Raw genomic sequence first — 115343 nt, 5'->3', positions numbered from 1 at the left:
ACTCATCCGCATAAATTGATAAATTCACCCGCATGAATTACTAAACTGATGCCGGTGAATTTAAGGACGGATAAAAAATAAAATTGGAAAATTTAGGAGCATGTTTAAATTTCGTAAAAATTAGTTTCCCCGACCCTAAAGGGAGTTAATTTTGATGAAATTTTCCAGGCATTTTTCCACCCTTTAGGGTTGGGGGAAAAGAAAAATGACCTGAAAATTTATTTTTAATAATTTTTAAACCGGCTCTAAATATTAACCATTTGAATTAAATCAATTTTTGTTGAAACTTAAAAATCCAAACCCTGCAGAAATTTTATTTGTATTTAAACAAATTCACAATTTAATTTTTTTTTAAGCCACCTTTAAGTTCGTTTTAATCGTGTAGCTGCACTTTTGTCATTAAAATAATGATAAATGAACAAATTTGCAGGACTATTGCTTGTTGTCTCGTCTTTTGTGGCCGCACAGCAGCAAATGTCACTTCGGGATTGTGAGGAAGCCTTTCAGCGGAACAATCTTCAGCTTTTGGCTGAGCAGTATAATATCAATATGGCTGATGCCGATATTATCCAGTCAAAAATATGGGAACTTCCACAGTTGAGCGGATACATCAATGCCTACAATCCCGAAGATAAGAGAGCTTTTGATGCCGGAAGAGCCAAAGGTGCCGAAGTTACACAGCTGATCTACCTTGGCGGAAAAAAGAAAAACGAAATCGCTTTTGCAAAATCCAATAAAGAACTCGCACAGTTACAGTTTACCCAACTTTTAGCCAGCTTAAAAACGGAGCTTCACATGGCTTATTTCAATCTTTATTACCAAAAAGTGAAACTGGAAAGTATTACCAAACAGCTCGGGTATATGAATGAGCTTTTAAAGGCTTACAAAGTACAGTCGGCAAAAGGAAATGTTTCTCTGAAAGACGAAGTACGTCTTCAAAGCATCGTGGTACAGCTGAATTCAGATAAAACGGATATCAACAGAGAGATTCTTGAAGTTCAGCAAAATCTTCAGATTCTTACAGGGATTAAAGTTTCGATTGAACCACAGATGACCGATCAGGAAGTGAAAGAAATTTTAGAATCGCAGCCTTTTGGTGACCAAGAATCTTTGCAGGAAAAGGCTTTGCAGTTTAATGCCGATTATCAATATACCTTAAAACTGATTGACAACAGTAAATTGTATGCCCAGTGGCAGAAATCAATGAACGTTCCCGATCTTAATCTGGGTGCCCAGTACGACCAGGCAAGCGGAACTTTCAGAAATGAGGTCAACCTGATGGTGGGAATCCCGATCCCGCTCTGGAAAAGCAATAAAGGAAATGTAGAAAAAGCAAAATTTGCTATTCAGCAAAACGAAAAAAATGCTGAGTATCAAAAATTTTCTCTTGAAACGAAAGTGCAGGCAGCTTATAAAATCTGGAAAAACAATTTCGATCAGCTTTCAGAGATAAAAATTGCAGATCAAAATAATCTTGAAACAGTCTACAGCGGAATTCTTAAAAATTTCAGAAACGGAAACATCAGCCTGATCGAGTTTACAGACTTTATGGAAACCTACAGACAGACCGTACTTCAGGTGTATGACATGAAAAACGATCTGATTCAGTCTGCCGAAAACCTCAATTTACTTGTACAAACTAAAATCTTCTATTAAAATGAAAAAATTATTTATCCCCATATTTTCGATAATTCTTTTATGGTCATGTTCAAAATCTGAACAGCCAAAAAGTCCTGAGCCCAAAGGTTTTGAGCTAAGTAATACGATGCTTGAATCTATTTCTACAGCTAAAGTAGAAAGCAGAATTATTGAAGATTTTTACAGTTTCTACGGTAAAATATCCGCAGATAAAAACTCATACATCGACGTTTTCCCTTTGGTTGGCGGAAATGTGATGAGCGTAAATGTGGAATTAGGTGATTATGTAAGAAAAGGTCAGGTTTTAGCAACCATCAGAAGTACCGAACTGGCTGAAGTACAGCGTGAAGTGAGTGATGCCAAAACCGATATGGTGGTTGCACAGAATAATCTCCGTGTCGCCAAAGAAATGTACGATGGTAAACTGAATACAGAAAGAGAAGTTCTGGAAGCAAAAAGTCAGTTACAAAAAGCGCAGGATCAGCTTCAGAGAGCAAGCGCGGTGAGTACCGTTTACAATGTAAAAAACGGAAATATCTACAGTGTTTTAGCTCCGATCAACGGATACATTGTTCACAAAGACATCAACAAAGACATGCAGCTGAGAAGTGACAGAAGCGAAAATATTTTTGATGTTGCCAATACTACAAACGTCTGGGCAATCATGAATATCAATGAATCTGATATCGACAAAATCACTATTGGAATGCCAGCACAGGTTTCTACACTCTCCTATCCCGATAAAATTTTCAACGGAAAAATCGATAAAATCTTTAAAATCATAGATCCGGAAACCAATGCCATGCAGGCGAGAGTGGTTTTAGACAATGCCAACGGTCTGCTGATTCCGGATAGTAAAGCGACGATAAAAGTTTCTAAATCAGAAAATAAAACTGCCTTTTCAATTCCTTCAAAAGCTGTTATTTTTGATGACAACAGAAGTTATGTGGTGGTCTTTAAATCAAGAAATGATATTAAAATTAAAGAAATTCAGATTTTAAAACAAAACAGAGACATCACCTACATTTCTGAAGGTTTGAAAGAAGGTGAAAGCGTGATTACCAATAATCAGCTGCTCATTTACCGATCTTTAAATAACTAAATCTTTCAACTTAGCTTTTAGTTTAAACCTTTAAATTCTATCATGAATAAATTCATAAAAAATATAATCTCATTTTCACTTAAAAACAAAGCATTTACCTTTATCTGGGTCGCTGTTTTGGCAGTGGCGGGATTTATCAGTTTTAAAAATATGCCCATCGAGGCTTTTCCTGATGTTACCAACACCCAAATCGTCATCATCACGCAGTGGGATGGCCGAAGTGCTGAAGAAGTAGAGCGTTTTGTAACCACACCGATTGAGCTGGCGATGAGTCCTGTTCAGAAAAAAACAAGTGTGAGAAGTACTACAATGTTCGGTCTTTCGATTGTAAAAATTCTTTTTGACGATGGCGTTGATGATACTTTTGCCCGAAATATGGTCAACAATCAGCTTAGAAACATCAGCCTTCCCGAAGGTATCGATCCCGAAGTACAGCCACCTTATGGCCCGACCGGAGAGATTTTCAGATATACGCTGGAAAGTAAGAAAAAAGATTCCCGTGAATTGCTGACATTGCAGAACTGGGTCATCGACAGAGCACTTCGTGGCGTTCCGGGAGTGGCAGATATCAATGTATTCGGTGGTAAGGACAAGGTTTTTGAGCTGAGTATCGACCCGAGAGCTTTGGATAAATACAATCTGACACCGCTGCAGGTTTATGAAGCAGTTACGAAAAGTAACCTGAATGTAGGTGGCGATGTTATTGAAAAAAACGGACAGGCCTACGTGGTTCGTGGAATCGGTTTGGTGCAGTCGACGGATGATATCGCCAATATTACCATTCAAAATGATAACGGAAACCCGATTCTCGTAAAAAATGTTGCCGAAGTTCACGAAAGTTCGAGACCAAGAGTTGGACAGGCGGGATTGAATAAGCACGACGACACTGTTGAAGGAATTGTGGTGATGCGGAAAGGAGAAAATCCCCGTGAAGTTTTGGTAGGTGTAAAAGCTAAAATTGCAGAACTTAACGAAAAAATTCTTCCGAAAGATGTGAAAATGGTAACGTTCTACGACCGTGACCACCTGATGGATTTTACCACAGAAACCGTAATGCATAATTTGCTCGAAGGAATCATCCTTGTGACCGTGATTGTTTTAATATTCATGGCCGACTGGCGAACGACGCTTACCGTTTCCATCATTATTCCGCTTTCATTGCTGTTTGCTTTCCTTTGTTTAAAGCTTTGCGGGATGAGCGCCAATTTACTGTCACTCGGAGCAGTAGATTTCGGGATTATCATCGATGGAGCTGTGGTGATGGTGGAAGGAATTTTCGTAATGCTCGACCATAAAGCCAAAAAATACGGTCCGGAAAGATTCAACAAAATGGCAAAGGCGGGTTGGATCAAACAGACAGGAACAGGTTTGGGAAAAGCAATTTTCTTCTCAAAATTAATTATCATCACCTCTCTGATTCCCATTTTTGCGTTTCAGAAAGTAGAAGGCAAAATGTTTTCTCCATTAGCATTTACACTCGGTTTTGCGCTGATGGGAGCTTTGATTTTCACCCTTACTTTAGTTCCCGTACTGACGCATTTGCTTTTAAATAAAAATGTAAGAGAAAAGAACAATCCGTTTGTAAATTTCTGGGACAGAATTGTTTTAAGAGGTTTCAGATTTACATTTAAAAACAAGAAAATCAGTTTAATTGTTTCGATTTCAATTGTTGTCGTGACTTTATTTTCGGGGAAATTTTTAGGAACAGAATTTTTACCTCAGCTCAATGAAGGTTCCCTTTGGATTACCGCCGAAATGCCGATGAGTTCTTCGCTGAATGAATCTTTAAAAACCGCAGATATTCTGAAGAAAGACATTATGAGCGTTCCGGAGGTGACTGATGTTTTAGCCCAAACCGGACGTAGCAACGACGGAACCGACCCGAATGGATTTGGATTTGTACAGTTCGCTGTTAATCTGAAAGACAAAAGTGAATGGTCCCGAAAGATCACCTACGAACAGCTAACGGAAGAAATTGATAAAAAACTGAGCAAATATCAGGGAATTACCTTTAATTATTCACAGCCGATTTCTGATAACGTGGCAGAAGCTGTTGCCGGATTTAAAGCTGAAAACGGAATTAAAATTTACGGCGACAATCTTCAGACTTTGGACGAACTGGCAGATAAAGTTTTAAAATCAATCAAAGATGTTGACGGTGTTCGCGATGCCGGAATTATTAAAAATATCGGTCAGCCAGAGGTAAATGTAGTTTGGGACAGAAATAAAATGGCGGCATACGGCGTGATGCCCGAAGATGCACAAACCGTTCTGGAAATGGCTTTTGGAGGAAAAACAGCCTCCGAAATGTACGATGGTGAAAGAAAATTCCCGATTCGTCTGAGATATTCTCATGAGTACAGAAAAGATGAGGACGATATGGCTTCACTGATGATCCCTACACAGGACGGATCGATGATTCCTTTGAAAGAGGTGGCAACTATTGAAAAAAATAACGGGGCTGCATTTATTTACAGAGATGATATTAAACGTTATATCGGGATTAAATTCTCAATTCGTGACCGTGATTTGGGCGGAACAATTTCTGATGCTCAAAAAGAAGTCGCAAAAATTGATCTTCCTGAAGGATATAAAGTGGGCTGGACAGGCCAGTTTGAAAACCAGCAGCGGGCTACAAAAAGATTAACAGAAATAGTTCCTATCAGTATTTTAGGAATATTTTTCCTGCTTTTTATTCTTTTTGGAAATATGAAAGATTCATTCTTAGTCTTGGCCAACGTGCCATTTGCATTAATTGGAGGAATTATAGCACTTCATTTAACAGGAATGAATTTCGGGATTTCTGCCGGCGTCGGAATGATTGCCCTTTTGGGAATATGTATCCAAAACGGCGTAATCCTGATAACCGAATTCCATCAGAATGTGAAAAATGGTTTGCCTTTGGACGAAGCAGTGTTTAATGGTGTAAAATCCCGTACAAGACCTGTCATCATGACCGCTTTGATGGCATCCATCGGATTGTTGCCGGCAGCTTTATCCACAGGAATTGGCTCGGAATCTCAGAAACCTTTGGCCATCGTGATCATTGGAGGTTTAATTACGGCTACCGTTCTTACCTTACTTATTTTTCCAATTATATTCTGGATTTTTAACCGAAGTAAAAAATCACAGGAAATTATATAATTCATTTTTTAACCTAAAAAAATCTCCCGGAATTTTCGGGAGATTTTGATTTTAGGATTCAATTTTGAACCATTAATGACATTGAGTTGTTAAGTAATTTTTGATAGAGATTTGTATAGTTACCAAGATAAAATAATTAAGCGATGCGCTTAAATCAATCATTGATTTTTAACCAATCTCTTTCACTTACAAATCTTAATGGTTTAAATTTAAAAGCAAGAGATTTTATTTTCCTATAATTGTTTTAATATTTACAAATTCTTTCAAAGCATGTAAAGAAAGTTCGGTTCCGTAGCCTGATGTTTTTGTTCCGCCGAATGGAAAACGGGGATCTGAACTCGTCATTCTGTTGATGTTGACCGTTCCCGATTCTAATCCTTCGATGAAAAACTGCTGTCTCTTTTTGTCAGTTGTCCACACAGAATTAGACAAACCAAACGGAATATTATTAGCCATTTCCAGTGCTTCATCATCATTTTCAGCAATCATAATCATTCCTAAAGGACCAAATAATTCTTCCTGCAAAATCGGATTGCCTTCTTCCACTCTTATCAGCCCTGGATTAAATTCATTTTGAGAAATTCTTTCCAATGGAAGAATTGCTTCTGCACCATTATCCAATGCTTTTTGATATTGTTTTTCCAAATCATCCGCCAGATCGGGTCTTGCCATTCCACCTAATTTTGTTTCCTTCAATTTAGGATCGGCAGGTACATATTTTTTGTATTCTTCGATGAATTTTGGTAAAAAATCAAATTCAACAGCTCTCTGAATAATAAATCTTTTCGCAGCGACACAGGTTTGTCCGCAATTCTGAAGTCTTGCCAACGCCCCAACTTTTGCAGCTGCATCCAAATCGGCATCATCCAAAACTATAAAAGCATCGCTTCCACCTAATTCCAATAAAGATTTTTTGATATTTTTTCCGGCGATTGCGGCAATTTCTGCTCCTGCTTTTTCGCTTCCGGTAAGACTTACACCCTGAATGGTTTTATGTTCCAAAACTTCCTGAACTTCTTTGTGACCAATTTCAAGATTCTGGAAAACGCCTTCCGGAAAACCGGCGTCAATAAAAACTTTTTCAATTTCATTTCCGCTACCGAAACAGATTGAGGCATGTTTTAAAACCACAGTATTTCCAGCTAAAATAGCAGGTGTTGCAAATCTCAAAACCTGCCAGAAAGGAAAATTCCACGGCATCACACCGAGAATGACACCTTTGGGAACGTACTGAATTTCTGAAATACTGTATTCGGAATCAATTTTCTCCGGATTTAAAATGTTTTCTGCTTCCGCATAATAATTCATCATTAATGCACACTTTTCAACCTCTGCAACAGATTGAGAAATGGGCTTATTCATTTCACTAGTAATGATTTCGCCGAAAATATCAGATTTTGATTTAAAAATTTCTGCAGCTTTTGCAATGAGTTTCTGCTTTTCTTCAAACGGAACTTTTTTCCATTCCTGAAAAGCTTTGTCAGCTTTTAGAAGCTTGTTTTCTATTAAATTTTCCATGTTAGATTTCCATTTTTAAAGATTCGGTTCAGAATCTTCTGCTTTTGGATAAAGCATTTTTAAGGCAACAAATTTTGTTCCTTATAACTTTTATTATTACTGATAAATTCTATGAATTGTATTTATTAAGGTTAAAATAATTAAAACTTTCAATGAAAACTGTCTGACTGAATCCTATTAAAATCTCACGCAGATTGTGATAATTTAGCAGATTTTTCTATGACTGTCAATCTTCTCAATCAGCAATCGAAAGTATCATCAAATCATAAACCACTCATTAGCCAGACCCGCAGCCAATCTTGCCGTACGTTCCTGAATATCAAAATGCGGATTCACCTCTGCGATATCGAGCGCTACCAGCTTCTTATTTTTCAGAACGTGTCTGTAAATATTCATAAAAGCAGCATCAGCAAAGATACCGTTGTACGCAGCCGCGGAAACTCCGGGAGCAATTGAAGCATTGAAAACATCCATGCAAATTGTTACATACAAAACGTCTACAGAATCCATCAGTTCTTTAATTCTTTCGAGAACCGACGGAATATTTTCAAAAAATAATTCATCTGCAAGGATGTATTTCATTCCGAAATGATGAGCGGTATCGAAAAGTTTCAATGTATTTGAATTTCTCTGTATGCCGATATGAAGAGAATTGATTTCTCCTTCCTGTGCAATTTGCCAAAAACCGGTTCCTGAGCTTGCTCCCACTCCGTTTTCGGGTTGTCTGTTATCGAAATGGGCATCAAAATTAATAATTCCTACTTTCTGTTCCTGATAAGCCGTTTTTACACCGCGGTAATGGGCAAAAGTTACTTCATGACCGCCACCGATAACCAAAGATTTGCCGCCTTTCAATAACACTTTTGAAACACCTTTTGCCAGCTCGTTCTGTGTATTTTCGAGATTTCCGTCTTCACAGGTAATATTTCCAAAATCCAGCAGTGAAAAATCCGGACGGATCACCGGAAAATTAGACATGTTTTTTCGGATGACATCCGGCGCATCTTTCGCACCCTGTCTTCCTTTATTTCTGCGAACGCCCTCGTCAACGGCGAATCCGTGTAAAACGAAATCATTAGTTGAAACAGAATCGTAATTACATTCCTCTTTTACTCTCTGAAATATTCTATGATGCAATAATTCATCACCGTCATTCCTTCCCTGCCAAATCATTTTATTTAATTTTGATTTACATTATAGCGTTCAAAACTCTGCCAGTATTTATCCTTGTATATTTCGAGTGACATTTTGTATTCAGGATGGTTTTTTATGATGTTTTGCAAAACCTTTGACACTTTTCTGAAATCTTTGCTTGCAAAATAAATCTCTCTTATATTATTGGCACTTTCTCTCCCGATGTAAACGCTTCCACCTTCATCTTTAAGGCTTTGATAAGCACTTTCCTCGATACTGTCCAGCTTTTCATAATCGCTGCTTTCAGGAAGGCCGTTGTTCTCATTTCCGTTATATTCAATTTTCAGAGTAGAAATCCAAGGGTAGGATGCTTTGGACTCGTAGTTCAGTGCAGTGGTATTTACTGTGGCAATCAACGGTAATCCGTTATTAAGGACGGCTTCCAAAACCGAGTAAGCATCTTCGTCACCGATATCTTTGAGGTTTTTATATTTTTCAATAAATTCTCTCTCCCTCCACGATAAAAAATCTTTTAATTTGGAAACAGGCACAAGCTGAGCTTCAGCCTCATCTTTACCGATGACGTTAAACGTGTCGATTTGCGTTGCAAAATTGAGCTCGCCCAGAAAATTATCCAGAAAAATACAGACTCCGGTTACGCAGTCGTTTTTGTTTTCTTCAGTTAAGCCTTCATAAACAAAAGTTACATCAATCTCGTCGGGATATCCTTCGATTTTATTGGAATAGAAAAAAATATTATCCTGCGAAAAATCTCTTCCATCCATTTTAATTCCGTGGTCGAGATTCATTTCGGGTTTCAGTGCTGTGAATTTCCAGTGTTCCAGCTTTGGTGCTTCAGCGATAATTTCCTCTGCAAAAACAATATTTTTGATATCTCCATCTGCTGTAATTATTAATTCTGCAACTGCATCATCACTCATTCCGCACAGAAAATAATAACCTTCATTAAGCTGTTTCAGTTTAGGCGAAATTTCATCAAAAAAATCTTTCTCTATGTTTTTATGATTTTTAATGACTTCATAAAAATCCTTTTCTTTCGTTAAAAACCAATCCCAAAAATCTTTATAATTCCTGATTTCGACTTCCCCGTTTTTCTCTTTCTTTCCGAAAACTTTATTGAAAATCCCCATTTTATTTTATTTTTTCACCGTCAATGTAAACATTTTCTGCCTTCAGACTTCCCTGATTGTACAGTACATTCTGGAAATTATCTGTTTTAAAGGTAACCAAATCAGCTTTCATATCTTCTTTCAATATTCCTCTGTCTTCCAAACTCAATGCAAAAGCTGAGCGGAAAGTCATTCCTGCCAAGACCTCAGCTGTCGTCAGTTTTTCGAATGTTGCTAAGATGGAAGCCTGTGTAATCAGATTTCCCATCGGCGCTGAACCGGGATTCCAGTCGCTTGCAATGGCGACAATTGATCCGGCATCCAGTAATTTTCTTGCAGGAGTAAATTTTTCTCCTAAACCTAAACTTGCACCAGGTAAAGCTGTTGCAACTGTATCTGAGTTTGCCAAAAACTCAATATCCTCATCGATTGTGGCTTCCAAATGGTCTGCAGATTTTGCTCCAACTTCCACAGCGATTCTCGAACTTCCCGGCGTAAATTGGTCAGCATGAACGGTAATTTCAAAACCTAAATCTTTAGTTTTAAGTAAAAACTCTTTACTTTCTTCCGGCTGAAATGCTGATTTTTCGATAAAAATATCGACGCGGTCTGCCAGTTTTTCCTCCTTTATTTTTGGTAAAATTTCGGTTAAAATATAATTTAAATATTCTTCGTTTGTTCCCTCAAAATCTCTTGGTTTTAAATGAGCTGAAAGACAGGTTGGAACTAAAGTCGCTTTTGTCTGCTGCTGTGCTTTTTTAATGATCCGAAGCATTTTCAGTTCGTTTTCTACATCTAAACCGTAACCGCTTTTTACTTCAATCGTTGTAATTCCAAGAGAAATTAAAAAATCAATTCTCTCCAAAAGCGTTCTGAGTAATTCTTCTTCAGAGGCCTGTCTTGTATGTTGAACAGAACTCCAGATTCCGCCTCCACTTTCGGCAATTTCGAGATATGTTTTCCCGGCATTCCTCATGGCAAAATCATTGGCACGGTTTCCGCCGAAGCAGATGTGCGTGTGGGAATCAACAAAAGCGGGAAGCGCGATTTGTACGCCTTCGACAGTTTCAATTTCGATATTTAGATTTTCAGATTTTAACGTTTCAAAATTTCCTACCTGCCGGATCATATTGTTTTGAATTAAAATTCCGCCATCCACAATAATTTCGAGCTGTTCGTCTGAAATTTTTCCTCTTAAAGGGAGATTGGCAAGTGTAACGACCTGCCTGAAAGGGCCAATTAGTTTCATTAAAAATTAGGTTAAGGTTGAGATTAAGGCTGAAAAGCGCAACTCATCAATTTTCATTTCAAAAATACTTAAAATATATCAATTGGTTTAATGTAAAACAGTCCGGATTCCAAACTTTGGATTTGGCGAAAATTTATACCATCTCAACCTTTGCCTAAACCTAAAATTGTTATCTTTACGGTAAATGAAACTGAATTAATGCCCGATTTTTTACATCCAGACAAAGACAATTACTCCAATGAGGAGCTGATGCAGGAAGAACAGATTCGTCCGCAGAGCTTTAAAGATTTCGCAGGACAGCGAAAAACACTGGAGAATCTTGAAGTTTTCGTCAGCGCTGCCAAGAGACGTGGCGGTGCTCTCGATCACGTGCTTTTACATGGGCCGCCCGGTTTGGGAAAAACCACATTGGCGAATATTATCGCCAATGAATTGGGAGTTGGCTGCAAAATCACTTCAGGTCCTGTTTTGGATAAGCCAGGAAGTTTAGCCGGCTTACTGACGAATCTTGAGGAAAACGATGTGCTTTTCATCGATGAAATTCACAGACTGTCGCCTGTTGTAGAAGAATATCTCTATTCTGCGATGGAAGATTATAAAATTGACATCATGCTCGAAAGTGGCCCGAATGCGAGAAGTGTTCAGATCGGTCTGAATCCTTTTACCTTAGTAGGAGCAACGACCAGAAGCGGAATGCTGACCAAGCCGATGCTGGCAAGATTCGGTATTCAAAGCAGACTGGAATATTACACGATTGAACTGTTGTCAATGATTATCATCAGAAGTGCACGAGTTTTAGGTGTGAAAATTTATGAGGATGCCGCAATAGAAATTGCAAGAAGGAGCCGCGGAACACCTAGAATTGCCAACGCTTTACTGCGGAGAGTACGTGATTTCGCTGAAATCAAAGGTGACGGTGAAATTGAAATTGAAATCACAAAATATGCCCTGAATTCTCTGAACGTTGATGAATTTGGACTGGATGAAATGGACAATAAAATCATGCGTGTGATGATTGAAAACTTCAGAGGAAAGCCTGTAGGAATTTCAGCTTTGGCAACATCCATCGCAGAAAACCCTGAAACGCTGGAAGAAGTGTATGAACCGTTTTTGATTCAGGAAGGTTTTATCATCAGAACTCCGAGAGGAAGAGAAGTGACGGAAAAGGCTTATAAACATTTGAATATTGCTGTGCCGAGAAATCCGGGGGAACTTTTTTAAAGGAAAAAGATTTTGATGTGCTCATTCTTTTAACTTAAAAAATTGGAAATTCATTCAATATTACTGCAGCACCATAATTTAAAATCAATAACATAAAATAATAAACTTATATGAAACTATATCCAATTCAATGCGGAAAATTTAAGCTCGACGGTGGAGCGATGTTTGGGGTCGTCCCAAAGAGTTTGTGGGAGAAAACCAATCCTGCAGACGAAAGAAATTTAATTGAACTCGGAACAAGATCTCTGCTTGTGGAAGACGGCAAAAAATTAATTTTAATTGATTGCGGTTTGGGAAATAAGCAGGACGATAAATTTTTCGGTCACTATTCGCTTTGGGGCGACGATACTTTGGATAAAAATCTGAAGAAGTACGGTTTCGTGAAGGAAGACATTACTGATGTTTTTCTTACCCATCTTCACTTCGATCACTGCGGTGGTGCCATTGAATGGAATGATGACAGATCAGGCTACAGACCGGCCTTCAAAAATGCACAGTTCTGGACGAATGAAAACCACTGGCTATGGGCAACCGAGCCTAACCCAAGAGAGAAAGCAAGCTTTTTGAAGGAAAATATTTTACCTATTCAGGAAAGTGGACAGTTGAATTTTTTACCGCTCCCAACCAACGGGAATTACGGTTTCGCACCGGATTTGAAAATGGATGTTATTTTTGTGGACGGGCACACCGAAAAACAGATGCTTCCTGTCATTCAGTATCAGGATAAAACTATTGTTTTTGCGGCGGATTTGATTCCTACAACGGGACATATTCCGCAGGTTTATGTGATGGGTTACGATACAAGACCTTTACTGACGGTTGAGGAAAAGGCTAAGTTTTTGAAACAATGCGTGGATAATGATTATCTTCTGTTTTTCGAACACGACGCTCACCACGAATTGGCAAGTTTAAAAATGACTGAAAAAGGGGTTCGTCTTGATGAAACGTTTACTTTTAATGATGTTTTTGGATATTAAAATACTATGGAAGAATTACATTCAGAAGCTCAAAATGCAGAACCCGATCCCTTATCGACATCCAAAATCATTGGTCTGACGGGAGGCATTGGTTCCGGAAAAACCACTGTGGCAAAATTCATTGAAGAGTGTGGATTTCCTGTCTATTATTCAGATGACCGTGCTAAAGAGATTGTGAACGATAACGAAGAATTAAAATTAAAAATCAAAGCACTTCTCGGTCCGCAATCCTACAATGAAAAAGGACTGTACGACCGCAAGTTTGTATCAGAAATGGTTTTTAATGACAGTGAGTTGCTTCAGGCTCTTAATGAAATCATTCATCCTGCAGTACGCATTGATTTTGAAGATTGGGTAAAGAAACAGGAAAAATATCTGGTATTCAAAGAGACGGCTTTACTGTTTGAATTAAAATTAAACAAACAATGTTACCGCTCGATTTTAGTAACTGCCGAAGACAACATTCGAATCAAAAGGGTGATGGATAGGGACGGAAAAACATATCGTGAAGTACAGTCGGTTATGGAAAAACAAATGCCGGAAAAAGAAAAAATAAAACTTGCTGATTGTGTCATTTACAACAACACCAATTTAGATGACTTAAAAGATCAAACTGAAAAAGTTATTTTTGACATTGAATAAAGAGAAATCCCGCTGAAACTTTTCAGTGGGATTTTGTTTATAAATAAATTCATCTTATAGATACAATAATCAACGTTTCTATTGATAGGAGATTGCATCCAAGCTTTTGTCAAGGCGTTCCGTTGGAACTTTTACCACAAAAAATAAGCTCTCATTTCTGAGAGCTTATTCTATTTAAATAAGTGATTAATTATTCTTTAATGAATTTCTTCTGAACAGTTTTATCACCGTCAACCAATTCAATCACGTATAAACCGTTGATTAATCTGCTAACGTCAATCTTGTTGTTCAGGATTAATCCATCAGAAACTAACTGACCTGCTGAACTGTAGATTTTGTAATTAGCTTTCTTGCTAATGTTTTTCACGTTCAGGATTGTGCTTACCGGGTTAGGGTAAATCATTATATCAGTTTGATTGAGTGGATTTACTACAGCCTGCTTAACTATTCTCACTTTGTAATCTTCTACCTCTCCATTCTGGAAGTTGGTACAGTTTACAGGGATACCGTCTTTCTGCATAGCCACTCTCATTACTACATATTTGTAGTCTGTCATACTTACGAAAGCATCATCTGGAACTGTAAAGGCTGCACTCGCCGTATCTGCATTATTTGGTCCGTTAGACATGATTTTTTCGTTTACATCAAAATATCCATTTCTGTTGAAATCAATCCAAACTGCAACACCGGTATTTGTACCTGAAGAAGAAGTTTTGTCAACTTTGATAACGTTGCCTTGAGTTCCCTGAACCAGCACAAGTTCTTTACCATCTAAATTTGTTGGATAGTATGTGTACGGTGCACCAGTTGTAGTATTTACAAATGCAGTACCTTGATAAGGTGTTACTGTTACTTTATTAATGTATTCAGTACCAGAAACTGTAGAAGACATCGCACAATACGTAACTGTAGGAGTTGTGAAATAATACAGTGGAGTAAAGTTTCCAGGAGTACCTGTACAAACGTTTGCTACCTGCATTTCATACTTCGTTAATTCTAATAATCCTGTAATTGTGTATGTATTTGCATTATTAACATTAATAGTTGTCCAGCTTGGAATACCTACTTTTCTGTATCTCAGGATATAGCTGTTTGTAGCACCGGTTCCTGTATAAGGTTCCCATGTAACTTCAGCACTTGTAGGATTCAGCTGAGTAATTGTTAAGCCTGGAGGTGGTATAGAACAAACTCTGATGGTAGTAAATACCTGAGGATTAGACCAAGGGTTTCCTGTAGACGCTCCTACGCAGATAGATCTTACCTGAACTTCATAAGTTTTGAAAGATTCAAGATTCTGCATTAAATAACTGTTCTGTGGAGGCTGAGGAGTTCCCGGAGGCTGAGGAGTAAACCATCCCGGTGTACCTACAACTCTCCATCTGATTTCATAATTCGCACTTGCTACTAACGGATTCCACGTAGCCAATGCTGAAGTAGAAGTAATATTACTTACCACGACGTTTGGTGGCGTAGGATCACACGTTGTAGTGAAAGTTACCGTAGGAGCGGTTCCTTCATTCGTGTTACATACTGCTACTACTTTCACTTCGTACGCTTTCGCAGGCTGTAGACCTGTGATATTGTATGTTGTTGTAGGTGCGTTGATAAGTGGTGAAGAATTTGGCCAAGTTGGATCTCCAGCTAATCTCCAGTATACTCTATAAACAAGGTTGTTTGCAGATGCAGTCCAGTTTACAGTTGCTGCATTTTGCGTAATACCTGTAACTGTAACATTGGTAGGTGCTACTACAGAACAAGGTCTAATAATAAAGGTGTAATCAACGTAGCTTCCATAAGCAGCCGGTCCACAAGGTGTAACTGCACCAATATAGCTCTGAGCAAATCTAATTCTGTAAGATCCAGAGGGTCTACCAACAGAACTGATAGTAAACTGAGCTGATGCTTGATATGAAGTTGAAGAATATACTATTTCTGTTAACGGATCCAATACTAAATCATTGTTCCAATCAATCCACGCGTGGAAGTAATGGGTACCAGATGTTGCTCCAAGGTTAACATTTACAGATGCTCCCGGCAATACAGAGAAACTCTGCGCCGAGTTATTCACGTATGCATTATAAGAAGTTGCTGTATAAGCAATATTTGTAAAGCCAGTGGTTGTAGTAATGTTATTAAGATAATAAGTAGTTGAAGACGATCCACCTGTTGGCAGACAGTAATTAGTATAGATCTGTAATGGGCCCGTCCAGTCACCAATATCTGTAGCACTACATCTTGCTCTTACCCAAATATAATAAGTTGTACTTGGAGTTAAGCCGCCAATTAGCTGCGACGGACCAGCAACTCCTGAAAACTGTGGAGTAACCGTTGCAAGCGGAGTTGCAGGGTTGGTTGTATAATACACATCGTAACCATTTGCTGGTGCAGGTGTTGGTACTGTCCACTGTACTGTTGTACTTGTAGTAGTAGTATTTGTGATAGCCAAACCTTGTACATCTAAACAGGTAGGTGCAACTCTCAATTTGAAGTCATCAACTCCTAAGTACCATGGTGTAAAGTTTGAAGAAACATTTACTGCAAAATTATAATTTGCACTCACTGTAGGTGTAAAATAAACCTTGTATTGAGTATAAGCACTTGTTCCCTGAGTTGCTGTGATAAAGCCTCCTAAATTGGTTGCTCCAGTAGCAGACTGTGAGGTATTAACTAAAACATTTCCAGTATATCCTATCTGAGAAGAACCTGTACCCCCCGTATGGTAGTAGAAAGAGTATTCATAAGTAACGCCTGCAGTCAAAGCAAAACCTGGACTCCAAAGCTGACTTGCATTGGTATTTCCGTACTGGATTCTCACATAGTTTGGTGTAGATCTAGGACCAGGAGATGTAGTGGAAGACACTGCATTTGAAGACGTCCAGGCACTAGTCCCGGTAACGTTTTTCCAGCATGGAGGGAGAATAGCTGCTCCCAAAGTCGTCATTGCATCGAAGTTTTCAGTCCATGGAAGAACAGTCACTGGTACGCACAATGTCATAAAAGCAGGCATTGGAGTCCAGGTACTCATATCACCAGCGGCACATTTTGCTCTTACCCAAACGTAGTACGTTGTGATAGGTGTAAGCGCAGATATAGTGGCTGTATTCGTTGTACTCTGTACAGAATTGGTTGCATTTAAAATAGTTGCACCTGTAGGCGCTACACCAGTGGTGTTATAATAAACGTCATAACCATTTACCGGAGCAGGCGTAGGAGCAGTCCATGAAATATTTGCTGTTGTGGCCGCAACATTTACAAGTGTAATTGCTGAAGGTGCTAAGCAAGTAGGAGCTGCACCCTGAGTCATGGTAACATTATCAAAGTAATAATAGTTGTCTCCGGAAGCAGCAGATTTAACATAGAATCTTACAAATAAATTACCTGCATTAGGGCTGAAGGTGACAGTTCTTGTTGCACATGTATTTGCTACAACGTGATTTGTTGAATTTACAGTATATGCTGTAGTCCATGGTCCTCCTGCATTGCTTGCATATTGCACATCAATTGTACCAAGATTAGGAAGAGTGGTTGCTACGGTACCTGCCGACCAGATAGTAACTTTATAATCAAAAGACATTGTAACAAGCCCCTGATTATTCCCAGGAATATTCGGAGAAGTGAAATCTCCTTCATTTCCACTATATCTGTTGCCCCGTATGGTTCCTCCTGTGGTACCACAGATCTGTCCTGCTGTAGCAATTCTACTAAAGACAGAAGAAGTGGTAGTCCAGTTACTAAGACCAGTGGCTGTCCAATCTTGTGAATAATTTACCTGAGCATTCGTAAAAAACGCCAGTATCAATGAAAAAAGTAGTAAAATCTTCTTCATATTATTAAAATATTAAAATCTATTAAGATTTGAGAGTTATACATAAAATTAGAATTAAGTGTTACATCCTTTTCACAGCATGCTGTGTAAGATGATTAATTGGATTTGAAAAATAGAAAGATGTAAAGAATTTGTTCATAGGCTATAAAATTTTATATTAGATACAAAGCTAATCATTTTTAATGATTATCGTAAAAAATAAAATTATTTTTTTGCGGAAATATTATTAATAAATATAAATAACGTTCCTATTAGATTGAATAATTCAATTTAAAATAAAAATTTCCTGATGTTTTTAGATTTTTTCTTCGAATATCCCAAAACAAAAAACCTCAGAAATCTCTGAGGTTTTTGAATAATTATTGAACAAAATTATTTTTTGATAAACTTAACAGTCTCTGCTATGTCTTTATCTTTAATCGTAATCAAATAAGTGCCTTTTACAAGTTCGGCTACTCTTACCTGATTATTACTGATATTTCCAGCTTTAACCAACTGCCCAACTGCATTATGAATTTCAAATTTAGCTTTCTCTGAAACTTTTGTGATATTCAATACATCAGTAGCAGGATTTGGATAGATCTGAATGTTATTTTTAACTAAAGAAGTTTCATTAATACCAAGTGATGGTACCAATACATTGTAGTCTTCCACTTCCCCATATCCGAATGTACCACAACCAGCAAAAGTGGCGCCAAGTGACAATCCTGCATTAGTAGCTCCTGCGTAGTAAAGAATCACTCTCATTCTTAATGGAATGTTTGTTACTGCAGTTGCAGGAACTGCAAATGTACCTGTAATTGGAGCTGTAGGCACTGCCGTAGGATAATTCAACACTCTTTCTGTGCTTTCAAATACTCCGTTCGCATTAAAATCTATAAATACTGCAGATGTATCCCAATCCGGAGCTGCCACCGTGATTGACAGTCCATAGGTATTGCCAGCTGCCAATGTACTTTGTAAAGCAGTATTGGTAGTATAGTTTGTGTAGTTTGACGGACCTGACGTATTCGTCATTAAAGTAGTTCCGTTGTAAGACAACGTTACGTTAGAAATATACTCAAACTGAGGCGAGTTTGTAGCAGTAATTGTACAGTAAGATATAGTGGAAGTTGTAAAATTAACACTTGCAGAGAATGGCCCTTGTGTTCCACATACAGATGCTACCTGTACCTCATATAAAGTTCCATCCGTTAAGCTGGATATATTTACACTGTTGGTAGTTGAAGTAGTCTGTTGCCAAGCTGTATCGGTGGTCTTTTTGTAACGGATTACGTAAGACGTTGCTCCTGTTACGGCAGGCCAGTTTACTGATGCTGATGAAGGCGTTATATTTGAAACCACAACTCCTGTAATAACTGTACCACAAGTTGCCTGCGCCGCTACCGTCATTTTTTTCACAGCATAAAAGACATTTCCGATTGAAGAAACTCTTAGTGCTACTGCCTGACCGTTAAGTGCTGCAGGGAAAGCTGCTACAGATTCTGTACCGTCATTGGCAGTTGTAGCCAAAAGAGCAGTCCAGGTAGCACCATTGTCTGTAGAATAGTCAATTTTCACGTTTGGAGAGTTATATGCTCCACCCGCTGTATTTACAACATCCCAGGTAATTGTATTGGTTGCTGTACTGTACAGGAAACCACCTGTAGTCAATTTAAAAGGTCCATCATCGCCTACGGTAATGGTCTGTTCAGCAAACTGGGTCTGCTGTTGAGTAGTTGTAGGATGATTATCTCTTACAGTAACAGCAAACTTTGATGATCTGGCAACCATAGAAACAGATTCCCACTGATTATTGGAGTTATCCAATACACCATTGATTACGGATGACAACTTAGGAAAATATCTGGTAGGACTGGTCGTAGGAGCAATTGATCTGAACGACGGACCATACGTAGTAGTACCTAAGTTGGTTTTATTAATAAGCTGAGATGATGCAGTAATATTATTTACCTGCTCCCATGTGTAGGTTAACGGGTCATTCTGTGCATCAGTAGCAGACGCTGTAAGCACAAAAGCAGTACCTTTAGGGATGGTGTAGGTAGGAAGCGCTGCAATTACAGGCGCATCATTTGCTACAGTTGTTTCCACATCACAGGTTTTTGTATTCAGGTTGGTCTGCACCTGCGTAATACTTGCCTTATGAAAATATGCATCAGAATTTGGCTGCACATCTGTGTTTGCACCTGTAATACCGGCATATCCCATAATTGTAGAACCAGATCCCGGCTCCATATTTACACCTGTACCCTCGTAACCAGTTGTAAAGGTGTGGTTAGCACCTAACTGATGACCCATCTCATGAGCTACGTAATCAATATCAAAAGTGTCTCCCTGTGGAATTCCATTGGCGGGTGAAGTATACCCGGATCCCTTTCCATTAGGAACAGGCGTTGAAGGATTAACACATACACATCCTATACAACCGGCATTACCGCCGCCGCCAGATGCACCAAACAGGTGACCAATGTCGTAATTGGCATTACCAACATTTGCTGTAAGTGTAGATTGAAGTTCAGCATTCCATGCACCGCCAGAACCTGTGGCACCGTCAGAATAAGGATCTGTAGCGGCATTTGTATAGATGACGTTTGGAAAATTCTGAAGATTCAGATGCAGGGCAAAGTCTTTTTCAAAAACAAAATTAACTCTGGTTAATGTAGCATTAATTGCCGCTAAAGCACCTGCAACCGTTCCACCGTGAAATGTTGTATATTCTGCTGTTACAGACATTGCCAACCTCATGGTTCGGTATTTTTTGTCTGACATTTTAGAAAAATCTGAGAATTGATTATTGAAAGAATTACCTTTCTTTGCCATCTCTTCAATTTCTTTTACAGCAGCTGCGCCTTCCTCTGTACTGCAGATAAAACTTTTACCTCCTGTAGCTTTTGTTTTTGCATGTACTCCGTAGGTAGTTTTGTCACTGATCAAAGGTTCAATGAATTCGTAATCTCCGGAACCCCCAATGATCATAGACTGAAAATTATTTGGAGCTAAAGAAAATCTCACAGATTTTGTAGGATCGTCTATACCTACTCCTACATAAGAACCCAAATCATATTGCTCTGCCAGTTCTTTTACTACCACCGGAAAGCTGTAAACAGCAAATCTCTCTATCTTGCCACGAAGCGTGGGAAGCATTATTTCTACCGGCTTTGCACCAAGCCCCGTTTCCTGAGCATTTTTAAGCTGACTCTTAATCTTGGCAATATCAAGTTTGTATTCTAATTGGGTAGGATCTGATACAGATGATTTCCGCTGATTAACGGGAGACCACTGTCCAAATGCAAAACCACCTACCGCACTTAAAAATAAAGCAGTAATAAGTTTTTTCATAAAGATGAACTATTTTTGAATTATTTGTAAATTTTTAACATCCAAATGTAAGCATAATCTTGCAAATCAATACTTACTATTTAATTTTTAACATTTTGCAGCTATTTAGAAATAAAAAAACCTCCGAATTATCGAAGGTTCAGTTATTAAAAGATTGTTTTTTTATTTCTTAATAAATTTAAGTGTCTCTGCAAGATTTTTATCTTTTACAGTAATCACATAAACTCCTTTTACAAAATCTGCAACCTTTACCTGGCCGTTTTCTATTTTCCCTGATTTTACCAGTCGTCCTACAGCATTATGAATTTCAAATGTGGCTTTATCTGAAACATTTTGAATATTTAAAACATCGCTGGCAGGATTAGGATAAATGCTGAAAGTCTTTTCCTTAACATCATTTACGGACAATACCTGGTTGGTAAATGATTTTGTGGCATATCCTAAAATATCATCACTTCCGGTGTAGATTACTGTTCCGGAGCTTGTAGTAAGAGTTACATAACCTCCGTCAAAACTTGAGAGACCATCACCATACGCGTCAGAGATTGCAAATACGTAGCAACCTAAAGGCAGCGTCCATGTCTGGGTAAAAAGAGCAGGAAGACTTGCAGTATCGGCATAAGGTCCTCCGCTGTATAATACTGTACCGGCACTGTTTTTCAGAGTCCATTTTGTTTCAGAACCATAGAGGTCTCTCTGAAGAGCAAAATTTACAGTAGTTGTATTGAAATATTCAGGATTGGTAGGTTTAATGTAAGTTCCTGTGCTTGTATTATTAGACGCTCTCTGATCTGCACCTCCGTTTGCTGATGTAATTGTTGTGGTAACAGGAGAGGTAGGCACAGCAGGATCTACAGGAATGGTAATCAAGCTGAATTTATCCTGTGCAAGGTTACCCGTCCAGTTATAAGTAAGCGAAGGGCCACCTGTAAAGGTATATGAAATCACTGCTGAGGTAAGATTTGCAGTTCCTCTGTTGTACAGGTTTAAACGCAGAACTCCACCACCACAGACACCAGCTAAACAGCCGCCGTCGATTTTAATTTCTGCATCGTTTGCAAATAAAGGGATTGCAACATCTTTCGTTGAAGTTTTCAGTGTACTTCTTCTGGGAGAGTTGTTCATTACTGCTGTTAATCTCGCTGTCTGATTGACTGTAAAAATATTCATACAGGTATCAACAGTATAATCCATGTAATTCTGTATCATATCACTGCCGGGGCTTGAAGGGCAGGAGTCTACAGCAACACAGTTATAATTAGGCCCTGCTGCTGCTGGCGTGTCTAAACAGTAATCATTATTGCTGTCGGTAGCATTAACAACGCAGGATGAAGTATCTCCCCAAATATGTCTTAAACCTAAAAAATGACCTACCTCGTGAGTCATTGTTCTGCCTTTATCATAAGGTGCCGACAACATAAAACTACCATCATTATACGTACTGCTGCCAAAAGTACTGAAATTGGCAACTACACCGTCTGTGTTAGCAAGACCTCCGTTAGCATTCAAACCGCCTAAACCTGAGTTTGAAGGAAACTGAGCATACCCCAAAAGACTGGAATCTGAGAAATTTACACTCCACATATTCATATATTGTGTAGCATCCCAAATGGTTGTTGGTTTTACATAATCATCAATCTCATCTGTTCCCCAGCTGTCCTGGCAGAGATTTACTCTGTTGATTCCGTTGGTAGGATTTCCATTGGGATCCACTTTGGCCAGGGCAAACTGAATCTGAGTATCTGCGCCCACTGCATTGGTATTATATCCCGGTGTATTAAGCATTCTTCGGAAGTCATTATTCATCACAGTAATTTGTGAGATTACCTGATTATCTGTGATATTGGGAGCTACCCCTACGTTCTGTCCGCTATGGATCACGTGTACTACCACCGGAATGGTAATAATACTACCAGACTGAGATTTATTCGCTTTCGCCTCTTCCACCAATGGTTTAAGCCAAGCTTCAAATTCCTGTGGAGTCATTCTCGCAGGATACTTTGCTTTCAGATAATCTTCATATTCGTCAGCACTACATCTGTCAAACCCATGAGAATGAGCTTTCTCTTCAGCTGTCTTTGTTTTAAAATTTCCGCCGCTTTTTCTCATACCCTCTGCATTCTGTGCACTTACAGAACTAACAAAAAAGACAAACAGAAAAAACAGAAATTTAAGATTGTTGAATTTTTGCATTTCAAATTATTTTTTACTTTACAAAGATATCCATTTTTTAAATAGATTTTAATTAATAGAAGATTAAAATCCTTTTCACTAAAGCTATATCTCACTGAAAAGAAATACTTTGCGACAATGCAAAGAACAATACTTTGTCACAGGAACAAAAAAACCTCCGCGAGGGAGGTTTTAAAAGTGATTAAATTCTGAATCTTATTTTTTAATAAATTTCAGTCTTTCAGTAAGGTCTTTATCTTTTACAGTAATTACGTAAACACCTTTTACAAATTCTGCCACATTTACCTGTGCATTTTCTATGTTTCCTGCTTTAACTAATTGGCCCACTGCATTGTGAATCTCGTAAACAGCTTTGTCTGAAACATTCTTTATGTTTAAAACATCACTTGCAGGATTAGGATAAATACTGAATGTATTCTTAGTTGCTTCAGACGTTCCTAATGTCTGAATTTTGAAAAATTTTGTCTGGCTGCTTGCAAAGTGCGAGCCAGTGACAAGCGTAGAACCTGTAGTAGACTGGATATTGTAATAACCTCCGTAAGGATAAATACCGTCACCATAAGAATCTGAAATCAGGAATGTGTAGCACTCATTGGCATTCAACGTCCAGTTCTGAGTGATTAACGGCGGATTTGCGGTATCCGTATAAGGACCTCCACTGTACACTGTTGTACCTGCACTGTTTTTCAGAGACCATGTGGTTTCGCTGCCGTACTGATCTCTCTGGAGATTAAACACTACGCTTTCATTTAATCTTGTAGGCGCTCCCATGTAATTAACAAATATATTGCTGTTTGAAGCTCTTTGATCTGCTACTCCATTTACTGTGGTCACCGAAATATTCATATATCCTCCCAGTGCAGTTGCTGGCATAGGCAGGGTAACGATAGCATATTTATCCTGAGCAAGGCTTCCTGTCCAGTTGAAAGTTTGAGACAAATTATTAACTGTGTAAGTGATTGCCGCTGAAGTCATGGTTGTATTCCCTCTGTTATATAGAGAAACTTTCACATTTTGGGCAGAAACAGTAGTACAGCTCACAGTAGTGCAGTCTCTTTCAAGTTTCACCTCGGCATCATTTGGAAATAATGGTATTGCAATATCTTTTACAGAAGTTTTCAGTTCAAGTCTTCGCGGGGAGTTGTTCATCACCGCAGAAATCCTGTCCTTTTGATTCACTGTATAGATATTCATACATGTATCATTGGTATAATCCATGTAATTCTGTACCATCTCAAAAACAGTAGGTACCGTACAGCTCGGAATACTTGGATTGCAGGTATAATTCGAAGTATGCGCAGTAGGTGTATCTGCACAGAAATCGTCACCACATGTCGCATCGCCCCAAATATGTCTTAAACCAAGGAAGTGCCCAACCTCGTGCGTCATAGTTCTGCCTTTGTCGTAAGGTGCATTCAGCAGAAATGTTCCGTTTGTATTAAAATCTGTACTTCCGAATGTTGAATAATTGGCTACTACTCCATCGGTGTATGCTTCACCCCCACTTGCATTAAGCCCAGCCAGGTTTGAATTTGAAGGAAACTGTGCATATCCCAGTAAACCTGAGGACGAAAACTGTACACTCCACATATTCATATACTGCGTAGGATCCCAGATCGTCTCCGGTTTTACGAACGCATTTATTTGAGCCTGTGACCAGCTGGTCTGGCAAAGATTCACTCTGTTTATACCGTTTGTAGGATTTCCATTTGGATCCACTTTAGCCAGTGCAAACTGAATCTGCGTGTCTGCCCCAACCGGATTACTGTTGAAACCGGGTGTTCCGGCAATTCTTCTGAAATCCTGATTCATTACCGTGATTTGAGACTGCACCTGCTCGTCTACGATATTAGGAGCAGCACCGTATGCCTGACCGGCGTGGATTACGTGTACTACTACAGGAATAGTAACGATGTTGCCACTTTGAGATTTATTGTTTCTTTCTTTTTCAATCAAAGGTGTAATCCACGCTTCAAACTGAGCGGGAGTCATTCTGCCGGGAAAATGCTTCTGCAAAAATTCTTCATATTCTGTGGAAGAACATCTTTCTACACCACCAGATCTTGCTAACTCTTCGGCAGAAGGATGTGAAAATTCAACGCCTTTACCTGTTTTTACAGACTGTCCGAAAGAAATTACGCTGCTGTAAAAGGCAAACAAAACTGCCGTTTTTAAGATTGTAGATTTTATATTCATATTGGGGTAATTTCTTACAAATATAAGCCAAAAATGGAATTTTACTCAAAAAAAGGATATAGAAATTCTTAGAAAATAAATATTTGGCATTATAATTTCTGCGTTTCTAAAAAATAATTAAGATGAAAATATGTATTGGTTTATCCTTAGCGGTAATCACTTTGTTAAACTGTAACACTGCAAAAACTATGGAAAGCACCGTCAATCAAGACAAAACTGAGGTAGGAAAACTCTCACTATCAAGAATTTCTCTATCTGAAAGAACCCGTGGAACCAACAGATTATTCACCATCACACCGAATAAAACCGAGACCGACATCAATGGTAATATAAGCAGTAAAACCGTTACCGCAGAAGAATGGAAAGCGATTTCCGGTGAAATTAATAAGATTAACCTTGATGAAATCAGCAGTTACAAATCTCCCACCACCAAAAGATACAGCGATGCTGCTCTGGCTTCGGTTATGGTGATTGAAAAGGACGGCAAAACATATACATCTGAAGAATTTGATGCCGGAAACCCTCCACAGGAGCTGAAAAATCTTTATCAGAGCTTTCAAACTGCAGCAGGTATTAAAAAGGGCGGAAAATAATTCCACCCTTTTACTATTTTTAAAATTTATAAGCCAGACTCCAGGAGAACCCCATATTAAAACTGCTGGAACTCCGTCCGAAACCGGGAACTATCATAGGTTCCACATCATCCTGTTTTGATGTAGCAATGAGATATCGTGGCTGCATGGTAACATCAATATAGAAATTGGTTTCAAAAAGCTGCACTCTTCCTCCCACTACACCTTCCAGCCAGAATGTAGACTGGGCAGAAGCGGGCATCGAAACACTTGAGTTACTCCCTCCAAAACCTCTTACCGGTATTGCTTTGTATTCCTGATTATAAAAAGATCCCGCAATTTTACCTCCACCGTAGAAACCGTTAAATTCGTTTTCCTTATCGGTTGCCAACATATAAAAGGCACCAATTTTGGCAAAAGGTCCATTGGCTGTGGCATCATATCCATTTTTCTGATAAACATTTTTCTCAAAACCAGCCTCTACAACTGCGTGTGTATTTCCTTTAACTTTAGATGAAATAAACCCCTGAATAAGCTGACGGTCAGAGAAAAAAGAAACGGCTGTATTCAGAACATCTACCCCCACCATAAAGTTGGGTTCGTATTTCCATTTTTCTTTTACTTCCTCTTCCTTTTTAATCTGTGCAGAAAACTGCAGTACGAGGGTACTAAAAAGTAAGGAAAAGATTAGTCTTATCTTCATTTTCAATAAAGTTTTGTCCGTTTGCCAGTGAAAGTACTTTTCCGGGAGTTACCAACTGTGAATTTACATTTTGATACGTTTTTTTCACGCCACATCCGGGAGAAACATAGGTCGCCGTTGTGGTATAATTTACTCTGACCTTAGATTCAGTTTCGGTTTTTCTGGTCTTAAAATACATATCTGTAAAGGGTGCATCGTCTACTCTCAAAGGAATTAACAGCGAATCTGCATTCGCTGTTTTACCGAAATCTACAATCCTGGTACCGTAATCTACTCTTAGGTAAAGAGAATCCACCGTTCTGAGCTGGCCTCCTGCGTTTCTGAATCTCACCTTCATTCTCGGTGTACCTTCACCGCTTTCGCAGATATCGTCATCGCCACCGCAACTAACAGCAGTTCCTAGACTAAAAATTAAGAAAATATATTTTAAAAACTGCTTCATTTTATTTTGGGTCTAAAGCTTTTTCTATTCTGAAAACCAAATCTTCGTAATGGTATTTATTAACCGTATTCGAATCTGTTTTCGACAAAAGCTCTTTTTTTATTGAATTCAAATTTCCTCTTGCAATTGCAGAAACATCATTTTTATCGAAAGATTTTGAATCTGCCAGCTTTATCTGCTGATCTACATAGCTTCTCTGAAGATTTCTCACATAAACATCAGGATTATCTTTCGTGATAATTGAAGTATTCAAATCTGTAAACAGCTCGATTAAAGTATACGTTTTAGGATCTACTGTTTCGTTCTGATACATTTTCTGCAAAACCATGGGGCTTAAAATTCTTGCCAATACACCATTTTGTACGTCAGAAACTGTAGCGGCAGGAGTTTTTCCTGTTTTCTCGAAAATTTCTTTTTTAATCAGCCAGTTTGGCGTTGTGAAAATGTTTTCATCTAAAAATTTCATCGCTTCCTTTTGGTCTTTCTTAGAAACCGGTTCGTAAACCGCCCCCGACTGCTCCACATTTTTCGGCGTTTCCATTTCACCCCCAATGTATTTTGAAACGTGACCGGAATATCTTTTCAACTGAGTCACCACCTGATCATACATCATTCCGAGGTTATCGTAATCTTCGTTTGGCTTTTCTGTCCATTTTTCAAGATTGTCTACAATTCTTTTCAGGTTTTTGATTCCGTAAGTGCTTGCAATCATGGCGTTGTCACCCACCTGTTCGCTCTGAGATCTCGGATCGAAAGGATTGCTTTCTGTTCCAAACCAAAGTCTTTCGTTTTTAAGGTTTTTAATAACCCATTTATTTAAAAATTCCTTTTCAGTTTCAGGAGTTTTATATTCATTAAATCTTCTGTAGCCCCACTCGATAGCCCAATCATCATAGTCACCAATTCTTGGCATAATTCCCGCATCGCTGATGTTATCTTCCGGCTGTGCAACATAATTAAATCTTGCATAATCCATGATTGATGGCGTGTGACCGTTTTTTTCAACCCATTTTTTATCTCTCAGTTTCTCAACTGGGACAGTTGAGCTTGAACCGTAATTATGTCTCAAACCTAAAGTGTGACCAACCTCGTGAGAAGACACGAATCTGATTAGTTCACCCATCAGTTTATCATCGAAATCCACCATTCTCGCTCTTGGATCATTCGGAGAAGCCTGTACGAAATACCAGTTTCTCAACAACAGCATCACGTTATGATACCAGTTGATATGACTTTCAAGAATTTCACCGGTTCTCGGATCTGAAATTGAAGGTCCGGAAGCATTGGGAACATCGGAAGGTTTGTAAACAATTGCAGAGAATCTTGCATCTTCAAGGCTCCAGTCTGGGTTTGTTTTTAAATCAGGAACTTTTGCGATGATGGCATTTTTGAAACCAGCTTTTTCGAAAGCCTTCTGCCAGTCATTCACACCCTGAATTAAATAAGGAACCCATTTTTTCGGAGTTGCAGGATCGATGTAGAATACAATTGGTTTTGCTGGCTCTACCAATTCACCTTTTTTATATTTTTCCAAATCCTGAGGCTTAGGCTCAAGTCTCCATCTTTTAACTAAAGAAACTTTCTTTACCCCTTGAGGATCCAAATCGAAATCTGTGTATCCAACCGCAAAATATCCAACTCTCGGGTCAAAATATCTTGCCTGCATTTTGTTTTCGGGAAGAAGAACGAATGAAGAATTGATTTCTACAGTATAATTTCCGCTGATTTTAGGAGCATCTTTTGCCAGTTCCGGCGGTAATTTGCCTAAGGTTCTTGCGAAAGTTTTAGTGGTATTAATTTCAATATTTGTCGGATATGATTTTACAAAATTCACAAACGACATATCTTTTTGGAAAGCTCCAACACGGAAAGCATCTTTTGCCCAAACGGAAAATGAAGTCAGCTCGGTATCGGCGTTCAAAACATCGGTTACCTCAATGACAGTCGTTTTTTTGTTGACTCCGTACGTTTTAACATCAAAAGATTTGATAATCGACTGAACGTTATTTCTCGTTACCGAATTGTACATATCTGAAGTAGAATCTTTCGCATAATCTACAAACGAAATCGATCTTAAAAGAATTTTGTCTTTAGGACCTTTTTCAAAAGCAACAACCTGCTGCCCGATTTGATCACCAGCGTAACCAGACATTCCGGAACGCATTCCTGCGGCGGCTTTGGTTAATCTGGTCACCAAAAGAAACTCTTTTTTCAAAACAGAATCCGGAATTTCGAAGTAATATTTTTCGTCAACTTTATGAACTGTGAAAACGCCCTCGTCTGAAACCGCTTTATCTGTGATGATTTCTTTATAAGGCTTTATAGGAGATTTCTTTTTGTCATCTTCCTTTTTCGCACCGGCAGCAACAGGTTCTTTCTTTGTAGTGGCAGAATCTTTTTCCTGAGCAAATAAAGTCTGTGTTGACAACATCATTGCAGCGGCAGCCACGGCTAAGCTTATGTTTTTCACGTTTTTCATTCAGTTCTTAAAATTTATAATTTCAAAATTAAGCAATTATTTCTTGATAAGCAGAGCAATATTCTCCACGTGGTGGGTCTGCGGGAACATATCGACCGGTAAAATTTTTACTACGTCATAATCATCTTTCATCAAAGCCAAATCTCTTGCCTGAGTGGCCGAATTACAGCTTACATACACCACTTTTTTAGGAGCCAGTTTTAAAATCTGCTCCACCACTTTCTGGTGCATTCCGTCTCTTGGCGGATCGGTAATCAGAACATCAGCCGGTGGATGATTTTCTAAAAACTCGTCATTAAAAACGTTTTTCATATCTCCACAGTAGAACGTTGTGTTGGTTAATCCGTTAAGTTCTGCATGCTCGATGGCTGCGTCGATGGCTTCCTGCACAGATTCAATTCCGATCACGTGTTTTGCATTTCTGGCTACATATTGTGCGATGGTTCCGGTTCCGGTGTATAAATCGTAAACTACTTCATCACCTTTCAGATCAGCAAATTCAAGCGTTTTTCTGTATAATTCTAAGGCTTGTTTATAATTCGTCTGGAAGAAAGATTTAGGTCCGATTTTAAACTGAAGTCCGTCCATTTCTTCCATTAAGAAACCTTCTCCGAAATAGGTTTTCACATCTAAATCATAAATAGAATCATTCTGTTTTGGATTGATGGCATACACCAAAGTTTTGATCTGCGGAAACTGCTCCAGAAGAAAATCAAAGAGTTCGGTGCGGTTTTCTTTTTCTTCTCTGTGAAGCTGGAAAAGAACCATCCATTCTCCTTTGGAGTTTTGTCTCATCATCAATGTACGAAGAAAACCTTTCTGAATTTTAACATCGAAAAAATCCAGCCCTTTGTTCTCAGCAAATTTCTTCACCGCCAAACGAATCGCGTTGGAGGGATCTTCCTGCAGCCAGCATTCCTTTAAATCCAAAATCTTGCTCCACATGCCCGGAATATGAAATCCTAAAGCATCTCTGCTTCCGAAATTTTCTTCAGAACTGATTTCGTACTGAGACAGCCATCTTGCGTTTGAGAAAGAAAACTCCATTTTGTTTCTGTAGAAATACTGCTCTTCAGCACCCAAAATAGGAACGGTTTCAAAGTTTTCGATACCGCCGATTCTTTTGATATTGTTGTAAACTTCTTCCTGTTTAATTTCGAGCTGCTTTTCATAGCTCATATTCTGCCATTTGCAACCGCCACAAGTCCCAAAGTGAATACATTTCGGCTCTACTCTGAAAGGTGATTTCTCAACAAGTTCTTTTACTTCAGCTTCGTAATATTTTGATTTTGATTTTCTCACTCTGGCATTCACCACATCGCCGGGAATTGCTCCGGAAACCAAAACGGTTTTGCCTTCTTCAGTTTTACCGATGGCCACACCTTTGGCGCCGGCAGCAAACAATTTTATATTTTCAAGAATGACGTCTTTCTTTTTTCTCATAACAATTTCTATCGCTACGGATCTAACTTTCTGTTTTTATTTCCGTAAAATTTCTATTTTTTCTAATCAATTTTCAGAAACTTTTCAGTTTCAGTCTGCAAAAGTACAAATAAAAAAAACCTTATCCGAAGACAAGGTTTTGATCTATTTTGAACTTTACATTATTTTGTCTGAGCAGGTTGTTGCTGTTGTTGTGCAGCCATTTCCTGCATCTGCTGCATTTGCTCTGGTGTAAGCATTTGCTGTTGAGCTTGTGGTGCTGCCATTGGTGCAGATAAACCTGTCTGTTTGTCAAGAATGGTTACCAATTCCTGCTCACCAAGATTCATGTATGGTCTGCTGGCAATTTTTCCTGTTTTATCGATTACGACGAAGCATGGCAATTTAAAACCGTAGATTCCGAATTTTTTTGCAGCATCTGAGTTCAGACCGCCTTCTCCGTAAACATTGGTACCTGCCACTCCGCCGAACATTGCTTTGCCTGTTTTTGCGAACTGATCTTTGGTGTCATCAAGATTTACGAATACAAAATTCATTTTAGACTTATAGAAATTTACCACTTCTTTCACTACAGGCACTGTACCTTCTGCAATGTATGGATTCCATGAAGCATAGAACATAACAACAGTTGGTTTACCACCGTTATCTGAAAGTTTGAAAGTGCTGCCGTCCTGTTTGGTAAGTTTTACATCTGGAGCCACATCACCAATCTTAACACCGTTTACAGCAAACTGCATCTTTTTAAGATCTTCTTTCACTCCAGAATCTTTGATATCTTTTTCGATAATATCAGCAATTTTAGCTGAAGCTTTCGCCGGCGTTCCCAAATGCATATCAGACTGAGCAATCACAAATGCCAAAAGATAATCTTTGGTAGTTTGTGAAAGGTCTTTCTTTGTTTTAAGGTAATCATTAAACAGTTCTGAAGTAGAAATTTCTGTTTTTCCTTTTGCTTTTGCTTCCGCAAATTTCTGGAAATCTCCGCTAATTTTTGTTAAAAGATACTGTCTGAAAAACGGGCTTGAAGCCACCATTTTTTCTTTGTCTTCCTGAAGTTTGTTTTCGTAATCTGTAAACGCCTTAGAAACTTTAAATGAAGGATTTCCTGAATTTTGCTTCTTAGACATTTCGTAACCCGCCATTACATTAAGAATTGCAGTATTTACGTCGTTCTTTTTCCATTCGATAACCTCTTTTCCAGGGTTGAATTTTTTTACGTTTTCTTCAACATTTTTATTCAGATCTGCCTCGATTTTTTTAATTCCTTTTAAGAAAGCATCCTCGGATCCGCTGCTGAGTCCCTGCATATCGATAGTCTGGCCGTAAGTCATCAGATATTTCTGGCAAGCCTGGTAAAATTCATTATCGGCTTTACCATCTCCTGTAAGCGTGAATTCGTTTGGAAATGTAGCAGAATTAGCAGAGATATTGATATTCTGACCGCCTTTTAAGAAAATAAGGTTGGATTTTCCGGCGTAATTCATCAGGTACATTCCGTCTTTAGGAGCTTCAAAAGTTCCTGTGAAATTTCCGTCTTTGTCTAAACCAATATTGGTTAACGGTAAAGTTGCCACACCGGAAGCTTCTACAAACTCTATTCTTTCGAGGGGAGAACTTCCTGCGATCTTTCCTTTGATCTCAACTTTTTTTGAACAAGACATTACAAATATTGCAATGACGAATAACAAAAGATATTTCTTCATTTTTGATTTTAAATAATTAGGCAAAAATAAGTTTTTCAATTTAACTAAGAATACTGTTTAAACTTATTTTATGAAAGATTTAACTAAAAATCGCCTCCATGATGAAGACGATTTGTAAAATTTATTTCAAAACAGATTATCCTCTGTCTACGTTCGCAACAAAGTATTCTCTGTTCATTCTTGCGATATTTTCAAGAGAAATTCCCTTAGGACATTCCACTTCACAAGCTCCTGTGTTTGAACAGTTTCCGAAACCTTCTTCGTCCATTGCCTTAACCATGTTCAGAACTCTTCTTTTCGCTTCTACCCTACCCTGAGGTAACAATGCATACTGAGAAACTTTAGCTCCCACGAACAACATTGCAGAACCGTTTTTACATGAAGCTACACATGCACCACATCCGATACATGCCGCAGCATCCATCGCTTTGTCTGCATCTTCTTTAGGAACCGGAATTGCATTGGCATCCAAAGTATTTCCTGAAGTGTTTACCGAAATAAATCCACCTGCAGCCATTACTCTGTCGAATGCGCTTCTGTCTACCATCAAATCTTTGATTACAGGGAAAGCAGCACTTCTCCAGGGCTCGATAACGATAGTTTCACCGTCTTTGAACATTCTCATGTGAAGCTGACACGTTGTAATCCCAGTATCAGGACCGTGCGCTCTTCCGTTGATGTAAAGAGAACACATACCGCAGATTCCTTCACGACAGTCGTGATCAAAAGCAATAGGCTCCTTTCCTTCATTGATTAACTGTTCGTTCAGAATATCTAACATTTCAAGAAACGAAGAATCAGTAGATACATCTGATATTTTATAGGTCTCAAACTGACCTTTGGTTTTGGTATTTTTCTGTCTCCAAATTTTCAGCGTAAGATGAAGGCCTTTTTTTGCACTCATAATTTTATATTTATAGATTGGAGATTATTTATAACTTCTTGCTTTAACTTCGATGTTTTCATAGATAAGTTCTTCCTTGTGCAGAACCTCATTTTTGATATCATCTCCCTGATATTCCCAGGCTGCTACATATTTAAAGTTCACATCATCTCTTTCTGCTTCACCTTCAGGTGTTGCATGATCTTCTCTGAAGTGACCTCCACAAGATTCGTTTCTGTGTAATGCATCAATAGCCATCAGCTGACCTAATTCAATGAAATCTGCCACTCTGAACGCTTTTTCAAGCTCTGTGTTCATCCCTTCAGTTTCACCCATTACTTTTACATTTTGCCAGAAATCTTTTTTCAGTTCGTCAATTTCTGCAATGGCTTGCTTTAATCCTTCAGGCGTTCTTCCCATTCCTACTTTATTCCACATGATGTGTCCTAATTTTTTGTGGAAATGATCTACTGAATGAGTTCCTTTATTATTCACAAAGAAGTTTACTTTGTCTTTAATTTCTTTTTCAGCTGCATCAAACTCGGCAGAATTTGTAGGAATTTCTCCTGTTCTGATGTCTGCAGAAAGATAATCTGCAATCGTGTAAGGAAGAACGAAATATCCGTCTGCCAAACCTTGCATCAAAGCTGAAGCACCAAGTCTGTTGGCTCCGTGGTCTGAGAAGTTGGCCTCCCCGACAACAAAACATCCGGGAATTGTAGACTGTAAGTTGTAATCAACCCAAACACCACCCATTGTGTAATGAACGGCAGGATAAATCTTCATTGGAGTTTTGTAAGGATCATCCGCAGTAATTTTTTCATACATTACGAATAAGTTACCGTATTTCTCTTCAATCCAGGCTTTTCCTAAATCATAAATCTGCTGTTCTGACGGGTTATGAATGTGCTTTTCAATAGCAGCCTCCTTCCCTTTTTTCATGATTTCTGTGGAGAAATCCAGATAAACTCCTTCTTTAGTATCGTTATTTTCGATTCCGAAACCGGCATCGCATCTTTCTTTACCCGCCCTTGACGCAACGTCACGGGGAACAAGGTTTCCAAATGCAGGATATCTTCTCTCCAAATAATAATCTCTGTCTTCTTCTTTAATATTTTCAGGTCTCAGTTTGCCTTCTCTAATGGCTACTGAATCTTCAATTTTCTTAGGAACCCAGATTCTTCCTGAGTTTCTTAATGATTCAGACATCAACGTCAGTTTAGACTGCTGTGTTCCGTGTACAGGAATACACGTTGGGTGAATCTGAACGTAACAAGGATTTGCGAAATATGCTCCTTTTTTGTGAATTTTCCAGGCCGCAGAAACGTTTGAACCCATTGCATTGGTAGAAAGGAAATATACGTTTCCGTAACCTCCGGAAGCAATAACAACAGCGTGAGCAGAATGTCTTTCGATCTCACCGGTTACCATGTTTCTTGCGATAATTCCTCTTGCTTTTCCGTCTACGATTACCAATTCTAGCATTTCGTGACGGTTGTACATTTTTACTCTTCCTTTTCCGATTTGACGGCTTAATGAAGAATATGCACCTAATAATAACTGTTGACCAGTCTGTCCTTTTGCGTAGAAAGTTCTTTTTACCTGAACCCCACCAAATGAGCGGTTATCTAACTGTCCGCCGTAATCTCTCCCGAAAGGAACTCCCTGAGAAACACATTGGTCAATAATATTTGCAGAAACTTCTGCCAGTCTGTAAACGTTTGCCTCTCTTGCTCTGTAATCACCACCTTTGATGGTATCGTAGAACAGTCTGTATGTAGAGTCACCGTCACCCTGATAATTTTTAGCAGCGTTAATACCACCCTGAGCGGCAATGGAGTGCGCTCTTCTTGGTGAATCCTGGTAGCAGAATGCTTTTACATTATATCCCTGCTCTGCCAGAGTAGCTGCAGCAGAACCTCCTGCCAAACCTGTACCTACAACAATAATATCAATCTTATCACGGTTATTTGGCGCAACAAGGTTCATATGGTCTTTATGATTTTTCCATTTATCCTTAAGCGGACCAGCTGGAATTCTTGAATCTAATTTACTCATATTAGTATATTGAAATTATTGAGTTACGTAATGAAAAACTGCGATGATGATAAAACCAAGCGGAATAAGTACAGAATACCAGTTTCCGAAAGCTTTGATTACAGGTGTATATTTAGGATGTCTTGCACCAATAGACTGGAAAGAAGACTGAAATCCATGAGCAAGGTGCAAACCAAGCAATCCGAAAGCTACCACATATAAAACCACTCTCCAAAGATCATGAAACTTGTGGTGCAGCTCTGCCCAATATCTTGTTTCGTCTGGAGTATTTGCCTGAATGTACTTGTAATTCATTTCAGGAAAATAAAAATCATAAAAATGCAATACCAAGAAAGCTAAGATCACAGCACCAGAAATGATCATATTTCTAGACATCCAGGTAGAATTAGCAGAACCTTTATTATCAGCGTATTTTATAGGGCGAGCCTTATTATTTCTTATTTCCAGGATAAATCCCATCACAAAATGGAATACTACAGCAAACATCAGAATGGGTTGCATCAGGAACTGAACTGCCGGATTATACCCCATAAAATGAGAAGCTGAATTGAAGACATCTTCACTGAATACTGATGTCATATTGGTTGATAAATGCATCAACAGAAAAATCAGCAAAAACATTGCTGAAAATGCCATTGCATATTTCCTGCCTATCGAAGAACTTGTTAAACCTGCCATATCGAGCTTAAATTTGATTTTCCACAAAATTAAGGAATGTTAACAAAACTAAAAAGTGACGAATCTCACTATTAGACAGTTTGTAATCTTTCTAAATAAGAGTGACACACGCATTTACAGCAGCTAAGACTGCATTGATTTACGGTGACTCAAGAGGAAAAGATTTACCATTAAAAATTACCATTTTGGCAGATGCAGGAATATGTTTAAGCTCAACATTTTTTATTCTCCGGGAAGACTGATAAGGATTGATAACGTATTGCAGAATTTTACTTTTTTCCTGCTCAGAATTCAACCAAAATTCAACCCTGTCACCCTTCTTGACTGAAAAAACAGTTTCTTTTTTATAATGATGAACCAAAAATTCATCTTTTTGATATTCAATCAGATTGAAAGTAATTCTTATGATTAAAAAAGTAAAAATAGTTAAGGACAGATTTGAACTGTTTTTCAGATTAAACTCCTCCAAAACAAATCTCAGGAAAAAGACAACTGCAAACAGTGCAAAAACTTCGGTTAAGTTTAACGGAATATTTTCAAAAAAAACAGAATCAAAGCCAGCAAACCAGTGAATGATTTTCAACAGATATTGAATAACAAAATCGTAAATCAAATTGAAAATCTCAAAATCCAGATTAAAGCCAATTAAAGCAGTCATCAGAAAAGAAAAAATAATAATCAGTTCTGAAAACGGAACAATAAAGAAGTTTGCCAAAATTGAAATTAAAGAAAACTGATGAAAATAATACAGAACCAACGGCAGCGTAGCCAGTTGCGCAGCGATTGAAATTGAAACAGTATTGTAAATTAACTTTTTAAAATAATGATCCTGCCTCGGAAAATATTTCAAAATCGGTTGATTCAGCCAGTAAATCCCTAACACTGCAAGAAAACTCAACTGAAACCCGACATCGAAAATCTGTTGAGTATCAATCACTAAAATAATCATCGCTGAAAGCCCCACCGAATGAAGCAAATCTGGTTTTCTCTGAAGCAAAACGTATATAAAATACACCGAAATCATAATACACGAACGCACCACAGAATTTCCGAATCCTATGAAAACGCCAAAGATCCAGATAAAAATTAAACTGATGACAATGGCATATTTTTTAAATTGAACAGGCGAAAACCTCATCATTAAAAAATAAAACATCCCGAAAATCACGACAATATGCGTTCCCGAAATCGCTAAAAAATGCACCAAACCGGAGCGGTTGAAATCCTGAACAGTTTCAGAATCTATTTCTGTGCGGTCTGCAAGAATAATTCCCTTCAAAAACTCACGGCTGCGGAAATTCATTTCAGAATCATTGATTTGCTGTAAAATTTCCAAACGGTTTTGTTTAATTTTTTCAGAAAAACTTAAATCACTTCTTGTTGCTGAAGATATTTCACCGTTGATAAAACATTGGTAATCAATATTTTTCCTATGAAGATATTTAGAGTAATCGAACTGAAAATCATGCTCAGGAGATTTGGGTTGAACAACGTAAGCTTTTGCCCTGTAATAATGATTGAAATCTAATTCTTTTTGATCTCTAACAACACTTAAAACTGCGTCAAAAGATTTTTCCCTAACCTGAGCTCTAACTTCATATTTTTTATATTTTTCGTTTGAATTTAATTTTTTTGAAACTTTAAAAACGATGGTTTCATTGGTTTTTAAATTAAATTTTTCTTCATTTAAACTGTTATAAAAATGAAAAGAAATTCCCAGGCCGAAAAACAAAGTGATGAGAAAACCGTTTTTAAGCTTAAAAACCAATTGATTTTTCAGAAAATGCAATCCTGAAATTAACATCAAAAAAATTAAAATAAAATAAACAGAGTTTTGTGCAAGAGAAAAATGATCCTGAAAGAAAATTCCGAGGATAAAAGAAATGACAAGAATCAAGAGGGGCTGTCTGTTCAAAAATATCTGTGTTTGTACAGACTAAATTAAAAAATTTTAGAATATGAAAACTAAATTACTCTACTTTTTTAGATTTAAAATGATATCCGCCGCGTTTTCGCTGGCTCCTTTTCCACCTAACTTTTCTCTTAGAAGTTTAAAATCACGGAGCATCCCTACTCTTTTTTCACCTTCGATAATAGATTTGAGTTCCTCGACAAGATTTTCTGTTGTAAGTTCAGTTTGAATCAGTTCCTTCACCACTTCCCCGTCCATAATTAAATTCACCAATGAAATATATTTGATATTTTTCACCAGCCTTTTGGCAATGGCATAAGAAATTTTACTTCCACGGTAGCAAACTACCTCCGGGATATTCAGCAAAGCGGTTTCCAGAGTTGCCGTACCAGAAGTAACCAAAGCGGCTTTCGAACACCTCAGCAAATCGTAGGTTTTATTGGAAACGAAATGCACATTTTCATCCACATATTTCTGGTAAAACTCTTTATCCAGACTCGGTGCGCCGGCAATTACAAACTGATAATCCTCAAAATGAGGACGCAAAGAAAGCATAATTTCCAGCATTTTTTCTACTTCCTGCTTTCTTGAGCCGGGCAAAAGTGCGATGATTTCTTTTTTATTTAAACCATTTTCAGATTTAAAATCATCAACATTAATTTCATCTAAATTTGAAATCGCATCCAGAAGCGGATGGCCCACAAAATGAGATTTTACGTTATGTTTCTGATAAAATTCTTCCTCGAAAGGCAAAATAACCATCATTTCATCCACATATTTTCTGATGATTTCCACGCGGCCTTCTTTCCAGGCCCAGAGCTGAGGCGAAATATAGTATACCACTTTAATTCCCAACTCTTTGGCAAATTTTGCAATTCTAAGATTGAAACCCGGATAGTCTACTAAAATGAGAACGTCAGGTTTATTGTTTTTAATGTCTTCTTTGCAGATTTTAATATTTCTCAAAATCGTTTTCAGGTTCATCGCCACTTCCAGAAAACCCATAAAAGCTAAGTCGCGGTAGTGTTTAACCAAAGTTCCGCCCTTTTTCTGCATCAAATCTCCACCCCAGAATCTGAATTCTGCACTGGAATCTTTCTGTCTTAAAGCTTTCATTAAATTACTTCCGTGCAAATCTCCGGAAGCCTCTCCTGCGATGATGTAGTATTTCATAAACGATGAATAACAAAACGATAATTGATTTTCTGAATTTCAAATATCAAACCTCAGTTTCAATTTTGAATTGAGTAAATTTGCATCAAAGATAATGATAAAAATGTCAGAAGAATTTGAAATAAAGAATAAAGTAGCAGCCAGCGGATTAATCAATTTTGACCTCACCGATCTGGTTCCGAAAGGTGCAAGAAAAGGAATTGACCTGAAAGATTTTCTTTTTATGGAAATGGTTTTGAAGGAAAAGGATTTCCGTGAAAAAGTAGCTGCCATCAATGCTGAAGAATACAGAGATTCGTTTGTTTATGTTTACAATTCTGCCGATGCGATTGTTCCGCTTTGGGCGTACTTTTTAATTACGGCTAAACTGGCTGACATTACCAAAAAAATAGTTTTCGGCAACCTTGAAAATTTAGAAATAATTCTGATGCATGATGCCATTACAAACCATGATTTTTCTGAAATGGAAGGCAAAAGAGTTTTGGTGAAAGGATGCTCGGATAAATTAATTCCCGAAAATGCTTATGTAGAACTGGTAGAAAAAATCCAGCCCCTTGTAAAATCTCTGATGTTTGGTGAAGCCTGTTCGAATGTTCCGATACTGAAAAATTAATTGATGAATAAAAATTTAACAGGGATTCTGCTGTTTTTAATCTTTCTCTCCATCTATTTCTGGGGCAGCTTTGCAAGAATTCCGTTTGCAGATTGCGTAGGCTTCGTTCTTACTGTAGAACAGGGCGAATGGATGACTACCGCAACGGCAACTTCTCATTTTTTATATGTGAACACCGCAATCTTGATTAAAGATATTTTCGGGTTGAATGGGATTGAAGCCAACAGGATTTTAGTATTACTTTCAGCAGCGCTATCCGTTGTTTTTGTTTACCTCAGTGTTTTATCTTTAAAAGCCAATACGCTGACGAGCGCCATTGCCGCAGCAGTTTTTGGTTTGAGTTTCAGCTTCTGGAGAAATGCAGAAATTCCTGAAGTCTACACCTACAACTGCCTGTGGATTTCTCTTTTTTTTCTCTCTGTCATTAGAAGTTTCTGCACAGAAAAAAAAATATACATCATCCTGAGCGGACTGTTTTTAGGCATTTCTCTGTGGCTTCACATCCAGAATGTTCTTTTAATACCGGGATTTTTTGTATTCCTCTACTACATGAGAAATGAAAAGAAAGAAGCTTTTCTATCGCTGGCTTTATTTTCAGCGCTGTTTGCAGCTCTGTTTGTTTTAAATTATTTTCAGGGTTTGCAGCTCAATTCTCCTTATTCATCAGACCAAGGGCATTGGGTTGAAGATTCATTCAAAAAAACACTCCCGCAATACCTTGGTGATTTGGTGAAATCTGTTTTTTACATCATCTATAATTATACGGTTTTTATATTTTTCGGTGTTGTGGGAATTTTTACGCTGTACAGGAATAATAAAGAAATGTTTTTTGTGTTTCTGTTTTCCTCATTCTTCGTGTACGGATTTTCCACTTTTTACGCGGTGACAGACAACTACGTATTTTTTCTGCCATTCAACATCGTTTTTGCAATAGCCATCGGATACGGTATGATGCACAGACAGAAAATTTTCAGAAAAACTTACTTTGCCGTAATCCTTATTCCGCTGTTTTATGTTTTTTCATATTTTATTTTAGGACATGTGGAAAAAGCAAAAACTTTTGGTGATTTTAAAAGTTATAAAGGCGGATTAGCTTACTATCTTTTACCATGGATGAATGACAACAAAGGAATTTTAGAATTTGTTATTGATAAAAAAACTGCGCCTGAAGCTGTAAACTGGATGACAATTTCTGCGGAAGAGTACGCCGAACTGTTGAGATCCAAAGGATTTTCTGATCAGGAAATCAGAGAATTTTAAAGTGATAAAATTGTTTCATCAGCGATCATTTTTTTTACTACATTTGAAATCTAACAAATAAAATTTAAACACAACATGAGTTTATTAGACCTTTTAACAGGAAACACAGGAAATCAGGTTGCCGAGCAGGCAGAAAACAAATTCGGAGTAAGCAAAACTCAGATTTTAGCACTTCTTGCAGTGGCTGCGCCATTGGTAATTTCTTATCTCAGAAACAAATCTCAGGATGCGAAGGAAGCAGAATCCCTAAACAACGCTTTAGATAAAGATCACGACGGAAGTATCTTGGATGACGTTTCGCAGGCAGATGCAAGACAGGGTGAAGGCGGTTCTATTCTTTCGCACATTTTCGGAAACGATAAAAATACCGTAGAAAATAATCTCTCGCAAAATACAGGGATTTCTATGGATAAAATAGGACCAATTTTAGCAATGCTTGCTCCGGTAATCATGGGCTATATTGGTAAAGAAAAGCAACAAAATAATGTAGGAGCAGGAGGAATTGGCGATCTTTTGGGAGGAATTTTGGGTAATGCTCAGAACCAGTCTCAGGCATCAAACGATCCTTTGAGCAATATCTTAGGAAGCGTTTTGGGTGGCGGTGGTGCACAATCTTCAGGAGGCGGATTGGGTGATATTCTTGGAAGCGTTCTTGGCGGAGGCGGAAATAATAACAAGCAAGGAGGCGGTCTTGGAGATATCCTAGGAGGTTTTCTTGGAGGAAAATAACAGCGATTAAATTCATATATAGAATACCGGAGATTTTTTCTTCGGTATTTTTTTGCTTTACATATTTTAAATTTTTACAATTATTTATTGTTTTACGATAATATATTATATATTTGCAATAATAAAATTTAGCTATGAAAAATTATTCCCACTTCGCCATTTCATTTTTGAAAGTTATTTTATGGATTAGTCTCGTTTCCGGAGGCATTGCAATCTTAGTCACAATTCTATGTTTAGTTGCAATAGTTTTCGATTTGGATATGCCATTTCTGAACGGTGCAAAAATTACTATAAATGGTGCAGCTGTTAAATTTACAGAATTAAAACAACAGGGAATTTTCAATTTTACCATATTCGGAATTTTTATTATTGTCTATTTATGGGTTTTTATGAAGTTGATGAGCAACGCCCTTAACATCTTAAACAGAGTAGATTTTCAAAATCCATTTAATCAGGAAACATCTGATTTGATTTCAAAACTTAGTTCTTCAGCTTTGCTTTTGGGAATTCTGAATATTGTCTTCAGCTCAATTATCCCACTTCTCTTTAAAGGAAATTTTGTTATCGATTTTAGCTTTGAAAGTTTCAATTTTCTCATTATGGCTGCAATTTTATACATCGTAAGCCTCATCTTTAAAAAAGGTGTTGAGTTGCAATCCGAAATCGATTTAACTATCTAAAAACATTAACCAAATTCAAAAATTTAAAAATCATGAAACTTTTAGGAAAAAACTCCCTGCTTTATTGGCTAAAATATCCGTTTGGAATTTATACTTTAGGATTTACACTCATTTCAATATGGATTTTAGGCTTGATGTCAGTCTATGCTTTTACCAGTTCAACCAATCAATTTATATCACTCGATAACTGGAAAACTGAAAACAACATTCAACAGATCAGTTCAGAGATCGTACAGTTTCATTATCCTTTTACAAAAATGGTTCTGGTTACAGAAAATTCTTTGGAAGGCGTTTCATTGGCTTTTTTAGGATTGGCTTCTCTGTGTTTTATATTAATTATTATTTTTAAAATTTTAAATGAACTTTCAAAAGACAATTTTTTCACCGAAAACGCACTAAACAGCTTCAAAATTTTAGGTTTCGGTCTCATCGTTTTCGGAAGCATTCATTTAGCCATCGATCTATTGACCTCCTCACAAAGATTCGACTTAACACCACCATTTCTATTCATCATCACCGGATTGATTTTTATTTTCCTGAAAGAAATCTTTGCAAAAGGAAGAAAAATTCAGGAAGAAAACGACTTAACAATTTAAATTATGCCAATTATCATCAACGTAGACGTCATGTTGGCGAAAAGAAAAATGCAGTCTCAGGAACTAGCCGAAAAAATTGGTATCACGCAGGCCAATCTTTCCATTTTAAAAACAGGGAAGGCAAAAGCCGTAAAACTTTCAACCCTGGAAGCCATTTGTAAAGCACTCGACTGCCAACCCGGAGATATTTTAGAATTTAAACCTTAAAATAATTTTATATAATGAAAAAACTATTATTTACGCTTGTTGCTATAGCAGCATTCAGCATTACATCAGCTCAGGAATTGTCTGATGAGCATAAAAAAATGATCAGCTATGATGATACCGAAGACTTCGCCAAACTTGTTAATAAAGAAAACATCAACCTTTGCTATAAAACAAAAGATGCATCGTATTCACTTTTAGCATTGGCAATAAAAGCAGATCGTCCGAAATTATTTCAAAAACTTCTCGACAATAATGCTGATCTTGAAAAAGTATGTGACGGAAAAACTCCATTGATGTTCGCAGCAAAATATGGAAATACAGAATTTGCTAAAAAAATAATAGAAAATGGCGCAAACAAATCAACCAAAACGGATAGAGGTTACACCGCTCTGGACTACGCAAAAAAGTACGAGAAACCGGAAATCATTAAACTTTTGGAATAAAAAGTCCTGATAAAATTACATTTATGCTTTGTCTCTTTGTAAGTTGCTTGAAAATTTATCAAAAAAAATCTTTAGATTTGTAAATAATAAAGAAAATAAATAATTTATGAAAAATATAATCTTTACCCTATTCGCTGTTGCAGTATTTTTTGTTTCAAATCTCGCTCACGCACAACAAATCACTGATAATCAAAAGCAAATTTTTAATAATGATAATGTTGAAGAGTTTATAAAAGTATTTTCTTCAGATTACAACAAATGCATCAACGTAAAAGACGAATCGTTTACACCACTTGCATACAGTGCGAGACATCATAAAACTAAAATTTTCAGTTTTCTTGTTGAAAACGGCGCAAATGTAAGTTTAGCATGTAAAGGCAATACCGCTTTGATGGAAGCTGCGAAATTTAACGCTCCGGAGTTTGCAAAAATACTTATTGAGAAAGGTGCTGATAAAAGCATTAAAGACAGTAGAGGAAAAACCGCTAAAGATTACGCTGCAGAATATAAAAGAACTGAAATTCTGGGTCTTTTAAAATAAAAATTCAACAATCTATACTTAAAAAACTTCCTTCCGGGAGTTTTTTTTATTTAAAAAAGCACTCAAAAATCTTATCTTTGCACTCGAAAATTCAAAGTTCAAAGTTCAGTCATTCAAAGTTGATATACTGAAACATTAAACCTTGAACCATAAACTTTAAACCTTAAATAATAATGTTTCGATCGCACACAAACGGAGAATTGTCTCTGAAAAATCTTAATGAAGAAGTTACACTTTCAGGATGGGTACAGACCATTCGTGATAAAGGATTTATGATTTGGATAGATCTTCGTGACCGTTACGGAATTACGCAGCTGGTTTTCGATCAGGACCGTTCGACAGCAGAACTGATGGAAAATGCGAAAAAACTGGGACGTGAATTTGTGATTCAGGTTTCAGGAAAAGTGATTGAAAGAGTCAGCAAAAACCCAAATATTCCTACAGGAGAAATTGAAATTTTAGTTGAAAAACTATCTGTTCTGAATGAATCCCAACTTCCGCCTTTCACAATTGAAGATGAAACAGACGGTGGTGAAGAGTTGAGAATGAAATACCGTTATCTCGACATCAGAAGAGCTCCCGTAAGAGATAAATTGATTTTCCGTCACAAAATGGCGCAGAAAGTGAGAAATTATCTTTCAGACGAAGGTTTTATCGAAGTTGAAACGCCCGTTTTAATTAAATCTACACCGGAAGGTGCAAGGGATTTCGTGGTTCCAAGCAGAATGAATCCCGGGCAGTTTTATGCACTTCCGCAATCACCACAGACTTTCAAACAATTGTTGATGGTCGGTGGAATGGACAGATATTTCCAAATCGTGAAATGTTTCCGTGATGAAGATTTGAGAGCCGACAGACAGCCGGAATTTACACAAATCGATTGCGAAATGGCGTTTGTAGAGCAGGAAGATATTATGAATGTTTTCGAAGGAATGACAAAAGTTCTTTTGAAAGACATAACCGGAAACGAATACGGAGATTTCCCAAGAATGACTTTCGCCGATGCGATGCAGAAATATGGAAACGACAAACCCGACATCCGTTTCGGAATGGAATTCGTTGAGTTGAATGAATTAGTAAAAGGAAAAGATTTCAAAATATTTGACGAAGCTGAATTGGTTGTCGGAATCAATGTTGAAGGTTGCGCAGAGTACACCAGAAAACAAATCGACGAGTTGGTAGATTGGGTAAAACGCCCTCAAATTGGAGCAACAGGATTGATTTGGATTAAATTCCAAAATGATGGCGTTGTAACTTCTTCTGTAAATAAATTTTATAACGAGGAAGACTTAAAGAAAATCACAGAAAAATTCGGAGCAAAAGCAGGAGATTTAATGTTCGTAATGAGCGGAAATGCCGACAAGGTAAGAACGCAACTTTCCGCATTGAGAATGGAACTCGGAAACCGTCTTGGATTAAGAAAAGGAAACGAATTCGCCCCACTTTGGGTAGTCGATTTCCCGTTATTGGAATTTGATGAAGAATCCGGAAGGTACCACGCAATGCACCACCCTTTCACGTCTCCAAAAACAGCAGATTTCCACCTTTTGGAAACCGACCCGGGAAAAACCAGAGCCAATGCTTATGATTTGGTTTTGAACGGAAACGAAATTGGTGGAGGTTCTATCAGGATTTTTGATAAAGATTTACAATCCAGAATGTTTGACCTGTTAGGATTCTCAAAAGAAGAAGCAGAAGCGCAATTCGGATTTTTGATGAACGCCTTCAAATTTGGCGCTCCGCCTCACGGTGGTTTGGCTTTCGGATTTGACAGATTGGTTGCGATTTTGGATGGAAATGAAGTCATCAGAGATTACATCGCTTTCCCTAAAAATAATTCCGGACGGGATGTAATGATTGATGCGCCGGCAGCAATTGCTGATGAACAGCTCGATGAATTGGAATTACAATTGAATTTAAAAGCATAAATTAGAAGCGGAGATTTTTCTCCGCTTTTTTGTTATGAAAACATTTATTTCTATTCTTACGGCTTTACAATTCATTTTTGGTTTTATTGGTGTCATAATTTTACTTACAGCTTTTCTGAAAAAGAATATGTATGAATATCATCCATCGATAAAAGAAACTGAGATGGATAAAATTAATACAAAAAATATTTTGGGTGGAACTCTCATTCTAGTTTGTTTAATGATTTCCGGACTAAAAACCCAACTTATAAAAAAAGATTTCAAAGATTCTTTAGATGAAAATAAGATAAATTATGTTGAAATTAATGGTATTTACTTTACTCAATATGATATAAAGGGATTATTCAAAAGTTTTGAACATGATTCAGGGAGATACCGTTGTGAGAAATTTTCAGGCTTAATTAATTTAGAAAACAACAAAAACATTCCTATCGAAATCATTAAACATTGCTATGACAAAGACAAATATATTATCATTTCAAAAGCATTCAAAACAGAGACAACAATTGGCGAAATCATAACGGATAAATTCAATCAACTTGTAATAGATTCTGCATCTGCACAACAATAATATATTTACGTAAAGCCATTAAATTTTATATTTAGGAAACCAAGAAAGCAAGTCAGGCAAAACTTAGAATTAAATTTAAAATCATACATTAGAAGCGGAGATTATTCTTCACTTTTTTAAATTATTTATTCAATGATAAAAAAACTAAACTACCTTTTCCTTCTATCCGGGTTTTTAAGTGCTGCTCAGTTTTATGAAATTCCAAAGGAAAAGCCAAACGGGAACGTAAAATCTACAGATTTAATGCAAATCTCATATCGAAACACTGAACGGCCTATGCTTCTGCAAACTTTTGATACGAAAGGCAGACTGGTATCCGAAAAAGAATACAGTGAACACTTTCTCAGAAAAGAAATAAGAAATGAATATCTTCCGAATAAAATTATTTCCACCATCTGCGAATCCTGTGGTGACCATTTTGACAGTTATTTTTCCAGATTTTCAATTAAAGAAAATGAGAAATATCCTTACCATGGATATGGAACCAACGACCATAGTGTAAGAAAGAAAGTCTTTAAAACCACTGACAGCAAAGGTAATGTGGTCACCGAAAAATTCTATGATACCGAAGGCTATCTCACTTCTATGAACAAACTGACCTACAATACCGCATCCAAACTGCTTTCGAACGAAAAATACAATAGCGAAAATGAATTGAGTGGCTACGATCGATATAAATATTCCAATAATAAACTAATTACTGAGAAAATCAGTAAATCCAGAGATGAAGCTGAGGAAAAAACAAATTACAGCTACAATACATCGGATAAAAAAACAGCTGAAAAAGAGGTGTCAAAATGCGGAATATCAGAAAAATCATTTGTATACAGCAATACAAAAGACAGTATAAAAACACTGACTTACGCTATAAAAAATGGGAAAAACAAAAAGCTTGTTCTAAAGGAAATTTCATACAGTAAAGGAGGAAAACAAATTACAGAACTACAGAATATTGAAAACGACGAAGTTGCCAGAACAACAATTTTCGAATACGATATCAATAAAAACCTGATATCCAAAAAAGCCTATTTCAAAGACGTTCTCCGCTACGAAGAACAATATTCCTACGATAAAAACAAAAACTGGATCAGCTTAGATTATTCTTATCTAGTGAATGCAAGCGAAAACGGAAGCCCTCTGAAAACGGTGTGGCAGACCGAAAAGTATTTCAGAAAGATAGTGTATTATTAGATTTACGTAACCAAAGTCAAAATGTAATTCACTTTTTTAATTCACATTTAAAATTTTAATTTTTACTAAAAAATATAGTGGAAAATTTTTACTTTTACTCAAACACAAAATTTTAAATGATGAAATCTCCTCTCCAAATCTTAAAGCAATATTTCGGCTACGAAAACTTCCGCCTCGAACAGTCCAACGCAGTTGAATATGTAATTTCGAAAAAAGACACCTTTGTTTTAATGCCAACCGGCGGTGGAAAATCACTTTGCTATCAGGTTCCGGCTTTGGTTTTGGAAGGAACTGCCATTGTGATTTCTCCGTTGATTGCGTTGATGAAGGACCAAGTTGATGCGTTGCGTGTGAACGGAATTTCTGCTGCGTACATCAATTCTTCCATGTCTTCTTTTGAGCAAAATGAAACTATAAATCAATTAAAAAACGGCCAGCTCAAGCTTTTATATGTCGCACCTGAAAAACTGAGTGCAGATAATGGTGCGTTTTTAAAATTGTTGAATGATGTCAACATTTCCCTGTTCGCAGTAGATGAAGCGCATTGCGTTTCACATTGGGGTCATGATTTCCGTCCGGATTATTTATTTTTAAATGGTTTGAAAAAACAGTTTCCAAAAATTCCAATCATCGCTTTGACGGCAAGTGCAGACGAAATTACAAGGAGAGATATCATTAAACAACTCAATCTTCACGATCCTCTGGTTTTGATTTCTTCCTTTGACCGAGCCAATATCAAATATTTTGTCCAGCCGAAGAAATCTGTGCTCCAAAATATCATTCAGTACCTTAATGAGCATCCGGACGACTCGGGAATTATCTACTGTTTATGGAGAAAAGGAACTGAAGAAATGTCAAATAATCTGAGAGAAAACGGCATCAACTCGGCATTTTACCATGCCGGACTTTCGTCAGTGGAAAGAGCAAAAGTTCAGGAAGATTTTTTGAAGGATAAAACCCGCGTAATGGTGGCTACAATTGCTTTTGGGATGGGAATCGACAAGAGCAATGTCCGTTTTGTGATGCACGCAGATTTGCCCAAAAATATAGAAAGTTACTATCAGGAAACTGGGAGAGCAGGAAGAGATGGCTTGCCAAGTGAAGCGATTTTGTTTTATTCGAATGCGGATGTGATGAAACTGAAACGATTTGCAATGGTGGAAGGCAATAAAGAGCAATCTGAACTGATGCTGCGAAAGCTGAAACAGATGTCCGATTTTGCCGAAATGCAAAAATGCAGACGACAGTATCTGATGGAATATTTTGGCGAAAAGCACAATGGAAACTGCAATTCATGCGATTATTGCCTCAGTGATTTTGAAACTTTTGATGCAACAGTAGATGCTCAGAAGTTATTGAGCGCAGTCTATAGATTGAAAGAAAGTTACGGAAAAACAATGATTATTGACTTTCTGCGGGGTTCCCAGAGTGCGAAAATCACAGATTTCATGCGCGGTCTACCAACTTATGGCGTAGGAAATAATCAGGATAAGAATTACTGGCAAAACTTAATAACTCAATTACTGATCAAAGGTTTTTTAACTGAATCAAATGAGGAATTTTCTGTTTTAAAACTGAATGACGAAAGCAAATCAGTTTTATTTAAAGATAAAAAAGTAATCTTCCAAAAAGTAAAAGAAAGAGCAAAAGCTGTTACCGTTGCAGAAATAGAAACGGATTATTCCGCTCCCGACATCGATGCAAATGAAGAACTTTTTGCCGAACTGAAAACTTTAAGAAGGGAAATTGCTGAGCGCGAAAATGTTCCGCCTTACGTTATTTTTTCTGATGCGACTTTGCTGGAATTATCATCTTATCTGCCCAATTCAAAAGAAGAACTAAATCAGATCAGTGGTTTCGGAACTTTTAAAATTGAGAAATATGGAGAAATATTTCTTCCGACAATCATTGAGTTTTGTATTAAGAATAATTTGAGCAGTAAAATCTCCGAGAAAAGACCTAAGAAAGCACGTGAGCCAAAGAAAGCAGCTAAAAGTACATCAGGAACTTTCGCCACCACTTTTGAACTGTATAAACAAAATCACAGTGTTGAAGAAATTGCGAAAATGAGAAGTTTGTCTCGTAATACTATCCAAAATCATTTAGCAAAATACGTAGAATCGGGAGCGATAAAACCAAGCGAATTGATGGACGTCAATAAAATTGAACCCATTATTGAGATTGCCAGGTCACAGTCGATTCTGTCATTGAAAGCGATTAAAGAACAATTAGGCGATGATTTTTCTTACTTTGAAATTCATGTTGCAATTGCTTATCAAAAATTAAAAGAAAAAACTAATCTGTCTTGAAAATGATTTAGACGAATGATTATAATGTGGTTTCTTAAACAAAATTTTAAGAGCGAAATTAGTCTAACGAAGCTTCACCCACATCACATTCACCACTGCATTCAGACAAATAATCAAAATTTCAACGGCATAATCATTGCAAGTTTTACTGAAAAGAAAGACAATGAAAGCAATTTGGAACGGTGCCATTGGTTTTGGCTTAGTCAATATTCCTGTGAAGATTTATTCTGCTACAGAAACCAGCAAACTGGATCTAGATATGCTGGACAAATCTGATTTTTCTAATATTAAATTTAAAAGAGTTAACGAAAAAACGGGCAAGGAAGTCAAGTGGGCAAACATTGTAAAAGGTTTTCTGATCGACGATAAATACGTTGTTCTGGAAGATGAAGATTACGAAGCCGCAAGTCCGGAAAAAACAAAAATTCTGAGCATTGAACATTTCGTTAAAGAGGCAGAGGTTGATTCTGTTTACTTTGAAACTCCTTACTTTCTCGAACCTCAAAAGAATGGCGAAAATGCTTACAGACTTTTAATCAAAGCTTTGCAGCAGACTAAAATGGTTGGTATCGGAACTTTTGTGTTGCGTGATACTGAAGCGATTGGGATGATTCGTCCTTACAATGATGATGTTTTGGTTTTAAACCGTTTGAGATTCGATCAGGAAATCAGGGATTACAAACAGCTGAAAATTCCCGCCAAGAAAGCACCGAAACCAGCCGAACTGAAGATGGCTAAGAATCTGATCGAGCAACTTTCCGAACCTTTTGATCCCACTTTTTATAAAAATACTTACTCTGAAGAATTGCTTAAAATCATTAAGAAAAAAGCGAAAGGAAAATCTGTTAAAGTAAAAAAATCTGAACCTGCAAAACAGGGTAAAGTAATTGATTTAATGGCGCAGCTAAAAGCCAGTTTACAAACTCCAAAATCTAAAAACGCTTCCTGATCATGGCTCTGAAAGATTACAACGACAAACGGAAATTCGATAAAACATCCGAACCGAAAGGAAAGACAAAAAAGAGTGATGACAAACTTGTTTTTGTGATTCAAAGGCACGCCGCATCTCGTCTGCATTACGATTTCCGTCTTGAAATGGAAGGTGTTCTGAAAAGCTGGGCAGTTCCGAAAGGACCATCACTGAATCCTGAAGACAAACGTTTGGCGATGATGGTGGAAGATCATCCGTATGACTACAAAGATTTTGAAGGCAACATTCCTGAAGGAAATTATGGTGCCGGACAGGTTGAAATCTGGGACAGCGGAACCTACGAACCATTGGACGATACCAGCAAACTTTCAGACGAAAAAGAACTGCTGAAGGAATTAAAAAGCGGTTCGTTAAAATTTATTCTTCACGGTAAAAAACTGAAAGGCGAATTTGCTTTGGTTAAAATGAAAAATGCAGAAAACAATTCTTGGCTTTTAATTAAACATAAAGACAAATTTGCAGAAGATGAATATGATGCTGAAGAAAACGTTTCACCTAAATCGTTAGTTTCAAAATTCATCGAGGAAAAAAAAAGCCTAAAAAGCAGCAAAAAGAAGTCATAACGTCTGAAACAAAACCTAAATTTCAGCGTTTCAACTCTTTGGTGGATGAGAAAAAATTAGAAAAATTCATCAAACCGATGCTTGCAAAATCTTCTGATAACGCATTTGACAATGAGGATTGGATTTTCGAAATCAAATGGGACGGTTATCGCGCTGTAGCGGATCTCAGCAAGAAAGAACCTCTGTTTTATTCCCGAAACGGAATTTCTTTTTCATCTAAATTTAATTCTATTACCGAAGATTTTAGTCAGCAAAAGCATAAGATGATTTTGGATGGCGAAATTGTTGCGTATGACGAAAACGGCAAACCAAGTTTTCAGCTTTTACAGCAGATTGGCGATAATCCGGATTTGGCTTTAACCTATCAGGTTTTTGATGTTTTGTGGCTGAACGGTCATTCTACCGAAGAACTTCCTTTAATTCAACGAAAAGAGCTTCTGAAAGACGCTTTAATTGAAACGGATCTGATTAAATTCTGCGATCACGTTCCTGAAAAAGGAATTGAGTTTTTTAATGAAATGAAAAAAATGGAGCTTGAAGGAATGATTGCCAAAAAAGCCGACAGCGTTTACACTGAAAATTCCCGAAGCACAGACTGGCTCAAAATAAAATTCACCAACACCGAAGAAGCGATTATCTGCGGTTTCACAGAACCAAAAGGTTCAAGACAAGGCTTTGGTGCTTTGATTTTAGGAAAATATATAAACGGAAAACTAACCTATTCCGGACATACGGGAACGGGCTTTAATAATGAATTGTTGAATTCTCTTCATGCGCGGTTGAAAAAATTAGTAGTAAAAACTTCACCTTTTGAAACGATTCCCAAAACAAATATGCCCGTAACATGGACAAAACCCGAATTGGTCTGCGAAATAAAATTTTCGGAAATCACCAAAGACGGAATGTTCCGACACCCTGTTTTTGTGGCACTTCGTGAAGATAAGGAAGCGAAGGAAATCAGTAATTCAGTCAAAAAAGCGGCTCAGAAAACTTCAAAATCCATAACTATGACGAATAAAAAATCATCCGAAAAGGCAGAAGATGAAAACGAAAAAGACAGCGAAATTACATTGAACCGACATAAAATAAAACTGACCAATCAGGATAAAATTTATTTTCCGAAAGATAAAATAAGCAAAGGCGATGTGGTAGAATATTATCAGTCGGTGGCCGAATACATTTTACCCCATCTCAAAAACCGACCGCTTTCTCTTAATCGTTTTCCGAGTGGAATCGATCATTCCGGATTTTACCAGAAAGACGCGGGAGATTCTTTTCCGGACTGGATCAAAACGACCAAAGTACATTCTGAATCTACCAACAAATACATCGATTACGCCATCTGTAACGACAAAGCAACATTGGCATATCTGAACAATTTAGGCTGCATCGATTTCAATCCGTGGAACTCATCACTTCCCGATCTGGATCATCCTGATTATTTGGTTTTAGACCTCGATCCTTCAAAGAAAAATACTTTTGACCATGTAATCGAAACAGCACAGCAGGTGAAAGAAATTTTAGATTTAATTAAAATAAAAGGCTACTGCAAAACTTCCGGAAGCACGGGAATTCACATCTACATTCCGATGGGTGGCGGTTACGATTACGATCAGGTGAAGGATTTTGCACTGATCCTGATGCAGCAGGTTCATGAAAAACTTCCAAAAATTACAACACTGGAACGCAGTCTGCAAAAAAGAGACGACAAAAAAATCTATCTTGACTACCTTCAAAACCGACAGGGACAAACTCTAGCCAGCGTCTACAGCCTAAGACCGAAAGAAGGCGCAGCCGTTTCAATGCCACTGGAATGGGATGAACTCAAGAAAGGTTTGAAACCAACAGACTTTAATATTGAAAATGCTTTGGAAAGAATTAAGGCAAAAGGTGATTTGTTTAAACCTGTTTTAGGAAAAGGAATTGATATGATGAAGGCGTTGGAATTGTTGCAGGATGTTGAGTAAATCAATATTTTTACAAAAACTAAGTGTGTATGGAAACTCCTTTACAGGTCTTCATTAATTTTGATGAAAAAATCACTAAAAAACAACTCGAAAAACACTATTTCTATTCTTGGAAAAAGAAATTACCTACCTTATTAAAGAATTTTTTCTTTATCGTTCTGTTTTTAACTATTGTTGACAGTATTTTCAAAGGCGATAGAAGCAGAATTGATTTTTTAAAGTTTCTCGGGATATTTTTTGTTATTTTTTGCATACTGTATCTATTCATTTTCCTCTTCAATAAAGCAAACTACATCTCTAAAATAAACAAATACTTAGCTGAACTCAAGGAATTTAATCCCATTTCAGAATTGTACTTTGATAAAAAATCATTTCATATTAAAAGCGAGCAATACGATATTAGAAGCATTTGGAAGTATGTTTCATACGAGCTTTCAGGAGATACTGTTTACATTACTGTTCAAATGGGTACTTATTTCACCTATATCTTAAATGAAAAAGAGACTGACCAATATCAAAATATCATAGATTTTTTAAAGAAAAATGCCAATTCAAAAAAGTAATTAAGGCAACTTCGCCACCAAACCCTCAGGTAAAATTTTTAAAATAAAATAAATGATTTTCCATTTAAAATTGGGAACGATGGTGAAAGAATTTCCTGCATCAACGATATGTCGCGCCACATAATCAGGTTCCATGAGAAGTTTTTTATTGAGTTTGAGACCAACATTGATTTTTGTATTGATGTATCCACTGACCAAAACGTTCACTATAATATTTCTTTGAGCCAACTCCTGTCTTAAACCTGCCAGATAAGTCGTGAACGCAGCCTTTGTACTTCCATAAACAAAATTACTTTTCCTTCCACGAACACCCGAAAGTGAAGATAACCCGATGATTCTTTCTAAATTTTCATTGGATTGATCCATCGCAACGATATTCAGAATCGAAACACCGCCCATGTAATTGACCTGCATCATTTGCTGAGTTCCTTTGAAATCTTTTAAAGCATCAACATTTTCGACTAAAAATCCGGCAGCGTAAACCACAATGTGAGGTTTGACCAAAAGTTCATTATAAAATTTTTGGTGTGAATCAAAATCTGCTGCATCAAAATATAAAACCGAAACTTTATCTGACAGATTATTTTCTGCAACAAAATCTTTCAGAGAATCCGTACTTCTGGAAGCGGCGGCGATGGCAAAACCTCTTTCAGCATATTGCAAAATACACTGCTTTGCCACATCGGAATTGGCACCGAGAATAAGAACGTTTTTGGATCTCTTTTGATTCATTGGGCAAAGATATTTTTTAAAATGTTGTTTTACAAATTGTTGTTTGGTTTAAAAACATATTTCACAAATGAGTTTCTCCGTTGATTTTTTGACTGCCTGATTTTTGATGGAAATTTTTAATGATACTCAAATTAATTAAAACGGTGAAATTTCTGAAAACAGTAAGCGTCAGTCAGAAAATCACAGGAAGTTTTCCTAAAACTCATTTTCATTATCCTAAATGTAAAAGCAGCGTTACGGAGCATTAATTCCGGACTCCAAAGCATTAAATATGCATTCCGAAGCTTCAGCGCATCATTCCGAAGCCTCCAGGAGGGCATCTTTTTGTCTTCGGCAATAAGGATTCTTGTCTGCTGAGAACTTTTCCTTGTTTAAAACCACAAAAAAACAGCCGGATAAAATTTACCCAGCCGTTTTACTATTATTTTATATACGAAATTACTTCTTTTCAGTATCTGTAATTTCTTTTTTGTCTGAAGTTTTTGTAGCTTTTTCACCAAAACGGGCATCAGTAAACTCTCTGGAGATTGCTGCCTTCTCAAATTTCAGTTTGCCTGAAAGGGTTTCAATTACCACTCCATCCTCCTGAATCTGGGCAATTCTTCCGTGAAGACCGGAGGTCAGCACTACTCTGCTTCCCACTTTCAGCTCTTCCTGGAATTTTTTCTCCTGCTTCTGCTTCTTCATCTGAGGTCTGATCATCAGGAAATAAAACCCTACAAACATTGCCCCCATCATAATCAGCATCATAGAGTTATTGCCCCCTGCCGGCGCCTGTAAAAATAGTGTCAACATCATTATTTCTGGATATTTGCGTTGAAGGTAAGTTTAATCGGCGCTTTTTCTACATTAGCAAAAACATCTGCATATTTATCTACAGCACCGTCAAAATTACTTGAATCAAAACTTAAAGTAATTTTCCCTTTTTTGCCTGGCAAAATGGGTTCTTTAGTAAATTCCGGAGCCGTACATCCGCATCCCGGCTTCACTTCAGAGATTACCAACGGATTTTTTCCTGTATTGGTAATTTCGTACACGTGGTTTACTTTATCTCCTTTTTTGATGGTTCCGAAATTAAAATTGCTTTCCGAAAGAGCAACTGTGGTTGTTGGCTGATTGGATGCCGGAGCTGCAGCAACTGTAGCAGAATCACCTGTAGCAGCCGGAGCAGAAAGTGAATCCATTTTCGGAGCCATTGTAGAATCTCCACTTACGTTTTCTGTACTGGTAGTTTCTGTAGTTTCTTTTTTACACGAAACCAAACCAAAACCTATTACCGATAATGCGATGATTGATAATGTCTTTTTCATAATACTTTTTTATATTCTGTTTAAATCCTTACAGTATTTATCTAAAATTCCGTTGATGAAAATATTTGAACGGTCTGTTGCAAACACTTTCGCAATCTCTATATACTCATTAATGATTACTCTGGAAGGGGTGAGCGGAAATTTATCAAGTTCAGAAATGGCGCAGTATAAAATTACTTTATCCATTACAGCCACTCTTTCCAAATCCCAGTTTTCAAGTCTTTCGGCAAGCACCTTTTCGTTACTTTCCCAATTATTGAGGGTTTCACGCAGAAGTTTTGCTGCAAAAGCTTTGTCGTCCTGATCTTTAATCATTTTTATCAGCGTTCTGCTGTCTTCGTCTTCCTTTAAAAAACCGATTGTTTTCTGAACCATAGAATTGGCGATGTGAATATCATCAGACCATGAGAGCTCTTTATCTGAAACGTAATCCTGAAAATCTTCATTCTCTGCCATATATCTTAGGAAAAGTTTTCCAATGAATTTCTGATCGGCTTCAAAAGAGTAACCTTCTTCTTTCATGAAATCCTGATATCTTTTTCCGGCAGTCATTCTCTGGAAGGTTTTCTTCAAAAGATCATCATGCAAATCCCACTTCAAATCTTTATGCTGACCACTGAAAAAAAGCCTTTCCGGATTTTCTTCCAGTTTTTTAAGAACCTGATTGTTGATGAATTTTTGATTAGGATTGGTATCAGAATCAGTTTTCAGATATTTGTTTTTACTGATCTCAATTTGGTTTTCTGCCAAATCTTTCAGGGCTACCAAAAAATTGAGTTCATAGATATAAAGATGGTAGATCTTTTCGATTGAGGAGAACATATTTTTCTCCAAAACATCAAATTTGATCGGGTTTTGACAGTACGAGTACACCGATTCTACCACTTTCTCACGGATTTGTCTTCTTCCTAACATTCAAAGAGCTTTTTATGGGTGCAAAGATATGAAATTTAAAATTATTGAAATTCGTAGTGTGAACCTATTTTCGTATTTTTGTAAAACTTTATGAAAGCGCTTAAAACCTTAAATCCATATTTCTGGAAACACAAAATACTCTTGTTTTGGGGATTTCTTTTTATCATCGCAAGTAATTTTTTCAATATTTACAAAGTTCAGTTTGTAGGAAAATCTGTGGATGAACTTACAAAAGGCGGTCATCTGGGTTTCAACCGACAGGTTTTGATATATGTGGCCATCATCGTTGGCTGCTCACTTCTCACAGGGATTTTCACATTTATGATGAGACAGACCATCATTGTAGCCTCCAGAAGAATTGAATACGAGCTGAAGAACAAAATTTACAATCATTATCAGGAACTTTCGCTTACAGATTATAAGCAGACTACGATTGGTGATCTGATGAACAGACTGAGCGAAGACGTGGTTGCGGTGAGAATGTATCTCGGCCCGGGCGTGATGTACGTTGTTAATCTTTTAATTTTATTGATTATCACAGGCATTTACATGCTTACAACAGATGTTTCGATGACTTTATGGACTTTACTGCCGCTCCCGATTCTCTCCTTTGTAATCTTTAAAGTGAGCTCAATTATTAACCAGAAGTCTAAGATAATGCAGAAAAGCCAGTCTGCGATTTCAACCTTTGTTCAAGACAGTTTTTCAGGAATCAGGGTGGTGAAATTTTTTGCTAAAGAAAATTATATCAAGAAAAATTACGGCGCAAAAGTTTCAGATTATCAGGATAAAGCGTTGGATCTGGCCAAAACTGAAGCATATTTCTTTACCATTATTCTTTTTGTAATCGGTCTTCTTAATGTGGTGGTTATCTTTGTGGGAGGAGAGAAGTATATAGACGGAGAACTTTCTGTGGGGAAAATTGCAGATTTTTTTATGTATATCAATATTCTGATCTGGCCGTTTTCTATGGTGGGATGGGTAACTTCAATTAATCAGCGTGCTGAAGCATCTATGCAGAGAATTAATGAATTTTTAGATAAAAAATCTCATATCGTAAACACCAGTTCAGATCATCAGCCGATTAAAGGTGAAATTGAATTCCGAAATGTGTCTTATGTGTATCCCAATACCGGAATCGTTGCTTTAGATAAATTAAGTTTTAAAATAAATGCCGGCGAATCTCTCGCTATTATGGGAAAAACCGGAAGCGGAAAATCTACCATTGCACTTCTTCTTTGCAGACTTATTGATCCTACAGAAGGTCAAATTCTTATTGACGGAAAAAACCTGAAAGATCATAATTTAGAAAACTACCGAAACTGCATTGGCTACATCCCTCAGGAAAGTTATCTTTTTTCTGATACAATTGAGCACAATATCGGTTTTGCGATTGAGAATCCTACCCACGAAAAAGTGGTTGAATATGCAAAGATTGCGGATGTACACAAAAATATAATCGGATTTAAAGATCAGTATCAGACCACTGTTGGTGAGCGTGGCGTAATGCTTTCCGGCGGACAAAAGCAAAGAATCTGCATTGCACGTGCTTTGATTAAAAATCCTAATATCATTATTTTTGACGATTCATTGTCTGCATTAGATACGGAGACCGAGCAGAACATCCTTGAAAATATTGACCGCAAGATTCAGAATGCGACTTCTGTTATCATCACGCACCGGGAATCAAGCGCTCAGCGTGCAGATAAAATTATCAACCTTTCAGATTTTAACAATTTTATAACTGCTTAACCTATTCTTTCTCAATTGTTAAATAAATCATAAAAAAAATTTTGAGATTGAAAGAAAACTTTTATATTTGTTCTTAACAAGATTAAAAATTATCTAACAATGAGTGATTATAAGGAACGCCACGAGAACGAGATTTTTACGAAGGTGTTGAAGGCAGGAAGAAGAACGTATTTCTTTGATGTGCGCGAGACTAAAGCGGGAGATTATTATTTAACAATTACCGAAAGCAAAAAGAATTTCGGGGACAATGGAGAAGCTACTTTTGAGAAACACAAAATTTATCTTTACAAAGAAGATTTCAAAAACTTTCAGGATATGTTTAACGAATCTACAGACTTCATCATTAACGAAAAAGGTGAGGATGTGATTTCTGAAAAGCATGATAAGGACTTCAAAAGCAAATCTTTCACAATCGATTCTGACGACGAAGTTTAAATTTAGAAATAGAAAATATACAGCATCTTTAGAGATGCTTTTTTTGTGGGAAGAATTAATTTTTTTTAGAATTTCTGCGTCCAAAAATAAAAAAAGTACACTGTAAAAGTGTACTTTTTTAGGGTGAATGAGGGGTCTCGAACCCCCGACCTCCGGAACCACAATCCGGCGCTCTAACCAACTGAGCTACAATCACCGTTTTGGTGGTGCAAATATAAGAAAGAATATTTAATTACAAAATAATTCCGTCAAAATTTTTCAAAGCCATCAGTTTTTCTGTGGTAAAGCCCTCTGCATAGGTCACGCCAGATAATCTGCCAAGGTCCTGAGCACGATATGTGAGGCTTTCATAAAAGTCTTTTGATGTAATTGGAGTTTCAGGTTCTGTAGATTTCGGATCGTAGAATTGAGTTTTGAATGCCATACAGGCTTCAATCTTCTTATCAAGATGCTCAGAAATATCTATTACGAAGTCTGGCTTCACATCTTTCCACTGAATATAATGGTAAATTTGCTTCGGTCTCCAAACTTCCTGAACTTCTCCGTTGAGAGTAGTTTCAATCTTTCTTAAACCTGCTACAAAACACGCATCAGATTCTAATTTCGCTGCTTTCGCATGATCAGGATGTCGGTCATCAATTGCATTGGCCAACACGATTTCCGGCCTGTATTTGCGGATCATTTTCACCAACTCCATTTGATATTCTTCAGAATTCACCAAAAAACCGTCTTTCAAACCCAGGTTTTCTCTCGCTGAAACACCTAAAATTCTTGCAGCTTCTGTTGCCTCATCCTTTCGGGTCAAATCAGTTCCTCTCGTTCCTAATTCGCCTTTAGTTAAATCAACGATAACACAGGTTTTTCCTTCTGATATTAATTTTGCTATTGTTCCGCCACAACCTAATTCAACATCGTCTGGATGAGCGCCAAAAGCGAGTATATCTGTTTTCATAATCCAAAGATAATCAGTAATGCCTTAATAAAAAAGAGACTGCTAAAAAACAGTCTCTTTCAGAATATATTCTAAAATTTATTTCGATAATTTTTCTTTCAAAGTAACAGCATCAGGAGTAGAGAAAGTCTCTATCGATTTGTTGATATACTGTAAGCTTCTTTCTTTATCATTTGCAGTAAGGTTAGCAAGATTGAAGTAAACACTTGCCAACGTCTCTTTTGCTTTCTCTTTTTCTGCCGGTGTTTTTGATGCCAGGGTAGCAATATATCTTTCGTAAGAAGTAATTGCGTTCTCAGCATCGCCTGCTTTCTGGAAGGCATAACCTAAACCGTAGTACCCAGACTCCCAAGTAGGTAAAACATCCGTAAGTCTCTGCCAAGCGTAAGCAGCCCCTTTCCAGTTTTCTACAGTCTGGTATTCATTAGCCAGTTTGTAAAGTGCATCAGAATCTTTTGGATCTGCAGAAAGTTTTTTGTTTAAAGCATCAATGGCATCACTTGTAGGCCCGTCTCCAGGACCGGCAACTGTGGCGATTGTTTTCTTGCTGCCGCTTGCAATTTCAAACTCTTCATCCCATTTGAATGTTTCGTCTTTTGCTGCTTTGGCAACCGCTATTTTAGCTTTAGCTTCAGCCATTTGAGCCTGATCATTATTCGCTTTAGCCAAACCTGCCTGAATCAAACCCTGTAATCCGGTATCACTCGGCTGAACTCTTGACTTATCCGCTTTTGCAATAAATGTTTCTATGTTTGTTTTTGCAGAAGCATAATCTTTATTCTGATAATCGAGATAAGCTTTGATTCTAAATTTAATAGGATCCTGAATCTTATCAAATACAGAATTTAGTGAAGAACCAGCTCCTTCAAAGTCTTTAGACAAAAATGCAAGTTTTGCATAATCTAGGACAGTGTTAGGATCATTATCTGCCAGAGACAGATATTTCTTGTAATTTGCAGATGCCTGTGCCCAATCCTGATAAATACTGAAGAAAGTACCCAAATACTTATAAGCCGGCGCATAACCAGGATCTGCTTTTACTGCCATATCCAGATTGGTTTTTGCTTTCTCCCATGCTTTTGCATTCATCCACAAAGCTCCCATTCTTGTATAAACAACAGCTTTAGACTTTGCAGTAGGAAGAGCTTTCTCAAATGCAGTCATTGCATTTCCGTAATCAACACCACTTTTAGTCTGAACGCCTAATGCACTGTAAGCATCCCCCAAAGAATACAGATACCAGGCAGGAGTGCCGTTTTTCTGAGACTTTTCGATTGCGACATTCAGTACTTCTACAGCATATCTCGGATCGTTTGACCTGTCGTACTTCACCAATGTTTTACCGGCTTCAGCTAACAGATCTGTATCTTTTTCACGTGAGTCTTTTACGATTTCCTTAATCTCGGCCACTGCAGATTTGTCACCTTTTCCCAATTTCACAGAGGCAAGGCCTAATCTGCTGTAATAAGATTTTTTTGCATCAAGTGCAATTCCTTTATTAAAAGCTTCTGTCGCTTTAGCAAAATCCGGTTCTGGCTGAGAGAGATATGTGTTTCCTAAATAGAAAAAGTTTTTATCTGTAGGTTCTTTTGCTACCAGCCCTGAAAATACTTCTTTTGCCTGACCAAATTTATAGCTTTCTACAAGATTGTTTCCCTGATCAGCACTCTGTGCATACGCAACATTCACAAAAGCAAATGCCGCTACTCCCATCATCGCTAATTTATTAGATATTCCAACTCTTACTTCCATTGACATATTTTTGAAATTATAATTGTTTTTTTTATTTTTTAACCGTTTTAAATTATCAATTATCAGACCAATAATCTATTCCTCAGTAATCTTAACCTCTCTTGGAATGATGTAGAAAGGCTGTAATCCCTGTTTTCTCACGATAATCTGACCAGGCTGAGAGCAGGAAAATCTGATAAAACCGTTACCCAAACCAAAGTAAGCTTCATTGGTAATGAAATAGAGAATTCGGGTAAAGGGATATGCGTTGTTCTTCATGGTGTCCGGAGAGATTGCAACCGTCTTTCCCTCCTGATTGATTACCGGCAGGATGTTTACAGACTCACGAAACTTTTTTGCTTCTGTATTATGAGGTCTGCTGATCGCATTATATCCTATCACACCAATACTGTTTGGATATTTGTTGATCTGTGCTATGATATCTTCGTTAGATGAAAGCGAAGAATATTTTAAATCATTCGGTGATATCCCTAATCTTTTAGCAACGAAACTAGTATTTGCTGAATTTGATCCGTCAAAAATTAAAGTATTCTTTCCATCCTGCAGCCTTCTTTTCACTTCATCCACAGAAATACTTTTTAAAGCAGATTCTTTTGAAACGATGAAAACAAGCCCGTCAGCAGCAAATCTTGCCGGCTCAATATCCGAATTAAACTTCTGTTTGAATGCTTTCTTTTCATCACTGGTAAGATCTCTGGATAACACGATCACCCTTGCATTTCCTTTCAAAAGATCCTGCAAAGCCACATTTTCTTTTTTTATCTCAAGATTAATTTTGGTTTTAGGATAAAACAGCATATATCTGTCTTTCAAAACCCGTGTAACATTCTCGAAAGATTCATCTGCTATAACTGTAATAGCTCCTGTCTGGGGAGAATCAGTAGTGTCCTTCGAACAGCTTACAGACAATCCACAAAAAAGTATTAGAATTAAAAGATACTTATTCATCCTGATTAGAATTTTTAATCTGATAAATACCTCTCCCAATTCTGAAAATACCGTAGCCTATCAGCACAGCACCCAGCAGATAAGCCGTAACCTGCTCCAGAGGAAAGACAATAAATGCCTTATAAACAACAGTAAAAATGCCTACTGATATGTAGCACAAACCCACCAAAATTGATAAATATCTAAACAACATATAGCAAAAATACTAAAATAATATCAGTCTGCTAGTTAAAAAAAGTTAATAAAAAAAGAGCAACAAAATAAATTGCTGCTCTTTTTTATGAATATAAATCAGATTATTCAAATGCCATTTTAAGCGGCAATCTAAATCTTGATCTTACTGACTCACCTTGTAATTTACCAGGCGTCCATTTACCTTTGATCCCTCGGATTGTTCTTTCAGCTTCCTTATTAAATGCTGAGTTTGGTCCGCTTGCCTTAACATCGGAGATTGAACCGTCCCTTTCTACAACGAAACTGATGCTGGTGCTTACGGTTTCTCCAAGTCCTTCAAAATCAGACTGGTCGAAATTTTCACCTACTAATCTTCTGAACTTTTCGATACCTCCTACAAAGTCCGCCTGTTGCTCAAGACCTCCTTCTACAATTTTATTAGGATCTACTTTTGGTGCTTCCACAGCTTTACCTGCTCCTGTATCTTTAGGTGGTGGCGGTGCAACGAATGCCGTAGTCTTATCACCTTTCTGATCCACTGTTCCGGTTGTTGTATCCTTAGTTTCTTCCATCTTCTTCGGCGGTTCTTCCACTTTAGGATTTGGTTTCGGCTCAGGGATCATATCCTTCACAATTTCCACTTTTGGTGGCTCCACAGGTGGTGGCGGTGGTGGTGGCGGTGCCTTGATTTCTTCAGGTGGTGGAGGTAAATCTTTGATATCATCTAAATTCACTTCAACAATCTTATCTTCTGGTGCTTTTTCCTGAGTCATTTTTAAATATAAAAACGGACCCACTACTAAAAGAACGAAGATAAGAGTTCCCAAAAGAAATGCCTTTGTTAACAATGGTCTGTACGCCTGTCTCAGATCATACGCACCATATTCTTTATTTCTGCCCTCAAATACCACCTCATCAAGAGTGGGTACCGGAGCATTATAATTATCTGTTGACATACTTTTTAATTTAATTATTAAACCACTTATTTATTACCCACTTTCTGGTCATAAACAGTTTTTTCCCAAGGCTTCACTTCGCCGATACCGTAGTGATCAGTTTTTGTAATAGCCATTTCATCCAGAATATCTACAAAATTCTCGTAAGTAGAATCATCAGTCGGTTTGATAATTACCGTGAAGATATCCGGTCTTTTTGCTCTTGATTTTGCGGTTGCAATAACTTTTGCAATATCTTCAGAATCCAACGTTGTTTCCGCAAGTTTCCCTGGATCAGTAAGACCGTTTTGGTCTAACTGGTGATAATACATCTTGTTATCTTTTCCTAAAAGGAAAGTGATCGCATTTGAAAGGTCAATTTCAGGATCTTTAACTTGTTGATTTTTATCTGGTTTAGCCGGCAACTTCATATCCATAATATTGGGTTTACTGAAAGTTGTGGTAAACATAAAGAATGTGATCAACAGGAAACCAAGATCCACCATTGGAGTCATATCTACTCTGGCGTTATGTTTTTTCGAACGGACCTTGCCGCCTTTCCCGCCTTTTTCCTGTACTTGTACTTCTGCCATTTCTCTTCTATTTTAATCCGACTACTCTGAAGATGTAATCAGTACAAATTTATAAAACTGTATATCTTTCAATCCCTCAAAAAGAGCTTTGAACTGTGGATACTGTGCTTTTGCATCTCCCTTGATTGCTAATTTAGCATTAGGATTTGCCTGCAGAGAATATTTTACCCAACTTGTCAATTCTTTATTCACGCTGTCCATAGGAATTGAAACTCCTTTAATCTGCTGTCTCACATCTTCCGGCTTATCAAGATAAGAAGGAAGCTGTTTCATTGGAACTCCGATGGCACTTGCATTCTTAAATGCTTTCTTCTGTGCCTCAGTAAACCCGATTCTGTATTCACCAGCCATAAGATCAAGAATCTGCTCTCTCTCGGTAGGTGTAACAGTAGGTGTAAAGAAGAATCTTCCGTCAGGAGTTACACTTATTGTCATCAAGTTGGTATCATCCAACTTTTGTGTTGAAACTGAAGATGGCGTAGTAATCTGCTCTGCATCCGGCTTTTTAAACTGCGTTGTAAGGATGAAGAACGTAAGGAGCAGGAAAGCAACGTCGCACATTGCCGTCATATCCGTAACTACCCCGTGTCTTTTTGGTTTGACTCTCGCCATATTAAATATTTATAAAATTTAACAAAATAAGATTGTGTCTGTTTGCAGACATTATCCAACTCTTAGTTGAATTCTGCAAAAGATTGCTGAATGCTTAATCCGATTTCGTCTATTTTATAAGTTAATCCATCAATTTTAGATGTAAAATAGTTGTAAAGGATAATTGCAATCGCTGAAGTACCAATACCTAAAGCCGTGTTGATCAATGCTTCAGAGATACCTGTTGAAAGGGCAGCAGCATCCGGAGATCCTCCACCTGCACCTAGAGCAGCAAACGCTTTAATCATACCAAGTACCGTTCCTAATAGTGCAATCAAAGTTGCTACAGTACCTAAAGTAGAAAGAATCATCATGTTTTTCTCAAGCATCGGCATTTCTAAAGTAGTAGCTTCTTCAAGAGACTTGCTTAATGCTACCAGTTTTTGCTCTTTGTTAAGAGTCGCATCTTTCTCAAGAATTTTGTAAGTAGTAAGACCTTCTTTTACAACGTTCCCCACAGAACCTTGCTGTCTGTCACACTCTTCCAAAGCTTCATTGATTTGGTTTTTGTTCAGATAAGTTCTGATCGTTGATACGAAGTTATCCAGGTTGTTTTTACCACTCGCTCTACCTAAAACCATAGCTCTTTCAATAGAGAACACTAAAACCGTGATCATAAATGTAAGCAAGATTGGTACTACAGGACCTCCTTTGTAAACGATCCCCATCATTGATCCTTCAGCAGGCTCAATTTTTTTTCCTTCAACGTCAGACAAAGCTACAGAAGCTGCACCTTTAAACTGATCTGGATGCTGGAAGTTTGAAGGGTTACCCAGTACAAACATATAAATAGCAACCCCAATTACAAATAGAATAGGAATTACAATTGCAGGGTTAAGACCACCCATCTTTTTAGCAACTACTTGCTCATCATTCTTTGAAACATTCATTTCCATATTTAACTAAATTATATTGTTTAAAAATTTCAGATTGTAAAATAAAGATAAAATAATTTAAAATGCAAGAGACATAAATAAACATTTTATATTTTTAGAATAACAATTTATAAAACTGTTCCACTTTCATTAAAAATAAAAATTTATATTATGAATACTGTGGTAATAATTAAAAAAACATTGAATATTCAAAAATTTTGATTGTGTATTTTTTTGAATATTCCAATGTTAATTATTTTTTAAATTACGATATTCACTATCTTTTTAGGTACTACAATTATTTTTTTCGGAGTTTTACCGTCCAAAATCTGTTCCATTTTGTCATTTTGAAGCACTATATCCTGCACTTCCTGTGCAGAAAGTTGAGCAGGGAGTGTTATTTTAAATTTCATCTTCCCGTTTACGCTCACTGGATATTCAATTTCATCTTCTTCAAGATACTTTTCTTCCAGCTTCGGAAATTCTACATATTCTATTGAATCTGTATTTCCCATCATGTTCCACAATTCTTCGCAGATGTGCGGCGCATAGGGAGAAATTACAACGGCTAAAGGCTCTAAAATATTGCGTTTGTTACATTTTAATTTCTGCAATTCGTTTACAGCAATCATAAATGATGAAACGGAAGTATTGAAAGAGAAATTTTCTATGTCATACACCACCTTTTTTATCAAGGTATGCAGAACTTTATATTCCGCTTTCGTTGGCTCTTCGTCAGATACTTCAAAAACCTCTCCATTAAAATATAAATTCCAGAATTTCTTGAGAAAGCCGTAAACTCCGCTCAAACCCTGTGTGTTCCACGGCTTTGATTGTTCCAATGGACCCAAAAACATTTCATATAGTCTTAAACCGTCTGCACCATATTCTTCACAGATGTCATCAGGATTTACAACATTGTATTTTGATTTGGACATTTTTTCTACTTCACGACCTGTGATGTATTTTCCATCTTCCAAAATAAATTCAGCATCAGCATAATCTGGTCTCCAAGATTTGAAAGCTTCAGTATCCAATTCGTCAGAAGTTCCTTTTAATAGGGAAACATCAACGTGAATTGCCTGAGTCTTGTAATCTTTTGCCAAATTTTTAGAAACATATTGGTTTGTTCCTTCAACTCTGTAAACAAACGCACTCATCCCCAAAATCATTCCTTGATTGATCAACTTTTGGAAAGGCTCATCATTATTAATATATCCTCTATCCTTTAAGAACATATTCCAAAAACGGGAATACAATAAGTGACCGGTTGCATGCTCGCTTCCGCCGATGTATAAATCTACCTGTCCCCAATAATCTGAAAGTTCTTTTTCAGCAAAAACCTCATCATTATTTGGATCCATATATCTTAAAAAATACCATGAGCTACCTGCCCAACCCGGCATTGTGGATAATTCAATCCCCCAAACCCCCAATGGAGGCTCCTCATTGTCATTTATTGAAACAACTTTTTCGTTGATTTCATCCCAATGCCATTTTTTTGCATTTCCTAAAGGTGGATCACCGTCTTCTGTTGGTAAATATTTTTCAACTTCAGGAAGTTCCAAAGGCAAAGCGGAAGTTGGCAGAGTGTACGGCATTCCATCTTTATAATAGATTGGCACCGGCTCGCCCCAGTATCTCTGTCTTGAAAAAATCGCATCACGCTGCCTGTAGTTTGTAGTTCCGTGACCAATTGCTCTGTTTTCGATCTCTGCAATTATTTTTGATTTCGCATCATTATAATTTAAACCGTTTAAGAAATCAGAATTTACACAAACAGAATCTTTAGAATCAAAAGATTTTTCCTGAATGTCTTCATCTGTTTCTACAACTTTTATTATTTCCAAATTAAATTTCTTTGCAAATCTGTGATCACGGTCATCGTGTGCCGGAACAGCCATTACAGCTCCAGTTCCGTAACCCATCAATACATAATCTGAAATATAAACCGGCATCTTTTTTCCACTGAACGGATTGACGGCATAACTTCCCGTGAAAGCCCCGGAAACGTTTTTCACGTCTGCCATTCTATCACGCTCGGTTTTCTTGGAAGTTTCTTCGATGTAATTTTCAACTTCAGATTTCTGTTCTGCTGTGGTAATATTTTCTACCAAAGGATTTTCTGGTGCCAAAACCATAAAAGTTGCTCCGAAAATGGTATCAGGTCTTGTAGTGAAAACCTCAACGATTTCGTCATGACCTTCAACATTAAATCTAACCTGTGCTCCTTGAGATTTTCCGATCCAATATTCCTGTGAATCTTTCAACGGCTGAGGCCAGTCTAAAGTTTTTAAACCTTGTAAAAGCCTTTCAGAGTAAGCAGAAATTCTCATGCTCCACTGCATCATTTTCTTTTGGAAAACCGGATAACCTCCTCTTTCGGATTTTCCGTCTTTCACTTCGTCATTGGCCAAAACAGTTCCCAATGCAGGACACCAGTTGACTGTAGTTTCAGCTCTGTAGGCTAAACGGTAATTTAAAAGGATATCTTCCTTATCAATTTCCAAAGCAGATTTCCATTCTTCTGCTGTAAAATTTAATTCTTCGTTTTGATTGGCACTTAAACCTTCCGATCCTTTTTCTTCAAAATGTTGAATTAAAGTTTTGATAGATTCGGCCTTGTCGGTACTTTTATTATACCAGGAATGGAAAAGTTCGATAAAAATCCACTGCGTCCATTTATAATAAGATGCGTCGGAAGTTCTCACTTCCCTACTCCAGTCGAAAGAGAAACCAATCTTTCTTAACTGCTCTTCGTATCTTGTAATGTTCTGTTCAGTAGTAACTGCCGGATGTTGCCCGGTCTGAATAGCATATTGCTCAGCCGGAAGCCCGAAAGAATCGTAACCAACCGGATGAAGAACATTGAAACCCTGATGTCTTTTGTATCTCGCATAAATATCTGAAGCAATATATCCCAGCGGATGCCCCACGTGAAGCCCCGCTCCCGATGGATACGGAAACATATCGAGTACGTAAAATTTCGGTTTGTCTGTTTTATCGGAAGTCTTGTAAGTCTGATTGTCTTCCCAGTATTTCTGCCACTTTTTTTCTATCTGCTGATGATCGTAAAACACGTTTCTTAATTTGTTAGATGTTAGATGCAGGACTTCAGATATTCTCTAAATCTTAAATCCTGATTCACAAAAATAATGATTTTTAAAGAAATATGAGTTAAAATAAACCAGGCCTAAAACAAAAAATCCCATCTGAAGATGAGATTTTATATGTTAATTCAATATATTCAAAAAATTATTGCGGAATTCTTTTGAAAGAATAAGTTACCGTTTTGTAAACTGCAGGATTAGTTTTGTCTTCAATCATCAGATTCATTGCATCTGCATCAAGTCTCGTGATTGTTCCTTTATCTGAAACAATGGTTCCCTGATATTTTAATTCTACAGCTTTAGTCCCTCTGTCAAATGTGTAAGAAAAAGTACGGTTTGAAGTCTGTGTACAAACCACGGGAGACACCCCAGATTCCTGAAAGGTGGTACGTGTTCCTGAGTTGTTGTCTTTAAAAACCCATCTAGCCTGCTGCTGACAAGTGCTGTAAACAATCTGATCACTTACGCCATCGCCATCTACATCTACTTCGGTTCTTACCTCAGCTAATGGTTGCCAGGTTCCTACCAAAGGAACTTCTGGAGCTGTTTCTTCATCCTCGTTACAAGCTGTGGTAGTTGTAGCAAACAGAGCTAATCCCGCAAACAATAATACTAGTTTCTTCATAGATCATTTTTTCAAGGGCTAAAATTATGATTTTTTTTAAATACTTTGTTATTTTTTTTCATATTTAGAATCATATTTTACATTTTCTTATCATTTTGGTTTAATTCCACACATTTTAAAAAGTTTATCTTTGTGCAAAAAGTCGCAAATGCCCGAAATTTCCATCATCACCCCCTGTTATAATTCCTCGAAATTTTTGAGAGAAACTATAGATTCAGTGCTCAGTCAAACCTTTACAGACTGGGAATGGCTGATTACAGATGATTGCTCCAAAGACAACTCGGTGGATATTATTCAAAGTATTTCTGACCCAAGAATTAAACTTACAGTTGCAGAAAAAAATGGTGGCGCGGGGCATGCGAGAAATATTTCTCTAAAAAATACTTCGGGAAGATTTATTACTTTTTTAGACGCTGATGATTTCTGGAATCCTGAATTTCTCGAAGAGATGCTGACTTTTATGACGAAAGAAAATGCCGAGCTCGCCTATTCCAACTATGCCAGATGTGACGAAAATCTGAACCCACAAATTGAAGATTTTAAAGCAGACAAAACGGTAACTTTTCAAAACTTACTTAAAACCTGCAGACTTTCTCTTCTTTCGTCAATGTACGATTCTAAAAGGGTTGGAAAGGAATATTTCCCCGAAGGAAGCAAACGGGAAGATCATGTGATGTGGCTTAATTTGTTAAAGAAAATCCCAGAGGGAAAAGCTTTGCCGAAGACGATGGCCAAATACAGGATGCACTCCACAAGCATCTCAAGAAAAAAACAGAATATTATTAAAGATCAATATTTGGTGTACAAAGATTTTATGAATTTTTCAACTGCAAAATCTATGTATTATACCATGAATTGGGCTTTCAATGGTTTTAAGAAATATTCAAAATTATTTAACTGATGGAGTATTCTAAAGAATTTAAAGCTGCACTGAGCGAGCTGAAACCAATAGAAAAGGACCGCTTAATTTTCAGACTATTAAAGAAAGATAAAATTTTATCTAAAAAATTATATTTTGAACTGATTGATACTGAAAACGCAGATCAGAAGCGCGATGCGATGGAAGAACACATCAAAGAAAAAGTAGAATTTGCATCGAAATACATCAGCAATCAAAAATATTTTGTGGTTCTCATCAGAAAAATTAGTGCTGAGATTACGGAGCATGTGAAAGTAACAACAGATAAATTTGGTGATGTATATTTAAATCTTTTTCTCATCAACCAGATTTTAGAATCAAATGACAAATTGAGCCGACAAAGGTTTAACGACATTTATAAACTTTACCTGTACCTTATTAACAAAGTGGTGAAATCTCTTCTGCTCGCCAAAAAGCTGGATGAAGATTACTGGATTGAACTGGATGAACTTCTTTCGGAACTGCACGATAAAATAACTTCAAATGTCTATCTTGAAAAACTTTTCATCAACAACGGAATAGATTTAAACTGGCTCACCATCGAAAAAATCCCTGATCATTTTGATTTAATTATAAAAGACATTAAAAATCACGGTTTTTTAAAGTGACAGAATTTTCTGAATAATCAGTTCTGAGGAATTTGGTTTTTCATTCACGAATTTTGACGCATTTCCAGACATTTCGCTCAACAAATTTTCATTTTTATCAAGTTTTAAAATAAAATCTGCCGCTTCTTTTTCTGTTTCAAAAGTTTTACCGCCATTGGCTTTTATTAAATCGTCCGCTTCGGGATTTTTGCGATACTGATTTCCGAAAATTACAGGAACTCCAAAAGTTGCCGCTTCCAAAATATTATGCAGCCCTGAATCATGAAAACCACCGCCTACAACAGCGATATCAGCATAAGAATATATTTTTGAAAGCAGACCGATGCTGTCAATGATTAAAATGCCGGATTTTGAATGTTGGATGTTGGATGTCTGCAATTCGCTGTATAGAATTGCGGTTGGAAAGATTTCTTTTAAATTTTGAACTCTTTTTAAATCGTGTGGAGCGATAATGAGTTTTACATTCTGAATTTTTTCTGAAATAATTCTGGCTATTTTTTCTTCTGCCTGCCACGAACTTCCAAAAACAATTGTTTTTCTTCCTGAAATAAATTCCGCTATAAAATCAACGTAGTTATCCCTATTTTTAATCTGCTTTACACGGTCAAATCTTGTATCTCCGGTTACAGAAGATTTTTCGAGGCCGATACTTTTCGCCAAAACATAAGAATGTCTTGTCTGATGAAAAAACCAGTCGACATTCTCTTTCAGTTGTTTTACAAACCATTTTCCGTAAGATTTAAAAAAACTCTGTCTTTCATAAAACAGTGCAGAAACTACAAATATTTTTGCATCGTTTTCTTTTAACTGTCGCAGTAAATTATACCAGAAATCATATTTTACCGTAAGAAAGAGTTTAGGTTTAAAAGCTTTCAAAAATTCTTTTAAATCTGAATTTCTGTCAAACGGAAGATAACAGACCACATCCGCAAGCGGTTTCTTTTTAATTACATTCTCGTAACCCGAAGGTGAAAAAAATGTGACTAGTATTTTATAACCTGGAAATTTCTGTTTTAATTTTTCAAGCACCGGAAGTCCCTGTTCGTACTCTCCGAGACTTGCCGCGTGCATCCACAAGACCTCATCATCAGGAGAAAATTTAGATTTTATGATATTCAAAGACTGCTTTCTTCCTTCAACTCCTTTTTTAGTTTTAGCATTGAAATGAGCGAAAATCTTCATCCCGAAGATCATCAGACCGACAAAAATGGTATATAAAAAACTCAATTTTTCAGATTTAAAGTTTCTCTCCGTTCTTCTTTTATCATTTTAAAAATATGAAATCCTACGGTTAAAAAAAGCGACACTAAAAGGAAAAATACTGCGTTGGACATTTCAGTTAATTCGCCTTGTGCGATAAGAATACCTTCTAGAACAGTATCCGCAAGTAAAAGGAGGATGACGAAAAGTATACTGTAAGCAAAGACCTTTAGCTTTTCTTTATTTCTATAGCTTTGTGGAACATTCAGCATGGGCGATTCCGGATTTCTTGGTATACCTGCGAGAAGTAAAAAAATAAAAGTTCCGATTGCAGGAAGAAACCAAATGGTATTTTTGTGATTTTCCCCGTTTATCGTCCCATTGACTGCAAAGTGTGTAGGCACAATTTCCGGCAGATTTGAATAGGAAAAAATGGTGAAGCCCCAAATAAAGCTCAACAAAAGGATGCTTGCAATAAAAAAGACTGTGGACAATTTCATTATTTAAATCAGTTTCTTAATGACACGAAGTTTGTGAGTATGTTGATTCAGTTCTTTATTAAAAATCCCTGAAGAATCCAAAGTATCAATTCTCACTTTTCCTGATGCGTGGATGATTTTCTGGTTGTCAAGCATAATTCCGACGTGAATAATTTTTCCCTCGGCATTCTCGAAGAAAGCCAGATCGCCCATCTCACTTTCTTCCACAAAAGTAAGAGACTCGCCCACTTCCACCTGCTGTGAAGCATCGCGGGGAAGCTTTATATCATGAATTTTAAATACCAACTGCGTAAAACCGGAACAGTCGACTGCAAAAAAGCTTTTACCGCCCCACAGATAGGGAACATTAATGAATTCTTTAGCAGTAAGAGCGATACTTTCTCTCAAATTATGACTTCGCTTGGAGGCCACCACCGGAAATTCAACCTCAGAGCCCATGGAAAGTAGCGTTTTGCCGTCTTTCATCAGCACAGAAGAAAAATCTTCGGTAACCACTGTAACTTTTCTGTTGGTTAAATATTCATCAGAAACCGTTTTGATCTGCTTGGTATCCATCCAGCCTTCATAGCCGTCGTAGTGCATTTTTATTTTGGTCCAGTTTTTATTGACCTCCAAAATATCGGCACTTTCACCGAAAAGAATTTCGGTTACGATCTCTGCTCTATCCGAATTTTCTGCCCTCACCGGCGCCACAGTTACTGTACAAACTCCTTTGTTCATCATTGAAAGGTTAAAATTTAAAGTCGGGATTCTTTCTCTGAAATTATTTTCTTCTCAGAAAATTTACTCCGTCACGCAAAGGTAAAATAAGATTATCAAAATCTTCGTCCTCAGCTGCCAAATCATTCAGTTCTTTGATGATTTGGGTAGATTTCTGCTTAGGATTTTCATCTAAAACTTTTCCGTACCACAAGACATTATCAAACAGAACTACAGATCCTGATTTTGTTTTTGGTTTTATCAGCCTGAAATATTCTGCGTAACTTTCTTTATCGGCATCAATAAAAACAAGGTCAAATGCCTCATTAGTCTCTTTTAAAAATTCTTTAGCATCCTGAATTCTAAAATCGATTTGGGAAGAAAATTTACTCTCAGCAAAATATTTTCTCGGAAAATAAGCCAAATCTTCGTTGACGTCTAAAGTTGTAATTTTCCCTTCAGCTGATAATCCTTCAGCTAACGACAATGTCGCATAACCTGTAAAAGTTCCGATTTCTAAAATATTTTTAGGATTGAGCATTTTTGAGATGATACTCAAAAGCCTTCCCTGCTGATAGCCGGAAATCATGTGAGGCTGTGTGGTTTTCTGATATGTTTCTCTTCTCAGTTTTTTCAGAATTTCAGGCTCCGCAGAAGCGTGATCTTCCAGATATCTGTCCATTTCAGGGTGTTTTTCTTCGAAATAACTCATGTTATAATTTTAATAATCTGATTTCTCAAAATCTCTTTACGAAATTTTTTTCATTTAAAATACCGTAAAAATACGGATTGTATATTTAAAATAAGGCTTGTACTTTTGACACATCAATGATATAGGTAAAAATACTGTATTAAAGGTGATGAAAAAAAATAAACCGGGGTTCACAAACCTGCAGAATTTCCTCGATTACATTTTCAGCTTGATTGAAAGAGAAAATGTGGTTTAACTAAATTAAAAAGATCCCGATAAACATCGAGATCTTTTGTTTTTATCAGCTGAGTGAAATTATTTTTTTGGAGTAATATCCATCAATTTCATAAACTCATCCAGCTTCGGCATAATGATAATTTCCGTTCTTCTGTTTTCAGCTCTTCCGGAAACGCTCATATTGGTTGCTTTAGGATTGTATTCAGAACGTCCACCCGCTGTGATTCTTGCTGGGTCAACCCCAAACTGGGTCTGCAGAACTTTAGCAATTGAAGTACCTCTCAAAGCAGAAAGATCCCAGTTGTCTCTCGGTAAGCTTGAAGAATTCAGAGCAACATTATCTGTGTTACCTTCTATCAATACAGAATATTTGTCGTAGTCGTTAATTACCTTCGCTACTTTACCCAAAACTTCCTGGGCTGCAGGCAATACGTTGTAATCTCCAGTTTTGTACAACATTTTGTCTGATAATGAGATCATTACCACACCTTTAAGCACTTTTACCTGAACATCCTGATCAGTTACGTTATCCAAAGATCTTTTCAGTTTGTTTGATAAAGCTAAATTTAAACTGTCATTTTTTGCATTTGAAGCGATAAGCTGCTTGATATAAGCATTGGAAGAATTGATTTCTCCCACCAATTTGTCAATATTTGCAGAACTTTTCCCTGAATTTGAAAGACATGCATCTAAAGATGATTTCAAAGCATCATGCTGACTTTTCAATAAATTGTTTTCACTAGACAGGCTTGCATTTTGAGATTTCAGATCCTGAATTTCTCTTTGTCTTTCTCCGATGTTTTCGATACACTGCTTGTAATTTGAGCTTAAAGCCTCGTACTGTTTTTTACTTACACACGAAGTCATTCCCAAAACTACAGCAGAAGCTGCTAAGATTTTAAAAATTTTCATAAACAATCTTTTTTTAATTTTAAGATAGCTCCAAAGGTAGAAAAATTCAATTAAATGGTAAATGCTATCTTTGTTAAGTCAAAACCTGCTGCAAATGCTGAGCCTAAAATCGGTAGAATCTAAGATTTCAAACCTCATTTCTGAATTTAAAACCAAAAAATATCTCTTAGCGGTGAGCGGAGGTGCAGATTCTATGGTTATGGCGAGTATTTTCAAGGATTTACAGCTTTCATTTGAGGTAGCACATATCAATTATAAACTTCGGGGAAACTATTCAGATTTGGATCAAAAAACTGTAGAAGACTTCTGTAAAAATTTTAATATTAAATTTCATTTATACGAAGTTTCGGAAAAAGATCAGCAGCCTGAAAACTCTATTCAGCTTTGGGCGAGGGATCTGAGGTATCAGTTTTTCAGAAAAATTCAACAGGAAGAAAATATTGATTTTCTGGTGACAGCGCATCATCTGAACGATCAGCTTGAAACATTTATTATCAATCTTTCAAAAGCTTCAGGTTTAAAAGGTTTGAGTGGAATTCCATCGAATGAAAATCAAATTCTGAGACCACTTTTAGACTTTAGCAAACAGGAAATCTATGATTTTGCGAAAGAAAACAAAATTGAATTTCGTGAAGATCTTTCCAACAAAAAAAATGATTATTTACGGAACAGAATCCGAAATGAAATCACTCCGAAACTGCTGGAAACAAACGAATATTTTCTTCAGAATTTCAGTAAAAGTTTAGATTATTTAAGTCAAACCAAAAATTTTGTCGTGGAAAAAATAGCTGAGATTGAACAAAAAATAACGGTTTCAAATTCAAATCCTCAAATTTTATCCAAAGAAAAACTGGCGAAAGAATCTGATTTTGTGAAATTTGAGATTTTGAAAAAGTATGGCTTCAGTAAAACTGAGGAAATTGCTAAAATATTCTCAGCAGAAAACGGAAGTTCTTTTTTCTCCATAACCCATCAGATTTTTATTCACAGAAACGATCTGATTATCCAAAAAACACTTGAAAATCAAAACGTTATTAAAGAAGAGTTGATCTTAATTGCAGATTTTGACTTTTCTGAAAACCATTTTTCTTTAAATCTCGAAGATAAAGTTGAAAACTATAATGATTTTGGAACAGCCTTTATTTGGAATTTCGATGCTGAAAAATTAAAATTTCCTCTGAAACTCAGAAAGCAGAATGATGGCGACGAATTTTTCCCATCAGGATTTTCAGGCAAAAAGAAGGTTTCTAAGTTTCTCAGGGATGAAAAATTGTCTAATTTAGCGAGGCAAAAAATCTGGCTGATCTGCGACACCGAAAATTCGGTTCTGGGAGTAATCCCATTGCGGCAGGACAGACGGTTTTCAGCACTTGAGAACACTGAAAAAGTTCTTGTAATATATAATAAAAAGTAAAATGAAATTCAGAAGTTGGTTTTTTTTCACGCTGTTATTCTTTGCAACAGCGATCAACGCACAGATTAAAGATCCTGTAAAATTTAAATTTTCTATCAACGAACTTGGTAACAATGAGTATGAAGCGGTACTGAACGGAACCATTGAAAAAGGATGGCACATTTACTCAAGAGACATTCCTGAAGACACGGGAATTCCCACTGAGTACAAAGTTTCGGGTAAAAACATTGAGTTAATTGGTAAATTTGTAGAAACCGGAAAGAAACATTCAGAATTTTCTGAAGCTTTCGGCGGAACGATCGTCTATTACTCTGATGCTGCAGGATTTAAACAAAAATTCAAACTTAAAGACGGCACAAAACCGGCTGATGTGGTCGCTGAAATTATGTATCAGACTTGTGATGACAGGGTTTGTCTGGCTCCAAATACATTAGAATTCACCAAAAAAGTTACGCCAAAAGATGCGACGGAAGTAGTTACTGACGAAAAAACTGTTGCAGAAGATTCTTTAAGTCCAATTGTAGACACTTTAGAAGAAAACGCAACTGAGACAAAAACGGCTGTTGCCACTGCTTCAAAACTCGATCCCAAGCAGTTGAAAATCTCATCAATTGACATTACAAAACCTTTAACAGACTGCGGAATAGGCACCAAATTGGAAACAAATTACTGGAAAATATTAATTTTAGGTTTCATCGGTGGATTGATCGCCTTATTAACACCATGCGTGTTCCCAATGATTCCGTTAACGGTATCTTTCTTTACAAAAGGCAATAAAAATCCGACAAAAGGAAAAAGAGACGCTTTTGTTTATGGCTTTTTTATTCTTTTGATTTTTGTTTTATTAAGCGTTCCATTTCATTTAATTGATGGGATTGCAGGAAATATTTTCAATGAAATTTCCACCAACGTCTGGCTTAATATTTTGTTTTTCGTGGTATTTATCTTCTTTGCAGGAAGCTTTTTCGGATATTACGACATTACTTTGCCAAGTTCCATCGCCAACAAATCTTCAAAAGCTGAAGAAGTAGGCGGAATGATTGGTATTTTCTTTATGGCTCTAACATTGGTGATTGTTTCTTTCTCTTGTACAGGTCCTATTTTGGGAAGTATTCTGGGAAGTATTTTGAGCGATAATTCGGTTGATATTCCAACGGTTCTTACCTTTGCTTTGGCAGGTTTCGGCTTGGCCTGGGCGATTGTATTTGGTCTTCTGGCATTGTTTCCACAGGCTTTACAAAGTCTTCCGAAATCCGGCGGATGGATGAATACGGTAAAAGTTGTTTTAGGATTTATTGAATTGGCATTAGCCTTAAAATTCCTTTCAAAAGCAGACTTGGTGTCAAAAACATTCTTTATCAAAAGGGAATTATTCATTGCAATCTGGATCATTATTGCAATCGGTTTGGTAATCTATTTATTTGGGTTGATAAGATTTCCACACGATGATAAAAAACCGAAAATTTCGATTGGAAGAAAAATTCTTGGATTCTTAGGAATTGGGTTTGTGGTTTATTTAGTTCAGGGATTAATTCCTGCCGAGCGACCAAAACTTCAGCTTTTAAGCGGTATTTTGCCTCCATTGAATGTAAGTTATTTCCATGACGAAAAAGACGGTATTTTAGGAATGCATCCTGAACATGATTTCTTCTCAGCCATTGAACTGTCCAAAAAAGAAAACAAACCCATTTTAATAGACTTCACAGGTTATGGTTGCGAAAACTGCCGTAAAATGGAAGAATTTGTATGGAGCGAACCGGATATCTTACCGATTCTGCAAAACGACGTTGTACTTGCTTCTCTTTATGTTGACGACAAGGAAGAACTTCCCGAAGATCAGAAAACCAAGATTGAAATGGGTGACGGACAGGTGAAAAAAGTAAAGACCATCGGAGACAGATGGAGTTTATTCCAGACCGTGAATTTCAACAACAATTCACAGCCACATTACGCTCTGATTACACCTGACGGCAAAGTAATCAATCAGCCAGTTTCAGGATATATGGATAAAGAAGATTTTAAAAAATTCCTTGAATGTGGAGTGAATTTTTATAAGAATAACAAATAAAAACTTTTCAACTTTATACAAAACTCATATCGGAAGATGTGAGTTTTTTTGTTTTAAATCTTAAAACAATGCGGATTGTCGGTCATGCTTAAAATTACATTACACCTTATAGATTGGATATTACATGTGAAAATTTTTTAATGATATAATCATCATTTCAAAACAATCATTATCAAATCAATAAAACAAACAAGAACAGAGGCATGGAATTTGTATTGAAATTAAGAACATATTAGTTTTTAATCAATTTTAAATATCTGAATTATGGCAGAAATTATTACAGCTGAAAAAGAAGGAAGACGCAGACCAAGACAGGCCTCCATCCGTGTAGATATGACACCGATGGTTGATTTAGGCTTCTTACTGATTACATTTTTTATGTTTACCACTAATTTCTCAAAAGTCAATCAGATCGAAGCTAAACTTCCTGCAAAAAGCACTGAAAAAACGACCACAGAAATCAACGAAAAAAATCAGGTCACTTTTATTTTGGGAGAAAACGACCGCATATTTTATCATCAGAGCAGCAACGGAAAACTGAATGCCGGAAGTCTGAATGAGATAAAATTCACCGATGCAGCCATCAGTAAAATCATTTCCGATGCTTATCGAACGGCGCCTGCCAAAGAAAAATTCACAGTCATCATCGAACCAACTGATAAGGCAAATTATAAAAATTTTGTAGATGTTTTTGATAATGTTTCTGCTTCACAGAAATACCGCTACGGAATTTCAGACATTAAACCGTGGGAAAAGAAAGTCTACGATGCTCTCATAAAATAAGCAACTAATCACCTTTGCAAGAAGGTGATTTTTTTATGAATTAGATTTTTTGCCTTCCATGTAACTTTCATTTAAAAATACGTAATTCCAAAAAAGACCATGTCTGCAAAAGAATTACATTAATCAAAATATATATATCTTACGGTTTAAATTTTGCTGATAAATCAAAAATAAATTCCTGAACATGCTGCACTTCGAAAAAACACAAAACGGAAAAGAAACATTGGTACTTCTTCATGGCTTCATGGAAAACTGCACCATTTGGAAAGACATGGAAAAGCATTTATCTGATCAGTTTTCGCTTTTAAAAATTGATCTTCCCGGTCACGGAAAATCTGAAATTACAGGCGAAATCCAGACGATGGAAATGATGGCTGAAGAAGTGAATAAAGTTTTGGAAAGCCAGAATTTAGATAAGTTCCATCTTCTTGGCCATTCGATGGGCGGCTACGTTTCGCTTGCTTTCGCCGAAAAATTTCCTCAGAAATTAAAAACCTTAACTTTATTTTTCTCCACTTTTCTGGAAGATGATGCCGAAAAAAAACAGCAGCGGATTAAAAGTTACCGCATTATAAAAGATTCTTTTGCCCACTACGCCAGAGCAGGAATCCCCAATCTTTTCAACCCAAATGAACGCGACGTTTTGGAAGGAAAAATAGAAACCGCTTTAGAAATTGCCCTTTCCACCAACAACCTCGGAGCTTTAGCTTCTGTAAAAGGAATGGTGGAAAGAACAGATAAAAAACATATTCTCGAAAATATGGAAGCGAAAATTCTTATTCTCGCCGGCAAACACGACAATGCGGTAAAGACTGAAAGTTTACTTAAAAATCTACCGGACAGAACAAATATTAAATCTTACGTTTTAGATTGCGGGCACAATGGCCATTGGGAAAAACCATCCATCTGCGCAGAAATCATCAATACAGAACTGCTTCATCATCTACCAAAAAAATTAGTTTTATGAGAGGTTCGGTTCTTATAATTATTATTTCCTTTCTGCTTACAGCATGTAAAAAGGAAGCTCAAACAGGAAAAAAACCTGTAAATTCTGAAACAGAAACTGCGGCAGCATCTGCTGCGGAAAAACAGCCAGATTCTACAGCAGAAAGAAAAATTATTCAGGAACGATTTGATTTTATAACAGAACTTTGTGACAACAAGGGCTATTTTGATTCTAATAAGTATTCACGTAAAGAAATTGAAGGAACCTACAGACTTTGGTTTAACAGTGGCGCTTTTCACATCAGCACGCCTTCCGTTTTTAAGCCTGATGACTTATATAAAGTGAGACGTGAGAAAGATTTGATTTTAGAAAAATTAGATGCAGATTTTTTAAAGAAAAAAACTGCTCTCGAAAAACTGACTGTAGTCTCCAGTCCTTACTGGCAAAACATCAAAAAAGCACATCTTGCAGAGCTGAAAGAGGATTACGAAAAAAACAGACTGCAGATGATAGCCTACAGTGACCCTTCAGTACTTCTGAATAATTCATTTACAAAAAACTGTCAGAACTTCGCCAAAGCTTTAAGCGGTTCCGACGAAGCAATCATGTCTGAATGGCGCAAACTGCGGGAAGCAATGAGCAAAAAAAACGCAAACCCCGGGCGTATAATGGCGGAATTTGAAGACCATGCCCAATCCTCTCAGTGGAAAGATTTTGCAGTGGCAGATCTCATTACTTTCGGCTGGGGAAACTGCGCCAATCAGGACGTACAGAGGCCTTCCCATGACGATAGAATGAATAAAGAATTCGAAGCTCTGTTCATAAAAATTGATTCTGAATGTGACGAGCCATAAAAAAAATGTATCTTAGTTACCTTTAAAAATATTCATGGGATTTTTCTCCTCAAAAAAAAGCAAACCCGTTATCGGTCTCACGCTCTCTGGAGGGGGAATGCGCGGGATTGCACATATTGCCGTTCTGAAAGCTCTGGAAGAATACAATCTGAAGCCAGACATCATCTCCGGTACCAGCGCAGGATCCATAGTTGCAGCATTTTATTCTTTCGGAAAAACGCCTGATGAAATGATGGAAATTGTGCGTAAAACCACATTTTTTTCAAGATCATTCCTAAGACTTTCCAAAAACGGGATTTTCAGTTCAAATTTTATCTTAAAACTTTTCAGTGATTATTTTCCTGAAGATGATTTTAAAATCTTAAAACTTCCTGTTTACGTTGCCGCTACCGAACTCACGCACGGCATTGTGGATTTCTTTTCAGAAGGTGAACTTTTCGGTCCGTTACTGGCATCTTCCAGTGTTCCTTTTGTTTTGCCTCCCGTAAAAATGGGCGACAGGATTTACGTTGACGGTGGTGTTTTAGATAATCTACCGATAGAACCCATAGTGGATAAATGCGATTTCCTGATTGCTTCCCACGTCAATTCCATCAGCTATGACAGTCTTGAAAACATGAGTTTAATGAAAGAATTCGACAGAATTTTACACCTCGCCATTGCCAAATCTGTTTATGCAAAGATGAATTCCTGCGAAATATTTTTAGACCCGCCAAAGATGACCAAATTCAGTTTATTTAATAAAAAATCTCTTGATATTATGTTTTACGAGGTGTATGAATATACGTGTAGAGAGCTTGAGGAAAAAGGATATAGAAAAATGTAGAATCATTCACACTCATTAATAAATACTTAGAATTCAAGCTTATTCAATGCAGCATTAAAATCATTTATTTTCTTTACACCCTGATAATAATGTGGATTCTGTTTTGGAAAGGATATTCCGTCGATGTAAATCCTTACAATTATATTATTGCCATCAACTACATGACGGTTTCCTGCTTCTTCCAATTTCATATATTCACAAAAATCAAAATTGTCATTAAGTGATTTCCATACCGTTGGATCAGTATCTTTTTTAATGATATTGTTAGGCGAACTTCTTATCGTTGTCACTTTTTCTGTAATTTCCACAACGCTCCATCCGCCATAAGGTGAAGTCACTGTTTTAGTAATTTTGGAAAATTTAGCCTGTGTAAATCCTGGAGAATATTTAGTTACAGATTTATCATCATTTATAAAATAGAATTCATTTGCTTTAAAACCAATATTTACATTTTTCGAAATACTGTCCATCTCAAAATCACCTGCAGTTCCATCAGTATATAAAAGACTGAACTTATCATTTTTTTTCACAGATCCAATTATTTTGTCTGAATCCTTTGAAATTCTGTCAACTTTAGTCTTTGATTTCAAAAGTAACTTCCCACTCCTGTCAAAATAATACCAAAGTTGCTTTTTCCTGAATGCAAAAAACCTTTGAGAAACGTTAAATATATTTTCTGTATTTAAAGGCAGGGCCTCGTCGTAGTCAAAATCAACTATAACCCGTGAGACTGTATCTTCAAGTCCAAATTTATTATTGATCTTTGCTAAAACATAATTCTCTGTAAGAGAAATAATCGTATCATATTTTGGAGAAGATTGCAATGTCTTAAACCTGTCACTACAACTGAAACCATACTTATTGTTTTCCGATTTGTATGTTGTGTAAGAACTTCTGTTGGCTATTTCCCTGCTAACCTCCCATGGATTTGCTAAAGAATCATATATGTGTGTAAAAGCGTTTCCAAAATATACTAAAAAAGGTTGATCATTATTTAATGTTGGCTTATAAGCAAAATCAGGAATCTTTTCTATTAAAATAAATTCTCCGTTTCTACTAACGAGATTATATTCATTGTTATATTTTACAATAGCAACATCTTTATAAAAAGGATAAGCTTCCTCGAAAACCACGGGAAAAAGATCTTTTCCGGTTTTAATATTAATAAAATGAAAACCTCCCTTTAGAAAGACAGGTCTTACAGTATCTGATGTTTTAGAATATTGCTGTAAAATATCTAAATTAAACGGAAAACAATCTTGTGCAAAGAAAATCTGACTGATATTTAATAAAAAAAACAAGAGTAGCTTTCTCATATCAAAAATTTTAAAACCCCTCCTCTCCCACTCTTTCTTTGAAAGTTTCAATCGTTTCCTCTAAAGTCTCAAGAGATTTTCCTCCTGCGGCATTGATGTGTCCTCCACCGTTGAAATATTTTCGTGAAAACTGATTTACGTCAATCGCATCTTTACTTCTGAAAGAAATTTTAATGAAGTCTTCATACAGATCTTCCATGAAAAACGCCGCCATTTTTACACCGAGAATACTTAATCCATAATTAACAAAACCTTCGGTATCACCTTTCTGGAAACCATATTCTTTCAATTCGTTTCTTGTAAGATATAAAATAGCAACAGTCTCATTTACCACTTCAATTCTGCCTAAAATCAAAGCCAAAAGCTGAAGACGGGTGATGGTGTTGGTATCCCAGGTATTGGAAGTAATTAATGCCGGATCTGCTCCTTTTTCAATTAAATTAGCAACAATTCTATGCGTAGTAGCACTTGTAGATCTGAATCTGAAACCGCCTGTATCTGTCATTATTCCGGTATACAGACAGTCTGCTATGTCTTTATTGACCAAATTTTCATCACCCATCGCTTCAATAAAATGGTAGACCATCTGGCAGGTTGCAGGTATTACCGTATCAGAATAAACGTAATCAAAACGTTCCGGCTGCTGGTGGTGATCAATTAAAATCTTTTTAGCCGTCGCTTTCGTCAGCCAGTCGCCCAAAATCCCGATTCTGGCAGGAGAATTAAAATCAAGACAGAAAATAACATCCGCATCAAAAATGAGATCTGCCGCTATTTTTCTTTTGTACTCCGCAATAATATTTTTTTTTGACTCCGGCAGCCACTTCAGAAACTTCGGAAAATCGTTGGGAACAACTACCTCAGCAGAAATGCCTTTTGCAGCAAGATAATGCTTCAGACCTAAACTTGAGCCTACAGCATCACCATCGGGATTGTAATGGGTAAGGATAACAATTTTGTTTTCCGGTACAAGTAAAGTGTTGATTTCTAAAAGTTCTGCGGGTGTAAACATGAAATATTGTTTTGAATTTTGAGTTTCCAAAGATATATCTTTTTAAGACAAAGGAAGATGAAAGATAAATCTTTTGTGTAAATTTGCCTCACAATAAACAGGGAACAGATGGTTCGAAAATTATTTTAAAAAAACTTGCAAGAAGTTTGTAAGCTATAAAAATTTATATATCTTTGCAACCTGAAAATTAATAGATTAATTACGATTTAAACATATAGTAATGAGTAAAAGAACATTCCAGCCATCAGAGAGAAAAAAGAGAAACAAACACGGTTTCAGAGAAAGAATGTCTACGCCAAACGGTAGAAGAGTTTTGGCTGCAAGAAGAGCAAAAGGCAGAAAGAGTTTAACTGTAAGTGCTGCGCGCGCTAAGAGATAATTCTTTGTTATCATATACAAACTGTGCTTGAAAAGTATCTTTTCAGGCATTTTTTGTTGTTAAAATTTACTAAAATTCTTCAAAGTACTATTTCTTTTTATTATTTTTAAAATCTTAAAACTGAAACATGCCACATAGCAACATAACAGGAGAAGACATCATCAATCTGCAGCACGCAAAAATTGCTCAGAAGAACTTCACTGTTTTATCTGATGTCAATTTAAATATTAAAAAAGGCAGATTCTGCTACCTGATCGGAAAAACGGGATCTGGCAAAAGCTCTCTGTTAAAAACCCTTTACGGGCACATTCCTTTGGTGGGTGGCCATGGTGCAGTGGTAGGATTTGATCTTGCAAAATTACGTGCATCAGAAATTCCTAATCTCAGAAGAAAATTAGGAATTGTTTTCCAGGATTTTCAGCTGCTGTCTGACAGAACTGTTGAGAAAAACCTGAAATTCGTTTTAGAAGCCACCGGATGGAGCGATAAAGCAAAAATGGACGAGCGCATCAATGAAGTACTGAACAGCGTTAACATGAAGAGCAAGAAACACAAAATGCCTCATGAGCTATCTGGTGGAGAGCAGCAGCGTGTAGCGATTGCGAGAGCTCTTTTGAATCATCCTGATCTTATTCTTGCGGATGAGCCTACAGGAAATTTAGACCCGGAAACTTCTAATGAAATTATGACGCTGCTGAAGAAAGTGGCTGAAGATAACCATGCTGCTGTGGTAATGGCAACGCACGATTACCACATGATTCAGAACTTTCCTGGGGAAGCCATCAGATGCGAAGACGGTAAGGTTTCTGTGCTGGATACAGCAGAATTATTTGAATAAGAATTTATTTAGATTTAAAGACATGAAACTCTTTTGTGAGTTCAAGATATTGGTCCGAGTATTTTCTCGGACTTTTTTCTATCACAAAATCTGATTCTTCAAGCTCACTTTCATTTAATGAAAATTCAAGAAGTAATCTTTTTGTTTTAGAATTCTCTATTCCTTTGATGTTGATCTTCCGGTTTAAAAATAATTTATTTTCATTAGAAATTTCAATAAAATAATCTCCGGTTCCTGCGGGAATAATCACAGAAAAAAGTCCTTTTTCAGACAAAAGTCCTGCAGATTTTGAAATCAACTGCTTGAAATTTAATTCGACAGTTTGCCTGGCAATTTTATCTTTTTCGGAGGAGGATTCTTCAAAATAAGGAGGATTTGAGACAATTAAATCAAATTTTTCTTCAGAATCTAAATCTTTAAAATCCTGATGAAAGCTTTTTAACCTTGATGAAAAGGGAGAATTTTCAAAATTTTGTTGTGTAAGATTTACAGCCTCTTCATTGATATCAATTCCGGAAATTAAAGCGTCTGGATTTCTTTGTGCAAGCATTAGAGAAATCAAACCTGTTCCCGTTCCTACTTCAAGAATATTCAGAGCAGATTGCACGTTGGCCAAAGCACCAAGCAGAACTCCATCCGTTCCAACACGAAAAACATTTTGTGACTGCTGAATATTAAAATTTTTAAAACTGAAGGCTTTCACTAAAGGTTGGTAGGTAAAGTAATGGTAAATGTGGCTCCTTTCCCCTTTTCAGATTTCACAGTGATCTCTCCCTTGTAATCTTCAATCATCTTCCGCACCATGGCAAGACCAAGTCCCATGCCGCTGTTTTTGGAAGTGAAGTTGGGTTCAAATATTTTCTCAAACATAGCCTGATCGATCCCTACCCCATTGTCCTGAACCGAAATCACTACGCGGCGCTGGTACTGTTCAATATCAATATTAATCATCATATCGCGCTCATCGCTTTTCGCCTGAGTGGCATTTGTAACAAGATTTGTGATGATTCTGGACAGATAAACCCTATCCATATTGATCATAATATTGCTTTTGTTGGTATGGAGATAGATTAAATCGTCATTGAAAACGCCGAGTATATCCCGAATTTCTGTATTGAGATTAATAACTTCATTATTTTTTTCCGGAAGCTTGGCAAATTCTGAAAATGCTGATGCTACAGTTGCAATTACATCAATCTGGTCAACCATCGTTTTACTCAGTTGTTTCACTTTCTCTTTTACATTCGGATCTTCGGGATCAAATTTCCTTTCAAAATTCTGAATGGTGAGTTTCATCGGTGTTAAAGGGTTTTTCACCTCATGAGCCACCTGCTTTGCCATTTCACGCCATGCTTCTTCGGAGGCTTTAAAACGCAGCCTTTCTTTCTGATCCTGAATCTGAAGAATCATTCGGTTGTAGGCTTTGGCTAAAGCATTAAGTTCGTCGTTTTTATAATATTTGATGGGACGCATTTCATTTTCAAAAAGAGTAATGCGGGTAATCATATCAGAAAATTTAGTGATGTTTTTGGCTAAACTGTTAGACATCACCCAACTAAACCAGATGCTGAAAAAAATCAGAACTAAGTCTACTATGGCCATGTAAACCAAAAACTGATGAAGCACATCCAGATACGCAGATTCATTATGGTACAGCGGAATGTACATAATGCCCACGGGCTGCAGATCATTGTTCTGAAGAAGCAGGTAAGAAGAGGTATAAACAGCATCTTTTTTTTCGTCATACCCTCTCACATCATACCTTGTCTTACTTGCCAATATTTTATTGACTACTGAAACCGGAATTTTCTTCCGATACTCAGAATTTACATCTCTGCTGGAAAGAAGATAGTTTCCTTTCAGATCATAAATCACGATATCATGTTTATTGAGATCGGCAATTTCAAAAATTTTATTTTTTAAAACCATTGGCAGATCTGCTGTACTTACAGATTCAAGACTTAATGCATAATCAAAATACGCCATGACGGTATTTGTTTTTTTCTGCATGTCTATACGACTTTGCTCAAGAGAATTATTTCTTAAAACAAAGTACGGAACCAACGATGAAGCAGCAACGCTCAAAAGACAGACAAAAAGAAAACCGAAGAAAAACCGGTTTCTGAGACTGTATCCTTTGTATTTATTTAATGGCATTATTTTGTAGAAGTTTAGCTATATATTTACCTATAATATCAAATTCCAGATTTACTCTGTCACCTGTTTTTAAAGAATTCATATTGGTAAATTCCCAAGTGTATGGGATAATAGCTACAGAAAATTCGAGATCATCGCTTTTAGCAACGGTAAGACTTATTCCGTTTAAAGTGATGGAACCTTGAGGAACTGTAACAAAATTACCCTCTGAACTGTACTTAACACTAACAAAATAACTGCCATCTTTATTTTCAATTCCGGTAACTTCACCTGTTTTGTCTACATGACCCTGCACAATGTGACCGTCTAACCTGCCATTCATCACTGTACAACGCTCCAGATTCACCACAGAGCCCACTTCCCACTTTCCTAAATTTGTTTTTTCTAAAGTTTCGTTAATTGCAGTTACCACATATTGATTCCCTTCCGTTTTCACTACAGTGAGACAACAGCCGTTGTGTGAAAGACTCTGATCAATTTTTAATTCTCCTGTAAAAGGACAAGACAATGTGAAATCTATGTTGCTGCCGTTCTTTTCAATTTTTTCAACAATCCCTACTCCTTCAATAATTCCTGTGAACATATTATTTTTTGCTAAATTTGTAAAATTATAATCTTCAAAGATAATTAAAATGCACCCAAAAAACCATAAAGTACGAGTAGGAATTTCAATAGGGGATTTTAACGGAATAGGCCCGGAAATCATCATGAAATCTCTGAAAGACAAAGCCATAACAGATTTTTTCACACCAGTGATCTTTGGGTCAGGAAAATTATTCACCTATCAGAAGAATATTTTTAAGCTGAATTTAAACTTTAACTACATCACAGAATCATCCCAACTGCAGGAAGGAAAACTGAATATGGTGAATCTTGTGAAAGATAATTCTAACGTAGAACTGGGAACTCCCACCGAAGAATCTACAAAAATGGCGATCGACTCTCTTGAAGCAGCTACTGAAGCTTTGATTAAAGGCGCAATCGATGTTTTGGTAACCGCACCCATCAACAAAGATGAAATGATGAAAATGGGTTTCAGGCATGCCGGTCACACAGGTTATTTTGAAGAAAAATTTAATAAAAAAGGCTTGATGTTTCTGGTGACTGAAGATTTAAAAGTTGCAGTTTCCACACATCATATTCCGATTGCTAAGGTTGCAGAAAACATTTCTAAAGAGAAAATCAAAAAGCAGATCAAAATACTCAATCAGACTTTAATAGAAGATTTCAGCATCACAAGACCAAAAATTGCAGTCTTAGGTTTAAACCCGCACGCAGGAGACGGTGGCGCTATTGGAAATGAAGAAACAGAAATTATCGCTCCGGCGTTAAAGGAACTTTCAGATCAGGGATTCCTGGTTTTCGGGCCTTTCCCGGCAGACAGCTTCTTTCAGCCGGAAAAATACAAAAATTATGATGCGGTTCTTGCCATGTATCATGACCAGGGATTGGCTCCGTTTAAAACCATTGCGTACGAGGAAGGCGTAAATTACACCGCCGGATTACCTTTCATCAGAACTTCTCCCGACCACGGAATAGCTTATGATATTGCCGGGCAGAATATCGCCGATGAGCAGAGCTTTTCTGAAGCGATTTTTACAGCGATTAAAATTTTTCAAAACCGCGCAGATTACAATGATCTGATGGAAAACAGATTAAGACCCAGAAGAATGCCTTCCGACAACGGAATTGATGAAGATCTCCCTCAGGAAAACAGAGGATAGAATCCTGAAAAAGATTTAAAATAAATTTGTTATTTAAAATATTTGTTATTATAAAAAAATTGCATACTTTTGCACACTCATTTTATGGACAAGTTAAGAAACTATGATGTAAGCTTTTCCGGACTTAAGACCGGCAGGCATGAGTTCAGATTTGATATAGATAAGGAGTTCTTTCAATTGTTTGAGACCGAACAGGAGTTTACAAATCCTAGAATTGCAGTAGATGTATTGCTGGACAAGCATACTACTTTTTTAGAATTTGAAATAAAAGTAAACGGTACGGTAGAGCTGGTTTGCGATATTACCACAGACAATTTTGATCATCCTGTTGAGAATGAGATTAAAGTGCTGGTAAAATTTGGCGAAGAATACGATGACAGCGAAGAAGATGTAATTACTATTCCGGCCGGCGACCATGCTTTTAATGTTGCACAGTTGATTTACGAAAGTGTTGCACTATCCATTCCGATGAAGAAAGTTTCACCGAATGTAAGTGATGAAGACCTGGCAATACTCGATCAGTTCAGTCCGAAAGAAACTGAAGAAGAGAAAGAACACAACAGCGACCCGAGATGGGATGCTTTGAAAAATTTAAAGAATAAAAATTAAATAATTTAATGATGAGATGATGAATCTCATCGCTCATCAATTAAAAAAGTTATTACAAGATGGCACATCCAAAGAGAAGACAATCGTCTACAAGAAGAGATAAGAGAAGAACTCACTACAAAGCTGTAGTTCCTCAATTGGCTAAAGATGCAGCAACAGGAGAGCTTCACCTTTACCATAGAGCTCACTGGCATGAAGGAAAATTATACTACAGAGGAAAAGTAGTATTGGAAAAAGAAGTAGCTGATACTGAAGAAAACTAAGAGACCGTTTTCTCCCGAAAACACTCGTTTTAATACAAAAACCGCTCAATTTTTATAAAATTTGGCGGTTTTTTGTTGTTTTTTATGTTTTTTTGGTATCTTTGACCCAAATCAAATATCAATTTTTATGGACATTAAAGACATACAGAATCTTATCAAATTTGTATCTAAAGCTGAAGTTTCAGAAGTGAAATACAAAACAAAAGATTTCGAAATCACCATTAAGACACCACTTGGCGGTAATGAAGTAAGCTATGTTGCTCAACCGCAAATGTATCAGCAGGCACCTCAACAGCACGCTCCAGGACATTCTCCTGCCCCTGTTTCTGCTGCTCCTGAAAAAACTGAAGCCGCTTCTGATGACAGCAAATTTATCACCATCAAATCTCCAATGATCGGAACTTTCTACAGAAAACCATCTCCGGACAAAGACGTTTTCGCTAATGTAGGCGACGAAGTTTCTGTTGGAAAAGTGGTTTGTGTAATTGAAGCAATGAAGTTATTCAACCAAATTGAGTCTGAAGTAAGCGGTAAAATCGTTAAAATTTTAGTTGACGACGCTACTCCGGTAGAATATGACCAACCATTATTCTTAGTAGATCCATCTTAATTATAATTGATTAATGATGATTGATAATTGATGAAAAAATCAATTTCAAATTTCAAACTTTCAAATTTCAAATTAAATTAAGATGTTCAAAAAAATATTAATTGCCAATCGTGGCGAAATTGCAATGCGTATTTTACGTACTTGTAAAGAAATGGGAATCAAAACGGTTGCGGTATACTCTACTGCTGATAAAGACAGTCTTCACGTAAGATTTGCTGACGAGGCTGTTTGTATCGGTCCTGCAATGAGCAAAGACTCTTACCTGAAAATCCCTAACATTATTGCTGCTGCAGAAATCACCAATGCTGATGCCATCCATCCAGGTTACGGTTTCTTATCTGAAAATGCCAATTTCTCAAGAATCTGCCAGAAAAACGGCATCAAATTCATCGGTGCAAGCCCTGAGCAAATTGAAAGAATGGGAGACAAAGCCAATGCCAAGGCAACCATGAAAGCAGCCAACGTACCTTGCGTACCAGGTTCTGAAGGTTTAATTGAATCTTACGAGCACGCCGTAAAAACAGCTGAAGAAACAGGTTACCCTGTCATGATCAAGGCTACTGCCGGTGGTGGTGGTAAAGGAATGAGAGCCGTTTGGAAAGCCGAAGACCTAAAAGAACATTGGGAATCAGCCATTCAGGAAGCTGTTGCAGCCTTTGGAAACGGAGGAATGTACATGGAAAAACTGATTGAAGAGCCAAGACATATCGAAATTCAGGTTGCGGGTGACCAGTTTGGTAAAGCCTGTCACCTTTCTGAAAGAGACTGCTCTGTACAGAGAAGAAACCAGAAATTAACTGAAGAAACGCCTTCTCCATTTATGACTGACGAACTTCGTGAGAAAATGGGTGAAGCGGCAGTGAAAGCAGCAGAATTTATCGGTTACGAAGGTGTTGGAACAATCGAATTCCTTGTGGACAAACACAGAAATTTCTATTTCATGGAAATGAACACCAGAATTCAGGTAGAGCACCCGATTACGGAACAGGTTATTGATTATGACCTGATCAGAGAGCAGATTCTTTTGGCAGCAGGAACTCCTATTTCAGGAATCAACCACTTCCCAAAGCTGCACTCAATCGAATGCAGAATCAATGCTGAAGATCCTTACGCAGATTTCAGACCTTCACCGGGGAAAATCACAGGATTAAACATTCCTGGCGGACACGGTATCAGAGTAGATACTCACGTTTATTCAGGATATACTATTCCATCAAACTATGATTCCATGATTGCAAAGCTGATTACTACGGCTCAAACACGTGAAGAAGCGATTGCAAAAATGAAGCGTGCTTTGGAAGAATTCTACATTGAAGGTGTAAAAACCACTATTCCTTTCCACAGACAGTTGATGGAAGATGAAGATTATCTTTCCGGAAACTACACCACAAAATTCATGGAGAGTTTTGTAATGGACAGAAAATATGATAATCATTAAGATTACATTTTAATAAAACTAAAACCGCCCCAAAACTGAGGCGGTTTTTCTTGTTTTAAAGCTGAGGATCTTCGGGCGGTTCTTCTCCCGAAGGCGTATTGTAAATGATGTAATCATTATACTTTGCCACGTCGCTGCTTTCCCAGATATCCTGCCCGGTTTGCGTGTACTTAGTGAGGAGCATATAAATTTTGTTGCCATCTTCTACCCTGTCTTCCTGCTGAATATCCCTTTCACCGATTTTCAGCTTCTGCTCTATCAGAAGATCATTAAACTCATCATTCAGTTCGGTAATTTTGTTTAAATGGGAAACCTGAAGACCCTCGCCTGCCAAGTCATTCAGATTTGCAGTTCCCACTCTCACTACACGCTTTGCCGTGACTAGAAGATCAGCATCATTTTGTTTGGCAAGAGAATCTGAGCCATAGTTGGCATATCTCGCAGATCCCGCTCCATACTTCTGAGCCACACGGGTCATCACGCTGCGAATGGCAGTACGGAGCTCTTCTGCCTTCAGATCTTTTTGTTCGGTGATTTGCACCTGCTCATTAGACTTTTAAATGTCGGTAACGAGATTAGAAAAGGCAGTAATTTTGGCTTCGAGTTCTGCAAATTTGGTTTCATCGAGACCGAAAGAAGCAAATGCCTCAGCATCTCTTCTCATAAAGGCTATCTTCTCGTTTCCAATGTCGATTAGTTTAGCATCAGAAAAATTGTACAGCCTGGTAACTTCATTTTTTTTCATATTTAATTTTTTTTTATGTCTTACTAAAATAAAAAAAATTCATTAAAATGATAAAATTTGTGTTATTATTTCTCACTTAAACCTTTTAAGATTAACAGAAATACCCTAAAAACACCCATCTTCACTCAGAAAACAACAGGAAGCACTCCGAAAACAAATTTTCTTCGTCCGAAGCATCCGGGCGGCAGTCCGAAGCATTAAATCCGCAGTCCGAAGCTTCCGGGAGGGCATCGTTTAGGCTTCGGAGGGGGGATTTTTGTTTGCGGGTTGTTCTTTGCGCGAAAATGTGGCGAGCAGCAGATCAACGGAATGCAAAATGCAGTTTGCCAATTTGCGACAGCAGCAATTTAGCTTGATTTTCAGCATATTGATATGGAAGATTAATATTTTTACTTACTTTTGATTCTTTCCTAATCCCCATTTTACTATGAAATTATTGTCATTTTTATTCCTAATCGTTACCATAAGTTTTTTTGCTCAGAATCCTGAAAAACTTGACATTAAAGATTACGTGGTGAAAGCCACTTTTCTTGAAAATAAATTTGATGAGAAATATCTGCTGATTGGAGACTTTTTGCCTGTCTCGGAAGGATCAAAAGTAAAGCTGGCGAAGGTTTATACCAATACAGGCTGGGGATACATTGATCAAAAGGGAAATGAGATTGTAAAACCTGTATATAAACAGATAACATCATTTTATAATGGATACGTGATGGCCTCGGAACAGCTTTTTTCTGAATACGATTGGCATTCAACTGAGTTTCCTCTCATCATTAACTATTGGGGTAAAATTCTTACTTCATCAAAAGATTATATTTATAAAATACAGTACAAAGATCGTTATCAAAAAGATTTTTTCATTACCTCAAAAAATAAAAAAAATGGCATACTTAGCATTGCAGGAAAAGAATTGGTGCCATTTGACTACACGGAAATATCATATTCTGATAATTTTTTTTTCGCATACAACTACAGTGATTTCGAAAATGGTATTTGTGAATTTGATATTTATAAAAAAAACGGAGATTTTGTAAAAAAGATTACCAGCAAAGGGATCAGAGAAATTGGTGATTACCTGATAAATTATGATGTGGATGGGACATATTTTCTAAACAAAAAGAATCTTAAACGAATAGATAATCGTACTTTTAATAATATATTCTTATCTGAAAATTCTTCTAAATTTAAGTATGAGGTTGAAATTTATCATGAAAAAACAGATTACACGGAGCGGTATTTTCTGAATAACAGATTAAGGATTATCAGTCCTGATTTTCCAAACTCTTATATCTACGAAGATCGTTTTTTAGTAAAACCTTACGAACTGAATAATATTAAAAAATTCATCGTGGCAGATTTAAGCAACAATAAAATTGCTGAGTATAGCTTCAATGACTTTATATTATACCAATATTTTGCACATGGAAAACTCGACAATCCAAAATTTCTGAAAAGTCAAAAACCATTTTGGAACACACTTACAATCTCAAAAACGTTAATGGATAATCAATGGATGGAATATTATAAAAATATTGAGTATAGAAAACGATTTGCAAAATTCACAGAGAAAAACGAAAATAACATTCAGATTTCTACAGGATATATAGATGCAAACACAGGGAAAATCGTTATCAAGCGAAATATCAAAGATGTAACATATATTGAATCATTAGATGACACGGAATTTTTCCAAATTAAATATGATAATAAAGATGTTGGTCAACTTGACGTTTTTAATTCTAAAGATAGTTTAGTAAGGAGTTTCTCAGGAAATTATATCAATAGTAATTATAATTACCTTAATAAAACAAATGCCACATTTTTTATCTTGAATAAGGGGAAAGATAGTTTGAATAAAAAAAGTATGATAAGTGAGCAACTATTAAGAAGAAAAGATTTAAAACCAATTTTTGCGGATGAAAAAATGTTTGTAAAGACAACTGCTAAAAATTATGCAATATTTGGATTTAATAAAGACCTAAAAATGGGACTTATAGATAATCATAACAGAATTATAAGACCTGCAGATTATCAGAACATCTTCGCTGCTGATGAATCACAATCAACAGATATTCTTATCCTTCAAAAACAAGACAACCATAATGAAATAATTGATGCAAAAACATTTGAACCCATAATAGATATAACCTTTAAAATAGGAATTACAAAGAAGCATGGTTACTACAGAGATGGTATTTACCTAATAAACGAAAAGAAAAACGTGATGGACAGGTATGGAAATATTATAACCACTCCACCGAATTTTGATCTATTTCGGGATTAAACTATAAATTCTTAACTTTGTCAAAAACCAAAACGAATATGTCAACAGCAGAACAAACAAAAAATTCACAATACTTCATCGAGCTCGAAGAAAAACATGGCGCACACAATTACCATCCGCTTCCTGTGGTTTTAGATAAAGGTGAAGGCGTTTTTGTATGGGACGTTGAAGGCAAAAAATATTACGATTTCCTTTCAGCTTATTCTGCTGTAAACCAGGGTCACTCGCACCCGAAAATTGTTGAGGCTTTGGTAAATCAGGCTAAAAAACTGGCTTTAACTTCAAGAGCATTTTACAATTCAGGTTTGGGAGAATACGAGAAAAAGATCACTACCCTTTTCGGTTTTGATAAAGTTTTACCGATGAACTCAGGAGCTGAAGCAGTGGAAACTGCTGTAAAATTAGCCAGAAAATGGAGCTATGAAGTAAAAGGAATTGCTGAAAATGCAGCAAAAATTGTAGTTTGTGAAAACAACTTCCATGGTAGAACAACAACGATCGTTTCTTTCTCCAATGATCCTGATGCAAATAAAAACTACGGTCCTTTCACGCCAGGTTTTGTAAAAATTCCTTACAATGATTTGAATGCTTTGGAAGAAGTTCTGAAAAATGATGCTCAGAATATTGCCGCATTTTTAGTGGAACCGATTCAGGGAGAGGCCGGAGTTTATGTTCCGGACGAAAACTTCCTTAAAAATGCTTCAGAATTGTGTAAAAAACACAATGTTCTTTTCATTGCAGACGAAGTCCAGACCGGTATTGCAAGAACAGGAAAATTAATTGCATGTCATCACGAAAATGTACAGCCTGATATTTTAATTTTAGGGAAAGCCCTTTCCGGAGGAATGTATCCTGTGTCTGCAGTTTTGGCGAACGACGAAATCATGAATGTAATCAAACCGGGACAACACGGTTCTACTTTTGGTGGAAACCCGATTGCCTGCGCAGTTGCGATTGCAGCTTTGGATGTTGTTGCTGAAGAAAATTTATCTGAAAGAGCTGAAGAATTAGGAAAACTATTCAGATCCGAAATTGAAAAAGTGATTGAAAAATCTGATCTAATTACCAAAGTAAGAGGAAAAGGTCTATTAAACGCCATTTTAATCAACGATACACCTGAAAGTTCTACAGCATGGAATCTTTGTTTAAAATTAAAAGAAAACGGACTGCTTGCAAAACCAACCCACGGAAACATCATCAGATTAGCACCACCTTTGGTAATTACAGAAGAACAATTGCTGGATTGTGTGAAGATTATTGAGAAAACTATCTTGGAATATTAATAGATTTTTAATCCGGAAAATATTTTATAATACTTATATCAATAACACTCTTTTGGGTGTTATTTTTTTGTAATTGATTTAGTTTTAAAATAAACTGTATTTTTGCTGAAATTACCCGGTAAAAAATGAAGCTTTCGGTTGCTATTATTACTTTTAACGAAGACAGAATCATCGAAAAAACGCTCAGCTCGGTTCATGATATTGCAGATGAAATTGTTGTGATCGACAGTTTTTCGGATGACAGAACGGTGGAGATTTGTCTCAAATTTCCAAAAGTAAAACTGATTCAGCAGAAATTTTCAGGTTTCGGAAAGCAGAAAAACTTTGCCATCAGCCAGTGTTCCGGAGAATGGATTTTGTTTCTGGATGCCGACGAAATTCCTGATGAAACTGCCCTTAAATCAATTCAGACCATTGCAAATCAGGATCAGCCTGATTATTCAGTTTATAATATTTCATTTAATAATATTTTCCTCGGCAAATCGCTGAAATACGGAGGTTGGGGAAATCTTAAAAGAGAAAGGCTGTTCAGAAAAAACGCAGGAAAATATTCTGAAGACATCGTCCACGAAATGTTTTTAACGGAAGAAAAAACCGGACTTTTAGAAGGAAAATTAAATCATTACACTTACAAAGACATTCATCATCACATCGAAAAATCGAACAAATACACGACGATGATGGCAGAAAAAATGTTTAACAGAGGCAAAAAGTCAAGTGTTTTGAAAATTATTTTCAAACCGATCTATCAGTTTATCAAATCCTATTTTATACGTTTGGGTTTTCTTGACGGACTGGTAGGCTACTACGCTGCAAAAACTGCCGGATTTTATACTTTTCTGAAGTATCAGAAACTTTACGAACTGCATAACGTAAAAGAACAATGATTGTAAATTTCATCAAAGGCATCTTCGGAATTTCTTTTCCGTCCGATCTGCGAATTTTAATGTATCATCAGGTTTCGCCGGAAAAAGAGCGCGTAGATAATGATCTCAATATTTCTGTGGAAAAGCTGGAAGAACAGCTGAAATATATTTCACAAAATTTTAAAACCGTTTTTTTTAAAGAACTCAATGCACAGAAAGACGTCAGAAATAAACTGATCATCACGTTTGATGACGGCTATTACAACAATCTGGTGTACCTGATACCGCTACTGAAAAAATACAGCCTTAAAGCAACCATCTGTATCCCAACCCAACTTATAGAAAAGGATCTTGAAAATGTTCCGGGACTTTTTATGAGTTTTGAACAGATAAAATCTTTGCCACCGGATTGCGTTGAGATTGCATTGCACAGCCACAGTCATCGTAATTACTCAGAAATAAGCCTTGAAGAAGCAGAAAAAGATCTCACAGAAAATATTTCAATTTTAGAAAGAGAAAACATCAGTTTTTCCAGAGTTCTGGTTTATCCTTACGGTAAATTTCCCAAAAAAGGAATTCATAAAAAACATTTTTTTGAACTTTTAGAACAAAAAAAAATCTTCGCCGCTTTACGCATCGGCAACGATCTCACTCAGTTCCCGTGGAGAAACAAATTTGAGGTTAAAAGGATCAATATCAAAGGCTCCGACAGCTTTACCACGTTTAAAAGAAAACTTCTTTTTGGAAAAATAAAACTTTAAGAGAGTAATTTTCTATACAGATTTTCGTAGGATTCTGCCATTTTTTCGTAGCCAAACTGCAGCGCCCGCTGATGAAGTTTCTCAGGCATTTCTGCATCATTTTCATACGTTTCAATGCCTTTCAGATAGACATCATTCATTTGATCTGCTTCAAAATCTTCAAAATAAAAAGCGAGATTCCCACCAATTTCCGGCAGACTCGTCAGCTTACTCAGAAAAACGGGCTTGCCGAAATACATCGCTTCCACCGGAGGAATCCCGAAACCTTCAGCTAAAGAGGGATGACAGTAAGATTCGCAGTTTTGGAGGAGAAAATATTTCTCGTTATTGCTGATATTTTCAAGAATATGAACTCTTTTTTCTAAATTCAAATCTTTGACTTTATTTAAAAACTCATTTTTATAATCAGATTTTGCGGCGGTAGTTACCAAAACCAAATGTCTGTCGTTTTCAGCGATCATATCGAGCAAAACGGTTTGATTTTTTTTTGGATAAAGCACACCGATGGTCAGGATAAATTTTTTTTGGATAAAATCATCATATTTTTCAGAGGTCAGTTTTCTGTTTTCGGGAAATTGCAGTCCGTTGTAAATAACTTCTGTTGTTACGTCGGTTTTTACAGTGAAAAGATGTTTATTTTTGATAAAATCTTCTTTCACAAAATTTGAAATAAAGACAATTGCATCTGCATTACGAATATTTTTCTGAACGAGTTTTCTGAATTTTTCCACCTTTTTGGGTGAGCTCTGATCGTGCAGAAAATTCAAGTCATGCAGCGTCACCACTTTTTTCTGTCCCGGTTTTTTGTGGTGAAAATATTCCGAAAGCTGATGCATGGTATGAATCAACTGATATTTCCCTGTGCTGATGGGAAATTTTTTCTGCCAGAACTTCCAGGGAATGAGGTGGAAACCAGATCTCACATCAGGCATATTTTTTGACGGTCCGTACAGCGTAAAATCCAGCTCAGAGTTGAGATTTCCCAAGCCTTTGATGAGCGAATAACATACATTGGCAATGCCCGTTTTTGGATATTTTAAACGTTCTACATCAATCAGAATTTTCTTTTTCATAGCATCAACACGACTTTGACCCAAAAATATACATTTAAGTTTAAAATATTTACTTTTGTCTGATGAAATAACGGTACTTTGTAACATCTGTATCACCATTTTACTCCATCGCACAGGTCATCCGCAAAATTTGGAAAACCTTAAGAACAATAAGCTGCTACACATGAAGATATGTTTAATAAGTTTTGATTTCTGGCATTATGACGAGCACATCGTTGCTAAACTGAAAGAAAAAGGCATTGATGCTCACCACATTAATATTGGAGCATTTACGCATAAAAACCTGGGCGCCAGATTACAGAATACATTCAGCAAAGTTTTTTTTGGAAAAAATCTGAAGAGCGAAAACAGACAGAACTTCATCATCAGTTCTCTGGAGAAGATTGGAAAGCAGGATCAGATTTTAGTGATAAATCCTGAAGCAATTGAAGACCGCGTTCACCAGATCATCCGCAAAAAAACCGACAGAAACATCGCCTACCTCTATGACAGCATGCAGAGAAATCCGGCTGAGCATATTCTGCATTATTTTGATGATGTTTTTTCTTTTGATGATGAAGATGTGAAAAAATTTGGTTTCAGAAAGATTAACAATTACAATTATCTCCCACACGAACCATCAGAAAATCAAAACCCGGAACTCGATTTATTTTACATCACTTCCTACGATAAAACCAGAATTGCAAGGCTCATCAAGCTTTCTGAGAAGTTACAAACTCTGAATCTGAGATTTAAGGCCATCATTGCCGGAAAAAAAAGCTGGAAAAAAAAAGTAAGCCGGTTTTTCGACAAAAAATTAATTAAAAACCTGATTTTCAGAACAAAAAACATTCCCCAACAGCAGCTTCCCGATTACTATAAAAATACAAAAGCGATTCTTGATTTACAGAGGGACGCTCAGTCGGGGCTCAGTTTCAGGGTTTTTGAAGCGATGGCTTTGGAAAAAAAATATATTACAGACAATCAGAACATTTCCACTTACGATTTTTATAATCCTGAAAATATTTTAATTTTAAACAAAGATTTCAGCAATGTAGAAAAATCTTTTTTTGAAAAACCTTACCAAAAACTGCCACAGGAAATCTACTATAAATACACATTGGATCATTGGGTAAACACTGTTTTTAAATTATGAAACCGGTAAAAAATGTTCTTCTTATAACGAAAGAGTTTCAGTGTAAATTTCAGGAAAACATTGGCGGAACTGGTGTTTTCTATAAAAATCTTGCCTCGGAATTTGTAAAAAAAGGCATCAATGTTTATGTTTTTGGTTCGTCTAAAAAGCCGTTTCAGTTTTCAGAAAAAAATCTTGAGGTACATTTTGTAAAAGATTACTTCAAAAAAAGCAAGCTGACAGAACTCCTGCGCTCGGTAAGCGGAAAAATTTCAGTTATTAAAAATTTCCATCTGAAATTATATGACAGGGAAGCAGAATACCTTGCCAAAGAACTTCAGAAGTTCATCAGCAAAAAAAACATTGACGTAATTGAAACACACGACTGGGAAGGTTTGGGCAGAATTGCTGAAGATCTGAAAATTCCGTACGTCATCAGGTGTCACGGCTCGTGGTCTGTTCTTAAAAATTTTTTCGGGTACGGTGCCGCGGCAGGGAAGATATATGGCGAAAAAAAAGCATTTGGGAAAGCTGAAAACATCATTACCATTTCTAAAAGCAGCGAAAAGATGGTGCAGAAATTATTCGGCCCAAAAAACTGTCACTTAATTTATAACGGTATCGATACAGATTTTTATCAACCTTCCCCCACTTCCGGAAAAATTGATAAATCAGTTTTTTTCATTGGAAATGTGTCAACGGAAAAAGGTGCAGAAACCGCATTGAAAGCTTTTATTAAAGTATATGAAAAACAACATGCTGCGACGCTGCATTTTATCGGAAAAGAAACAGAGCTGTTAAATGAGCTCCGAAAGAAAATTTCTGAAAATCAAATTAGTGAAAAAGTATTTTTTTACGGTAGAAAAGATAAGGATGAGGCTAAAAGACTTCTTTCACAAGCTGAAGTTGTAATATTTCCTTCAAAGGGTGAAACTTTTGGGCTGGCGCTGATTGAGTCAATGGCTTTAGAAAAACCTGTGATCACTTCAGACATCGATGCTTTTAAAGAGATTGTTTCAGACGGAACTGACGGTTTTACAGCTGTAAGTGCGGAAGATTTTTCTGAAAGAATTCTTGAGATTTTCGGAAATAAAAATTTGGCGTTACAGTTATCAGAAAATGCAAGGAAAACAGTCCTGGAAAAATTTTCATTGAAAAATATGGTTGAGGAAACTTTAGATTATTATCAGAAGATCATTCCTTAGTTTCTGATTTTTTTGCAGGATCTGACTTCCTTTTTAGAGACAAACAGATTCAGAATATTAAGCCAGAATTTTAATAATTTCCACAAAAACGGATGATTGCTGTGGATGTTTTCTATTTGCTGCATCCTTCTCGAGCCTGCAAAATCCAATAGAATTATTTCGTTCTGAAGATTGGGGAAATACTTTTGGTAAACCGCCTGCTTTTCATTTTTCATCAAGACTTTATTGCTGTGGTTGCTGGAAATTCCGGAGTTATCAAAATCACTGACGGTAAGATTGATATTTTTATATTTTGCCTGATGAATAACAATGGCTTTCAGAAAAAATTCCCAGTCTGAGACGATTTTAAAATTTTCGCTGTAAAATCCTACTTTATCAAACAGATTTTTTCTTATAAAACTTGACGGATGTGGAAGAAATGAACGTAAAAAATAAACAAGACTAATGTTTTCCGGCGGTGTAAAAATGGTTTGAGAAATTCCGTTTAAGCTGTAGATCATATTCCCGCTGATGATATCTGAATGGTTGTCCAGCAATGGCAAAACATTCTCAATCACCTGATCATCTGCCAGAACATCACCACTGTTCAGAAATAAAAGATAATCGCCGGATGCCATCTTTATTCCTTTATTCATGGCGTTGTACACCCCTGAATCTGGCTCGCTTACCCAAAGATTGATGAATTCTGAGTTATTTTCAATTATATTTTTACTGCCATCACTGCTGTTTCCGTCAATTACAATATATTCAAATGCTCTGCGGGACTGACTGCCAATGCTCTGCACTGTTTTTGCGAGACCGTTTTTGTTGTTGTAGTTGATGGTGATGATGGATAGAATCATAAGCGCTTTAGAATAGAAACATTTTCATTCAAAAAAAGATTAATCAGTTTTGAGTTTAAATTTAGGCAAAAATAAAAGGAAAAAACCAATTATCCACTTAAAAAACCTCCAGGCAACGGGATATTTTTTGATATGAAAAACCTGCTGTATTCTTTTGGCTTTTGCTTCCTGACTGAATTTTAAGTCTTCCAGAAAAGCTGAGAAATATTTATTAAGCGTAATTTCTCTTTCTTTGAAATAGACTGAAAGGTTTTCAGGATTCGCAGAAATTCCGGAAAAATCATAGTAACAAACCGTTTCTTCCAGATGTTTGTAAGAAGCATTGTACAGACAGATTGCAACAATAAAAAACTCCCAATCGGCACAGATTTTATAGGATTCGTTGTAATAAAAATAATCTTTGAAAAGCTGTTTCTTAATGAAAGCAGCCTGATGATTAATCCCGCCGGAATACATGAAACTGAAGGTAATTTTCTTTGGTGGACTTTCAACCCTGTGGTAGCCGTCTTTATTAAAATACACAGAGTCACCGTAAAGGATATCAATACCCGAAGCGAAATGTGCAGCAGCTCTCTCAAGTACGGTATCGTCAAAAAAGAAATCTCCGCTGTTCATGAAGATAATATACTCGCCCGCAGCCTTTCTGATTCCTTTATTCATGGCATTATAAACCCCTGAATCCTGCTCGCTTACCCAGTAATCAATAGAAGTGTTTTTCTCGGTCAGCTCCTTACTGCCATCGGTACTTCCGCCATCAATAACAATGTATTCAAAGTCTTTAAACGTTTGATTTTTAACAGAATCAAATGTCTTTATTAAACCCTCTTTGTTATTAAAATTTATGGTGATTATGGTAAGCTTCATACGTATCTGCTGCAATATTCTGTTGATTAATTATTCTCTGCTGCCTTCTTATAAACCTTCAGACACTGTTCGGCAGCTTCATTCCAGTCATATTTTTTCACGTGCTGTGCCCCTTTTTTTGCATATTCTGCGCGTAAATCCTGGTCTGAAAGTAACTGTTCTATTTTATTTCTTAAAGACTCTTCAGAATCTGAATCGAAATAAATACCAGCATCCCCAGCAATCTCGGGCAAAGATCCGTGTTTAGACAGGATAATGGGGCAGCCACACGCCATTGATTCTAAAACAGGAATACCAAAGCCTTCATACAATGACGGCAAAACAAAACACTTTGCATTCTGATAGTAATATCCCAGCTCTTTTTCTTCAAATTTTCTCTGCTGAACCTGCTGATCAATTTTTAATTCTTTCAGGTAATTTATTTCCTCTTCATTAAATTTCCCTCCGCCAGCGGCAATTAAAAACAATGACGGATCATTTTTTAATAGAGGAACTATTGACTTTGCTAAAAATTTAAAATTCTTATAGTGAGGTCTTGCGCCTACATAGAGAACGTAGTTTTTCGGCAAATCTACTTTTACATCAGGATTTATTTTTATTGAGCTTCCGTGATAAATCACTGTAATTTTATCGGGATCAATATGAGGATAAACCTTTACAATATCTTTTTTGGTGTTGTGAGAAACCGCGATAATCTGAGTAGCTTTATTCAATAAAAGTGCCTTTCTCTCTACCACACGGAAATCATCATCAACGAAATACTCCGGCAAAAGCTCGTGTATCATATCATAAACGGTAAGTACAAAGGGTTTATTTCCTATTTTTTCTAAAAAATAAGGATTATAGTAAGTAGGAACACAGACATCATAATCGTTAGCCTGAAAAAGACTGTCCAGCAGCTGATCAGACTTTTTTTTCCTCAGTGATCTTGTACTTATTTTAAAAAATGCTAAAACTTTATACAGAGCCAGAAGACCGGGATTTTTTACTGTGAGGTCTGTTTCCTTCAAATAAGCATTGTCTGAGCTGTAAATGGGCAGCACAATTTCAACGTCTTTCTTCTGAGACAATACCGAAAAAACTTCCGTATAATATCTGGAAATCCCTCCATAGGTCTGCTGATGAAATATTTGAGGATCAAGTAGTATTTTCATATATTCTGAATTTTGCTGTATGCTTTCTGTAGACTTTAGCAAAACGTGTGAAGCCTTTGGCAAACGAAAGGAGCGGGCATTTTAAATTTTATCTTTGATACTGTCATGAAGGATCTGCTGAATTTTCGCATAATCTTTCTCTAAAAAACCATCTCTTTCAATTCTGAAATTGAGTCTTCGTTTTTTCAGACCAAAAAATTTTCTGTATTTTGAAATATCATGAAACGCATAATCAATTTGCTCCTGAGAAAATTCTTCAGCCGAAAATATATGATAATTTTTCTTGCGATAGTATTTTTTGCCAAATTTCCCTGCAATAATCTGTAATGCTTTTTCTGTATAAAAGGCGATGTGCTGCCCCGTTTCGCTGGCGATATAAATCCAGTTTTCTATGTTTCCGTTTTGGGGAACAAGGTCTGTGGAGAAAATTAAATTATCACCAAACTTCAGGATGTCTTCAATTTCTTTCAAAGGATTTTCAAGATGCTCAAAAACTTCGAAAGCGGTAACAACATCAAATTGAGTTACGTCGGTATCTGTAATATCGAAATGTTTGGAGAAAATATTTTCACAGTACATATCCTGTCTGTAAAATTCATATCCCAAATCTCGCATTAAGCGCACAAAGATCCCATAGCCACCGGCAAAATCAAGATATTTTTTAGATTTAGGGAAAAATGTATCAATAAATTTCGGAATGGTCTGTACCAATTCATTATTTCTTTTCAGAATACCAATATCCAAAGAAGTGATAGCATTATTGTATGCCTCTTCCAGCCAAAACGGTGTATCTGTCTGAATAAAGCCGCAATGGGTACATTGATAATATGAAGTATCATATTTCAAAAGGATTTTCTTCGAAAAAATTTTCTCAGAATGAGATGAGCAGATTTTACAGTTCATATTATCAGGTTATTTTATCTAGCTTCTGTCGTAATCATCTTCAATACGCACAATATCATCTTCCCCGAAGTAAGTTCCCGTCTGAACTTCAATAAAAACAACCGGCTTATCTGAAAGATTCATCATTCTGTGCTTTGCACCTAAAGGGATAAAAATACTCTCCCCGTACTTGAGATTAATTTCTTTATCATCCAGCACCACTGTAGCATCACCCTCAATTACCGTCCATTGCTCTTGTCTTTTATAATGATACTGATAAGACAATTTCTGCCCGGGGTTTACCACAATTCTTTTCAGTTTGTAATTTGCCTCATCTGCCAGTACATAATAAGTTCCCCAAGGTCTTTCTCCTATTTCAAGCATAACTAGTGAATTCTATATTTCTGCAAATGTAATTAATATCGCCAAAACATCCACATTCCAAATATCAAACTTTTGAATACATTTAATTTTGATTAATTTTGCAGCAAATTAAATTAAACATGAACAAAGTAAGAGTTCGTTTTGCGCCCAGTCCTACGGGACCTCTGCATTTGGGAGGCGTAAGAACCGCATTGTATGATTATCTTTTTGCTAAAAATCAGGGTGGCGAGTTTGTATTGAGAATTGAAGATACAGATACCGCGAGATACGTTGAGGGTGCAGAAGATTACATTGAAGAAGCTTTGGAATGGTGCGGAATTATTCCCGACGAAAGCCCCAAGAAAGGCGGAAAATTTGCCCCATACAGACAGTCTGAAAGAAGAGATATTTATAACCGGTATACCGAGCAGATTCTTAAAACAGATTACGCATACATCGCCTTTGATACAGCAGAAGAATTAGATGCCATCCGTGCTGAGTACGAAGCTAAAGGAGATGTATTTTCTTACGATAACAAAACAAGAAACCGTTTAAGAAACAGCCTTTCCCTTTCTGAAGAGGAAGTTCAAAAACTTTTGGATGAAAAAACGCCTTACGTGGTAAGATTTAAAATGCCTGTGGACAGAACTTTAGGTTTAACAGACATTATCAGAGGGAATTCTTCGGTAAACACAGACGTTTTAGACGATAAAGTACTGGTAAAAAACGACGGAATGCCAACATATCATTTTGCCAACATTATCGACGATCACGAAATGGAAATCACACACGTTATCCGTGGTGAAGAATGGTTGCCTTCTTTAGGTTTACATACTTTATTATATGAAGCAATGGGTTGGGAAGCTCCGCAGTTTGCACATCTTTCTTTGATTTTAAAACCTGAAGGAAAAGGAAAATTAAGCAAAAGAGACGGCGACAAATTCGGATTCCCTGTGTTTCCTTTGAATTTTACAGACCCTGCAACCGGAAATGTTTCTAAAGGTTACAGAGAAAGCGGATATTTACCTGAAGCGTTCATCAATATGGTGGCACTTCTGGGTTGGTCTCCCGCAGATGATAAAGAGATTTTGTCTCTGGACGAAATGGCAAAAGAATTTGATTTAAATAAAGTTCATAAGGCGGGAGCAAGATTCAGTAAAGAAAAATCTGAGTGGTTCAATCATCAGTATATTCAGTTGAAATCTGATGAAGAATTATTAAATATTCTGAAAGATTCAGATTTAAATTTAAGCATCGAAGATGAAAAATTATTAAAGATTATTCATCTGATGAAAGAAAGAGCAACGTTCCCAAAAGATATTTACGAAAACGGAAAGTTCTTCTTTGAGGCACCTACATCTTACGACGAAAAAGCTTCAAAAAAGGCATGGAATGATGAAACTTCTACTCTTTTGACTGAATTTTCTTCTGTTTTAAATGAAACCGAAGCATTCACTTCAGAAAATATCAAACAAAAATTACACGATTTCGCCGAAAACAAAGGCGTGGGAATGGGAAAAGTGATGATGCCACTCCGTCTGGCTTTGGTAGGTGAATTGAAAGGCCCAGACGTTCCGGATATTTTGGAACTCGTTGGTAAAGAAGAAAGTATCGCCAGAATAAGCAATGCTGTAAATAATTTTAAATAGATTTATCATATTTTTCATACATTTGAAAGATTTAATTTACTTCAAGAATGGAATATTTAAGTTTCGAACTTCCTATAAAAGAGCTGATGGATCAGTATCAAACCTGTTCATTGGTAGGAGAAGAAAGTGGTGTTGATGTAAAATTAGCATGCAGCCAGATCGAAGACAAGATCAGAGATACCAAAAAAGAAATCTACGGAAATCTTACGCCTTGGCAGAGAGTACAGCTTTCCCGTCATCCGGATCGTCCATATACCTTAGATTATATCAATGGTATGGTAGATAAAGGAAGTTTTCTTGAGCTTCACGGCGACAGAAATTTCGCTGATGATCCTGCATTGATTGGTGGCTTGGCAACACTTGACGGTCAGAGAATTATGATTCTTGGAACGCAGAAAGGAAGAACAACCAAAGAAAGACAGCACAGAAGATTCGGGATGCCGAATCCTGAAGGATACAGAAAAGCTTTGAGACTGATGAAATTAGCTGAAAAGTTTAAAATTCCTGTAGTAACTTTGGTGGATACACCGGGAGCTTACCCAGGTCTGGAAGCTGAAGAAAGAGGACAGGGTGAAGCAATTGCAAGAAATATTTTCGAAATGACCATGCTTAAAACTCCTATTTTCACTTACATCATTGGCGAAGGAGCAAGTGGAGGAGCATTGGGAATTGGTGTAGGTAACAAAGTATATATGCTGGAAAACACCTGGTACACGGTAATTGCACCGGAAAGCTGCTCTTCAATTCTCTGGCGAAACTGGGATCACAAGGAAGATGCTGCAAACGCATTGAATCTGACTCCACAGGATGCTTTAAGAGAAAAATTTATCGACGGAATTATTGAAGAACCACTTGGTGGCGCTCATTACGATCCTGAAACCACTTATTTGAATTTAAAAGCTTCAATTTTACAGAACATTAAGGCTTTCTCTAAATTCACAGGCAAAGAACTTGAAACGCACAGACAGGACAAGTTTATTGCGATGGGGCAATTTAAAGGATAAGATTAGATATCAAAACATAAAAAAACGCAGCGAAAGATCATTTTGCTGCGTTTTTCTTTTTGATGAACTTTTCTCAGTCACTTACGCTCAACTCCAGCTCAATATCTTTTGCAATTCTTTTTAATGAAGAATATTTCGCATCACAAACCATTGTAGTTAAGACATATTCGCCTTTATCTACCTGAACGTAATTCTGACTGTTGGCAGGAACATTCAGGTTATAATATTTCTTTCCGGTAATCTTCACAATGAGGTTACATTTTGATTTGTTTTTGATATTGATATAAGCCGTAGGATCAGAATCGTCCTGATTAAAAATATGTGAAAGATAACTTGCCGTTTTCTTATGATCTTCGCTTGGGCCGGTTTTTTTATTACCTGTACCCGCATAATTCACGGCTTTTTTTGCGGCTGGGCTGCCTGCTGCAGATTTGGTGGCTAAATCTGTATTTTTGGTGATTTTTTCCACTTTTTCCTTGCTCAGCGGGGTGATGGTAGGTTTTGCCACCTCACTGTTGTCTGCCATGATAATTTCAATCAGTTTTCTTTTGAAATAATCTGTTTTTGCATGCCCGGGATTCTGTTTCAGAAAACCTGCAATAATTCTGGCTTCTTTAGATATTTCGGCATCCTGCTCCGTATAGATAATCAACGTTTCCTTTTCTGCAACGGCTTTGGCTTTAGACTTAGCTTTTTTCTTCTGAGCAAAACCGAGACTGAAAATGCAGACAAAAAGAATCAGAAATATGTTCTTCATTAAAATTATTATTAAAAAATTGACAAATTAAACAGTATAACGCAAAAAGTCATTTTTTAGTTTATCATTAAAACATTATCTTTGCGCCACAAAATTTAAACGAATATAAACAATTATAAATTTAAATAAAAAATTATAAATATTATGTCTTATTCACCAGCTGCTGCAGACGTAGCAAAATTAAGAAACCAAACAGGTGCAGGAATGATGGACTGCAAGAAAGCTTTAGTGGAAGCAGAAGGAGACTTCGAAAAAGCAGTTGACATCCTTAGAAAAAAAGGACAGAAAGTAGCTGCAAACAGAGCTGACAGAGATTCTTCTGAAGGTGCTGTAATCGCAAGAGTAAACGAAGATAATACTTTAGGTGTTGTAATCTCTCTAAACTGTGAAACTGACTTTGTTGCTAAAAACGAAGCGTTCATCGAGCTTGCTTATGAATTGGCTGAAATGGCTATTTTCGCTGCTACTAAAGAAGAATTATTGGCTACAGATTTCCACGGAATGACTGTTGCTGACAAATTAATCGAGCAGACAGGAGTAATTGGTGAGAAAATTGAGATCGGTGCATTCGAAAGAATTACAGGTCCTTACCTGGGAGCGTACATCCACGCTGGAAACAAAATTGCTGCAATCACTGCGCTTTCTGCTAAAGTAGAAGGTTCTGATGAAGTTGCTAAATCTGTTTCTATGCAGGCTGCTGCAATGAACCCAATTGCCCTTGACGAAACTAAAGTTTCTCAGGAAACAATTGATAAAGAACTGGAAATCGAAAGACACAAACTTACTGAAGAAGGTAAGCCTGCAAACATTATCGAGAACATCCTTAAAGGTAAAATGCAGAGATTCTACAAAGACAACACTTTGGTTCACCAGGATTTTATCAAAGACAGCTCAATGTCTGTTGCTGATTATGTAAAATCTGTAAATGGAGATCTTAAAGTAACAGGATTTATCAGAGTTAGCTTATAATAACTTTTTTAAGTTTTAAAATATCAGTCCCGGTGAAAGTTTTCACCGGGACTTTTATTTATGAAATCTCTTACTATATGGAAGATCTGTTAAAACTAAATTAATTATTGTACTCAATAATGAAAAGATATAAAAAAATGTAAAAACCTGGCTATTAAAAATGTAAATTTGCATCCCTATAAATTCTGTATGAAAAAATTTCTACTAAGTATTTTTACATTTCTATGCTTATCACTTAACGCTCAGCTAGATACTGACCATTGGTTTGCGCCCATGGCAGCGAAAGCAGGAACGGCAAATTTGCAGAGTGTGCTGTATCTTTCCACCAATGAAATTACGCCATTCACTGTTCAGATTTATAACAACAATACTGTTTTTACCACAGTTCAGGTAAGTAAAAACAATCCTGCTCAGGTCACTATTCCTGAAGGTTTTATGTTTGCAACCAATCAGGCAGATCTTTTCACACCCAATACCATGGGAATTTATGTGAAGGGAAGCAAAAGATTCTTTGCCAATTTCAGATTTTCGGTTACCAATCATGCAGAGATTATTACCTCTAAAGGTTTGGCAAGTCTGGGTACCACATTCTACGCTGCCATGGCACCTCTCACCGGAACCAATTTTTATATTAATTCGATGATTGGCATCACCGCATCTGAAGATAATACCAACGTAGTTATTTCAGGATACGACCCTAATGTTGTTTTCAGTGATGGAGTTTCGGCTCCTACAAGAACTGTAACGCTCAATAAAGGACAGTCTTATATTGCAGATGCAGTAAGCATTGATGCCGCTGCGAATATGAACGGGCTTGTAGGTGCAAAAATTGAATCTACGAAACCCATCTCTGTGACCAACGGGAATTTTAACGGAATATACACCAATAATAATTTCAGTAACAATGATATCCTGATGGATCAGTCTGTCCCGGTAGAAAAGCTTGGGAAAGATTTTGCACTCGTAAAAGGTAACGGCTCGATAAGTACAGGCATGGAAACAGCTCTGATTGTTGCGACCGAAAACAATACCACTTTTACCATCAATGGTACAGCCTCTGGGGTTACTTTAAATGCCGGACAATATTTCTTACTTCCCGTAAATTATTACACCCTTCAGGGAAATAGCCTATACAATATGGGAATTTCCGCTACCAAAAATATTTATGTGTACCAGTTGCTTGCCGGCGCCAGCACAGGAACAGAATATGCAACGGGAGGATTTAATTTTATACCGCCGTTAAGCTGTTTTATGCCAAATAAAATTGACGAAATAGCTCAGATTAACAGGATTGGCAGCACCACTTACGCCACAAAACTTAATATCATTACGCAGACAGGAGCTACGGTAACCATCAACGGAAATGGACTTGCCGCAACCGCAGGCCCGTACCCTGTTCCCGGAAACCCAAACTGGGTTACTTATTCTGTAGAAAATATCAGCGGAAACGTCACGGTAAATTCAACAAAATCTGTTACTGCAGGAATTGCGGCAGGCAGCGGTGCAGTTGGGTACGGTGGCTATTTTGCTGGATTTTCTTCCGTTCCTGCTATCACAAAAACAGGAGACTGCTATCTGGGAGTTGTGCTTCAGGTAGACAGCAGTTATGATGCTTATCAATGGTTCCTGAACGGACAGCCCATTTCCGGGGCAACATCGTTCTCAATAAATCCCGAAATTTACGGTTCAGGAAACTACACGTGCCAGATTACGAAAAACAACTGTGAGACGAAGCTTACGGCGGTATACACTTATACCTCATGCCCGCCAATTCCTACAGCAACCTACACCATTGGAAGCTGCCAGACAAAACAGATTACTCCATCCCTTGTAATTTCTACGCAAACTATGGTTCCTTCAAGCGTAACTGTGGTACAGACACCAACAGCAGGAACCACATCTGTGAATTCTACGACCGGCCAGATCACCTATACTCCAAACACAGGCCTCACTGTGTACACAGCCGATACCTTCATCTATTCAGTACAGGGCAATGGCAATCCCGCAGATATAGAATATTTTAAGGTGATCATAAATATTGATGTTTTGCAGGTTAGCAACACGTCGCTTTCAGTATGCTCAAACAGCAACGGAACAGGAACATTTAATCTTTCGACAGCAGTTGTAACACCGGATTCCGGAACTACGGTTTCTTATTATACAGATACAGCACTTACGTCATTAATCACAGGTTTTAATGCTTACAACACCGCTCCAACAATAGTTTACGCCAAAGTAACCTCACAGTACGGATGTTCCAAAGTTGCTCTGATCACTTTATCTGTAAATCCGTCTCCAAATATCAATACTGCCAACTTCAATGCAAATCTCTGCGATGATAATCTTGATGGTATTATTAACATTANATGTTCCAAAGTTACTCTGATCACTTTATCTGTAAATCCGTCTCCAAATATCAATACTGCCAACTTCAATGCAAATCTCTGCGATGATAATCTTGATGGTATTATTAACATTAATTTTGCCGATGTAACTCCGCAGATCGTGACCAATGCAGCAAATTTTACCGTAAAATATTATTTGATCCAGGCTGATGCAACCATCGGAAACAACAATAACCTTCCTGTAAACTGGACCTACACCGCAAATACAACAGTCTACGTGAGAGTGGAATCTGCAAACGGATGCCCGCCAGCCTTCGGACAGATCAATTTCACCATCGGAAACAAAATTACACTCCTGACGCAGGATTACAGCACTTTGGTCTGTGATACCAACTGGGATGCTACCGAAAATGTAGATTTGAATAATTACAAAAACAATTTCACTACAGATCCTGCAGTTTCATTAACCTTTTACAGCACTTTGGCAAACGCTCAGAATGCTACAGGTGCTATTGCGGCCAATCAAACCATTGCCCCTTCGCAGATTTTTTATGTAAGATTCCAAAACACAAACGGCTGTCCGAATGTCGCAAAACTGACTTTAACCCTCGATCAGATCACCACGAGCAACACAACCATGTCTGCCTGCGCAGGAACAAACGGACAGGCTGTCTTTAATCTTACAGCCGCCGCAGTAACCACAACGCCGGGAGCGATTCTCACCTACTTCACAGACAGCGCACTGACGACTCAGATTCCTTTACCTACAGCCTATTCCTCTACCGGAGGAACAGTGTATGTAAAAGTAACCTCAACTTTCGGGTGCTCTAAAACAGCACAGGTTACCCTGATTGTAAACCCGTTACCAAATATCAATACAGCAAACTTCAACGGTGCAGTCTGCGATGATAATTTAGACGGAACTGTAAACATTACTTTTTCTACAATAACACCGCAAATCGTAAACAACCCGGCAAACTTTACCGTTAAATATTACCTTACTGCGGCAGCAGCTACAGCCGGAGGAAACAACAACCTCCCGAATAACTGGACTTACACTGCAAACACAACCGTCTACGTGAGAGTGGAATCTGCAAACGGATGCCCCCCGGCCTTCGGACAGATTAATTTTACTATTGGAGCCAAAATTACACTGCTTACCAACAACGTCATTACTCAGGTTTGCGACCTCGATTTAAACGGTTCTGAATCTGTTAATCTGAATGATTATAAAAATCTTTTCACTACAGATCCTTCAGTTTCATTATCATTTCATACCACTTTAGCGAATGCACAAAACGGAACTGCTCCTGTAAATGCTGTTCAGAATATTACAGCATCGCAGATCTATTTTGTGAGATTCACAAGCTCAAATGGCTGTCCGGCAGTTGGGCAGATCAGCATCACTTTAATCACCGGAAAAAAATCTGATGTCCTGAAAAATCTTATTGTCTGTCCGGGTCAGAGAACAGTTTTGGATGCAGGGCCCGGCTTTACCTCTTATCTCTGGAATACAGGAGCAACAACGCAGAGCATTACCGTGGGCGAAGGAAACTATTATGTGGATTTAGGATTTAACGGCTGTGTTTACAGACAGAATGTAGCTGTAACCAATGCTGTTTTACCGACCATCACAAGCATCACTGTTACCGCAGGAACTGCCACCATCAACGTAAGTGGCGGCACACCTCCATATCAGTATTCAATCAACGGATTTGATTATCAGACCAGCAATATTTTCACAGGCCTTCAGAGAGGTCCGTACAAAATATATGTGAAAAGTGCGGACGGATGCGAGCCTGTAGTAAAAGACTTTCTGATCATCAATTTAATCAACGCAATCACCCCGAATGGCGACGGCCATAACGACTACCTGGATTACACCGACCTTCAGATCAAACAGGACGTAAGCAT

General features: G+C 37.0%; 100 protein-coding genes, 1 tRNA gene and 1 pseudogene. 50 read left to right on the top strand and 52 right to left on the bottom strand.

What is annotated here, in order from left to right:
• The first annotated feature begins 414 nt into the window (after window positions 1–414).
• The 3 genes from ASG31_RS17475 to ASG31_RS17465 are packed head-to-tail and all read left to right on the top strand — an operon-like array spanning window position 415 to window position 5884.
• Window positions 415–1656 carry a TolC family protein gene (locus ASG31_RS17475; RefSeq protein WP_082504624.1) on the top strand — a complete coding sequence of 414 codons (1242 nt, stop codon included), beginning with the start codon at window positions 415–417 and terminating at the stop codon, window positions 1654–1656.
• Between the two features lies 1 nt (window position 1657).
• Window positions 1658–2740: an efflux RND transporter periplasmic adaptor subunit gene (locus tag ASG31_RS17470; protein ID WP_056035895.1), complete on the top strand. Its 1083-nt coding sequence runs from the start codon at window positions 1658–1660 to the stop codon at window positions 2738–2740.
• Window positions 2741–2782: 42 nt separating this feature from the next.
• Window positions 2783–5884: an efflux RND transporter permease subunit gene (locus ASG31_RS17465; RefSeq protein WP_056035873.1), complete on the top strand. Its 3102-nt coding sequence runs from the start codon at window positions 2783–2785 to the stop codon at window positions 5882–5884.
• Between the two features lie 225 nt (window positions 5885–6109).
• On the opposite strand, the gene ASG31_RS17460 is transcribed toward ASG31_RS17465, so the two are convergent.
• The 4 genes from ASG31_RS17460 to hutI form a co-directional block, all read right to left on the bottom strand.
• Window positions 6110–7402 (bottom strand): aldehyde dehydrogenase family protein, encoded by a 1293-nt coding sequence (locus ASG31_RS17460; RefSeq protein WP_056035870.1) that lies wholly within the window; start codon window positions 7400–7402, stop codon window positions 6110–6112.
• 258 nt (window positions 7403–7660) lie between these two features.
• Window positions 7661–8575, bottom strand: a complete 915-nt coding sequence (gene hutG, locus ASG31_RS17455) for a formimidoylglutamase (protein ID WP_056035865.1) — start codon at window positions 8573–8575, stop codon at window positions 7661–7663.
• Window positions 8576–8580: 5 nt separating this feature from the next.
• Window positions 8581–9687: a DUF695 domain-containing protein gene (locus tag ASG31_RS17450; protein WP_056035862.1), complete on the bottom strand. Its 1107-nt coding sequence runs from the start codon at window positions 9685–9687 to the stop codon at window positions 8581–8583.
• A gap of 1 nt (window position 9688) precedes the next feature.
• Entirely contained in the window at window positions 9689–10915 is a 1227-nt protein-coding gene (gene hutI / locus ASG31_RS17445) for an imidazolonepropionase (RefSeq protein ID WP_056035859.1), read from the bottom strand.
• A 198-nt stretch (window positions 10916–11113) separates the two neighbouring features.
• Here hutI and ruvB point away from each other — a divergent pair, with 198 nt between their 5' ends.
• The 3 genes from ruvB (at window position 11114) to coaE (ending at window position 13755) form a co-directional block, all read left to right on the top strand.
• Window positions 11114–12136 carry a Holliday junction branch migration DNA helicase RuvB gene (gene ruvB, locus ASG31_RS17440; RefSeq protein WP_056035892.1) on the top strand — a complete coding sequence of 341 codons (1023 nt, stop codon included), beginning with the start codon at window positions 11114–11116 and terminating at the stop codon, window positions 12134–12136.
• A 110-nt stretch (window positions 12137–12246) separates the two neighbouring features.
• Window positions 12247–13113, top strand: a complete 867-nt coding sequence (locus tag ASG31_RS17435; protein ID WP_056035857.1) for an MBL fold metallo-hydrolase — start codon at window positions 12247–12249, stop codon at window positions 13111–13113.
• Between the two features lie 6 nt (window positions 13114–13119).
• Window positions 13120–13755, top strand: coding sequence for a dephospho-CoA kinase (gene coaE / locus ASG31_RS17430; RefSeq protein WP_056035855.1), 636 nt, complete (start codon window positions 13120–13122; stop codon window positions 13753–13755).
• A gap of 190 nt (window positions 13756–13945) precedes the next feature.
• Here the strand turns inward: coaE and ASG31_RS17425 are convergent, their stop codons facing one another.
• The 4 genes from ASG31_RS17425 to ASG31_RS18990 form a co-directional block, all read right to left on the bottom strand.
• On the bottom strand, window positions 13946–17581 hold the full coding sequence (locus tag ASG31_RS17425; RefSeq protein WP_056035849.1) for a fibronectin type III domain-containing protein: 3636 nt from the start codon (window positions 17579–17581) through the stop codon (window positions 13946–13948).
• A gap of 372 nt (window positions 17582–17953) precedes the next feature.
• Window positions 17954–20920 carry a reprolysin-like metallopeptidase gene (locus ASG31_RS17420; RefSeq protein WP_056035846.1) on the bottom strand — a complete coding sequence of 989 codons (2967 nt, stop codon included), beginning with the start codon at window positions 20918–20920 and terminating at the stop codon, window positions 17954–17956.
• Between the two features lie 162 nt (window positions 20921–21082).
• Entirely contained in the window at window positions 21083–23113 is a 2031-nt protein-coding gene (locus ASG31_RS17415) for a M43 family zinc metalloprotease (protein WP_056035844.1), read from the bottom strand.
• A 195-nt stretch (window positions 23114–23308) separates the two neighbouring features.
• Window positions 23309–25309, bottom strand: a complete 2001-nt coding sequence (locus tag ASG31_RS18990) for a M43 family zinc metalloprotease (RefSeq protein WP_056035840.1) — start codon at window positions 25307–25309, stop codon at window positions 23309–23311.
• Window positions 25310–25431: 122 nt separating this feature from the next.
• Here ASG31_RS18990 and ASG31_RS17405 point away from each other — a divergent pair, with 122 nt between their 5' ends.
• The gene (locus ASG31_RS17405) at window positions 25432–25902 is read left to right on the top strand and encodes a hypothetical protein (RefSeq protein ID WP_131725578.1); all 471 of its coding nucleotides are present in this window, start codon (window positions 25432–25434) and stop codon (window positions 25900–25902) included.
• Window positions 25903–25921: 19 nt separating this feature from the next.
• Here ASG31_RS17405 and ASG31_RS17400 read toward each other — a convergent pair whose 3' ends face one another.
• The 10 genes from ASG31_RS17400 to lpxB form a co-directional block, all read right to left on the bottom strand.
• The gene (locus tag ASG31_RS17400) at window positions 25922–26584 is read right to left on the bottom strand and encodes a DUF6048 family protein (RefSeq protein ID WP_056035835.1); all 663 of its coding nucleotides are present in this window, start codon (window positions 26582–26584) and stop codon (window positions 25922–25924) included.
• Window positions 26550–27026: a hypothetical protein gene (locus ASG31_RS17395; RefSeq protein WP_056035832.1), complete on the bottom strand. Its 477-nt coding sequence runs from the start codon at window positions 27024–27026 to the stop codon at window positions 26550–26552. Before ASG31_RS17395 ends, ASG31_RS17400 begins: the two co-directional genes overlap by 35 nt.
• A 1-nt stretch (window position 27027) precedes the next feature.
• Window positions 27028–29505 (bottom strand): zinc-dependent metalloprotease, encoded by a 2478-nt coding sequence (locus ASG31_RS17390; RefSeq protein ID WP_056035830.1) that lies wholly within the window; start codon window positions 29503–29505, stop codon window positions 27028–27030.
• Between the two features lie 36 nt (window positions 29506–29541).
• Entirely contained in the window at window positions 29542–30948 is a 1407-nt protein-coding gene (gene rlmD, locus ASG31_RS17385) for a 23S rRNA (uracil(1939)-C(5))-methyltransferase RlmD (protein WP_056035829.1), read from the bottom strand.
• 161 nt (window positions 30949–31109) lie between these two features.
• On the bottom strand, window positions 31110–32651 hold the full coding sequence (locus tag ASG31_RS17380; protein ID WP_056035827.1) for a TlpA family protein disulfide reductase: 1542 nt from the start codon (window positions 32649–32651) through the stop codon (window positions 31110–31112).
• 136 nt (window positions 32652–32787) lie between these two features.
• Window positions 32788–33555 (bottom strand): succinate dehydrogenase/fumarate reductase iron-sulfur subunit, encoded by a 768-nt coding sequence (locus ASG31_RS17375; RefSeq protein ID WP_056035825.1) that lies wholly within the window; start codon window positions 33553–33555, stop codon window positions 32788–32790.
• 24 nt (window positions 33556–33579) lie between these two features.
• The gene (locus tag ASG31_RS17370; protein ID WP_056035824.1) at window positions 33580–35592 is read right to left on the bottom strand and encodes a fumarate reductase/succinate dehydrogenase flavoprotein subunit; all 2013 of its coding nucleotides are present in this window, start codon (window positions 35590–35592) and stop codon (window positions 33580–33582) included.
• Between the two features lie 15 nt (window positions 35593–35607).
• The gene (locus ASG31_RS17365) at window positions 35608–36270 is read right to left on the bottom strand and encodes a succinate dehydrogenase cytochrome b subunit (protein WP_056035821.1); all 663 of its coding nucleotides are present in this window, start codon (window positions 36268–36270) and stop codon (window positions 35608–35610) included.
• Between the two features lie 139 nt (window positions 36271–36409).
• A complete protein-coding gene (locus ASG31_RS17360) occupies window positions 36410–38167 on the bottom strand; it encodes a ComEC/Rec2 family competence protein (protein ID WP_262483852.1) in 1758 nt (585 codons plus the stop codon).
• Window positions 38168–38245: 78 nt separating this feature from the next.
• A complete protein-coding gene (gene lpxB, locus ASG31_RS17355) occupies window positions 38246–39355 on the bottom strand; it encodes a lipid-A-disaccharide synthase (RefSeq protein WP_056035817.1) in 1110 nt (369 codons plus the stop codon).
• Between the two features lie 103 nt (window positions 39356–39458).
• Here lpxB and ASG31_RS17350 point away from each other — a divergent pair, with 103 nt between their 5' ends.
• The 16 genes from ASG31_RS17350 to ASG31_RS17275 all read left to right on the top strand — a co-directional run bounded on the left by ASG31_RS17350 (window position 39459) and on the right by ASG31_RS17275 (window position 54507).
• On the top strand, window positions 39459–39968 hold the full coding sequence (locus ASG31_RS17350) for a DUF2480 family protein (protein WP_056035814.1): 510 nt from the start codon (window positions 39459–39461) through the stop codon (window positions 39966–39968).
• A 3-nt stretch (window positions 39969–39971) separates the two neighbouring features.
• Window positions 39972–41228: an ArnT family glycosyltransferase gene (locus tag ASG31_RS17345; protein ID WP_056035811.1), complete on the top strand. Its 1257-nt coding sequence runs from the start codon at window positions 39972–39974 to the stop codon at window positions 41226–41228.
• Window positions 41229–41303: 75 nt separating this feature from the next.
• On the top strand, window positions 41304–41957 hold the full coding sequence (locus tag ASG31_RS17340; RefSeq protein WP_056035808.1) for a DUF937 domain-containing protein: 654 nt from the start codon (window positions 41304–41306) through the stop codon (window positions 41955–41957).
• A 134-nt stretch (window positions 41958–42091) separates the two neighbouring features.
• Window positions 42092–42637 (top strand): DUF2975 domain-containing protein, encoded by a 546-nt coding sequence (locus tag ASG31_RS17335; RefSeq protein ID WP_056035805.1) that lies wholly within the window; start codon window positions 42092–42094, stop codon window positions 42635–42637.
• A 32-nt stretch (window positions 42638–42669) separates the two neighbouring features.
• On the top strand, window positions 42670–43233 hold the full coding sequence (locus tag ASG31_RS17330; RefSeq protein WP_056035802.1) for a DUF2975 domain-containing protein: 564 nt from the start codon (window positions 42670–42672) through the stop codon (window positions 43231–43233).
• A gap of 3 nt (window positions 43234–43236) precedes the next feature.
• Window positions 43237–43440 (top strand): helix-turn-helix domain-containing protein, encoded by a 204-nt coding sequence (locus ASG31_RS17325; protein ID WP_056035798.1) that lies wholly within the window; start codon window positions 43237–43239, stop codon window positions 43438–43440.
• Window positions 43441–43454: 14 nt separating this feature from the next.
• Window positions 43455–43883, top strand: coding sequence for an ankyrin repeat domain-containing protein (locus tag ASG31_RS17320; RefSeq protein WP_056035795.1), 429 nt, complete (start codon window positions 43455–43457; stop codon window positions 43881–43883).
• Window positions 43884–43989: 106 nt separating this feature from the next.
• A complete protein-coding gene (locus ASG31_RS17315; RefSeq protein ID WP_056035791.1) occupies window positions 43990–44424 on the top strand; it encodes an ankyrin repeat domain-containing protein in 435 nt (144 codons plus the stop codon).
• 173 nt (window positions 44425–44597) lie between these two features.
• Window positions 44598–46352, top strand: a complete 1755-nt coding sequence (gene aspS / locus ASG31_RS17310) for an aspartate--tRNA ligase (RefSeq protein WP_056035787.1) — start codon at window positions 44598–44600, stop codon at window positions 46350–46352.
• A gap of 34 nt (window positions 46353–46386) precedes the next feature.
• Window positions 46387–46923 (top strand): hypothetical protein, encoded by a 537-nt coding sequence (locus ASG31_RS17305; RefSeq protein ID WP_056035782.1) that lies wholly within the window; start codon window positions 46387–46389, stop codon window positions 46921–46923.
• Window positions 46924–47055: 132 nt separating this feature from the next.
• Window positions 47056–48114 carry a hypothetical protein gene (locus tag ASG31_RS17300; RefSeq protein ID WP_056035779.1) on the top strand — a complete coding sequence of 353 codons (1059 nt, stop codon included), beginning with the start codon at window positions 47056–47058 and terminating at the stop codon, window positions 48112–48114.
• Between the two features lie 119 nt (window positions 48115–48233).
• The gene (recQ, locus tag ASG31_RS17295) at window positions 48234–50423 is read left to right on the top strand and encodes a DNA helicase RecQ (RefSeq protein ID WP_056035888.1); all 2190 of its coding nucleotides are present in this window, start codon (window positions 48234–48236) and stop codon (window positions 50421–50423) included.
• A gap of 163 nt (window positions 50424–50586) precedes the next feature.
• Window positions 50587–51372 (top strand): Ku protein, encoded by a 786-nt coding sequence (locus tag ASG31_RS17290; RefSeq protein WP_056035774.1) that lies wholly within the window; start codon window positions 50587–50589, stop codon window positions 51370–51372.
• Between the two features lie 2 nt (window positions 51373–51374).
• Window positions 51375–51977, top strand: coding sequence for a DNA polymerase ligase N-terminal domain-containing protein (locus ASG31_RS17285; RefSeq protein WP_056035771.1), 603 nt, complete (start codon window positions 51375–51377; stop codon window positions 51975–51977).
• Window positions 51978–52018: 41 nt separating this feature from the next.
• The gene (ligD, locus tag ASG31_RS17280; RefSeq protein ID WP_231433788.1) at window positions 52019–53944 is read left to right on the top strand and encodes a DNA ligase D; all 1926 of its coding nucleotides are present in this window, start codon (window positions 52019–52021) and stop codon (window positions 53942–53944) included.
• Window positions 53945–53973: 29 nt separating this feature from the next.
• Window positions 53974–54507 carry a hypothetical protein gene (locus ASG31_RS17275; protein WP_056035768.1) on the top strand — a complete coding sequence of 178 codons (534 nt, stop codon included), beginning with the start codon at window positions 53974–53976 and terminating at the stop codon, window positions 54505–54507.
• On the opposite strand, the gene ASG31_RS17270 is transcribed toward ASG31_RS17275, so the two are convergent.
• The 4 genes from ASG31_RS17270 to ASG31_RS17255 form a co-directional block, all read right to left on the bottom strand.
• Window positions 54508–55239: an SDR family NAD(P)-dependent oxidoreductase gene (locus tag ASG31_RS17270; protein WP_056035767.1), complete on the bottom strand. Its 732-nt coding sequence runs from the start codon at window positions 55237–55239 to the stop codon at window positions 54508–54510.
• 438 nt (window positions 55240–55677) lie between these two features.
• Entirely contained in the window at window positions 55678–56037 is a 360-nt protein-coding gene (gene yajC, locus ASG31_RS17265; RefSeq protein ID WP_056035764.1) for a preprotein translocase subunit YajC, read from the bottom strand.
• Window positions 56037–56549 carry a DUF1573 domain-containing protein gene (locus ASG31_RS17260; protein ID WP_056035761.1) on the bottom strand — a complete coding sequence of 171 codons (513 nt, stop codon included), beginning with the start codon at window positions 56547–56549 and terminating at the stop codon, window positions 56037–56039. Before ASG31_RS17260 ends, yajC begins: the two co-directional genes overlap by 1 nt.
• 9 nt (window positions 56550–56558) lie before the next feature.
• Window positions 56559–57464, bottom strand: coding sequence for a transcription antitermination protein NusB (locus tag ASG31_RS17255; protein ID WP_056035759.1), 906 nt, complete (start codon window positions 57462–57464; stop codon window positions 56559–56561).
• A 90-nt stretch (window positions 57465–57554) separates the two neighbouring features.
• Here ASG31_RS17255 and ASG31_RS17250 point away from each other — a divergent pair, with 90 nt between their 5' ends.
• Complete coding sequence (locus tag ASG31_RS17250; RefSeq protein ID WP_056035756.1) at window positions 57555–59216, top strand: ABC transporter ATP-binding protein; 1662 nt, start codon at window positions 57555–57557, stop codon at window positions 59214–59216.
• A 99-nt stretch (window positions 59217–59315) separates the two neighbouring features.
• The gene (locus tag ASG31_RS17245; protein ID WP_056035754.1) at window positions 59316–59651 is read left to right on the top strand and encodes a DUF3276 family protein; all 336 of its coding nucleotides are present in this window, start codon (window positions 59316–59318) and stop codon (window positions 59649–59651) included.
• A gap of 121 nt (window positions 59652–59772) precedes the next feature.
• Here ASG31_RS17245 and ASG31_RS17240 read toward each other — a convergent pair.
• The 11 genes from ASG31_RS17240 to ASG31_RS17190 all read right to left on the bottom strand — a co-directional run bounded on the left by ASG31_RS17240 (window position 59773) and on the right by ASG31_RS17190 (window position 70266).
• Window positions 59773–59848: transfer RNA gene (locus tag ASG31_RS17240), tRNA-His, on the bottom strand.
• Between the two features lie 35 nt (window positions 59849–59883).
• Window positions 59884–60603, bottom strand: a complete 720-nt coding sequence (bshB1, locus tag ASG31_RS17235) for a bacillithiol biosynthesis deacetylase BshB1 (protein WP_056035751.1) — start codon at window positions 60601–60603, stop codon at window positions 59884–59886.
• A gap of 78 nt (window positions 60604–60681) precedes the next feature.
• Window positions 60682–62355, bottom strand: a complete 1674-nt coding sequence (locus ASG31_RS17230; protein ID WP_056035748.1) for a tetratricopeptide repeat protein — start codon at window positions 62353–62355, stop codon at window positions 60682–60684.
• Window positions 62356–62430: 75 nt separating this feature from the next.
• Window positions 62431–63303: a PstS family phosphate ABC transporter substrate-binding protein gene (locus ASG31_RS17225; protein WP_082504620.1), complete on the bottom strand. Its 873-nt coding sequence runs from the start codon at window positions 63301–63303 to the stop codon at window positions 62431–62433.
• Window positions 63296–63469 (bottom strand): C4-dicarboxylate ABC transporter, encoded by a 174-nt coding sequence (locus ASG31_RS17220; RefSeq protein ID WP_231433795.1) that lies wholly within the window; start codon window positions 63467–63469, stop codon window positions 63296–63298. The genes ASG31_RS17225 and ASG31_RS17220 overlap by 8 nt, the downstream gene beginning before the upstream one ends.
• A gap of 130 nt (window positions 63470–63599) precedes the next feature.
• Entirely contained in the window at window positions 63600–64433 is an 834-nt protein-coding gene (locus ASG31_RS17215; RefSeq protein WP_056035742.1) for an energy transducer TonB, read from the bottom strand.
• 26 nt (window positions 64434–64459) lie between these two features.
• The gene (locus tag ASG31_RS17210) at window positions 64460–65005 is read right to left on the bottom strand and encodes an ExbD/TolR family protein (RefSeq protein WP_056035739.1); all 546 of its coding nucleotides are present in this window, start codon (window positions 65003–65005) and stop codon (window positions 64460–64462) included.
• Window positions 65006–65026: 21 nt separating this feature from the next.
• Complete coding sequence (locus tag ASG31_RS17205; RefSeq protein WP_056035736.1) at window positions 65027–65617, bottom strand: ExbD/TolR family protein; 591 nt, start codon at window positions 65615–65617, stop codon at window positions 65027–65029.
• Window positions 65618–65679: 62 nt separating this feature from the next.
• Window positions 65680–66552: a MotA/TolQ/ExbB proton channel family protein gene (locus ASG31_RS17200; protein ID WP_056035733.1), complete on the bottom strand. Its 873-nt coding sequence runs from the start codon at window positions 66550–66552 to the stop codon at window positions 65680–65682.
• A gap of 239 nt (window positions 66553–66791) precedes the next feature.
• The gene (gene leuS / locus ASG31_RS17195) at window positions 66792–69611 is read right to left on the bottom strand and encodes a leucine--tRNA ligase (protein ID WP_056035731.1); all 2820 of its coding nucleotides are present in this window, start codon (window positions 69609–69611) and stop codon (window positions 66792–66794) included.
• A gap of 175 nt (window positions 69612–69786) precedes the next feature.
• On the bottom strand, window positions 69787–70266 hold the full coding sequence (locus ASG31_RS17190) for a lipocalin family protein (RefSeq protein ID WP_056035728.1): 480 nt from the start codon (window positions 70264–70266) through the stop codon (window positions 69787–69789).
• Between the two features lie 148 nt (window positions 70267–70414).
• On the opposite strand from ASG31_RS17190, the gene ASG31_RS17185 reads away from it, so the two are divergent.
• Together ASG31_RS17185 and ASG31_RS17180 are read left to right on the top strand one after the other, a co-directional pair.
• Window positions 70415–71167 carry a glycosyltransferase family 2 protein gene (locus ASG31_RS17185; RefSeq protein ID WP_056035725.1) on the top strand — a complete coding sequence of 251 codons (753 nt, stop codon included), beginning with the start codon at window positions 70415–70417 and terminating at the stop codon, window positions 71165–71167.
• Complete coding sequence (locus ASG31_RS17180) at window positions 71167–71793, top strand: hypothetical protein (protein ID WP_056035723.1); 627 nt, start codon at window positions 71167–71169, stop codon at window positions 71791–71793. The genes ASG31_RS17185 and ASG31_RS17180 overlap by 1 nt, the downstream gene beginning before the upstream one ends.
• On the opposite strand, the gene ASG31_RS17175 is transcribed toward ASG31_RS17180, so the two are convergent.
• The 5 genes from ASG31_RS17175 to ASG31_RS17155 all read right to left on the bottom strand — a co-directional run bounded on the left by ASG31_RS17175 (window position 71785) and on the right by ASG31_RS17155 (window position 76032).
• Complete coding sequence (locus ASG31_RS17175; protein ID WP_056035721.1) at window positions 71785–73020, bottom strand: 3-deoxy-D-manno-octulosonic acid transferase; 1236 nt, start codon at window positions 73018–73020, stop codon at window positions 71785–71787. The two genes, ASG31_RS17180 and ASG31_RS17175, sit on opposite strands and share 9 nt — an antisense overlap.
• Window positions 73017–73493 (bottom strand): DUF1648 domain-containing protein, encoded by a 477-nt coding sequence (locus tag ASG31_RS17170; protein ID WP_056035718.1) that lies wholly within the window; start codon window positions 73491–73493, stop codon window positions 73017–73019. The genes ASG31_RS17175 and ASG31_RS17170 overlap by 4 nt, the downstream gene beginning before the upstream one ends.
• 3 nt (window positions 73494–73496) lie before the next feature.
• The gene (locus ASG31_RS17165) at window positions 73497–74213 is read right to left on the bottom strand and encodes a C40 family peptidase (RefSeq protein ID WP_056035715.1); all 717 of its coding nucleotides are present in this window, start codon (window positions 74211–74213) and stop codon (window positions 73497–73499) included.
• Between the two features lie 43 nt (window positions 74214–74256).
• On the bottom strand, window positions 74257–74904 hold the full coding sequence (locus ASG31_RS17160) for an O-methyltransferase (protein WP_056035713.1): 648 nt from the start codon (window positions 74902–74904) through the stop codon (window positions 74257–74259).
• Window positions 74905–75198: 294 nt separating this feature from the next.
• Window positions 75199–76032, bottom strand: coding sequence for an OmpA family protein (locus tag ASG31_RS17155; RefSeq protein WP_056035709.1), 834 nt, complete (start codon window positions 76030–76032; stop codon window positions 75199–75201).
• Between the two features lie 94 nt (window positions 76033–76126).
• Here ASG31_RS17155 and tilS point away from each other — a divergent pair, with 94 nt between their 5' ends.
• The 6 genes from tilS to ASG31_RS17125 all read left to right on the top strand — a co-directional run bounded on the left by tilS (window position 76127) and on the right by ASG31_RS17125 (window position 82923).
• The gene (gene tilS, locus ASG31_RS17150; protein ID WP_056035707.1) at window positions 76127–77446 is read left to right on the top strand and encodes a tRNA lysidine(34) synthetase TilS; all 1320 of its coding nucleotides are present in this window, start codon (window positions 76127–76129) and stop codon (window positions 77444–77446) included.
• Window position 77447: 1 nt separating this feature from the next.
• Window positions 77448–79514: a protein-disulfide reductase DsbD family protein gene (locus tag ASG31_RS17145; RefSeq protein WP_056035702.1), complete on the top strand. Its 2067-nt coding sequence runs from the start codon at window positions 77448–77450 to the stop codon at window positions 79512–79514.
• 264 nt (window positions 79515–79778) lie between these two features.
• Window positions 79779–80297, top strand: coding sequence for an ExbD/TolR family protein (locus ASG31_RS17140; protein WP_056035700.1), 519 nt, complete (start codon window positions 79779–79781; stop codon window positions 80295–80297).
• A 184-nt stretch (window positions 80298–80481) separates the two neighbouring features.
• Complete coding sequence (locus tag ASG31_RS17135) at window positions 80482–81264, top strand: alpha/beta fold hydrolase (RefSeq protein WP_056035697.1); 783 nt, start codon at window positions 80482–80484, stop codon at window positions 81262–81264.
• Window positions 81261–82097 (top strand): hypothetical protein, encoded by an 837-nt coding sequence (locus ASG31_RS17130; protein ID WP_056035695.1) that lies wholly within the window; start codon window positions 81261–81263, stop codon window positions 82095–82097. Before ASG31_RS17135 ends, ASG31_RS17130 begins: the two co-directional genes overlap by 4 nt.
• A gap of 34 nt (window positions 82098–82131) precedes the next feature.
• Window positions 82132–82923 carry a patatin-like phospholipase family protein gene (locus ASG31_RS17125; protein ID WP_056035693.1) on the top strand — a complete coding sequence of 264 codons (792 nt, stop codon included), beginning with the start codon at window positions 82132–82134 and terminating at the stop codon, window positions 82921–82923.
• 26 nt (window positions 82924–82949) lie between these two features.
• Here ASG31_RS17125 and ASG31_RS17120 read toward each other — a convergent pair whose 3' ends face one another.
• Both ASG31_RS17120 and ASG31_RS17115 read right to left on the bottom strand, forming a co-directional pair.
• Window positions 82950–84239, bottom strand: coding sequence for a WG repeat-containing protein (locus ASG31_RS17120; RefSeq protein ID WP_082504619.1), 1290 nt, complete (start codon window positions 84237–84239; stop codon window positions 82950–82952).
• A 10-nt stretch (window positions 84240–84249) separates the two neighbouring features.
• A complete protein-coding gene (locus ASG31_RS17115) occupies window positions 84250–85251 on the bottom strand; it encodes a DHH family phosphoesterase (protein WP_056035687.1) in 1002 nt (333 codons plus the stop codon).
• 220 nt (window positions 85252–85471) lie between these two features.
• On the opposite strand from ASG31_RS17115, the gene rpmH reads away from it, so the two are divergent.
• Window positions 85472–85630, top strand: a complete 159-nt coding sequence (gene rpmH, locus ASG31_RS17110) for a 50S ribosomal protein L34 (protein WP_034701860.1) — start codon at window positions 85472–85474, stop codon at window positions 85628–85630.
• Between the two features lie 127 nt (window positions 85631–85757).
• Window positions 85758–86468, top strand: coding sequence for a cell division ATP-binding protein FtsE (locus tag ASG31_RS17105; RefSeq protein ID WP_056035682.1), 711 nt, complete (start codon window positions 85758–85760; stop codon window positions 86466–86468).
• A gap of 4 nt (window positions 86469–86472) precedes the next feature.
• Here ASG31_RS17105 and ASG31_RS17100 read toward each other — a convergent pair whose 3' ends face one another.
• The 3 genes from ASG31_RS17100 to ASG31_RS17090 are packed head-to-tail and all read right to left on the bottom strand — an operon-like array spanning window position 86473 to window position 89208.
• On the bottom strand, window positions 86473–87171 hold the full coding sequence (locus ASG31_RS17100; RefSeq protein WP_056035679.1) for a tRNA1(Val) (adenine(37)-N6)-methyltransferase: 699 nt from the start codon (window positions 87169–87171) through the stop codon (window positions 86473–86475).
• Window positions 87171–88625 carry a sensor histidine kinase gene (locus ASG31_RS17095; protein ID WP_056035676.1) on the bottom strand — a complete coding sequence of 485 codons (1455 nt, stop codon included), beginning with the start codon at window positions 88623–88625 and terminating at the stop codon, window positions 87171–87173. Before ASG31_RS17095 ends, ASG31_RS17100 begins: the two co-directional genes overlap by 1 nt.
• Complete coding sequence (locus ASG31_RS17090; RefSeq protein WP_056035671.1) at window positions 88612–89208, bottom strand: riboflavin synthase; 597 nt, start codon at window positions 89206–89208, stop codon at window positions 88612–88614. The genes ASG31_RS17095 and ASG31_RS17090 overlap by 14 nt, the downstream gene beginning before the upstream one ends.
• A gap of 49 nt (window positions 89209–89257) precedes the next feature.
• Between ASG31_RS17090 and pdxA the strand changes: the two genes are divergently transcribed.
• The 5 genes from pdxA to accC all read left to right on the top strand — a co-directional run bounded on the left by pdxA (window position 89258) and on the right by accC (window position 93269).
• Window positions 89258–90349, top strand: a complete 1092-nt coding sequence (gene pdxA / locus ASG31_RS17085; protein WP_056035670.1) for a 4-hydroxythreonine-4-phosphate dehydrogenase PdxA — start codon at window positions 89258–89260, stop codon at window positions 90347–90349.
• 84 nt (window positions 90350–90433) lie between these two features.
• Window positions 90434–90958: a YceD family protein gene (locus ASG31_RS17080; protein WP_056035666.1), complete on the top strand. Its 525-nt coding sequence runs from the start codon at window positions 90434–90436 to the stop codon at window positions 90956–90958.
• A 59-nt stretch (window positions 90959–91017) separates the two neighbouring features.
• Entirely contained in the window at window positions 91018–91221 is a 204-nt protein-coding gene (rpmF, locus tag ASG31_RS17075) for a 50S ribosomal protein L32 (protein WP_056035664.1), read from the top strand.
• Between the two features lie 127 nt (window positions 91222–91348).
• Entirely contained in the window at window positions 91349–91831 is a 483-nt protein-coding gene (accB, locus tag ASG31_RS17070) for an acetyl-CoA carboxylase biotin carboxyl carrier protein (RefSeq protein WP_056035660.1), read from the top strand.
• A gap of 82 nt (window positions 91832–91913) precedes the next feature.
• Window positions 91914–93269, top strand: coding sequence for an acetyl-CoA carboxylase biotin carboxylase subunit (accC, locus tag ASG31_RS17065; RefSeq protein WP_056035657.1), 1356 nt, complete (start codon window positions 91914–91916; stop codon window positions 93267–93269).
• Window positions 93270–93324: 55 nt separating this feature from the next.
• On the opposite strand, the gene ASG31_RS17060 is transcribed toward accC, so the two are convergent.
• Both ASG31_RS17060 and ASG31_RS17055 read right to left on the bottom strand, forming a co-directional pair.
• Window positions 93325–93810 (bottom strand): hypothetical protein, encoded by a 486-nt coding sequence (locus ASG31_RS17060; RefSeq protein ID WP_056035654.1) that lies wholly within the window; start codon window positions 93808–93810, stop codon window positions 93325–93327.
• Window positions 93811–93825: 15 nt separating this feature from the next.
• A complete protein-coding gene (locus tag ASG31_RS17055; protein ID WP_056035650.1) occupies window positions 93826–94014 on the bottom strand; it encodes a hypothetical protein in 189 nt (62 codons plus the stop codon).
• A gap of 514 nt (window positions 94015–94528) precedes the next feature.
• Between ASG31_RS17055 and ASG31_RS17050 the strand changes: the two genes are divergently transcribed.
• The 4 genes from ASG31_RS17050 to ASG31_RS17035 all read left to right on the top strand — a co-directional run bounded on the left by ASG31_RS17050 (window position 94529) and on the right by ASG31_RS17035 (window position 99208).
• The gene (locus tag ASG31_RS17050) at window positions 94529–96298 is read left to right on the top strand and encodes a WG repeat-containing protein (protein WP_157844483.1); all 1770 of its coding nucleotides are present in this window, start codon (window positions 94529–94531) and stop codon (window positions 96296–96298) included.
• Between the two features lie 38 nt (window positions 96299–96336).
• Window positions 96337–97581, top strand: a complete 1245-nt coding sequence (gene rocD, locus ASG31_RS17045; RefSeq protein ID WP_056035643.1) for an ornithine--oxo-acid transaminase — start codon at window positions 96337–96339, stop codon at window positions 97579–97581.
• A 125-nt stretch (window positions 97582–97706) separates the two neighbouring features.
• Window positions 97707–98468, top strand: coding sequence for a glycosyltransferase family 2 protein (locus ASG31_RS17040; RefSeq protein WP_056035640.1), 762 nt, complete (start codon window positions 97707–97709; stop codon window positions 98466–98468).
• Window positions 98465–99208, top strand: coding sequence for a polysaccharide deacetylase family protein (locus tag ASG31_RS17035; protein ID WP_056035638.1), 744 nt, complete (start codon window positions 98465–98467; stop codon window positions 99206–99208). Before ASG31_RS17040 ends, ASG31_RS17035 begins: the two co-directional genes overlap by 4 nt.
• Here ASG31_RS17035 and ASG31_RS17030 read toward each other — a convergent pair.
• Window positions 99205–100281 carry a glycosyltransferase family 4 protein gene (locus ASG31_RS17030; protein ID WP_056035881.1) on the bottom strand — a complete coding sequence of 359 codons (1077 nt, stop codon included), beginning with the start codon at window positions 100279–100281 and terminating at the stop codon, window positions 99205–99207. The genes ASG31_RS17035 and ASG31_RS17030 overlap by 4 nt on opposite strands.
• Before the next feature lie 163 nt (window positions 100282–100444).
• On the opposite strand from ASG31_RS17030, the gene ASG31_RS17025 reads away from it, so the two are divergent.
• A complete protein-coding gene (locus ASG31_RS17025; protein WP_056035635.1) occupies window positions 100445–101416 on the top strand; it encodes a glycosyltransferase in 972 nt (323 codons plus the stop codon).
• Complete coding sequence (locus ASG31_RS17020) at window positions 101413–102600, top strand: glycosyltransferase family 4 protein (protein ID WP_056035632.1); 1188 nt, start codon at window positions 101413–101415, stop codon at window positions 102598–102600. The genes ASG31_RS17025 and ASG31_RS17020 overlap by 4 nt, the downstream gene beginning before the upstream one ends.
• Here ASG31_RS17020 and ASG31_RS17015 read toward each other — a convergent pair.
• The 5 genes from ASG31_RS17015 to ASG31_RS16995 form a co-directional block, all read right to left on the bottom strand.
• Entirely contained in the window at window positions 102597–103442 is an 846-nt protein-coding gene (locus tag ASG31_RS17015; RefSeq protein ID WP_056035630.1) for a glycosyltransferase family 2 protein, read from the bottom strand. The two genes, ASG31_RS17020 and ASG31_RS17015, sit on opposite strands and share 4 nt — an antisense overlap.
• Window positions 103443–103481: 39 nt before the next feature.
• Window positions 103482–104306, bottom strand: coding sequence for a glycosyltransferase family 2 protein (locus tag ASG31_RS17010; protein ID WP_056035626.1), 825 nt, complete (start codon window positions 104304–104306; stop codon window positions 103482–103484).
• Between the two features lie 26 nt (window positions 104307–104332).
• Complete coding sequence (locus ASG31_RS17005) at window positions 104333–105460, bottom strand: glycosyltransferase family 4 protein (protein WP_056035624.1); 1128 nt, start codon at window positions 105458–105460, stop codon at window positions 104333–104335.
• An 81-nt stretch (window positions 105461–105541) separates the two neighbouring features.
• A complete protein-coding gene (locus ASG31_RS17000; RefSeq protein ID WP_056035620.1) occupies window positions 105542–106363 on the bottom strand; it encodes a class I SAM-dependent methyltransferase in 822 nt (273 codons plus the stop codon).
• 18 nt (window positions 106364–106381) lie between these two features.
• Window positions 106382–106726, bottom strand: a complete 345-nt coding sequence (locus tag ASG31_RS16995) for a phosphomannose isomerase type II C-terminal cupin domain (protein WP_056035617.1) — start codon at window positions 106724–106726, stop codon at window positions 106382–106384.
• Window positions 106727–106845: 119 nt separating this feature from the next.
• On the opposite strand from ASG31_RS16995, the gene gltX reads away from it, so the two are divergent.
• Together gltX and ASG31_RS16985 are read left to right on the top strand one after the other, a co-directional pair.
• Window positions 106846–108354, top strand: a complete 1509-nt coding sequence (gene gltX / locus ASG31_RS16990; protein ID WP_056035613.1) for a glutamate--tRNA ligase — start codon at window positions 106846–106848, stop codon at window positions 108352–108354.
• A gap of 47 nt (window positions 108355–108401) precedes the next feature.
• A complete protein-coding gene (locus ASG31_RS16985; protein ID WP_056035611.1) occupies window positions 108402–109358 on the top strand; it encodes an acetyl-CoA carboxylase carboxyltransferase subunit alpha in 957 nt (318 codons plus the stop codon).
• A gap of 73 nt (window positions 109359–109431) precedes the next feature.
• Here the strand turns inward: ASG31_RS16985 and ASG31_RS16980 are convergent, their stop codons facing one another.
• The gene (locus ASG31_RS16980) at window positions 109432–110115 is read right to left on the bottom strand and encodes a DUF6759 domain-containing protein (RefSeq protein WP_056035608.1); all 684 of its coding nucleotides are present in this window, start codon (window positions 110113–110115) and stop codon (window positions 109432–109434) included.
• Between the two features lie 144 nt (window positions 110116–110259).
• Here ASG31_RS16980 and tsf point away from each other — a divergent pair, with 144 nt between their 5' ends.
• The gene (gene tsf / locus ASG31_RS16975; protein WP_056035605.1) at window positions 110260–111084 is read left to right on the top strand and encodes a translation elongation factor Ts; all 825 of its coding nucleotides are present in this window, start codon (window positions 110260–110262) and stop codon (window positions 111082–111084) included.
• A 189-nt stretch (window positions 111085–111273) separates the two neighbouring features.
• Window positions 111274–113449 (top strand): annotated as a pseudogene (locus ASG31_RS19195) (IgGFc-binding protein); the annotation flags it as partial.
• Window positions 113450–115343: the final 1894 nt, after the last annotated feature.

The sequence above is a fragment of the Chryseobacterium sp. Leaf404 genome (assembly GCF_001424145.1).
In the GTDB taxonomy this organism is placed as follows: Bacteria; Bacteroidota; Bacteroidia; order Flavobacteriales; family Weeksellaceae; genus Chryseobacterium.
Note: the sequence above shows the minus strand (reverse complement) of the source record. Positions and strands in the feature narration are given on the sequence as shown.

Coding starts and splice junctions, on each gene's coding strand:
- ASG31_RS17475 (WP_082504624.1), top strand. CDS start 415: ATGAACAAATTTGCAGGACTATTGCTTGTTGTCTCGTCTTTTGTGGCC.
- ASG31_RS17470 (WP_056035895.1), top strand. CDS start 1,658: ATGAAAAAATTATTTATCCCCATATTTTCGATAATTCTTTTATGGTCA.
- ASG31_RS17465 (WP_056035873.1), top strand. CDS start 2,783: ATGAATAAATTCATAAAAAATATAATCTCATTTTCACTTAAAAACAAA.
- ASG31_RS17460 (WP_056035870.1), bottom strand. CDS start 7,402: ATGGAAAATTTAATAGAAAACAAGCTTCTAAAAGCTGACAAAGCTTTT.
- hutG (WP_056035865.1), bottom strand. CDS start 8,575: ATGATTTGGCAGGGAAGGAATGACGGTGATGAATTATTGCATCATAGA.
- ASG31_RS17450 (WP_056035862.1), bottom strand. CDS start 9,687: ATGGGGATTTTCAATAAAGTTTTCGGAAAGAAAGAGAAAAACGGGGAA.
- hutI (WP_056035859.1), bottom strand. CDS start 10,915: ATGAAACTAATTGGCCCTTTCAGGCAGGTCGTTACACTTGCCAATCTC.
- ruvB (WP_056035892.1), top strand. CDS start 11,114: ATGCCCGATTTTTTACATCCAGACAAAGACAATTACTCCAATGAGGAG.
- ASG31_RS17435 (WP_056035857.1), top strand. CDS start 12,247: ATGAAACTATATCCAATTCAATGCGGAAAATTTAAGCTCGACGGTGGA.
- coaE (WP_056035855.1), top strand. CDS start 13,120: ATGGAAGAATTACATTCAGAAGCTCAAAATGCAGAACCCGATCCCTTA.
- ASG31_RS17425 (WP_056035849.1), bottom strand. CDS start 17,581: ATGAAGAAGATTTTACTACTTTTTTCATTGATACTGGCGTTTTTTACG.
- ASG31_RS17420 (WP_056035846.1), bottom strand. CDS start 20,920: ATGAAAAAACTTATTACTGCTTTATTTTTAAGTGCGGTAGGTGGTTTT.
- ASG31_RS17415 (WP_056035844.1), bottom strand. CDS start 23,113: ATGCAAAAATTCAACAATCTTAAATTTCTGTTTTTTCTGTTTGTCTTT.
- ASG31_RS18990 (WP_056035840.1), bottom strand. CDS start 25,309: ATGAATATAAAATCTACAATCTTAAAAACGGCAGTTTTGTTTGCCTTT.
- ASG31_RS17405 (WP_131725578.1), top strand. CDS start 25,432: ATGAAAATATGTATTGGTTTATCCTTAGCGGTAATCACTTTGTTAAAC.
- ASG31_RS17400 (WP_056035835.1), bottom strand. CDS start 26,584: ATGAAGATAAGACTAATCTTTTCCTTACTTTTTAGTACCCTCGTACTG.
- ASG31_RS17395 (WP_056035832.1), bottom strand. CDS start 27,026: ATGAAGCAGTTTTTAAAATATATTTTCTTAATTTTTAGTCTAGGAACT.
- ASG31_RS17390 (WP_056035830.1), bottom strand. CDS start 29,505: ATGAAAAACGTGAAAAACATAAGCTTAGCCGTGGCTGCCGCTGCAATG.
- rlmD (WP_056035829.1), bottom strand. CDS start 30,948: ATGAGAAAAAAGAAAGACGTCATTCTTGAAAATATAAAATTGTTTGCT.
- ASG31_RS17380 (WP_056035827.1), bottom strand. CDS start 32,651: ATGAAGAAATATCTTTTGTTATTCGTCATTGCAATATTTGTAATGTCT.
- ASG31_RS17375 (WP_056035825.1), bottom strand. CDS start 33,555: ATGAGTGCAAAAAAAGGCCTTCATCTTACGCTGAAAATTTGGAGACAG.
- ASG31_RS17370 (WP_056035824.1), bottom strand. CDS start 35,592: ATGAGTAAATTAGATTCAAGAATTCCAGCTGGTCCGCTTAAGGATAAA.
- ASG31_RS17365 (WP_056035821.1), bottom strand. CDS start 36,270: ATGGCAGGTTTAACAAGTTCTTCGATAGGCAGGAAATATGCAATGGCA.
- lpxB (WP_056035817.1), bottom strand. CDS start 39,355: ATGAAATACTACATCATCGCAGGAGAGGCTTCCGGAGATTTGCACGGA.
- ASG31_RS17350 (WP_056035814.1), top strand. CDS start 39,459: ATGTCAGAAGAATTTGAAATAAAGAATAAAGTAGCAGCCAGCGGATTA.
- ASG31_RS17345 (WP_056035811.1), top strand. CDS start 39,972: ATGAATAAAAATTTAACAGGGATTCTGCTGTTTTTAATCTTTCTCTCC.
- ASG31_RS17340 (WP_056035808.1), top strand. CDS start 41,304: ATGAGTTTATTAGACCTTTTAACAGGAAACACAGGAAATCAGGTTGCC.
- ASG31_RS17335 (WP_056035805.1), top strand. CDS start 42,092: ATGAAAAATTATTCCCACTTCGCCATTTCATTTTTGAAAGTTATTTTA.
- ASG31_RS17330 (WP_056035802.1), top strand. CDS start 42,670: ATGAAACTTTTAGGAAAAAACTCCCTGCTTTATTGGCTAAAATATCCG.
- ASG31_RS17325 (WP_056035798.1), top strand. CDS start 43,237: ATGCCAATTATCATCAACGTAGACGTCATGTTGGCGAAAAGAAAAATG.
- ASG31_RS17320 (WP_056035795.1), top strand. CDS start 43,455: ATGAAAAAACTATTATTTACGCTTGTTGCTATAGCAGCATTCAGCATT.
- ASG31_RS17315 (WP_056035791.1), top strand. CDS start 43,990: ATGAAAAATATAATCTTTACCCTATTCGCTGTTGCAGTATTTTTTGTT.
- aspS (WP_056035787.1), top strand. CDS start 44,598: ATGTTTCGATCGCACACAAACGGAGAATTGTCTCTGAAAAATCTTAAT.
- ASG31_RS17305 (WP_056035782.1), top strand. CDS start 46,387: ATGAAAACATTTATTTCTATTCTTACGGCTTTACAATTCATTTTTGGT.
- ASG31_RS17300 (WP_056035779.1), top strand. CDS start 47,056: ATGATAAAAAAACTAAACTACCTTTTCCTTCTATCCGGGTTTTTAAGT.
- recQ (WP_056035888.1), top strand. CDS start 48,234: ATGAAATCTCCTCTCCAAATCTTAAAGCAATATTTCGGCTACGAAAAC.
- ASG31_RS17290 (WP_056035774.1), top strand. CDS start 50,587: ATGAAAGCAATTTGGAACGGTGCCATTGGTTTTGGCTTAGTCAATATT.
- ASG31_RS17285 (WP_056035771.1), top strand. CDS start 51,375: ATGGCTCTGAAAGATTACAACGACAAACGGAAATTCGATAAAACATCC.
- ASG31_RS17275 (WP_056035768.1), top strand. CDS start 53,974: ATGGAAACTCCTTTACAGGTCTTCATTAATTTTGATGAAAAAATCACT.
- ASG31_RS17270 (WP_056035767.1), bottom strand. CDS start 55,239: ATGAATCAAAAGAGATCCAAAAACGTTCTTATTCTCGGTGCCAATTCC.
- yajC (WP_056035764.1), bottom strand. CDS start 56,037: ATGATGTTGACACTATTTTTACAGGCGCCGGCAGGGGGCAATAACTCT.
- ASG31_RS17260 (WP_056035761.1), bottom strand. CDS start 56,549: ATGAAAAAGACATTATCAATCATCGCATTATCGGTAATAGGTTTTGGT.
- ASG31_RS17255 (WP_056035759.1), bottom strand. CDS start 57,464: ATGTTAGGAAGAAGACAAATCCGTGAGAAAGTGGTAGAATCGGTGTAC.
- ASG31_RS17250 (WP_056035756.1), top strand. CDS start 57,555: ATGAAAGCGCTTAAAACCTTAAATCCATATTTCTGGAAACACAAAATA.
- ASG31_RS17245 (WP_056035754.1), top strand. CDS start 59,316: ATGAGTGATTATAAGGAACGCCACGAGAACGAGATTTTTACGAAGGTG.
- bshB1 (WP_056035751.1), bottom strand. CDS start 60,603: ATGAAAACAGATATACTCGCTTTTGGCGCTCATCCAGACGATGTTGAA.
- ASG31_RS17230 (WP_056035748.1), bottom strand. CDS start 62,355: ATGGAAGTAAGAGTTGGAATATCTAATAAATTAGCGATGATGGGAGTA.
- ASG31_RS17225 (WP_082504620.1), bottom strand. CDS start 63,303: ATGAATAAGTATCTTTTAATTCTAATACTTTTTTGTGGATTGTCTGTA.
- ASG31_RS17215 (WP_056035742.1), bottom strand. CDS start 64,433: ATGTCAACAGATAATTATAATGCTCCGGTACCCACTCTTGATGAGGTG.
- ASG31_RS17210 (WP_056035739.1), bottom strand. CDS start 65,005: ATGGCAGAAGTACAAGTACAGGAAAAAGGCGGGAAAGGCGGCAAGGTC.
- ASG31_RS17205 (WP_056035736.1), bottom strand. CDS start 65,617: ATGGCGAGAGTCAAACCAAAAAGACACGGGGTAGTTACGGATATGACG.
- ASG31_RS17200 (WP_056035733.1), bottom strand. CDS start 66,552: ATGGAAATGAATGTTTCAAAGAATGATGAGCAAGTAGTTGCTAAAAAG.
- ASG31_RS17190 (WP_056035728.1), bottom strand. CDS start 70,266: ATGAAGAAACTAGTATTATTGTTTGCGGGATTAGCTCTGTTTGCTACA.
- ASG31_RS17185 (WP_056035725.1), top strand. CDS start 70,415: ATGCCCGAAATTTCCATCATCACCCCCTGTTATAATTCCTCGAAATTT.
- ASG31_RS17180 (WP_056035723.1), top strand. CDS start 71,167: ATGGAGTATTCTAAAGAATTTAAAGCTGCACTGAGCGAGCTGAAACCA.
- ASG31_RS17170 (WP_056035718.1), bottom strand. CDS start 73,493: ATGAAATTGTCCACAGTCTTTTTTATTGCAAGCATCCTTTTGTTGAGC.
- ASG31_RS17165 (WP_056035715.1), bottom strand. CDS start 74,213: ATGAACAAAGGAGTTTGTACAGTAACTGTGGCGCCGGTGAGGGCAGAA.
- ASG31_RS17160 (WP_056035713.1), bottom strand. CDS start 74,904: ATGAGTTATTTCGAAGAAAAACACCCTGAAATGGACAGATATCTGGAA.
- ASG31_RS17155 (WP_056035709.1), bottom strand. CDS start 76,032: ATGAAAATTTTTAAAATCTTAGCAGCTTCTGCTGTAGTTTTGGGAATG.
- tilS (WP_056035707.1), top strand. CDS start 76,127: ATGCTGAGCCTAAAATCGGTAGAATCTAAGATTTCAAACCTCATTTCT.
- ASG31_RS17145 (WP_056035702.1), top strand. CDS start 77,448: ATGAAATTCAGAAGTTGGTTTTTTTTCACGCTGTTATTCTTTGCAACA.
- ASG31_RS17140 (WP_056035700.1), top strand. CDS start 79,779: ATGGCAGAAATTATTACAGCTGAAAAAGAAGGAAGACGCAGACCAAGA.
- ASG31_RS17135 (WP_056035697.1), top strand. CDS start 80,482: ATGCTGCACTTCGAAAAAACACAAAACGGAAAAGAAACATTGGTACTT.
- ASG31_RS17130 (WP_056035695.1), top strand. CDS start 81,261: ATGAGAGGTTCGGTTCTTATAATTATTATTTCCTTTCTGCTTACAGCA.
- ASG31_RS17125 (WP_056035693.1), top strand. CDS start 82,132: ATGGGATTTTTCTCCTCAAAAAAAAGCAAACCCGTTATCGGTCTCACG.
- ASG31_RS17120 (WP_082504619.1), bottom strand. CDS start 84,239: ATGAGAAAGCTACTCTTGTTTTTTTTATTAAATATCAGTCAGATTTTC.
- ASG31_RS17115 (WP_056035687.1), bottom strand. CDS start 85,251: ATGTTTACACCCGCAGAACTTTTAGAAATCAACACTTTACTTGTACCG.
- rpmH (WP_034701860.1), top strand. CDS start 85,472: ATGAGTAAAAGAACATTCCAGCCATCAGAGAGAAAAAAGAGAAACAAA.
- ASG31_RS17105 (WP_056035682.1), top strand. CDS start 85,758: ATGCCACATAGCAACATAACAGGAGAAGACATCATCAATCTGCAGCAC.
- ASG31_RS17095 (WP_056035676.1), bottom strand. CDS start 88,625: ATGCCATTAAATAAATACAAAGGATACAGTCTCAGAAACCGGTTTTTC.
- ASG31_RS17090 (WP_056035671.1), bottom strand. CDS start 89,208: ATGTTCACAGGAATTATTGAAGGAGTAGGGATTGTTGAAAAAATTGAA.
- pdxA (WP_056035670.1), top strand. CDS start 89,258: ATGCACCCAAAAAACCATAAAGTACGAGTAGGAATTTCAATAGGGGAT.
- ASG31_RS17080 (WP_056035666.1), top strand. CDS start 90,434: ATGGACAAGTTAAGAAACTATGATGTAAGCTTTTCCGGACTTAAGACC.
- rpmF (WP_056035664.1), top strand. CDS start 91,018: ATGGCACATCCAAAGAGAAGACAATCGTCTACAAGAAGAGATAAGAGA.
- accB (WP_056035660.1), top strand. CDS start 91,349: ATGGACATTAAAGACATACAGAATCTTATCAAATTTGTATCTAAAGCT.
- accC (WP_056035657.1), top strand. CDS start 91,914: ATGTTCAAAAAAATATTAATTGCCAATCGTGGCGAAATTGCAATGCGT.
- ASG31_RS17055 (WP_056035650.1), bottom strand. CDS start 94,014: ATGAAAAAAAATGAAGTTACCAGGCTGTACAATTTTTCTGATGCTAAA.
- rocD (WP_056035643.1), top strand. CDS start 96,337: ATGTCAACAGCAGAACAAACAAAAAATTCACAATACTTCATCGAGCTC.
- ASG31_RS17040 (WP_056035640.1), top strand. CDS start 97,707: ATGAAGCTTTCGGTTGCTATTATTACTTTTAACGAAGACAGAATCATC.
- ASG31_RS17035 (WP_056035638.1), top strand. CDS start 98,465: ATGATTGTAAATTTCATCAAAGGCATCTTCGGAATTTCTTTTCCGTCC.
- ASG31_RS17030 (WP_056035881.1), bottom strand. CDS start 100,281: ATGAAAAAGAAAATTCTGATTGATGTAGAACGTTTAAAATATCCAAAA.
- ASG31_RS17025 (WP_056035635.1), top strand. CDS start 100,445: ATGAAGATATGTTTAATAAGTTTTGATTTCTGGCATTATGACGAGCAC.
- ASG31_RS17020 (WP_056035632.1), top strand. CDS start 101,413: ATGAAACCGGTAAAAAATGTTCTTCTTATAACGAAAGAGTTTCAGTGT.
- ASG31_RS17015 (WP_056035630.1), bottom strand. CDS start 103,442: ATGATTCTATCCATCATCACCATCAACTACAACAACAAAAACGGTCTC.
- ASG31_RS17010 (WP_056035626.1), bottom strand. CDS start 104,306: ATGAAGCTTACCATAATCACCATAAATTTTAATAACAAAGAGGGTTTA.
- ASG31_RS17005 (WP_056035624.1), bottom strand. CDS start 105,460: ATGAAAATACTACTTGATCCTCAAATATTTCATCAGCAGACCTATGGA.
- ASG31_RS17000 (WP_056035620.1), bottom strand. CDS start 106,363: ATGAACTGTAAAATCTGCTCATCTCATTCTGAGAAAATTTTTTCGAAG.
- ASG31_RS16995 (WP_056035617.1), bottom strand. CDS start 106,726: ATGCTTGAAATAGGAGAAAGACCTTGGGGAACTTATTATGTACTGGCA.
- gltX (WP_056035613.1), top strand. CDS start 106,846: ATGAACAAAGTAAGAGTTCGTTTTGCGCCCAGTCCTACGGGACCTCTG.
- ASG31_RS16985 (WP_056035611.1), top strand. CDS start 108,402: ATGGAATATTTAAGTTTCGAACTTCCTATAAAAGAGCTGATGGATCAG.
- ASG31_RS16980 (WP_056035608.1), bottom strand. CDS start 110,115: ATGAAGAACATATTTCTGATTCTTTTTGTCTGCATTTTCAGTCTCGGT.
- tsf (WP_056035605.1), top strand. CDS start 110,260: ATGTCTTATTCACCAGCTGCTGCAGACGTAGCAAAATTAAGAAACCAA.